This is a genomic window from Nonomuraea sp. NPDC049400 (assembly GCF_044466425.1).
In the GTDB taxonomy this organism is placed as follows: Bacteria; Actinomycetota; Actinomycetes; order Streptosporangiales; family Streptosporangiaceae; genus Nonomuraea.
Genome location: NZ_JBITMP010000007.1, coordinates 112,626 through 225,066, shown reverse-complemented (window position 1 = coordinate 225,066; position 112,441 = coordinate 112,626). Strand labels below are relative to the sequence as shown.

The following is a 112,441-nucleotide window of genomic DNA, read 5'->3' as shown; positions in this document are numbered from 1 at the left end:
CCGCACCGGGCGGTGGCCGTCCTGTACGACGGAAGCCCCGGCGCGACGGCGCTGCTGGCGGCGGCGGGCCGGGCGGTGGACGCCGAGGTGAGCGTCGTGGTGGCCGACCACCCCGACCCGCACGGAGCGAGCGTGGCCGTGCCGGCGCAGCAGGTCCTCGCGCTCCTCGGCGGACACCACCGGTTCCTCCTGGCCGAAGCCGACCGGCTGCTCGCCCCGGGTCCCACCGCGTCGAACCCGGCCGAAGCCGCCCGGCTGCCCGACCCGGGTCCCACCGCGTCGAACCCCGTCGCGCCCGACCTGGCGCGGACGCCGCTGGTGCGGGCGGCCGAGGCGAGGGCCACGCAGCTCGGCGCGACGGTGATCCTCACGGCGGACGGCTGCGAAGAGCTGCTCCAGTCCGGCCCCCTTCCGGTGCCCTCCAGCCGCACGGGGATGAGAGCCACCGGCCGCCAGCTGGCCGACCGGTGGCAGGCCGAGGGCGTCGCCGCGGCACTCGCGGACGCCGCGGCGGTGCTGGGCCGGGGCGCGCGGGCGCGCCGGCTGCGTGCCCGCCTGCACGTGGCCCTGGCTCCGTTCGCGCAGGCGCTGGGAGAGGCGCCACGCGTGCTCGCGCCCGATCTGCGCGCCCACGTGGAGGCGTGGACGGCCGGCTGGATCCGCCGGCTGGCCGAGTGTCTCGCCGGCGACCGCGACCCGGTCCGCGCGTACGTACGGGCCCGCATGGCGCGCTTCGCCGGGCCGCTTCCTGCCGCGGTGGCCGCCGCCGCGCCCGTCCCGCGCGCGTCGCCGTTCCTCGACCCGGGCTTCACCGCGTGGGCGCTCCGGCTGCCCCCGGACGCCCGGTACGACGCGCGCCGGCCCACGCCCCACCTGCGGCGCAACGGGCTGCTGGTCTCGCTCGTCTCCCAAGCCGCCAGAGGCGCGCTTCCCACCGCGCCCCCGCCGGCGGCGCCCATCACTGTCCCGGGCGAGGCAGGAGAGTATCCGCTGTGCCGCAAGCTCGGGCTGCTGACCCCGGGCGACGGCGTACCGGTGGACGCGCAGGCCCGGCTGGCGGTCCTGGAGGAGTGGCTGTCGGGGGCCGAGCGGGTCAGCCGCCCAGACCGAAGCGGCGGTTGAACGTCTCGCTGAACGGGCTGACGAAGCGGCGCCGCACGGCCCCGCCCACGGCGGCCCGCAGCCGCATGCCGGGCGAGCGCCAGGTGCGCCCGGTGGTGGGCTGCCAGAAGAACGTCACCGACGACGTGGTGCCCGGCCCTTCGACGAGGTGCCCCCAGTAAAGGGGGATGTAAAGGGCCTCACCCGCTCGTACGGTGCACCGCACCGGCGAACCGGGCCCATCCGATATGGCGGAGAAATCTATCCGGCTGAAATTGAACCGGTACGAATACCACGGATGGAAATTCAGGAACCGGTGATCCTCCGGCGGATACAGAAGCACTTCCTTGGCCCCGCTCACCTGGCACAGCAGGGCCTGTTCGTTGCTGTGGTAGTGCAGTGCGGTCACCGTGTCGCGGCCCAGGAAGAACGCCAGTCCCAGCTCCGGCGCCCCGGCCAGGCAGCGGGGCACCGACAGGTCGTCCGCCAGCTCAGGCAGCAGGTCCAGCAGCGGCACCTGGGCGAGGTAGCAGCGCTCGGCCTCCCCGGGTGAGGTGAGGATGTCGAGGTAGCGGTCCATGCGCAGGGAAGCCTGCACCCAGCTGCCGTAGTAGGAGCCGGAGGGGTAGAACTCGACGGGCACCCGCGTTCCCCCGGCCTTCTCCCTGAGGTAGTCCGGGTTCCAGCGGTCCAGGGCGGGCCAGCCGTCCAGGGCGCCTTCGATGAGGACCGGGCGGCGGCCCCGTTCGAGCTCGAGCACGTCGGCGATGTCCGTGACATGGCGCCGCGGCACCTCGGCCGCGCGGATTCTCGTCCCGGCGGGCCTGCGCGGCACGCTCTCCTCCGGCCTTTCGCTGATCATCGGCCTGCCGTCACCGTTCACTGCCCCGGACTCCTCTCGCCCCTGGCCGCGCCGTCCGCCGGCCACTCGCCCGTCACCACCGGCCGCTCCCGGCGGCGGGCCCCCGGGAGCGGCCCCGGGAGTGGCCCCTGGAGTGGCATCGCCGACGACAAGCTCCCGCCAGTTCTCCGTCTGCTCGAACGGCCGGGGCGGCGTCGAGGGTGCACCGCCTCCCGCCTCGAGCCACCGCCTCATCTCGGCGAGCAGCCGCTCGGCGTCCAGCCTCTTCTGGTCCACCGCGCCCGTGGGCAGCCACGCGCGCAGCCGGGCGACCTGCGCCGCGGCCTCGGAACCTGCGGCGACATCGAGCAGCGCCGCCCAGTCCCGGTCGGGGTAGTACAGGTCCTTGGCGCGTGCCGCCAGCACGGCGGCGACGTCCTGGTCGATCACCGCCTCCCGGACGGCGGCCGACAACGTCGCCCTGATGTTGACCATGGGCTCCGACATGGGCCGGTATCCGCCCTGCGCCGGGGCGTGCAGCACCGCCACCTCGTCGTCGTCGGTCAGGAGTCCGAGCCGGTACTGCTCCGCCACCTCGCCCACCGGGATCATGCCGAACGCGGCCAGTTCGGCGGCCCGCAGCGCGCCCATGCTCGCCGCCCCGTACACCCTGATCCCGAGCGAGAGTGCGTAGAGGATCTCCTTGTGCCAGACGGCGGGGACGCGCTCGAAGTACCCGTCCACGATCCCGATGGCGGCCGGGCGCTCGCGGGCCGCGCGATAGACGCTGCCCAACTCGGCGGGCGGCCGGTAGTCGGCGGGCAGGATGCGCGCGGCCTCCTCGACCGGCAGCGTGGGACCCAGGAAGACCACCGGCGGACGCCGGGCGTCCGGGCTCACTCTTCCCATGGCCGCCACCGCAGTCCCGGCACGACCGCCTTGACCACCGGCAGTCCCAGGTCCTCGATCGTCAGGTCGACGACCACGGCGGAGGCGGCCCCCGTGGCCGCCAGCCGGGCCACCAGCCAGTCCAGGTCCTCGTTGATCGTCGGGTGGTCGACGTCCGGCGCCTCGGTGTAGTCGCGCGACGGCCGGTCGCGGACCGCGTCGCCGACGGCGCGCCGCTGTTCCGGGTCGAAGTACCAGCTCTGCCGGTCGCGGCCGATGTCGTCGCGGGACCCCACGATCACGGTGGCCCGGGCCTGCGCCGCCTCGGTGAGCGCACGGGACAGCGCGATGGAGCGGCGGGGATGGCAGCCGGAGCCCTGCGTCTGGGGCAGCGGGTGGTACCAGGGCGTGTCGGTCTCCACGGCCAGGCAGTTGAAGACGGGCACGCCGGTCTCCGAGGTCAGGTCCCAGACCAGCACGTCGATCCCGGCCTGGCGGAACCGTTCGAGCAGGGCCAGGCAGCCGGCGTCGTCGATCGACTCGGGGCGCACCATCCGCCGCGCGGCGAGCAGGTCGCCGGCGTCCTGCGCGGCGACGATGGCGTCGCGCTCGACGAGCTCGCACAGGGCGTGGACGGCGGCCTCGATGAGGCTGTTGCCGGAGGCCAGGCCGTTGGATCCGTTCTGCACGGCGTGGTCGCCCGGCGCGATCGGCACCCGCCAGTCGCAGTGCACCGCCTCGTACGGCACCCACACCGGCTCGCGTCCCATCAGGTCCCAGCCGCGCACCCAGCGCATCGCGCGGTCCGGGGCGTACTCGCTGCACGGGCAGCGAACGAGGGTCAGCGGATCGAGCACCGCCTCGCCGCGGGCCGCGAGCGCGCGGTAACTGTCGTACCGGAGTGGGAGGTGGTGGGTCTCGGCGTGCCACAGTTCGAGCGACTCCATGATCGCCGAGACCTTCGCGGCGTCGGCGGTGACGCCCTTGCCCTGGGAGACGGCCAGGCTCCGCGACGCGGGACGGATCGCGCACCAGACCGGGATCCCGATCCGGTCCATGCCGGTCACGTTCGCCACGCGGGTGATGCCGGCGACGGCCATGGCCGGTGACACCCTGTCGAGGGTCGCGGCCGGGCTCACCGCTCGATCCGTGCCGTCGCGGTACTCCTTGCGGATCGGCCGCGCCCACTCGGCGGCCCATTTGGAGGCCCAGCGGCCGGATATTTCCCCAACCACAGAATGAGAGATGAGATTTCCCCTTATGGCCACGTCCGGCTGACGGTGTTGTGCGCGCGATCTTTGACCTATGCTGCCCACCGATAACCAAAGAGACAAGTGTGCGATTGGGGATATGAGTGCCCACGCGGACGTTTCATGACATTCCCCCGTCAAATGACGGCAGGTTCGAGGGGCGTCCGAGTGACGTGGTGGTGCTGGGTGTGCCCGTCGACTCGGGCACGGGCGGTCGTCCGGGCGCGCGCTTCGGTCCCACGGCCATCCGCGAGGCGTCCGACCTCATCGCCGGCAACCTCTACCACGTCGGGCTCGAGACCGAGATCTTCGAGCACCTGCGGATCGTCGACGTGGGCGACGTGCCCGTCACCCCCGGCCAGCACGACCGCAACCTGGACGCCGCGGAGAAGTGGGTGCGCGAGCTCATGTCCGTCACGGAGCAGGTGGTCGTGCTCGGTGGCGACCACTCTGTGCTGCTGCCGGTGCTGCGCGCCGTGGCGGACAAACACGGCCCGGTGAGCTTCGTGCACTGGGACGCCCACGCCGACACCTGGGACGGCGGCCCGGAACGCCTGCTCACCCACGCCACGGCGGTCCGGCGGGTCATCGAGGAAGGGCTGACCAACCAGGTGTTCCAGATCGGGCTGCGCGGCTACGGCCCGTCCAGGGAGACCTTCGCCTGGGCCGGGGAGAACGGCGTCGAGCACTGGACCATGATGGACGTGGACGAGACCGGGCTCACGGACATCGTCCAGCAGGTGATCTCCACGGTCACCGGCAAGGTCTACATCTCCATCGACATCGACGTGCTCGACCCCTCGTACGCGCCCGGCACCGGCACCCCCGAACCCGGCGGGCTGACCAGCAGGGAGCTGCTCGCCGGCATCCGCGACCTGGTCCGCAACACCGACGTCGTGGGCATGGACGTCGTGGAGGTCGCACCGCCGTACGACCACGCCGACGTCACCGCGCTGGTGGCGAACCGCTGCGTGCTGGAGTTCCTGGCCGCCACGGCGCAGCGCAGAGCCGCGGGCTAGCGGCGCAGGGCCGCAGGCCAGCAGCGCAGGGCCGCAGGCTAGCCGGATCGGGCGGCGTACTCGGCGCAGAGACGTGCGTAGCTGCCGCCGCGCGCGATCAGCTCCTCGTGCGGGCCGTGCTCCACCAGGACCCCGTCGTCCAGCACGAGCACGCGGTCCGCGGTCTGCGCCGTCTCCAGCCGGTGGGTGATCAGCAGCACGGTCCGCCTGCCGCGCTCCGCGCGCAGGCGCTGGATCAGGGCGGCCTCGGCCTGCACGTCGAGCGCCGCGGTGGGCTCGTCCAGCACCCAGACGGGCGCGTCGCGGTAGAGCACCCGTGCCAGCGCCAGGCGCTGCCACTGGCCGCCGGACAGGTCGCGGGCCCCGGGGAACATCCGGCCGATCGGGTTGTCGGCTCCGTGCGGCAACCGTTCGACGAGCCCGTCGAGCCCGCCCGCCCGCAGCGCGAAGTCGAGCCGGTCGCGGTCCAGCGGCCGGTCCGCCCGCCCCAGCCGGACCGACTCGGCCACCGTGAACTCGTAGCGTCCGTACTCCTGGTAGAGCACGCCGATCAGCTCCCGCAGCCGTGCCGGGTCCAGCTCCGCCAGGTCGGCGCCGTCGATCAGGATCCGCCCGCTGACGGGGCCGAGCAGCCCGAGCAGGAGCTTGACGAGCGTGGACTTGCCCGCGCCGTTGCGTCCCACCAGCACGGTGAACTCGCCGGGCTCCAGCGTGAACGACACCTTGCGCAGCACCGGCGACCCGCCGGCGTAGGCGTACCCGACGCCCTGGAACTCGACCTTCGGCACCTGGCCAGGGGCGGCAGGCGGAGCCGCGGACGCGCGCTCGGCGGGCGGCGGCGCCCCGTACGCCAGCGCGACGAAGTCGGTGAGGTACGCGGCGTGCTCCTCGATGTCCACCACGATGGTGAACAGGTCGACCGTGCTGTTCACCATGGTGCTGAAGGCGGTGAAGACCAGGAACAGCTCCGCCGCCGTCAGCGCTCCTGACTGCGCCTGACCGGCGGCGAGGTAGTAGGCCACCACCAGGCACACGGCGCTCAGCACGCCCGCGACCAGCCCGCGGGCCACGTTGTGGCGGCTCGCCGCGACGACGGCCCGCAGCGCGCGGCGGCTGACGTCGTCGTGCATCCGGGCGAACGGCGTGGCCAGCCCGTAGCTGCGCACGTCCTTGGCCAGGTCGTAGCGGACGAGCAGCTCGGTGAGGTAGTCGCGGCGGCGTTCCAGCTCGGTGGTGCCCCGTCGCGCGAGGTAGACGGCCCTGGCCTCCAGCCGCCGCTGCACCAGCAGCGGCACCCCCGCCAGCAGGGCCAGGCCGATGAGCCGGAGGTCGAGTACGGCCAGCACGCCCACCATGCCGGCCAGCGAGACGATCTGGCCGCAGAACTCGATGAGGATCCCGGCGATGGCGGCCGGCCGCCAGGTCACGCCGTCGTGTGCCCGCGAGACCGCGTCGTACCAGGCCGGATCGTCGAACCGCTCCAGCGGCGCGAAGCCGGTGACCCGCAGCAGGCGCTGCTCGGAGGTGATGCCGACCAGCTCGGTCAGCTCCTCGCGGCGCACCGACAACATCGCGCCCAGCGCGACCCGCATCGCGGTCAGCCCGCCGAGCACCAGGATCCACGCCGTCGCCCGGCCGTCCTGGCCGTGCGAGAAGGCGTCGACGATCTCGCGCACGATGAGCAGGAGCGCCGCGGGCAGCGTGGACACGGCCGTGGACAGCAGCAGGACGAGGACGAGGAGCCTCGGTGACGCCTCGAAGCAGAGCCGGATCGCCACCCTCGCCGCGCCGGCCCCGCCCCCTTTCCAGGGCCGGCCAGTCGATGTCACGTCCGGCCGGGCTCCACGTCGAGCAGCCGCGACGTCGGGCGCGGAAGGAGCTCGTGCCAGCTCTCCTGCCGTTCGGGCAGCAGGAAGTCCACCTGCCGGACCCGCAGCGGAACCCGCAGCCAGCGCCTCTCGGCCCAGCCCGCCGCCAGGTCGTCCCAGCCGGGCACCCGGGGGTAGTGGTGCGGGCGCAGCGAGGCGAAGCAGACCGGCTCGCGCGCCGACTGGTAGCGGTACTCCACGGCGCCGCGCAGGTACGGCGAGAGGTTCTCGTCCACCGCCCGTGTCGCCAGCGCGTGCACCACGACCACGTCGCCCGGCCCCAGGTCCGGGGCCCGCCACCAGTCACCCTCGCCCGGCTCGACCACGGCCTCGACCCCGCCGGTGTCCAGCACGGTCAGCGGGCGCACCCCGGGCACGGAGGGCTCCCGCAGCACGCGCAGCGTGCCGCCGTCCGCCGGGAACGGGGTGAACGGCACCCAGGCGGTCAGCACGTCCGGGGTGCCCTGGACGTAGGTGTGCTCCTGGTGCGGCGGGATCCAGAAGCCGGGATGCACCAGGCTGACCTGTCGCCGCGTGTGGTTCAGCAGCTGCTTGCCGAGGATGGCCCGCATCACCTGGACGACTTCCGGCGCGTGCGCCAGTTCGTGCATCAGCTCGACCCGCTGCAGGTCCTCGTACATGCGCCACCAGCGGGGGCTGCCGTCGCGGCGGTTCGCGGCCGGGCGCGGCTCGGCGTCCTGCCCGTCGTCGGCCAGCCACTCGTGGCGGCGCAGCACCTCGGTGAACCGGGCGCGCAGCTCGGCCAGCCGCGCCTCCGGCAGCAGGCCTCTGAACAGGAGCATGCCGTGCTCCCGCAGGCGCCGCCGGAGCGCGTCAGGGTCGCCGGCGATCGGGGTGGAGTCCTCGGCGACCACTGTGACGCCGTCGTTCTGCAGGCTCATCATGCTCCCCAGGCGTGTCGCGGATGGTTGGGTGGGCTGCTCACTCGTAGTGGTTGAACACCACCGCGTCCTGCAGCCACGCGCTCCGTGCCCGCCAGAACGCCATGCCGTCCTTCCAGTCGGGGTTGACCTCGGCGCGGAACATCCGCGCCCGCCGCCGGCGGAACTCCGCGATCGCGCCCTCCACGAGGGCGGACCCGATGCCGCGGCGCCGGCTCTCCTGACGGACGTAGAGCTCGCGGACGGAGCCGATGCGGAAGTCGTTGACGGACTGGGTGTGCAGCTCCCCGGTCAGGAACCCCTCCAGCTCGTGCCCGGTGTCGGCCACCAGGCAGAACGACAGCTCGTCGGTGAGCGCGGCGCGGAGCAGGTCCCTGGTGCCGTCGAGCGGGTCACGGGTGAACGCCTCCACCTCCGCCACCTCGGGCCGCGCCGGCACGGCCACACCCGGCCCCCAGCGATCATAGGAGAGCAGGGGCACATGCTCACCGGCGTTCAACCCCCACAGCACGAGCACCTCTTCGATGTCCTGCTCGGTGATCAGGCGGACCTCGTACGGCAACTGCCCTCCCTGAGGGAACGGTCGGGACGGGGACGGTGCGGTGCTCACTCCGCCCCGCCTTCGGACAGGGCGCCGACCGGGTGGCCGACGTACTCGGCGGCCACCTCGACGGGCAGCGCCTCGACCTCGCCGCGTACGCCGGCCTCCAGCAGCACCGACGGCTCGGCACGCAGCCACGGGGCGGCCAGCAGCAGCCACAACATCGGCCGTGCGGTGCCGGTCGCGTTCGTGGTGCCCCGATGCCACAGGCGCACGTCACGTACCAGCACGTCACCGGCGCGCATGGCGACGCGCCCTGGCGGTCGTGCCCGCCGCCGTTCCTCCAGGAGCTCCTCGCGTACGCACAGCGAGCCCTGGCGGTAGACGTCCTGGGAGGCGAGGTGGTGAGTGCCCGGCCAGACCTCGATGCTGCCGTTGTCCTCGCCGGTGTCCACCAGCGCGATGTTGACGGCCAGCATGAACGGCGGGTGGGCGGCCGCGCTCCGCGGCCACAGCGGCTCCCAGTCGGCGTGGACCGGCTGCGGACTGGAGCCGGGGAGCACGGTGTGCCCGTGGTAGCTGAGCACGCGGGGCGCCGCCAACGGCTCGCGGCACAGGGCGAGCACCGCCGGATGGCCGAGGAACGCCGCCACGTGCCCGTCGCTCCCGCCAGGCGGGCGGTGCCGCATGTGGCCGTCGTCGTAGGCCATGAGGGCGTCGTGGTACTCCACCAGCAGGGGGACCTCCGCGAGCATGCGCTCGCCGACCTCGCGGGCCATGCCGGCGAGGCCCGTGCCGGTGAGCAGCACCGCGCCGTCGGCGGCGAGCGCCTCGGTCGCGGCGGGCAGCCACGTGGCCTGGCCGGGCGAGACGTCGAAGGACCGGACGGGCGGGGACGGTGCGTGCTGTTCCTGCTGGGCGAGGGCCATGTGACCTCCGGCTCCGGAGACGGGCAGGATGTTATCAACGGGCTTCTCGGGCATGTCAATGATCTCCATCCGGGGCCGGGGCGGTGTCCCAGTGACGTTCGCCCGGACTTCCTCCGCCCACCTCCCGGGCGTGGGCGAGCAGCCGGTCGGGCCAGTCGTCGTCCCAGAGCATGGGGTGTTGTGACCGGTACGCGGCGGCGGACGCGATCTTGCGCCGCCAGTCGTCGCCCGTCAGGGGGGAGACGGCCGCCGGGCCGTTATCAGGTGGTTCGAGTGCGTACGGGAGGTCCTCGTACCAGCGCGCCCGCGGCTCCTCCGCGGCGTCGCGCAGCGCCCACTCGCAGGCGCGCGCCGTCAGCACGTGGTCGAGATGGCCGCCGATCGCCGCGGGCGCGTGCACCTCTCCCGGCGCCAGCCGGGCGATCCAGCCGCCCAGTTCGGCGGCGACGGCCTTCTCCAGCACGAGGTCGTCCGGCCCCGGCGGCGAGAACAGGTCGTCCCCGGCGGAGCAGCGGGGCGACCCGCCGGTCCCGCGCCGATACAGCGCCTCGAGGAAGTCCAGGTGCACGGGCTCGGCGCCGAGCACCGCGCACGCCCGCACGTCCTCATCGCGGCGCAGCCGCATCCCGTCGGCCGCCGTGTCACCGGCCGTCGCGCAGGCCGCCCGCCACCAGGTGTGGTACTGCTCGGCGTACGGCGGCAGGGGATCGCCCGCGCACCCGGCGAACACGGTGAGCACCACCACCCGCACCCCCCGCCCGGTGAGCGCGGCGATCGTGCCGCCCCAGGACAGGACGGCGTCGTCGAGATGCGCGGACACCACGAGCACCGGCCGGCTCATCGGGGCGCCTCCGCCAGCCGCGACCGCAACAACCGGTAGCGGCTCTCCCAGGTCAGCTCGCGCCCGCGGCGCAGCGCACGCCGCCCCAGCTCGGCCCGCAGTCCCGGTTCCCTGATCAGGCGCCCGAGCTGCCGGGCGAGGTCGCCGGGCCGCCGGTAGTCGAAGTACCGCACCGCGTCCCGCCCCACCTCCGGCACTCCCCCGCGCGCGCTCGCCAGGCAGGCCAGGCCGCTGGCCAGGCCCTCGGTGAGGACGAGGGGGCTGGCGTCCTCACACAGCGAGGGCACGCACAACACGTCGGCCTCCCGGTACACGTCCCCTATGGCGGCGCGGTCCACGAACGGCGAGAACTCCACCCGGTCCCCCAGCAGGCAGGCACGGTGCTTCACCTGGCGCTCGAACCGGTCCGGCGCCGACGACGCGTGCAGTTCGGCGTTGCCCACCATGCGCAGCCGGAAGCCGGCACCGGCGCGCGCCAGCTCCACGCACGCGTTGATCAGCGCCATCGGCCCCTTCTCCGGGGCGAGCCGGCCGGTGAAGAGCACGACCGGCATCGAGCCCGGCGGCCGCGGAGCGGGGTGGAACCTCGCCGGGTCGTGCCCGTTGTGCACCACCGCGACAGCCGTCGGCGGCAGCCCCGTCCCGTCGAGGAACCGCCCGGCCACGAACCGGCTCACGCACACCACCACGTCCGCCTCGGCCACCACGCGCGCCCGCTCGGCCGCCGGGAACGACCGGAACATGTCCGCGTGCAGATAGAGGCACACCCGCGCCCGCGGTCGCAGCCGCCGCAGCTCGGGAACGGCGGCGACCGCGTTGTGCAGCACGATCGGCCCGGCGAACCCGTCCGGCAGCGCCTCCAGCGCCGGCCGGACGAACCTGGCGTAGTGGGCGCGGCGCTCGCCCCGCGCGGCGGACTCGTCGTCCTCCCGCCGCGCCTGTTCGCCCAGCGTCTCCCCAGGGCTGTCGTACGGCAGCAGCCGCACCCCTCGCGACGCGTGCTCCCCGCCGCGGTCGGCGACGATCACCGTGGCGCCGCCGTGCCTGGCGTGCTCGCGGGTGAGCTCGGCGGCGACCGTGCCGAGCGAGCCCCCGCTGGCCGGCGAGAAGACCTCGCCGGGCGGGAGCACGTGTGCCCAGGTCTCGTCCATCACCGCTCCCTGGCCATGAGGGCCAGCTGGGAGCCGATGGCCACCAGACGCTCGTTGTTGATCATCAGGGGCGCCGACAGCAGGTCACGCAGGAGCCGGGCCACGGAGTGGGGGCCCTCCTCGGAGTAGCCGGCCATGCCGCACACCCGCATGGCGGCCAGCGCGACGTCCACCGCGACCTGCGACATGGCGAGCTTGAGCGAGTTGACCCGCAACGTGAAGGCGACGGTCGGCTCCGCGGCCCCGGTCAGGACGTCCTGCGCCTCCCTGGCCGCGGCGTCGAGCTGCGCCTCCAGCCCGGCCAGCCGCCAGCGCATCTCGGCCAGGCTCCCGCTCGGCGGCCCCGCGCCGTCCCCCCGTGCCCTGGCGTGGCGCACGGCCCGGTCGGCGGCCTCGGCCGCCAGCCCGTACCAGACCCCGGACCACAGCACGTGGGAGAGCGGGGTCATCACCCGGGCGACGAGGTCGCCGAACGGCACCGGCAGGATCCGCCAGTCCTCGAACTCGGCGCGGACCCGCAGCGCGGGGCTGCACGTCCCGCGCATGCCGAGGGGGTTCCAGCCGCCCAGGACCTCCAGCTGCGTACGGGCGGAGTCGACGAGCACCGCGACCTGGTCACCGGGCGGTGAGCCGGGACCGCGGCGTGCGCTGACGAGCAGGGCGTCGGCCTCGACGCCGTAGGAGACGGTGGTGGCGCGCTTGTCCAGGCGGGCGGAGGCGCCGTCGCGCTCGACCGCGCAGGCACTGGTGCGGAGCGCGCCGCCGATGCCCGCCTCGCTGGTGGCCGAGGCGATGAGGAGCTGGTCGCGTACCACCCTGGTCACGGCCTCGCGCAGCTCGGACCCGGTCACGGCCTCGCCCGGCCCGGGGCCTGTCACGGCCTCGCGTGGCCTGGGCCGTTCGTCGCAGGCGAGCAGGCAGGCGAGCTGCACCTGGTGCATCGCCCAGATCATGGCAGTGGCGCCGCAGCCGCGTGCCAGGGCGGCGGCCATGCCGGCGAGCGCGGGCACGTCCGCGCCGAGACCGCCGCGCTCCACCGGAGCCGCGGCGGCGAGCAGGCCGTGCGCGCGCAGGGCGCGCAGCGCCTCCTTGGGGAAGCGCGCGTCCCTGTCGACCTCGGTGGCGTGCTCGGCCAGCACACCCTTGGCAAGCTCCCGGCAGGTCCCGGCGGCGCTCTCGCGATCTCCCGTCACGGGCGGTCTTCTCCCCGCGTCAGGCTCATGACCGCGTCCGTGATGACCGCCAGCGACCGGAACGTCTCCCGGGTGAGCAGCTCGTCGGGGAACTCGATGCCGAACTCGTCCTCCACGGCGACCATGACGCCCACCATGGCGAGCGACTCCATCCCCAGCTCCCACAGGTCGGCCTCCGCCTCGACCGACTCGATGACGCCGGGCAGCACCGCCCTGCGGGCCAGCAGGTCGCGGACCCGGCGCTCCACGTGGGTTCGCTCGTTGCCGTGTACGGCTTTCGCAGGCACCGCGTTCATCCTCTCGATCCGGTCTGCACAACAGTCGCGAAGGACACCCCGGCCGGGCGGCCGGCGTCCAGCCCCACCGGCCCCATCTCCCCCGAGACGCGGGCGAGGATCGCCCCGGTGGAGCGCAGCGCGTCCCACTCGGCGGGGTCGAGCAGCCCCCAGCGGAGCATCGCCCCCACGATCAGCGGGTCGTGCGGCACCCACACCCCGTCGTTCTCGATCTCGGCCCAGTAGTGCAGGACGGAGAACGGCGGCGAGAGGATCACGCCCTGGGCCAGCCGGATCGGCAGACCGCGGCGGCGACCCTCGCGCACCAGGAAGAGCGAGCCGCCCGTGCAGTCCGCGATGCCGGTGCGCTCGACGAAGTCCAGGTCCAGCCCGACCGTCATGGGCAGGCGGACGAACCTGACGCGGCCGAACTCCTCCAGCAGCTCCGCGGCGCGGGGCTGCGGCGGGGGCCACGAGGCCGGCAACTCGAAGCGGGCGACGGCCGAGCCGCCGGGACAGGGTGCCCATCCGGTGGGCAGCAGGACCTGGAAGTCGCATTCCCTGCCCTCGTCGGGTTCGTGCGCGCACTCCGGGACGAATTCGACCTCGGCGCGCACGGCTGTCTTCGCGCGCAGGCCCTTCGCCCAGGAGGCCGGGCCGAACGTCCACAGGGACCGGACGCCCAGGTCCAGCGAGACGTTGAGCAGGTCGAAGTGGTCGAATCCGCGCCGCTCGCCCAGTCCCGCGGCGAGCATCGTCCGCAGCACGTCGGGTGGCAGGCCGTAGTCGCGCTCGGCCGAGCTCCACGGCACCTCGAAGCAGCGGGCGCCGTCCGGGACCAGCCGGAGCGACCGCAGTGTCTCGTCCAGCACGCTCAGGCCGACGGCAGGCCCGGTGCTCACTCCGCCCCCTCCCTTCGGGGAGCCGCGATCCCGGTCAGGCGGCCCACCTCGTCCGGGCGTACCTCGCCGAACGCCGACTCGACCAGCAGCCGCTCGATGCCGAACAGCACGTCACGCACGGCCCCGGCGTCCAGGTAACGGGAGTCGGCGTGCAGGGTCAGCCGCAGCATCTCGGGCGTGTCCTCGGCGTACAGGGCGAACTTCTCCTGCTCCACCGCGGGCTCCGGCCGGAAGAGGCTGTCCCGCAGCGTGGCCCGCACGGCCGCCTCGTCAGCAGGACCGGCCAGCCGGCGGTCCGGGCGCGTCTCCTCGCGCATGTCGTTGAACACGCACGACAGGTCGAGCCGTACGCCGCGCTGCTCCTCGACCGACCGGATGGTCCGGCGCAGCTCCCGCTTGTCGTACAGGCCGTTGCGGTAGGCGCGGACGGAGGCCGTCCAGGCCCGCGTGGCCACGTCGCCGAAGCTCTCCCCGCGCAGGTCCAGCGAGACGAGCGCGCCCTGGATCATGCAGGCGACCGCGCGCCGCTCCGCCTCCTGGGTGCGGTTGGCGCAGATGAGCTGGACGGCGCAGGCCGGCATCCCGGTGTACGCGCCGAGCACCAGCCCCGTGGCCGCGAGCAGGACCGCCGTTCCGCTGAGGTCGTACCGCTTCGCCTGGAGGTTCAGGGCGAGATCGGCGGCCCTGGAGTAGAGCACGGCCGCGTGGTACGACGGCAGGCCGGGCTCCCCTGCCGTGGGGAACGCCGTGGGCGGCATCGTGGCCAGCCTGGTGCGCCAGTACTCCAGCGCGCCCGCGAGCCGCCGATCACCCTCGGCGGACCGTTCGTAGCGGGCCTGCTCCAGCGGCTGCCGGGCGGCGGGCGGCGGCGGCCGGTCCAGCCCCTTGGCGCGGGCCTCGACCAGCGCGGCCAGGTCGGCGACGAGGTTGCGCACCCCCGTGCCGTCCGCCGCCGTGTGCGCCACGCTCAGCAGGACGGCCAGCGGCTCGCCCGCGCCGTGAAAGATCGTGGGACGTAACGGCAACTCCGCGGACAGGTCCCACGGCAGCCGCTCCACCACCCGCCGGCGTCCGGCGAGCGCCTCCCACAACCCCTGCCCGCCGGCGCCGAGGTCGACGAGGTCCACGGGCACCCGGCCAGAGCCGGTCACCGTCTGCGTCAGCCGGCCATCGGCGTCCTCGGCCAGGAAGGTGCGCAGCGACTCGTGCCGGCCCATCAACGCGCGCAGCTCGTCCAGCACGTCCTCGACGGTGAGCCCGGACGGCACCTCCACCTCGCCGGAGGGGTTGAAGAACGCCTCGCGCGGGTCCTTGCCGGTGATGTCGAGCCACATGGACACCTGCCCGCAGGTGGCGGGCCCCGATCCGGTGCTCTGCCGGGTGAACTCCACCGATCGCCGTTCCACTACCGCTCTCCTGCCTGCGAACGGGGTGGGTGCTCCGGCTGGTCCTGCAGGCGCTCCCGTACGTCATGGGCGAAGTCGATCCAGATCTCGGCGCACTGCAGCGCCATGTCGGCCACGATGGGAGCCAGATGCGAGGGGACCGCGTCGAGCAGGTCCGGCCGCATGTCCTTGGCCATCACGTGGCTGTGCATCCAGCGCAGCAGGTGCCTGCCCGCCTCCGAGAGCCGCAGCGACGGGTCGCGCTGGAGCGACTGCAGCCGCAGGAGCACGTCCGTCGTTCTCGGGTCCGGGCGGCGGCGTTCGGCGGCGTTCGCGGCCGCCGGTCTGGAGGCGTCGGTGAGCCGCTCCGTCGTCCGCGGCGCCATGGGGTCCTCGCCGCGCCGGATCCGCTGGCGTACGGCATGCGCGGTGCCGACCGAGACGGCGGCGTCCTGAGCGATCTTCCGCAGGGAGGCGTCCGGATTGGCGGCGATCACGCGGGCCGCGCGCAGCCGCCCCTCCTCCGCGTTCAGCGGGCGGCGGCGGCCGTCCTTGCCGATGCGGGTGCTCAACTGTGGAGAATCCACAGTCGAACACCGGCGCAGGCTGCTCACCGTCTTCGCCGACAGGCCCGTGACCTCGGCGATCGACCGGTCGGACATGGCCGGGTGGGATTCGATGATGCGTAACGCGGCCACGCGCCGGTCCTGCAGCGACAGCGGCAGCCCGTGCGTGGTGTTGGCCTGCACCGCCGCCAGGAAGGCCGCCTCGTCGCCGCCCTCGAAGAAGCACACGTCGATCATCTGCCGGCCGTTGAGTATCGCCGCGCCCAGCCGGTGCATCCCGTCGATCACGCGCATGGTCTCGCGGTGGACGAGGATGGGCGGAAGCTCCGTCTCTACGTCGGCCAGGCGGCGGACGTGTTCGTCGTCCATTCCGAGGACGCGTGGCGAGTCTCCCCTTTTCAGCAGCTTGATGTGCACCGCGTAAACCTGACGCGGCCCGTCGCTTTCACAGTCTGACTGAACTCCCACATTACTCCCGGTGTGTGAGACGGCCACCGGTTGCGAGCGCCGCGCCCTTGGGTACGACGGCTCGCAAGGGCCATATGAGAGCACACAAGATCGCTCCCAGTCCATAACCCGGGCTTTGGTCAGCCAGTTTCTACATAATTGCTACATCTTTCAATTACTGCTATCTGTCATGTAGTCGTGACAAGTAGTAATGTTCAGCTGTTTGACGTGATCGCCGGGTTCGTTGCTAGCCTGTGGCCATTGCGAAAATTGATGCACTCCAGGAGCGGGTGAGCGCTGTGCTGGACGCCTCGGCCGTTTATCGCTCGGCCGATGTGTGCGTCATCGGCAGCGGTCCCGGCGGGGCCGTCACGGCTCACCTGCTGGCCCGCGGCGGCCTGCGCGTGCTGCTGCTGGAGGAGGGCGACAGGATCGGCCCGGGCGCGACACTCGAGGCCCTCGAACCCGGATGGGAGCCCGCGCTCGTACGGCAAGGACGGCGCCGGTCGGTCCCCGTCGGGCGCCCGTGGTCGGCGCGGGGCCTGGGCGGCGGGATGGGGTTGTTCGCCGGCATCGGGTTCCGGCTCCGGCACGTCGACTTCGACGCCCGCAAGCACGTCGCCGACGACGCCCTCGATCCCCGGTGGCCCATCGCGTACGCGGACCTGCGCGAGCACTACGACGAGGTGGAGCGCCTGCTCGGCGTGGCCAGGACCCGCGGCGCCGATCCGCTCGAGCCCGACGGCGCCGCCGCCTCGCTCCCGCCGCACGCCTACAGCCCGCACGGCCGCCTGCTCGCCGGCGCGGGGCGCCGCATGGGCCTGCGCCCCTTCCCGACGCCGCTGCTCATCAACTCCGCCCCGTACCGGGGCCGTCCCGCCTGCCATCGCTGCGGCCCGTGCAACGAGCACGCCTGCCCTTCCGGGGCGAAGGCGGACGTGGTCGCCACGCTGCTGGACCCGGCCGTCGAGGAGGGCTCGCTCGTGGTGGCGACCGGGGGCAGGGCGCTGCGCGTGCACGCCTCCGCCTGCGACCGGGCGGGCGCGGTCGAATGGCTCGACCAGCGCGCCGAGGTCCGGCACACGACCCGGGCGCGGTGCGTGGTGCTGGCCGCGAACGCCGTGCAGTCCTCGGCCCTCCTCCTGCGCTCCCCTTCCCGCTGGTCACCGGCGGGCCTCGGTAACCGCCACGACGTCGTGGGGCGCGGTCTCTGCTTCAAGGTCAGCGGGTACGCCGCCGGCACGGTCGCCGCGCCCGCCCGGACCGCCCACGGCTCCGGCGGGCCGTTCTCGACCGTGTCCTTCTCCGACCACTACCTCGACGACGCCTGCCCCAGTGGCCTGGGCGGCATCATGTACGAGGCCAGCCCCGCCGAACGCGCTCCCCGCGACGGGAGAATGCCGCTGCGCGTGCACTACCTCGCCGCGGACCAGCCGATGTGGCGTAATCGGGTACGCCTGTCCAACAAGAAAAACGGACTCGGCGCACGACAGTTACTGATGGAGTACGAAACGCACCCATTGGATGCGGCACGGCTCCATTACCTGTCCGAACAGGCCACCGAACTCCTTATTTCCGCCGGGGCCGGCGATATCAGGCTCGAAGAATCCGGATACGAACGCGGCAGCCGCCATCTGCACGGCGGATGCCGGGCGGGAGACGATCCCCGCACCTCCGTGGTCGACGCCTACGGCAGGATCCACGACCAGGAAAACGTCTATGTCGTGGACGGCGGATTCTTTCCCTATCCCGGCGGTGTGAATCCGACGCTGACCATCCTGGCGAACGCCTCCAGAATCGCCCGGCGGATCGCCCGGGACCTCGCGACGGCCACCATCTGATTCGAGGGAGAACCCATGGCCCGTACAGCTCCCACGCCCACCGTCCCCAACGGGCAGGTGAGCGCACTGGCGCTGCCCGGCTCGGGACCGGCGTTCGAGCGGGCGTCCGGCGCGCGGGTGTGGGACACGCAGGGCCGCTGCCACGTGGACCTGTCGTCGTGCAGCGGCGCCGCCCCGCTCGGCGCCGGGTACCGGCCCGTGGTGGAGGCGGCGGTCGCGGAGCTGCACCGCGGGGGCATCCTGCCGGAGGCGACCTCACCGCTGCGCGAGGAGGTGGCCCGCCGGATCGCCGAGATCTTCCCGTGCGCGCAGGCCGTCGAGTTCTTCCGCACGGGGTCCTGCGCCACGACCGCCGCCGTCCGCCTGGCCCGGCTGCACACCGGCGCCCGTACGGTGCTCACCTCCGGCTATCACGGGTGGCACGACTGGCAGCTGCAGTACCGCCCCGCGATGGGGCTGGCCGACCGCGACCCCGACACCGCGGACTTCGGCTACGACCTGGACCTGCTCGAACGGCTGGCGCGGCGGCGCGGCGACCTGGCCGCGGTGATCGTGACCCCCGAGGTGAACGTCTTCCCGCCCGCGTTCCTCCTCGAGGTCGAGCGCGTCACCCGCGCCCACGGCAGCCTGCTCATCGTGGACGAGGTCATGACCGGCTTCCGCTACGCCTGGGGCGGCTACCACGCCGCCGCGGGAGTGAGCCCCGACCTGATCACGCTGAGCAAGGGCCTGGCCAACGGCTTCGCGCTCTCCGCCGTCGCCGGCAGCGCCGCGGTCATGGAGGCGGCCCGCCGTACTCACCTCGGCAACACCTACCAGCGGGAGTCCACTCCTTTCGCGGCGGCGCTGGCGACGCTGGACGCGAGCGCCGGCGGAGCCGCGGTCGAGGCGATGCGGGCGGCGGGCGAGCGGCTCATGCACGGGCTGGACGCCCTGTTCGAGGAGGCGTCCGTGGCGGCGTGGGCGCGGGCCTGGCCGACCATGTTCGACGTCGTCTTCGCCGATCCGGAGCTGGGGCGGCGCTTCTTCGCGGGGTTGCGGGAGAGCGGCTACCCGATGGCGTACGGCCAGCGCTTCATGCCGTCTGCGGCGCTGACGGACGAGGACGTCTCGGGCTTCCTGGATGCGGCCGCCCGCGCTCTCCCCCAAGGCGGCGCGCGGACGCCTGGAGCTGCCATGGCAGCGGCCGTCCAGTACGCCGCCGAACACTTCGCGGCCACCCGCGAGACGGTCGAGCGCTGGTGGCGCCCAGAGCCTGCAGCGCGGGCTTGATCGCGAAGGCGCGCCCGCCCCGTTAGGGTTTCGCTGTGGAAGAGGAGCAGAACGTACGCAACCTGGCCGCGGCGACCGGCTTGGATCCCAGGCGCGCCGCCGAAGTGCTGTCCGTGCTGGGCGACGGCTCGTGGTGGACGCTCCCCGATCTGGTGAGACGGACGGCCGTCTCCAGGCGCTCGATCGAGGCCGTGCTCCGTGAGGTCGACCCGGAGCGCTCCGGCGACCGCTTCCGCCTGTCTCAGGCACGCGTGCGTGCACTGACCGGTCACCGGCCCGTCAGCCCCGCAGGACCGGTCGATCATCTCCTGCCCGGCCACGCGGACCTGGTGGAGCGGATGGCCAAGCTGATCGCGGGGGCCCCGCGCGCCAGGCAGGCGCTGGACCACGTATCCGCCACCCCGGAGACCGTGGTGCGGCGGGCGCTGCTGCTCGGCGCGCGGTCCTGGCCGCCAGGGGCGCGCGTGCTGTGCGTCGGCGACCACGACCTGACCTCGCTCGCCATCGCGTCCCTCTACCCCGACACCGAGATCGCGGTGGCCGACATCGACGAGCGCATCCTGGCCTACATCGACCGGTGCGCGGCCGACCTGGGCCTGTCCGTGCGTACGCGCTGGGCGGACCTGCGGCTGGGCCTGCCGTCGTCCCTCCACGGCTACGCCGACGTGACCGTGACGGACCCGCCCTACACCCCGGAGGGCATCGGCCTGTTCGTCGCCCGGTGCGTGGAGGGGCTCCAGGACCCGGAGCAGGGGCGGGTCATGCTGGCGTACGGGGCCAGCGAGCGCACGCCGATGCTCGCCCTGAAGGTGCAGAGCTCCCTGTACGACCTCAACCTGGCCTACGAGGCCATGTATCCCGATCTCAATCGCTATTTCGGGGCGGAAGCCATCGGCTCGGCCGCCGACCTCTACATCCTGCGCCCCACCACGAAGACCAGGCCCGCCGTGGCCGCCCGGGTGGAGCGGTTCGCCGCCGCCATCTACACCCACGGGCCGCAGGCGGTGGAGAGCAAGACCGGCTCCGGCGACGAGCGCCTGCTCGCGCAGGCCACCGACTTCGCGCCCGACCTGCTGGTGGGCGACTGGCCTGCCGGGTTCCTGCCGCGGACGCCGCGGGTGCGCCTGGCCACCTGGCTCGCCAAGCCGTACGCCGCCGCGCCCGAGCGGGTGGCCGTCGCCGTGCCCGCCGGCCTGGACGCGGCGCTGCCCCGCCTGCTGCTCGCCGCCCGGGCGGACCGCGTCCGCGCCTTCACCGCCGAGCCGCCGGGCGACGTGACGGAGATCGCCGCGTTGTTGTCACCGGTCTACGAGATCACCGTCCAGGGCGCCGCCGTCGACGCCGTCCGCCGTCCGCCTGCCGGCGACCCCGCCGAGCTCCTGCTGCGCAGGCTGCTCGACCGGGCACACGGCAAGCTGGTCAACACCTGGCGGGAGGGGCTGATCGGCGCCCACGACGGGCTGACCAAGCGGCAGGCGCGCGACATCGTGCTGCGGATCGCCCCCTGGGCTGACGGGGTCACCGCCCTCGAGCTGCCGCTCCACCGCCTCGCCGAGCTGGGCGAGGCGGTCCGCGCGACGCTGCGCGAGGCGAGCTGACTTACACAGTGAGTGACGCTCACTGCGTCAGGGCGTCACGCACCGAGGTGGGCCAGCGCTCCAGCACGGGGCCATGGGCGTGCCGCAGTGCCAGCAGCAACCGCTCCAGGCCGACGCCGAGGCAGGCGGTGTGCGCGGGCGTCCCGTCGGCGGCCCGGATGCCGAACGCCGCGCCGAAGTGCTCCTTGTGGTAGTTCACGGACACCACGGCCTGGCGGATGCCGTCCGCGACGTCGGCGGCGAGCTCCCACTTGAGCCCGTCGGCTCGCTGGGCGTCGGCGAGCAGCCTGCCCGTCCGGCCCCAGAACGGGTCGTTCGCCGGGCTCGCCGCGGACTTCACGCCCAGGGCCTCCAGCCAGCGGGCGAGCCGGTCAAGGCGGTCGTCACGCCAGGTCAGGCACTGCTCGGGCGTGCCCAGCCGGACCGTCTCGAACATGCGGAACGACCTGAGCCTGCCGGGCTCCGTCGTGGCCTCCTGGCGGTAGCAGTCGGCGACCACGCTCAGCTCCTCCGGCCCGGCCAGGACGCGCCCCTCGTACAGGGGGTACGCGTGATAGCAGGCCGCGGGTGTCAGCACCAGATCCGTGGCGGTGCCGCCCTGGCTGACCGCGGCGAGCAGATGCGGGAACGACGTGGCGTAACCCGCCCGATCCGCTACCGCGGCGTCGAGGACGGGCGGTGCCCGCAGGTGGCGCTCCGACTCGCCGGCGCACAACCGCCGCAAGACGCGGACCACGTCCGAGAGCAGCTCCTCGGCCGCCCCGGCGATGAGGATCACCCCGGGCGCCGGGGTCGGTTCCGCGGTCACGTTCCGGCCCGTGCGGTGCCGCAGACGACGATGGGGAACTCCGCGTCCTCCATGTTCTCGTCCAGGGGACCGATCTCCTCGGCGGCCAGACCGTACAGGAAGGCTGTGGCGGCGCGCAGGCCCCCGTAGCCGCGGCACCGTACGGAGTCGGGCCCGAACACCTCGGCCAGCAGGTCGCGCAGCCCCGCCGGGGTGAACCTCCACCGGTCGGCCATGAGGGCGTCGTCCACGGGGTCGGTGCGGCTGATCCCCGGCACCGTCACCAGCAGGCTGCCGCCGGGCGCCAGGCTGCGCCGCACGTTGACGAGTGCCGCGCGGGGATCCCGTACGTACTGGAGGGTCTGGACGAGCAGGACGCAACGGTAGCGCGCGGCGGGCAAGGAACCCTGTTCGCACAGGTCGGCGATCAGCGTGGCATCCTCGTTGTCCGGGTCGATGTCCACGACGTCGGTCTCCGCCGCGCCGGCCGCGAACCGCCGCGCGTAGACGTTCTCGCCGACCTCCAGCAGCGGCGGGCGGATCAGGTGGGCGCCGGACGCCAGGAAGGCCTCGATGTAGCGGCGGTCGATGGGGGTGCCACGGTCGTAGCCGAAGCAGTCGCTGAAAGGTTCGGCCCTCGCCAGGACTCCCCATGACGACGGCCGGAGGTCGCCCATCCCGCACTCCCCTCGGTCATGATCAAGCAGCATCGCACCCCCGCCCGAAACCGGGCAAGAAACGACTTGAGCGGAGACGACGGGACCACTGGGCGGCGACTACGCCGTCCTGGGGGCATAGGCTCCTCCAGTGGGCACATCCCGGGCTTCCTGGCGTAACACGACACACGACTGGTCGAGTGGCGTGGACATCGAGCATCTCGCCCATATCCGCCAGAACGCCGTCGCGTTGGCTCCCGGCGGGCTCCGGCACCTGGTGCTCGAAGTCGTCGCGTACGCGGCCGACGAGGCGGAGAGCAGCGACAACGGCGGGCACTGCACCGTCACTCTGCACCCCGACGGCTCGGTGTCGGTCGCGGATCGCGGGCGAGGCACCGACACCCGACTCGACGAGGACGGCCGCGCCGTGAAGAAGCCGATCATGGCGTCGAAGGACCTCAGGTTCTTCGACCACCCTGACGCGCAGGTGCTCCCCGACGGCCATCCGCGCCGCGGCATGTCCGTCGTCGCGGCGCTCAGCGAGTGGCTCGTCCATACCAACCGCCGCCGGGGCGGATCGTGGACGCAGCGTTACGAGCACGGCATTCCGGTGACCGATCTGGTGTCGATCGCCGACGACGGCACGACGGGAACGGTCGTCCACTTCCGCCCGGACGAGCATCTGGGCGGTGCGGCGAGCGGAGACCTCGCCGGTGAGCTGACGCGGCTGGCCTCGTCATGGGACGTGCTGTCGGTCGAGCTGCACGACCGACGCGCCCGTCGCTGAGTCAGCCGGCGTCCGCGGGCCGGTCGATCACGGCGACCGCCTCGACCTCGACCAACTGGTGGGAGTATCCGAGCACCGTCACGCCGAGCAGAGTGCTGGGAACGTCATGCTCGCCCATGTACTCCCGGTAGACCTTCCACGCCGCCCCCAGGTCTGCCTGCTCGGTGGAGGCCACGTACACGGTCGTCTTGACCACATCGGTCAGCGACGCGCCAGCACCGCGCAACGCGGTGACGAGGTTGCGCATCACCTGGTGGGTCTGGCCGGCGTAGTCCCCGATCGCCACGGTGTTGCCGTCGGTGTCGAGCGGGCACGCCCCGGCGACCCAGACGGACCGCACGGGCGCGTCGACGACGGACGCGTACGCGTAGTCCACCGCCTGCGTGAGCTCGGCATTGCGGATCAGCCTGACACCCGCACTCATCAACACTCCTTAGAACGCTCCACACCCTTGACGGGCACGCGGCCCATGGTCACGCCCCCCCCGCACGGTGTACGGGGCGATCCTAGTGGTTGAGCAAAAGGGAAATCTTTCTATTTTTCCGCCGTGCGAGTCTGCGATTCCTCAATCCTCGCCGACGGTTCCCGAGGCGAAGGCGCGGGCGCGGGAACGGCGGAAGCGGAACAGGAGCGTCATCGCCGCGGCGATCAGGATGGCGAGACCGGCGAGCGCGAGAGCCAGCGTCCACGGGGAGTCCGCTGAAGCCGCCAGGCCCCACGTTCCGGGCTTGGCGGGAAAAGTGAGTGTCCCGGTCGCCGTGCGAGTGACCCGGCCGCTTTTGAGGGTGAGCTGGAACTTCCAGGGCCCGTCGGGGAGCTGCTCACCGAGCTCCACGGTAATGTCCCCGCGCTGACCAGGGGCCAGGGTCGTGCCGCGGGCGACCTGGAACGGCCCGGCGCTCATCGAGCTCGGCCCTTCCGTCAGCGTCAGCTGTCCGTCGAGGTCGACGGCGCGCTCGCCGGTGTTGGCGACGGCCGCCACGACCTTGGGCTGTCCGGCTTTGGCTCGCTGGGGAGTGATCGTGCCGATCTCGAAGTCCGAGGGCGGCTCCCCGCCGGGGCCGACGTCGAGATAGGTGCGGATTCCGATGCGGTTGACGAGCGTGACGTTCCCGTTGGTGCCGTTCGCCTTGTCCGAGGAGACCTGAGCCCAGATGACGGCGTAGCGCTCCCCCTTGCCGGCCCATCGCGGCACGGCGATCCTGGCCTTCACCCGCGCGCTGCCACGCGGCGGAAGTTCCACCGTTGCGCGGTCGAGCGTGATCCACGAGCTCAGCTCGTTGGTGGCGCGGTCCGGCGCGAAGGTGAAGCGGCCGCGGCTGACGGAGGCCGCGGCCGGATAGAGCTCCACGTGCTGCGGCTTGGCCGAGGTGCTGCGGATCTCCATGCGCCGGGTGAAGGTGGTGCCCGGATTGACGTGGTCGACGATGAACACGTGCGAGCGCGGATCGTCCACCCGGTTGGCGGGGATCTCCAGCAGCCTGATGCTGATCCTGCCTTCGTCCGAGGGGCGCGCGTGTCTCCGCGCCGAGTCCGCGACCGCCGGCACGGCGATCATGGCGTGCAGCAGGACCGCGAGCAGCGTCGCGGCGGCGGAGCGGGGAAACGGTGATCGAGACATCTACGCTACGCGACGGAGTGGTTCACCGTGCCTGTATAGGTGCCCGCCACTGCGGCGTCGGGGACGTCGATCACCAGGGTGGGGTTCCAGGTGGCGAAGTTGTCGCCGGAGCCGGACGTCTTGCTGAAGGCGGTGCGCTGGGCAGCCAGCGTCTCGGCGGCGGCAGCGTTGACCTGGCCTGGCACGAAGGTGCCACCGGTGGTCGAGGTGGCCGTTGCCGGGCCCGACCAGTAGGAGACATCGGCATTGCTGATGGTTTCCGGGGCGGTGCCGCCGCCCGTGGTGAAGCCGCCGGCCGCGGCGGACACGGACGCGACCCAGGTGGCGGTCAGGGCCGCGCGCTGGTCGTTCACCGTGATCGCGCCGAGTTGCCCGCTGATCAGGCCGCCCGAGTTGCCGCTTCCGAGGTTCACGGCCGGGGTGGGGCCCGGCACGGTTATGGACAATCCGCCCTCCGCCGTCACCGTGAAGCTCACTGAAGTGGGGCAGGTGGTGCTCTGGGCACAGGTGTCGGCCTGCGAGGGCGCGGCCACGGCCACGGCTGCGATCAGGCCGGCGGCGCCCGCCACAGAGACGCCCAGACGACGGTTGAACACTGTTGTCTCCTTCACCGATTGTCGCCCAATGCCCGGGCTGCCTGCATAGTCACATTGTTCGCAGCAGTCACAGAAGGAAAACCGCACGGGCCGGGGTCTGGGAGATTCTTGACGTCCGCATGGTGAACGCCCCATCTCTTCGGGCGTCGCCTTTCCTGGAAACCCGCTGTACGGCGGGAACGAAACAACAGGCCCTCCGCGCCGGAGCCGGATCGGAGTTCTTACCGCGGGCATTACGCCGGGCTTGCGATACACATACGCGGCGGGGGAACGCCCGGGGACCACGGTGATCTAGGCTGCCAACGTTCGCGCACACCATTGAACCTGGCACTCCACGCACTGCGAGGAATCGGAATGAGGACGGGCCGTGCCGATGGCTCCGTAACGCGAGTCTCCTGGTCGCTGCTCGTGTCGGCCATGCTGCTGGTCGCCCTTCACCCGCCGGCGGCCCGGGCCGCCAGGACCGTGCCGAACAGAGCGCTCGCCCGGCATGCCCCCTCACTGTCCATCACCGTGCCAACCGGCACGGTGAACCTCGGGAACGTCTCCAAGGGCAACACGATCAGCGCCTCCCTGGGCACGGTGAACGTGACCGACAGCAGGAACGGGATTCCCCCCTGGACGGCGACCGTCACGGCCACTGACTTCACCACCACCGCAACACCCACGCAGACCATCCCGAAATCCAATGCCGCTTACTGGTCCGGCCCGGTCAGCGCCCAGTCAGGCACCGGCACCCGCGTCCCCGGCCAGCCCACTGCGAATGACAGAGTCACCCTGGCGACGTCGAGAACCGCATTCAGCGGACGCAAAACCGCGGCGCAAGCCCAGTCGACGAGCTGGGCGCCGACGATCGTCATCACCATCCCGGCCTCCGCCATCGCGGGCACCTACCGGGGCACCATCAGTCACTCGGCCGCCTGACGGGCGGCTTCCGGCCCGAAACCGCGCCTCTCGCGCCGACCTCCGAGCGCCAAGCGGCCCACCGATGAGTTGACGTTTCCATGACCAGCCACGAACACGGATGGCCCGGAGCGGGCGGTGACCGTAAGTGATATTGGGAGCGCCGGAGCGATCACGCCCAGACCGGGATTCACAGGTCGCGCCGGCGCCGCAGGGCTCGGCTGGTGGCGGTCTGAAAGCCGAGGGTCCCGATGTGCCGAGCGGGTCCGGCGGCCTTTCGTTCTTCATCCGGAAAGGATGTCATGCGTTATCGACGTCTGAAGTACCCGCTCGTGGCCATGGCGATGGCCCTGGCGGCAAGCACGCTCTCGACCGCGTCCGCTGCCGCGAATGCCGACCCGCCACCCCTACGCCCGTGGGTGAGGATCTGTCTCAAACTCAAACGGATGCCCGAGCACCGGCACATACGCTGCAAATTCCCGCCCCAGCGCCAGCGTGCTTCTGCTGCCACGATCGCGGCGCAGCGGGCCACGATCGACGAGATCGAGATCCCGACCAGCCCCGCCACTCCCGTCGGCATCACGAGCGGGCCGGACAACAACCTGTGGTTCACCGAGAACACCGCCAACAAGATCGGGAAGGTCACCACAGGGGGGCTGTTCACCGAGTACTCCATTCCCACCACCGACTCCCAGCCGGGCCACATCGCCGTCGGCTCGGATGGCGCCCTGTGGTTCACCGAGGCGGTCGGCAACAAGATCGGCCGGATCACCACGTCAGGGACGATCACCGAATACACCATTCCCACCACCGACTCCTACCCGTGGGGGATCACCCTCGGGCCGGACGACAACCTGTGGTTCGTCGAACAGCTGGGCAACAAGATCGGAAAGATCACCACCAGCGGGACCATCACCGAATACACCATTCCCACCAGTGAGTCCTACCCGCTACGCATCACCGCGGGACCGGACGGCAACCTGTGGTTCACGGAGTCGTTCACGGGCAAGATCGGAAAGATCACCACCAGCGGCACGATCACCGAATACAGCATCCCGTCCTCCGGCGCGATCCCCGTCGGGATCACCGCGGGTCCGGACAACAACCTCTGGTACACCGACGCCAACGCGAAGGTGAGCTCCGTCACCACGTCGGGAAGCTTCACCGAATACGGATTGCAGGACGTCAACAGCTTCCCGTGGGGCATCACCGTCGGTCCCGACGACAACCTGTGGTTCGCCGAGCAGCTCGGCGACAAGGTCGGCAGCATCAGCACGTCCGGGACAGTCAACGAGTACGCACTGCCCACGACTTTCTCGGGGCCGTTCGACATCGCTGACGGAGCCGACGGCAACCTCTGGCTCACCGAGGACTACGTCGACCAACTAGCGATCATCACTCCTTGACCGAACCGGTCGGCGGCGCGCTCCCGGAGCAGAAGCGCGCCGCCGGCCGCCTAAACCTGCGTGCCTTGAGCCGGAAGCAAGTCCACGGGGCTGGGCCGCTCACAGGTGCTCGTGATGGTCACCGCCGCGCCGGAGTGCGCCGAGGCCAGCAGCGACTCCATGACGTCGAGCACGTGGAAGGCCAGCGATCCGCCCGCACGGGGCGCCTCGTCCGCCGGGGTCGCGGCGAAGTCCGCCAGACCCACGCCGCGCCCGGCACCCACGTAGCCGGCCGAATCGGGAAGGGCTCGCCAGCCCTCCTCCCCCACCCCCGACACCAGGACGGACCCGTCGAAGTGGTTGGGATTGGGCACGACGAGCGAGCCCTTCTCACCGTGCACTTCTATGTTGGGCGCCTTGGTCGCCGCCCCGTCGAAGCTCATCACCAGCGTGGTCAGCACTCCCGAGGCGTGTACGAGCACTCCGGTGACGTGGGTGTCGACGGTGACCGGGATCTCCTCGCCGCGGCGGGGACCGGAGCCGATCGTGCGCTTGGCGCGCGTGCGGCTGGCGGCGCCGATGACCGTCGTCACCGGCCCGAGCAGGGTCACCAGGCTGGTGATGTAGTACGGCCCCATGTCGAGCAGGGGTCCGCCACCGGGGACGTAGTAGAAGTCCGGGTTGGGATGCCAGCGCTCGTGGCCGGGCGTCATCATCGTCGCCGTCGCCGCGATGGGCCTGCCGATCACCCCGTCGTCGATCGCCTTGCGCGCCGTCTGCGTACCCGTGCCCAGCACCGTGTCGGGCGCGCACCCCACGCGCACCCCGGCGGCGTCGGCCGCCCGCAACATCTGCCCGGCGTCCGCCACGGTCGCGGCAAGGGGCTTCTCGCAATAGACGTCCTTGCCCGCCGCTATGGCCTGCAGCGCGATCTCGGCGTGCGCAGCCGGTACGGTGAGGTTGAGCACGACGTCAACGCGGGGATCCGCCATCAACTCCGCCACGCTCAGCACGTCGACCCCCGTATAGGGCCGGACCGCCTCCCTCGCCCGCTCGAGGTCCAGATCGGCGACGGCCACCAGCCGCAACTGCGGCAGCCGGTCGATGGTCTGGAAATACTGGGCCGAAATGGCACCGCATCCGACAACGCCCACGTTCACCGGCTGGCCCACAACATTCCTCTCTCGATGATGGTGCGCACACTGTCGTTCTCCAGGACGTCGAGGCTGTGCCCGGGGGTCGTGACGAAGATCCGTCCACTCCCCCATTGCCGGGTCCAGATCGCCGGCGAGGTGACCTCCCGGTGCCAGGGGTCCCACGGGCGGATCTTCTGCGTCGTCGTCGCCAGCACGTCGATGTAGTCGTCGGTCAGCACCCAGTACTGCTCCGTGACGAGGTCGAAGTCCACTATGCCCTCGGTGATGGGGTGCGTGGCCGCCTCGGGCAGCATGTTCACCGTGTACGGCACGTAGTTGTCGGCCTGCGTGCCTTCCCGCTCGGCCGGATCCTTGCCCGGATGGCAGGCGAACTGCCCGCCGATGAGGTGCAGGTAGTCGGAGGAGTTGCGGAAGGAGTCGGCGATGCCGCCGTGCCAGCCCGCCATTCCCGTGCCCGCCCGGATCGCGGCCTCCAGACCGCGCAGCTCCGCCGCCTCGATCGTGCCCATCGTGTAGCACTGCACGATGAGATCGACGCCGGACATGAACGCCTGATCCGCGTACGGCGCCGGAGAGTCCGCCCGATGCACCTCGAACCCGTGCTTCTCCAGGAAGGGCACGAAGAGGTCGGTGGCCTCGACCGGGGCGTGCCCTTCCCAGCCGCCCCGCACCACGAGGGCCCTTCGCCCGTGTTCGTCTGTCATGCATTCGCCTATCGCTCAGGGGGACAAACGACTCCAATCGTCGCATTTAAGAACGAACTATATAAAGAGGCTGGTAGTCACCATTTTTGGCGACTCACCAGTACCGCTTGATGCTGTCGAGGTCGCGCGGCCGGTTCGTCATGATGCCGTCGACGCCGTACGAGAGCATGCGACGCATGACGACAGGCCGGTCCATAGGCCCGGTGTAGACCCGCATACCCTTGCCGTGAACCGTCCTGACGACTTCCGGCGTGAGGCTGGAGCGCGGCAGGCTGAGCGCCTTGGCGAAGGTGCCGAGGTCGGAGAGCTTGCTCAGGTCCGGCTTGCCGAGCAGGGTGATGGGGACCTCGGGGATCATGCGGTGGAAGGCCCGCATCGCGTTCCAGTCGAACGCCTGCACGACCAGCCCCCGTCCGCTCCACAACGAACGGCTTTCCCGCAGTTCGGTGGCCACCCGCTGGTCGATGCCCGCGCTGCCGGGCGGGTGCTTGATCTCCAGCAGCAGCCCGACGCCGTACCGCCTCATGGCCTGAAGCGCCTCCTGGAGAGTGGGCACCTTCTCGCCGAGGAACCGCGAGGAGAACCACGATCCGGCGTCCAGCCGCCGGATCTCCGCGAGCGTGAAGTCGGCGACCTTCCACGGGGACCGATCAGGGAAGACCTGCTCGACGTTGGTGGTACGGGACAGCGTCTGGTCGTGGATCAGGACGAGCTGCTGATCCTTGGTCTGCTGGATGTCGAACTCGCACGCGTCGGCCCGCTGCATCCGCGCCATGGCGCAGGCCACGATGGTGTTCTCGGGCGCGTACGCGGCACCGCCTCGGTGCGCGATGTTGTCGACCGACGGCGATGCGCGCGCAGCCTCCGGCATGAGTGCCAGGGCGGCCAGCGCGGCAGTGACTGCGGCACCAAGCGGGCGGTACATGTTTCCTCCTCGGGCTAGCAACCCGAACCCGAATCCGACAAAGCGTCTCTTATGTCGAATGAGTGGAAAGTGCCCAGTAGGTGGGAGCAGCGATCGGTTTCGCCCGGCGTGTCGCTCATATCAGCACGAACTCTTTGCCCCGTCGGCAACACGGTTGACGAGGGCGGGCCGCCGGCCAAGGATTCGTCGATCGCGATCTTTTCCGGCGGATAACAGTTGAGGAACGGACGATAGCGGGAGCGTGGCCGTGTGCAGCAGCATGGTTACGTGGCAGTCATTTCCGCCAGGCGGAGATCGACCTTACGCCGCGGGCCTTATCTGGCCCGGGCGGTGACCCAGCTGCTGTCCTGGCCGGCGCTGGAGGTGCGCGACACCCGGCGCGGCGTCGCGTTCGCGGTGCAGGGCGTCGAGATCCTGCGCCTGACCGGCACGGACGAAGTGCACCTGCGCCTGACCAAGCCCGCGATCGAACGGCTGGAGCCCGAGCTGGGCGACTGCGATCAGGTCCAGCTGTGCGCCGACCACGCATGGGTGGCCTTGAAGGTCGAAGCCGAGCCCGACCTCGACCTGCTGCTCGCCCTGACCAGCGTGGCGATCAAGGCGCACGCCGCGTAAAGACCGGGCTCAGGAGAGCGCGCCGACGTCCACCAGCAGGTCGGCGCGCTCGCGGGTCGCGCGGATGGCGACCGCGTTGGGCTCGTCGACCTCGGCGACCCAGCGGGCGGCATGATCGGGCGACTTGCCGAAACGGATGTGCCGCTGGGTGAGGCGGTCCAGGCGCACACTGTCGTCGACCTCGGCGTACCAGACCTCGGTCATGGCCGCCCGCACCTGCCGCCACGGGTCGGCGTCGGCCAGGAGGTAGTTGCCCTCACTGACCACGACGCGCGCGCCCGGCGGCACCGCGATGGCACCCGCGATCGGCTGCTCGATCTCGCGGTCGAACGACGGGGCGTAGACGACGGTGGCGGTCTCGGCACGGAGGCGGTGCAGCAGCGCCAGGTAACCGTGGGCGTCGAAGGTGTCCATGGCGCCCTTGCGCCGCAGCCTGCCGAGGCGTTCGAGCTCGACGTCGGCCAGGTGGAAGCCGTCCATCGGCACCCACACCGCCGGCAGCCCGGACGCCGTGAGGCGCTCGGCCAGCCAGCCGGCCAGCGTCGACTTGCCCGCGCCCGGGCATCCCACGATGCCCACCACGACCCGCTCACCGGCCGCGGCCAGCCCGTGGACGCGCTGGAGGAGCTGCTCACCGTTCACCGCATGAAGGATAGAGGCCGATGCGAGGGTGGAAGGATCGGAGGACCGAGTATGACCGAAAGGCACATGAGATGGCTCCGAACGTCGCCACTGCCCGCCACGTAGACCTGCCCGAACTGCTCGATTTCCTCCGCCCCAGGCACCACGGCCTGCTCTCCACCACCCGCAAGAACGGGCGGCCGCAGCTCTCGCCCGTCACCTGCGGGGTCGACGAGGGCGGCCGGATCGTGGTCTCCACCTACCCCGACCGGGTCAAGGCGCGCAACGCCCGCCGTGACGAGCGCGTGTCGATCTGCGTGCTGTCCGACGACTGGAACGGCCCGTACGTCCAGGTCGACGGCCACGCCGAGGTCCTCGACATGCCCGACGCCCTCGAGGCGCTCGTCGAGTACTACCGGTGCATCTCCGGCGAGCACCCCGACTGGGATGAATACCGCGCCGCCATGCGCCGTCAGGACAAGTCGCTGATCCGCCTCCACATCGACAGCTGGGGTCCCATAGCGACCGGCGGCTTCCCCGCCCGCCTGGTGCCGGGGCAGTAGGGCCTGGCCCCTCCCCTATCGAAAGCACCAAATTTAGGTCGGCAAAAACCTCCAAATCGCTCCCGTCCGGAATAGGGAAACTGGGGGTGGATAGGGAGACCTACAGGTTTTCTCGTCCTGGAGGAGGGGTCATGGCTGTTGCCCAGCCGCGTGGGCGCGCCACTGCCACGCCCAACGGTAAAAGGCAGTTCACGCTGGACCTGCCAATGCTCAGCATCCAGGTTCGGCAACCGGACGTCCGGATGCCGCACATCGGGATGCCACACATCGAGATGCCACACATGGAGATGCCGCGCGTCAGCAGGCAGGAGCTCGGCCACTACGTCGACATCGCCCGGACGTTCCTTCCGGCACCCGAGCGCATGGCCTACTACGGGGCGCTCGGCGCGCTCGCGGCCTTCGGCGTGCTCGAGTGGCCTGTGGCGGCCGCCATCGGCGCCGGAACGATCGTCGCGCAGCGGCGTCCGGGGACGCCGATGTTCGGCCGGCAACCGAGCCGACAACCGAGCCGGGCGCGCGAGACCGCTCCGGCGGCCAAAGAGGAGCCGACGCCGCCGAGCAAGCGGGCCACGACCACCACCCGGCGGGCCACGACCACCGCCCGGCGCGGGGCCGCCACGACCACCGCCGGGGCTGGCGGGCGCAAGACCGCCACGACCACCGCCGGGGCCGGCGGGCGCAAGACCACCACCGGAAAGACCACCTCGACCTCGAGCTCGACCAGCAGGCGAAAGAGCACCTCACCTGGCAAGTGAGCCGCGACGCCGTAGACGGGAGGCCTACATGGCGTTGTTCGGCCTGCTCAGTGCTGACACGCTGCTCAACATGCTCCCCGAACCGATAAGGAGCATCCTCCCGCGCTCCCGCCGGGTGCAGCCGTGCCCAGGCGGGGTTCGAATCGAGTTGCGGAACGTCGGCGGGCCGCGGACCGAGCGGCCCGCCCGCGTATTGGAAGAGCGACTGCTCGCGTTGGGCGCCGCGCGCGCCGAGGTGAACGGGGCGCTCGGCTGCGTGTTCGTGGCCTGCGACCCCGAGACGGACGAGCTCGGCAAGTTCGTGGCCGTCGTGGAGGAGCTCGACGAACCCGATGAAGGGGGTGGTGAATCCCCCCCTCCTCGGGTGCTGGACGGCGCGGAGCAACAGGCCCGCGCCGCGGTCAGCCTCGGCCTGCACCTCGCCGGCACCGGGCTGGCCCTGACCGCCCGGCTGGCCCAGGTCCCGAGGCTGACCACGGCGGTCCCCGGCTTCCTCTCGCTGGCCGAGAACACTCCACGGGTCTACAGGGAGCTGGAGCAGCGCCTTGGCAAGCCGGGCGCGGACGCGCTGATGACGGTGACCAGGATCGTCACATACGCGCTGGCCATGCGGCCGTCGTCGCTGCTGATCGACTCCATCGCCGCGGCCGGCCGGTTCGCCGCCGCGCGTGCCGGGTCCCGGGCGTGGGAGCTGCGCGAGGAGGAGTTCGCCGCCGGGAAGGGGGCGTACCGCCACACCAGAGCCGCCGCCGCCCCGCGCCCGGCCCCGCTGCCCCACGGTCCGGTGGAGCGCTACGCCGACGCGGCCAGTGCGGCCTCGCTGGCCGGGCACGGCATCACCACGGTGCTCAGCCGCGACCAGCAGCGGGGCCTGTCCGTGCTGATCGCCGGCATCCCCAGGGCCGCGGCCCACGGCAGGGACGCCTTCACCAGCGCCGTCGCCCGCTCCCTCGCCGGACATGGCACGATCGTGCTCAATCGCGAGGCGCTCTACCGCATGGACCGCATCGACACCGTCGTTCTCGACGCCACGGTCCTCACCACGGGCGCCTGGACGATCGACGGCGTCGTCCCGCTCGCCTCCGACGTGGATCTGGAGGATCTGCACGCCCGCCTGTACACGCTCCTCGACCTCACCGACCCCTCAGCCCGGCGGGAGCGCGACGGGTGGAGCGCCGAGCCCCGCGCGGAGACGCCCGAGGAGGGAGTCCGGTCAGTCGAGGTGGCGCGGGAGGGCACCCCGATCGCCCTGGTCCGCCTGGCCCGCGAGCTGCATCCGCTCGCCGAGGCTCTGGTCGCGGCCCCGAAGGCGACGTGCGAGATGGTCCTGGCCGGCGGGGACCCCGCCCTCGCCCGCCGGCTGGGCGTGGGCCGGGTCGTCGAGAACGGCAACCGGCTGGCCTCGTCGGTGCGGGCGCTGCAGTCCGAGGGACACGCCGTGGCCGTGGTGTCGAAGCGCGGCCGGGGCGGGTTGCGCCAGGCCGACCTGGGCATCGGCGTGCTCGAGGGGGCGCGCAGGGTCCCGTGGGACGCCGATGTGATCGGCGCGCTGGAGGGCGCGTACCTGCTGCTCCGCTGCCTGCCGGCGGCCAGGAAGGCGAGCGTCAGGAGCGTGTGGGTGGCGGCGGCCGGCTCGATCGCCGGTGCGGGGGTGGCGTTCCTCGGTCCGGCCGCGGCCGCGGTCGGGCGTGCCAACCTGGCGCGTGACTGCACGTCGCTGGCCGCCCTCGTGGCCGGGGAGTGGGCGGGCCGCGGCGCCGCGCGGACGGCCGCGCCGGTCCGCGCCGACCACACGCCCTGGCACGCCATGGCGGCCCGTGACGTCCTGGCCCGGCTGCGCACCTCGCCCGAGGGGCTGACCGAGGCGGAGGCCGAGCGCCGTCGGACGGCCCCGGCGCGTCCCCTGGTCACCGGCCCGGAGTCCCTGCTCAGCGCGTCCATGCATGAGCTGGCCAACCCGCTGACCCCGGTGCTGGCCGCCGGCGCGGGCGTGTCGGCCACGGTCGGCTCACTGCTCGACAGCGTGCTGATAGGCGGCGTGATGGGGGTGGACGCCCTGCTCGGCGGCGCCCAGCGGCGAAGCGCCGACCGGGCGCTGCACGACCTCACCGAGACCACCGCCGTCCGGGTACGCCTGCGTCGCCCCACCGGCGCCGTGGCGGGCTACGCCGACTCCCTGGTGCCCGGGGACGTGATCGAGCTGCGGGCCGGCGATGCCGTACCGGCTGACGGACGGCTCATCCAGGCACACGGGCTGGAGATCGACGAGTCGCCCCTCACCGGCGAGTCGCAGCTCGTCAGCAAGACCGACGCGCCGACCGCCGCGCCCGCCGTCGCGGAGCGGGCCTCGATGGTGTACGAGGGGACGACCGTCGCGGCGGGGCACGGCCTCGCCGTGGTCGTGGCCACGGGGGAGGCCACCGAGGCGGGCAGGACCGCCAGGCTGACCCAGGAACGGCCGCCGCCGAGCGGGGTGGAGCTCCGCCTGCGCGCGCTGAGCCGCCGGATCCTCCCGGCCGCCCTCGGCTCCGGCCTGCTCCTTATGGTCGTCGAGCTGCTGCGCGGCTCGCCGCTGTCGCAGGCGGTCGGCCCCGCCGTGAGCATGATGGTCGCCGCGGTCCCCGAGGGGCTGCCCTTCGTCGCCACCGTGGCCGAGCTCGCCTCGGCCAAGCGGCTGTCGGCCCACAACACGCTGGTACGCAACCCGTCCACGATCGAGGCGCTCGGCCGGGTGGACGTGCTCTGCTTCGACAAGACGGGCACCCTCACGGAGGGCCACATCAGCCTGCGCCGGGTGTCGGACGGCCGGGTCGACCAGGCAGTGGAGGAGGCCACGCCCGAGCTGAGGGCCATCGTCGGCGCGGCGCTGCGCGCGGGGCCCAGGTTCGAGGGCGGGCGCGCCATCCCGCACCCGACGGACCGCGCGATCGTGGACGGCGCGGGCAAACTCGGTGTCACGCCCCGGTACGGGCTGCGCACGTGGCAGCGCGTGGACGAGCTGCCCTTCGAACCGGCCCGCGGCTACCACGCCGTGCTCGGCCGTTCCGAGTCGGGCCAGCTCCTGAGCGTCAAGGGCGCTCCCGAGATCGTGCTCACCCGCTCCACGAGCGTCATGATCGAAGGAGAGAAGTTCCGGCTGGACGATCGGATGAGGCGGCAGCTGGAACAGGAGGTGGACCGGCTCGCCCTGCGCGGCTACCGCGTGCTCGCCGTCGCCGAGCGTCCCGCCTCCAGCCGCGCCGACCTCGACGAGTCCCGCATCGAGAGCCTGTGCTTCCTCGGGTTCCTCGGCCTTGCCGATCCGGTGCGCCCGACGGCCAAGCGCAGCGTGGAGGGGCTCATGCGGGCCGGCGTACGCGTCATCATGCTCACCGGCGACCACCCCAGCACGGCGGAGGCCATCGCCGCGGAGACCGGCGCGCTGAACGGCCGGCGCGTCATGACCGGCCCCGAGCTCGAGGAGCTGGATGACGACGCGCTGGCCGGGGCGCTGGCGGAGGTGGCGGTGTTCGCCAGGGTCACACCCGAGCACAAGGCGCGGATCGTCACCTGCCTGCGCAAGGCCGGCAGCGTCGTGGCCGTGACCGGCGACGGCGCCAACGACGTGCCCGCGATCCGGCTGGCCGACGTGGGCGTGGCCCTCGGGTCGCACGCCGCCCCCGCCACCAGGGCCGCCGCCGACATCGTGGTGATCGACGACCGCATCGAGACGATCATCGACGCGATCGTCGAGGGCCGGGCCATGTGGGCCTCCGTGCGCGACGCGCTGGGCATCCTGCTCGGCGGCAACGTCGGGGAGATCGCCTTCACGCTGGGATCCAGCCTGCTCACCGGGCGCAGCGCGCTGAACGCCCGCCAGCTCCTGCTGGTCAACATGCTCACCGACATGTTGCCCGCCATGGCGGTGGCCGTCCGGCCACCGAGCGCCGCCAGCCCGGAGAGGCTGCTCGCCGAGGGACCCGAGGCCTCGCTCGGCGCCCCCCTGACCCGCGACATCTACCTGCGCGCCGTCACCACGGCCGTCGCGGCGGGCGCGGCGTGGCTGCTCGCGCGGATGACCGGCACCCGGGGGCGGGCGGATACAGTCGGGCTCATCGGCCTGGTGTCGGCCCAGCTGGCGCAGACCCTGGCGCTGGGCGGCCGGGATCGCACGGTGGTGCTCGCCGCGGTGTCGTCCCTGGGCGCGCTGGGTGTGATCGTTTCCGTGCCCGGGCTCAGCCAGCTCTTCGGCTGCCGCCCGGTCGGCCCGATCGGCTGGGGCATCGGGCTGGGCTGCGCCGTGGCCGCGGCCCTGGTCGCGGCGATGATCGAACGGCCGGGTCCGGAGTAGTCATCGATTGTTCACCGAATAGACACCCAAAGCGTGACCGTATATACACTTTTCTACCTAAATATGACCTTAAGTGTAGTTTCGTCAGTTAGGTAGAGAGTTGTCCGAGTTCCTGGCCTCCCTGCTTGCCAAGGCCGCCATGATGCTGCTTGAGGCGCTGATCACGCGCTTCATGCAGAGCCTCGCCGCGTCGATCATCCAGCCCGCGGGTTTCCGATTCGCCTAGAGCCTCGTCGGCCAGGGTTCTCCGAACCGTAGGCTCGACGTCACCGACCGGTGTCCGGCGCCTGCTGAGAATCGGGCATGCGCAAATCTCTGTTCATGGCTGCCCTCATCGCGTCGTCGCTGGTCGTGCCGTCCGGCCCGGCGTACGCCGCCCCCTCCGGCACGGAGGGCGGGTCCGCCGTCACCTTCGCCCTCATCGGCGACACCCCGTACGGCGACGAGCAGCAGGCCGCACTGCCGAGCCTGATCGGAGCCGTCAACGCCGACCGGGACGTCCGTTTCGTCCTCCACGCTGGTGACGTCAAGAACGGCTCCACCACGTGCGACGACGCCCGCTTCGCCACCCTGGCCGAGCTGTTCGGCACCTTCGACGACCCGTTCGTGCTCACCCCCGGTGACAACGAGTGGACCGACTGCCACCGCACCGCCGCGGGCGGCTACCTGCCCACCGAGCGGCTGGAAGCGGTCCGCCGCGTGTTCTACCCGGTCGCGGGGCGTACGCTCGGCGGGCACCCGATGGGCGTGCGGACCCAGGCCCGGGACCCGCGCCACCGTGACTATCGGGAGAACGTGCTGTTCACCCGTTCCGGCGTGGTCTTCGCCACCGTGCACGTGGTCGGCAGCGAGAACGACCTGGCGCCGTGGAGCCAGTTGCCCGGCGGCGACCGCCCGCAGGAGCGGCTGGCCGAGTTCGAGGCGCGCAAGGCCGCCGCGCTCGACTGGATCGACAACGCCTTCGCCGTCGCCGGTCGTACGCACGCGCCGGGCGTGCTGCTGATGATGCAGGCCGAGCCCATGGACACGCCCGGGTTCGCCGAGATCAGGGCCAGCATCGTGGAGCGGGCGCGGGCCTACGGCAAGCCGGTCCTGCTCACGCACGGCGACGAGCACGTCTACGAGGTGGAGCCCGGGTACGCCGGGGTGCCCAACCTGACCCGCCTGGAGACGTACGGCGACACCGCCGCCCACTGGCTGCAGGTCACGGCCGACCCCAAGGCGCCCGCTGTCTTCTCCTGGCAGCCGCGGACCGTGACCGGGTCCTGAGGCCGGCTCCGGGAGGGCGCCCCGCTGCGACACTGTGGGCATGGACACAATTGAGGCGAATGGTCTGCGTCTGGCCTACAGCACACGGGGAGCGGCGTCGGCGCCGCCCGTGATCCTTCTGCACTCGCTCGGCGAGAGCGGCTCCGCCTGGGACGTCGTGGCTCCCGCGCTGGCCGGGACCCATCGCGTCTACGCGGTGGACCTGCGCGGGCACGGGAGCAGCGACCGGGCAGGCGAGTACTCGTTCGAGCTGATGCGCGACGACGTGCGTGCCGCCCTGGACGCGCTGGGCCTGTCCAAGGTGACGTTGATCGGGCATTCGCTCGGAGCCGTGGTCTCCTGGCTCCTGGCGGGCGAGGATCCCGAGCGCGTGGACCGGCTCGTCCTGGAGGAGCCGCCGCCACCGGTGGCGGCCAACCCGCCGCGGACGTTGCCGGAGGACCCCGACCCCGACGCGCCCTTCGACTGGAATGCCGTCGCCGCCATCTACCGCCAGCGCAACGAGCCCGATCCCGCCTACTGGGACCTGCTCAAGCGCATCACGGCCCCCACCTTGGTCATCGCCGGCGGGCAGCAGAGCCAGCTGCCGCAAGATGAGCTCGCCCGGATAGCAGAGCTCGTACCCGACGGGCATATGACGACGATTCCGGCGGGACATCACGTTCACAGGGACCAGCCGGAGGCGTTCATCGCCGCGGTGAGCGCCTTCCTCTCGTGAACCGGCCAGCTAGCCGGTTATCTGGACTATCGGGTGCAAAACCGCCGAGATCATGGCATCCTCTCGCAGATGCTGCCAAACGGGCACGCGCATCCACAATCTGTAAGAGGAGTTTGACATGGACCGGAGAGGATTCCTCGCGCTGACCGGCGCCACCGGGCTGGCCACCCTCGGGCTTGCCGGCCCGGCGGAAGCGGCCGCCGGGTATTTCTTCAACCGCCGAATTCCGGACGAGGCGCACAAGAAGATGGGCGCGATGGCGGCGAAGGGCATCACCACGTTCTCGTTCACGCCGTCCAACGGCTGGGTCATGGTGACGCAGAAAGGCGGTTACTTCGCGCGCAACATCCCCGACGAGTGCTACGCCAAGCTGAAGCAGATGATTGCCGCCGGCAACAGGATCCACTGCGTCGCCTTCACCCCTCGGGGCGGCTGGGTGATCACCGGCGACCGCACGCTGTTCGCCCGCAACATCCCCGAGGAGTGCTACCAGCGGATCCTCTCGTACTACAAGGCGGGCCAGCAGGTCGTGCACGTCGCCTTCCCCCCGGCGGGCGGCAACCGCTGGGTCGTGGTCAGCACGAAGGGCTTCTACGCCCGCAACATCGATGAGGCGTGCTTCCAGAAGATGCGCCAGCTGTCGCGGGCCGGGCACCGCGTGACCAGGGTCGCCTTCCCCTACACCGGCGGCTGGGCCGTCGTCGCCGGGAAGGCCTTCCACACCCGTGGCATCGACAATGAGTGCTTCCAGATGATGAAGAAGTTCGCCGCCAAGGGCCTGCCGATCCACAACGTGGCCTTCTCCCCCGTCAACAACGGCTGGTCGCTGATCTCGCGCGGCTGAGCGAGGTTTCCCCGCGGTCCCGGCTCCTCGGGGAGCCGGGACGCCGCCTTCGTTTCCGCAGGCAGCGGCCGACACACGGACGGGCGGCGAGGGTGATTCAGTCCGTGCGGGTTTCGTTGCAGACTGGCCCGATGGGGGTGCGGGTACGGGTCGAGGGCGTGGTCCAAGGGGTGGGGTTCCGGCCGTTCGTGCACGGGCTGGCGACGCGCCTGGGCCTGGCGGGCCGGGTCGGCAACGACGCCCACGGCGTCTTCGTCGAGCTGGAAGGCGGCCGCGACCAGATCGGCGAGTTCCTGGTGCGGCTGGAGAGCGACGCGCCCCCGCTGGCCTCGATCGAACGGGTCACCATCACCTCGACCGCCCGGACGCCGCCGGCAGGCGGCCGGTTCCACATCGCCGAGAGCGGCCCGTCGGGAACGTCCCGCACGCTGGTGTCACCCGACATCGCGACCTGCGGGGACTGCCTGGCGGAGCTGGCCGACCCCGCCGACCGGCGCTACCGCTACCCCTTCGTCAACTGCGTCAACTGCGGGCCGCGACTGACGATCGTGCGGGCGATGCCGTACGACAGGCCGCTGACCACGATGGCCGGGTTCGAGATGTGCGGCGACTGCCGTGCCGAATACCACGATCAGGCCGACCGGCGCTTCCACGCCCAGCCCATCTGCTGCCCAGCCTGCGGCCCCACGCTCAAGCTGGTCGGCGCGGAGGGCGACCCGCTGGCGAGCGCCGCCGGAGTGCTGCGGGCGGGCGGGGTGCTGGCGGTGAAGGGCATCGGCGGCTACCACCTCTCGGTGCTGGCCTCGGACGAGGGCGCCGCCGCCGAGCTGCGGCGGCGCAAGCGGCGCGCGGGCAAGCCGTTCGCCGTCATGGTCGCCGACCTGGACGAGGCCCGGCGGCTGTGCGAGGTGGACGCGGCTGCGGCGGCGCTGCTCACCGATCGCGCGCGTCCCGTCGTGCTGCTGCCGCGCCGCCCGGAGGCGGCGGTGGCCGGCGCGGTCGCACCGGGCAACCGCTGCCTCGGGCTGATGCTGCCGTACACGCCGCTGCACCACCTGCTGCTCGCCGGCACGGGCGCCCCGATCGTGCTGACGAGCGGCAACAGCTCGGACGAGCCCATCGCGTACGACGACCGCGACGCCCTCGACCGGCTCGGCGGCATCGCGGACGCGTTCCTCACGCATGACAGGCCCATCCACCTTCGTGCCGACGACTCGGTGGTACGCCCCTTCCGCGGCAAAGGGATGCTCCTGCGGAGATCGCGCGGCCACGCCCCGCGCCCGTTCACGCTGCCCCGGGAGGCGCCCCGGCACATTCTCGGCTGCGGCGCCGAGCTGAAGAACACGTTCTGCCTGGCGAAGGGGCGTCACGCGTTCGTCTCCCCGCACATCGGCGACCTGGAGAACTACGAGACGCTCCGGTCCTACGTCGAAGGGATCGGGCATTTCGCGGCGCTCTTCGGCGTGCGTCCCGAGGTGGTCGCGCACGATCTGCATCCGGAGTACCTGTCCACCAAGCACGCCATGGGCCTGCCGGACGTCGAGCTGACCGCCGTGCAGCACCACCACGCGCACATCGCCTCGTGCCTGGCCGACAACGGTCAGGAGGGCCGCGTGATCGGCGTCGCGTTCGACGGGCTCGGCTACGGGCTCGACGGGACCCTGTGGGGCGGCGAGTTCCTCCTGGCCGACCTGGCGTCGTTCGAGAGGGCCGGCCATCTGGCGCCCGTGCCGCTGCCGGGCGGCGCCGCGGCGATCCGCCAGCCCTGGCGCATGGCCGCCGCCTACCTGGACGGCGACGGCGAGGCGCTGGACGTGGCCCGGCGCAACGAGCGCCGGTGGGCGAGCGTGACCTCGCTGTTGCGCGGGGCGATGCTCACGTCGAGTGCGGGGCGGCTGTTCGACGCCGTGGCGGCGCTGCTCGGCGTGCGGGACACGATCACCTACGAGGGGCAGGCCGCGATCGAGCTGGAGCAGCTCGCCGACCCCGCCGAGCGGGACGGCTACCCGGCGGCCATCTCCGACGAGCTCGTCGTGGCCGGCGCGGACCTGGTGCGGGCCGCCGCGGCGGACCTGGCCGCCGGCACCGATCCGGCCGTCATCTCCGCCCGCTTCCACAACGGCGTGAGCGACCTCATCGTGCGCTGCTGCCTCATGCTGCGCGACGGCACGGGACTGGCGACGGTGGCGCTGTCCGGCGGCGTCTTCCAGAACCTGCTGCTGCTCCGGCGCACGGTCGAGCGGCTGAGCGGCGCGGGGTTCCGGGTGCTCACCCACGCCGGGGTGCCGGCCAACGACGGCGGCATCAGCCTCGGCCAGGTGGCCGTGGCCGCCGCCCGCGACCGGCTCCGCTCGTACGGCGATCAGTCCTCGGCGGGTTTCTCCTGATGAGGCCATGGCGAGGCGCCGACCACGATCCCGTACAGGAGATGGTCGGCCAGTAGCGCGAGCCGCTCCACAGTGGTGCGGGGATGGCGGGGCAGGCCGAGCAGGGGTGCGATGGCCGTCTCGAAGGCGGCCCAGAACGCCGCCCCGTAGATCGGCCCGACCCAGGGACGGCCGCGGACCTTGGCAGGCAGCAGCCCGAACAGCACCCCGCCGCACGCGCCGTACCCCCAGTGCGCCAGCTCGACGAGGGCCGGCCGCTGCTCGGAGGGCACCTGGCGGAAGAGCCTGGGGATGGTGCGTTCGAGCACGGACTCGGGCGGGACCTTCGCCACCAGGCCGATCGACGTCGTCATCTGCCGGAGCCCGGACATCGCCATGGCGCCGATCGCCCCCCGCGCCGCGGCGCGCGGCACGGACCGGCGAGGCCGGACGGGTGCGCGTTCCCGCAGGTCCTCGTATGGGCCGGTACGGGGTGGCAGGGTCTGGGTCATGGTTTACAACCCTCCTCAACACGGTATGTCCGCTACGTAGAGTCGCAGGTCGGATACCAAATGAATGGGGACCTAAACCTCTACAGGGCCAAGAAGGGGGCTTGGGCCATGACAACCACGCAAATGCCGACTGCCCTGGAAGAGGTGCACATCCTGTGGACCTCGGAGGGCATGAGCTGCGACGGTGACACCGTCTCGGTCACCGCCGCCACGCTCCCGAGCCTCGAGGACGTCCTGCTCGGGCTCGTACCGGGACTGCCGAAGGTGCACCTGCACAACAAGGTGCTGGCCGCCGAGGTGGGCGACGCCTTCATGGCCCCGTTCCACCAGGCACACAGGGACGAGCTGGGCCCGTTCATCTTCGTCGTCGAGGGCTCCATCCCGAACGAGCGGATCAACGGCGACGGCTACTGGACGTCGATGGGCAACGATCCGGTCACCGGCGAGCCCATCACGGTCAACGAGTGGATCGACCGGCTCGCGCCCAAGGCGTGGGCGGTCGTCGCGGCGGGCACCTGCGCGACGTACGGCGGCATCCACGCGATGGCCGGCAACCCGACGGGTTGCATGGGGCTGGCCGACTACCTGGGCAAGGATTTCCGCTCGGCGGGCGGACTGCCCATCGTCAACGTGCCGGGCTGCCCGGTCCAGCCGGACAACTTCATGGAGACGCTGACCTGGCTGCTGTACCAGGCCGCCGGCATGGCCCCGATGATCCCGCTGGACGACATGCTCCGCCCGACCTGGCTGTTCGGCAAGACGGTGCACGAGGGCTGCGACCGCGCCGGCTACTACGAGCAGGGCGACTTCGCCCGCGACTACAGCTCGCCGAAGTGCCTGGTGCGCGTCGGCTGCTGGGGCCCGGTGGTCAACTGCAACGTCACCAAGCGCGGCTGGATGGACGGTCTCGGCGGCTGCCCCAACGTGGGCGGGATCTGCATCGCGTGCACGATGCCCGGCTTCCCCGACAAGTTCATGCCGTTCATGGACGAACCCCCCGGCGCGTCGGTGTCGGTGGCGCTCAGCAGCCAGTACGGCCGGCTGATCCGCCGCCTCCGCGCGATCACCAACAAGGCGGCGAACAAGGAGCCCAAATGGCGCCACAACCGCCGCAAGCTGACAAGCGGGTTCGACCCGCGCTGGGGAAACGGCTGAGAGGGAGAGCGGCGAGGTGGCAATCCGTACGGCGCCGACCAGGAAGCGGGCGGGCGAGGCCCGCGAACTTGTGGAGATGTCCTGGGACCCGATCACCAGGATCATCGGCAACCTGGGCATCTACACGAAGATCGATTTCAGGAACCGCGAGGTCGTCGAGTGCAAGAGCACCTCGTCGCTGTTCCGCGGCTACAGCGTGTTCATGAGGGGCAAGGACCCGCGGGACGCGCACTTCATCACGAGCCGCATCTGCGGCATCTGCGGCGACAACCACGCGGTGTGCTCGATCTACGCCCAGAACATGGCCTACGGGATCAAGCCGCCGCCGCTGGCCGACTGGATCATCAACCTGGGCGAAGCGGCCGAGTACATGTTCGACCACACGCTCTTCCAGGACAACCTGGTCTTCGTCGACTACTGCGAGCAGATGGTCAAGGAGACCAACCCGAATCTGCTGCGCCGGGCGGAGACGACCCAGGCGCCCAATGCCGGCGTCCACGGCTACCGGACGATCGCCGACATCATGCGGGCGTTCAACCCGTTCAGCGGCGACCTCTACAAGGAGGCGCTCCAGGTCAGCAGGATCACCAGGGAGATGTGCTGCCTCATGGAGGGCAGGCACGTGCACCCGTCCACGCTGTACCCGGGCGGCGTGGGCACCGTGGCGACGCCCCAGGTGTTCACCGACTACCTGGCGCGGCTGCTGAAGGTCCTCGACTTCGTGAAGAGGGCCGTCCCGATGAACGACGACATCTTCGACTTCTTCTACGAGGCGCTGCCCGGCTACGAGGAGGTCGGCCGCAGACGGGTGATGCTCGGCTGCTGGGGCGCCTTCCAGGACCCGGCGGTGGTCGACTACGACTACCGGAACATGAACGGCTGGGGCCGCCGGATGTTCGTCACGCCGGGCATCGTCCTGGACGGCGAGCTGCTGACCACCAACCTGGTGGACATCAACCTCGGCATCAGGATCCTGCTGGGCAGCTCGTACTACGACGACTGGCACTCCGAGGAGACGTTCGTCACCCACGACCCGCTCGGCAACCCGGTGGACCAGCGCCACCCGTGGAACCAGACGACCCTGCCGAGGCCGCAGAAGCGCGACCTGGAGGGCGGCAACTACAGCTGGGTGATGAGCCCCCGCTGGTTCGACTCGCGCACCGGCGACTACCTGGCGCTCGACACCGGTGGCGGCCCGCTGGCCCGGCTGTGGGCCACGGCGCTCGGCCGCCTCGTCGACACCGGCACGGTCCGTTCCACCGGACAGAGCGTGGAGATCAACCTGCCCAAGAGCGCGTCGTTCCCGGAGACGCGGCTGGAGTGGAAGATCCCGCGCTGGGCCAACACCATCGAGCGCAACCGCGCCCGCGCGTACTTCGTCGCGTACGCGGCGGCGATGGCGGTGCACTTCCTCGAGCAGGCGATGGGCGAGGTCAGGGCCGGGCGCACGCAGGTGTTCACCGACTTCGACGTGCCGGACGAGGCGATCGGCGTCGGCTTCCACGAGGCGGTGCGCGGGGTGCTCTCGCACCACGTGGTGATCCGCGAGGGCAAGATCGCCAACTACCATCCGTACCCGCCGACACCGTGGAACGCCAGCCCGCGCGACGTGCACGGCACGCCGGGCCCGTACGAGGACGCGGTGCAGGGCATGCCGATCTTCGAGGAGAACGGCGCCGAGTCGTTCAAGGGCATCGACATCATGCGTACGGTGCGCAGCTTCGACCCGTGCCTGCCCTGCGGGGTGCACATGTACCTGGGCGACGGCAAGGTGCTCAAGCAGGTGCACTCGCCCACGTTCGGCGCGAGCCTCTCCGGCTGAGGGGACGGGCGGATGAACGAGCGCATCGACCGGATCGAGTCGCTGCTCGAGCAGGCCGACCCGGCCGCGACCGAGCTCGTCGGCGAGCTGCTCGACCTGTACGGCGAGGGCCTGGCCCGGGTCATGGCCGTCGTGGACGAGGAGGCGGCGGCGTGCCTGGCCGCGGACGAGCTGGTCTCGCCGCTGCTCCTGCTGCACGACCTGCACCCGCTGGACACGCGGGCCCGGGTGGAGACGGCGCTCGCCGGCAGCCGGGCCGACGTGCTCGCCGTCGAGGAGGACCTGGTACGCCTGCGCCTGCAGGCGGGCGGCTGCCGCTCGTCCGCGGCCGCGATGCGGCAGGCGGTGCACGACGCGGCCCCGGAGATCGAACGGGTCGAGATCGAGTTCGCCGACAACACGCCCCTGATCCCGGTCGAGAGCCTGGCCGTCCGCCGGGCGCGGGCGACATGACCGGCCTGCTGCGCCGGCTCGCCTCGCGGCCCCGCGAGCGGCCGTCTCAGGCACAGGACTGCGAGCTGTGCGGCGAGCCGCTGCCCGCCACCCACCGCCACCTGCTCGAGCTGCCGGCCCGCGAGCTGCGCTGCGCGTGCCGCGCCTGCCAGGTGCTGTTCGACCACGCGGCGGCCGGCGGCGGGCACTACCGGCTGGTGCCGGAGCGCCGCCTGCGGCTGAGCGGCTTCAGCCTGGACGAGGAGACCTGGGCCGGCCTGCGGGCGCCGGTGCGCACGGTGTTCGTGATCCACGACTCGGGCACCGGGCTCCCGGCGCAGTACTACCCGAGCCCGGGCGGGGCGGTGCAGGCGCCCGTCGACCTGCCCGCCTGGGAGCGGCTGCGGCGCGACAACCCGGTGCTCCAGCAGCTTGAGCCCGACGTCGAGGCCCTGCTCGCCGACCGCGACCGCGGCGCCTGGGTCGTGCCGGTGGACGACTGTTACGCGCTCGTCGGCGCCATCCGCACCCGGTGGCGTGGCCTGACGGGCGGTCCGGACGTACGCGAGCACATCAAGCGATTCTTCACCGACCTCGGCGACCGGTCCTCGCCGGTCACCGGCAGCGACAGGAGTACACCGTGAAAAAGAAGACGACGATCAAGACCGGCCGGCGCGACGTGCGCCCTGACGCGCCCGCCCACGTCAAGGGCGTCCACGCGGGGAACACGAGCGGCAACTACGACAGGCAGGACGGGCACCTGCCCGACGGCCGCTCCACGGCCAGGCGCTCGACCGGCATCAACCCCGGCAGGCACGACCCGATCGACCCCGGCATGCCCAACCTGTCGCCCGCCTGACCTCGATCACCATGCCACCGACATCACCGGCGCTGCGCATCGAGGTGCGCGGCGTCGAGGCGGCGGAGCCCGCCGTCGCGCCCGCGCTGCGTTTCCTGCTTCACCTGGACGCGGACGCTCCGATCCGCGCGCTCACGCTGGCCACGCAGCTGCGCATCGACGCCACCTCACGCGGCTACGACGAGCACGCGCGGGGGCGGCTCGCGGAGCTGTTCGGCCCGCCCGCGACATGGGGGCGCAATCTCACCAGCCTGCTGTGGACGCAGACGGTCACGCACGTCCCGGCCTTCGTGGGCGGCACCACCACGCCGATCAACGTCCCGTGCACTTATGACTTCGACGTGGCCGCGGCCAAATACCTGCACGGCCTGCCCGACGGCGAGGTGCCGCTGCGGTTCCTGTTCACCGGCACCCTGTTCTACCTGGACGAGGGCCGCCTGCAGGCCGCCCACCTGCCGTGGGACACCGAGGCGGACTTCCGCATGCCGGTGTCGGTGTGGAAGGAGCTCATGGACCGCCACTTCCCGCGCACCGCCTGGATCCGGCTGGAGCGCGACACGTTCGACCGCCTGTACGCGCACCGGGTGCGGCACACCCTGCTCGGCTGGGACGACGCGGTGCGGTCGCTGTTGGAGACGAGCGGAGGCTGATCACGCATGGACCAGGTGAGGCAGATCGCGCAGGCCGTGCTGTACGAGGGCTACCTGCTGTGGCCGTACCGGGAGTCGGCGCTGAAGAACCGGCACCGCTGGACGATCGGCGGCGTCCATCCCGAGGGGTACGGCAGCCCGTGTCTGATGCGTACCGAGTGCCTGCTCGAAGCCGAGCCCGGCGACACCGTCGACGTGTGCGTGCGCTTCCTGCACGTCGTGACCCGCAACCCGCCCGGCCAGGAGGCGCGGGAGCGCGAGGTGAACGTGCCGGGGCTCGTCCTGGACGAGCTGCTGTCAGGACCCGTCATCACGAAGATCGACATTCCGGACGGGCTGCGGCGCGGCCCCGAAGCCGTGGTGCGCAGCTGGGAGGCGCTGTCCGGCCGGATCGAGGCGAGCGCGCGGCGGCTGCGGCCGGGCCTGTTCCGGGTCACGGTCGAGGTGGCCAACACGACGCCCTGGCACGGAGGCACCCGAGACGAGGTCATGCTGCGCACGCTGGTATCCGCGCACACCGTGCTGCGCGCGCGGGAGGCCCGGTTCGTCTCGCTCATGGACCCGCCCGAGGAGCTGCGGGCGTACGCGGCGGGCTGCGACAACGTCGGCGCCTGGCCGGTGCTCGTCGGGCAGGACACCGTCCTGTCCTCGCCGATCATCCTGTACGACAACCCGAAGATCTCGCCGGAGAGCCCGGGCGACCTGTTCGACGCGACCGAGATCGACCAACTGCTCACGCTGAGCGTGCTCGCCCTCAGCGACGAGGAGCGGCGCGAGATCCGGGACGGCGACCCGCGCGCCCGGGAGATCCTCGACCGCTGCGAGGCCCTCACGCCCGAGGAGCTGATGCGGCTGCACGGCATCATGCGCAGGACGGAGCCATGAACGAATTCTGGGACGAGATGACCAGCCGCGGACCCGGCGAGGTGGTGGTCGGCGGAGTGCCGGTCGGGCCGGGCAGCCGGGTCCGGTTGCGGCCCGGCAAGCAGGCCGACGTCTTCGACCTCGTGCTCGACGGCCGCGTCGCGGTGGTGGAGAGCGTGGAGCAGGACGACGAGGGCGCCTTCCACGTCGCGGTCACGCTCGACGACGATCCCGGGCGCGACCTGGGCGAGGCCCGGCTGCCCGGGCACCGGTTCTTCTACTCCGCCGAGGAGATCGAACCCCTCGGGAGTCCCGCCCGCGTCCTGGTCGCCGGGATCGGGAACGTGTTCCTCGGAGACGACGGATTCGGCGTCGAGGTGGTCCGCCGCCTGACTGAGGAGGCGGCCGTCGCGGGCATGGAGGTCGTCGACTTCGGCATCCGCGGCATGGACCTGGCCTACGCCCTGCAACGGGACTACGCGGGCGTGGTCTTCGTGGACGCGGCGGCACGCGGCCAGGCCCCCGGCACGCTCACCGTGCTCGAGCCGGAGCTGCCGGACGAGGGCGGCACGCTGGTGGAGGCGCACGGCATGGACCCGGTCAGGGTCCTGCGGCTGGCCCGGCAGCTCGGCCGGATCCCCCCGCTGGTGCGGGTCGTCTGCTGCGAGCCGGCATCGGTCGAGGAGGCGGCGTTCGAGCTGAGCGAGCCCGTACGGGCGATGGTCGGCGAGGCGGCGAGCCTTGTGAAGTCCCTGGTTATGGAAATGATTGCGGAAAGCACCATTCCGGGCTCCCGCGATCCGGCACCCCGGTGAGGTGATGTGAGATGAGGAAGTCACGCGTGATGACGCTGCTCGTGGTCTGCGGGCTGGCGGCGCTGATCGTCCACCAATGGCCGGACATCCGGCGGTATCTGAAGATGGAACGAATGTAGGCAGCATGCATGAGATCGGGATGTGCGAGGGCCTCGTCGAGCTGATCCAGCAGCAGGCGGGAGGCAGGCGGGTCACGGCCGCCCGGGTACGCATCGGCGCCCGGCACGCCGTCCTGGACGACGCCTTCGACCAGGCGTTCACGATGGCCGCGGCCGGCACGGCCGCGGAGGACGCCGCCGTGGAGCTCGTCATCACGCCGATGACAGTGCGCTGCGAGACCTGCGGCAGCCTCTCCGAGTCCGTGGACGCGCTGGCCGTCTGCCCGGTCTGCGGCGGTGACGACGTCGACCTCAGCGGCGGCGACGAGCTGGTCCTGGAGTCCGTCACCTTCGGCGAGGAGGTGCCCGGTGTGTCTCGGCATCCCCGGTGAGCTCGTCGAGCGCCTTCCCGAGCACGACGACCTGGCCGTGGTGGACGTCAGCGGCGTGCGCCGGCGGATCAACATCGGCCTGCTCGCCGACGAGCGGCTCGTGCCGGGCGACTGGGTGCTGGTGCACGTCGGGTTCGCGCTGTCCAAGATCTCCGAGAAGGAGGCGCAGGCCGTGCTCGACTACCTGCAGGGGCTCGGGCAACCGTACGCGGACGAGCTCGACGCGCTGCGCGCCTCGGACATCGCGTGAGATCGGGATCGGGTGAGGGGGCCTCTGATGCGGTTCGTCGATGAGTACCGCGACGCGGACCGGGCACGGGCGCTCGCCGCGCAGATCGCCGCGCGTTGCCGGCCGGGCCGCCGGTACACGTTCATGGAGGTGTGCGGCGGCCACACGCACACCATCTACAAGCACGGCCTGGAAGACCATCTGCCGCCCGAGGTGAACCTCGTGCACGGGCCGGGCTGCCCGGTCTGCGTCATCCCGATGGGCAGGGTGGACGACGCCATCCACATCGCCCGCCGGCCGGACGTGATCATGACGTCGTTCGGCGACATGATGCGGGTGCCCGGCGGGGCGGGCTCGTTCCTGGACGCCAAGGCGGCGGGGGCCGACATCCGGATGGTGTACTCGCCGCTGGACGCGCTCAAGATCGCGCGGGCCAACCCGGACCGCAGGGTCGTGTTCATGGCGATCGGGTTCGAGACCACCGCGCCCTCCACGGCCATGACCGTGCTGCGGGCCGCGGAGGAGGGGCTGGCCAACTTCTCCGTCTTCTGCAACCACGTCATGATCATTCCTGCGATCAAGGCCATCCTCGACTCGCCGGACCTGCGGCTCGACGGCTTCATCGGTCCCGGCCACGTCTCGGCGGTGATCGGCTGCGAGCCGTACGAGTTCATCGCCCGCGACTACGGCAAGCCGCTGGTGGTCGCCGGGTTCGAGCCGCTGGACATCCTCGCTTCCGTACACATGCTGCTCGGCCAGCTCGCCGAGGGCCGCTGCGAGGTGGAGAACCAGTACGCCCGCGTGGTGCCCTGGCACGGCAACCACATCGCGCTGTCGGCCATCGGCCGGGTGATGCGGCTGCGACCGCACTTCGAGTGGCGCGGGCTCGGGTTCATCGCGCACTCCGCACTCGCCATGGCGGACGAGTACGCCGCCTTCGACGCCGAGCGGATCTTCGAGCTGCCCGGCGTGCGCGTGGCCGACCCCAAGTCGTGCCAGTGCGGCGAGGTGCTCAAGGGCGTGCTCAAGCCGTGGGAGTGCAAGGTGTTCGGCACCGCGTGCACGCCGGAGACGCCGATCGGCACCTGCATGGTGTCCTCGGAAGGCGCCTGCGCCGCGTACTACAACTTCGGACGTTTCAGCCGGGAGCAGATGCGCGCGGCGGCTCGCGAGCCGCTGGCGGAGGAGGCAAGCCGGGCATGAGCCGCGAACAGCAGGTGCTCGACCGCATCGAGCGCATCCGGCGGCGCAAGCCCGTCATCAGGGAGGAACTCATCACGCTGGCGCACGGCGCCGGCGGCAAGGCCACGCAGACCCTGATCGAGGCCGTCTTCCTGGAGGCGTTCCGCAACCCGCTGCTCGCCCCCTTGGACGACGGCGCGATCCTGCGGCTCGGGGACGCGCGAACGGCCTTCACCACCGACTCCTACGTGGTGTCGCCGCTGTTCTTCCCCGGCGGCGACATCGGCGACCTGGCCGTCAACGGCACCGTGAACGACCTGGCCATGTGCGGGGCCCGGCCGGTCCACCTGTCGGCGGGATTCATTCTGGAGGAGGGCTTCCCCGTCGCCGACCTGCGGCGCATCACCGCCTCAATGGCCGCTGCCGCGGCGGCGGCCGAGGTGACGATCGTCACCGGCGACACCAAGGTCGTCCAGCGCGGCAAGGCCGACGGCTGCTACATCACCACGGCCGGGGTCGGCCTCCTCGAACAGCCGGTCACGCTGTCGGCCGCGCGTGCGCAGCCGGGTGACGCCGTCATCGTGTCGGGCCCGATCGGTGAGCACGGCGCCGCCATCATGCTGGCCAGGGACGACTTCGACATCGAGGCCCCCATCACGTCCGACACGGCCCCGCTGCACGGGATCGTCGCCGAGCTGCTGAAGGCGCTGCCTGAGCACGTCAGGGCGCTGAGAGACGCCACCCGGGGAGGGGTGGCCACGGTGCTCAACGAGGTGGCCCGCGCCTCGGAGGTGGCCGTCGTGCTGCGGGAGGATCAGATCCCGGTACGGCCGGAGGTCACCGGCGTGTGCGAGCTCCTCGGCCTCGACCCGCTCTACGTGGCCTGCGAGGGCCGCTTCGTGGCGGTGGTGGACGGCGCGCACGCCGGTCAGGCACTCGAGACGCTGCGTGCCCACCCGCTGGGCGCCGACGCCGCGATCATCGGGACCGTCACCGAAGCGCCGCCCGGCCTGGTCCTGCTCCGCACCGCCTTCGGCGGCACCAGAGTGGTCGACGTGCTGGTGGGCGATCCGCTACCCCGCATCTGCTGAGGACCGCTACTGCGCACGTGCAGAGACGCCTGCTACCCCGCATGTTGTGCTGAGACCAGCTCGGCCAGCACATGGTAGAGCGTCGCCTGCGCCTCCTGGATGCGGTGCACCGACGACGACGGGATGACGAACAGATGCTCGGCCAGCCGCTCCTCCGCCATACGCCCGCCTCCTGAGCCGGCGAAGCCGATCGTCACCATCCCCTGGCTCTGGGCCTGGGCCAGCCCGCGCAGCACGTTCGCCGAACCGCCGCTGGTGGACAGCGCGCAGGCGATGTCACCCTCGCCCCCGAGCGCGGCGAGCTGGCGCGCGAACACCACCTCGAAGCCGATGTCGTTGCCGAGTGCCGTGACGAGCGCCGAGTCGCAGGCCAGCGACACCGCGGGCAGCCCACGCCCGGTGAACAGCGCCGCCACCGACTGGGCGTCCGTGCTGCTGCCGCCGTTGCCGAACGTGAACAGCCGCCCGCCGCCGCGGAATGCGGCGGCCACCGCCGCGGCACACGCGACCAGCGGCGCCTCCATCTCGTCGAGCACCCGCCGCCGCAACTCCAGGCTCTCCAGAGCCTTCTCGGCGGTGGACACCGCCAGGTCGAGCGGGTCGCGCCGCAGGAACGGATAGAGCGTCTCCGTCATCGCCCGTCCCTTCCGATCACGGCGATCGCCTCCCCCGCGTGCACCAGCACGACGTCGCCGACCTGCGCGTCCACCAGCGCCACGCTGATCTCCTCCGTCCCGGCGCCGGTGTCGGCCCGTGCCAGCCCGGCGGGCAGCAGGCCGACGACCCGCACCTGTACGGCGACATCGCCGCACGTCACGCAGGAGTCACATTCGTCCCCAATCACGCGGCGGCCTCCTGGAACACATGGACCAGCTCCCACAGCAGGTGGTACATCGTGATGTGGATCTCCCGCGCGACCAGCGGATCCGCGCTCCGCGCCGGCAGCACGTGATCGGCTTGCGCGCACGGCTCGTTCGCCGTCAGGGCGATGGTCAGCATGCCGAGCTCGCGAGCGGCGGCGAAATCGCCGGCGGCGGGCCGGACCCCGACGGCGATGTCCTGGGGCCGCCCAAGCACCGGCAGCAAGGAAGGATCGGCGCCCAGGCAGAGCGCGGGCAGCGCGCGTTTGCCCACGATCACGGGGTGGGTGAACTCCACCGCCACGTGCGCCGCGTCCGCGGCCGCCGCTGCCCGGCCGAACGCCAGCAGCCGGCCTCCTCGCCGGAACCGCCCGGACATGTCGGAGGCGGCCTCGATGACGGCGCCGACGTCTTCCACCAGCGCCATACCCGCGACGTCACGGACCCGATCGAGCACTCCCGACATCCCGTCTTCCTCGGATGCACGACATCGCCCATTCCACCGTGGGCCGGCCCAGATGATGGGGATTTCTCCGCCACCGATTCGGCAAGGTCCCGGCAAGATTCACCCCGTCTCGCGCCGGCGGGGCCCCCGCCGGCGCGAGACGGGCCGGGCTATGCCAGGTGCTGGTCCGGTTCGCCGTGGAACTCGCGCACCTCGATCGGGAGTGTGGTCGCGCGGGCGAGCTTGCGGCCCCATTCCAGCGCGGACTCCAGGTCGGGCGCCTTGATGATGGACAGGCCGCCGACGTGTTCCTTGCCCTCGACGTACGGGCCGTCCGTGACGAGCGAGTCCCCGGGACGTACCACGACTGCCGCGCCCGCGTCGTGCAGCCCGCCGGCGAAGACCCAGGCCCCGGCGGCCCTGAGCTCCTCGTTGAAGGCGGCGACCTCCCTCATGATCGGCTCCAGGATCTCCAGGGGCGGCGCGCCGCCGTCGGGCTGCTGGATGCTGAGCAGGTAGTGCCTCATGTCGCTGTGATCCTCCCTTGACGTGTTGGATGATGCCCGGCACGGGCCGGGCCTCACCAGCTACACGAACGGCCTCCCGCCGATTCGACATCGGTCCTCAAGTCAAGAGCGGCGCAAACCCAGAGGAAGGTCACCAGGTGACGGGGAGCTCGTAGACGCCGTAAACCGCGCCGTCGTGCTTGAACGGGATCTGGTCCAGCTTTGTCGCCAGGCTCAGGGTGGGGATGCGCCGGTAGAGGGTGCTGTAGGCGACCTGCAGCTCCAGGCGGGCCAGAGGCTGGCCGAGACACTGGTGCACGCCGAAGCCGAAGGCCACGCGGCGGCGCCCGTTGTGGGTGATGTTGAGGTAGCGCGCGTCTTCATGGTCGGCGCCGGCAGGATCGTGCAGGCGGTGAACGCCGCCCCGGCGGGGCACTGTGCCGGCATCGGCGTATGGGAGACTAGATCGCTTTCTGTTGCGAGATGGCGTCTGGAGTGTCTGGTGGGGGGCGTACTGCGGATTTCGCGGCCTAATGCGCGGTTTCAACAGTGGGAGGCGCTGCTGCGGAACCAGAACAAGCGGCAGCGGGCGGGGGAATTCCTGGTGCAGGGGGTCCGGCCGATCAGCCTGGCAGTGGAGCGGGGCTGGCCGGTGCGGGCGCTGATCTACGACGCCGAGCGGCCGCCGTCGCGGTGGGCGGCCGGGATGCTGGAGCGGGCCGGGGGCGAGCGGGTGGCCATGGCCGCCGAGCTGTTGCGCCAGTTGAGCGGCAAGGAGCAGGAGGTTCCCGAGCTGGTGGCGGTGGTCGAGTTGCCCGCCGACGACCTGTCGCGAATTCCGGTGGGGCCGTCGTTCCTGGGGGTGGTGTTCGACCGGCCGTCGGGGCCGGGCAACATCGGCACGATGGTGCGATCGGTGGACGCGTTCGGTGGTGCCGGCCTGATCATCACCGGGCATGCCGCCGATCCGTACGATCCCAAGGCGGTGCGTGCCTCCACCGGATCGCTGATGGCGGTGCCGGTGGTCCGGGTGCGTTCGCACCGGGAGGTGCTGGCGTGGGCGCGGCAGTGGCACCCGGCAGGCCGCCCGCTGACCGTGATCGGCGCCGACGAGAACGGCACCGCTGATATCGCCGAGGTGGACCTGACCGGCCCGACGTTACTGGTGATCGGGAACGAGACGTCCGGGCTGAGCGCGGGCTGGCGGGAGGACTGCGACACGATGGCGCGGATCCCGATCGGTGGTGCGGCCAGTTCGCTGAATGCCGCCAGCGCCGCCACGGTGGCCCTGTACGAGGCCACCCGTCAGCGCGGCAGCCGATCTTGAAAGTAGCTGACGCGACAGAACCCGGGCCTGCGTGAGCGGGGGACGGCCTGGCGGCTTGCACGCAGGCTGGCGGCCCAGGACGGTGATGTCCCGCACGCAGCGGGCCAGGCCGATGTGTTCGATCCTGACCAGCTGCGCCGGGCGCTCGATGGTCACCGCCCCAGTCTGGTGATCATCGACGTCCCCTACGGCGAACCGACCGCCTGACGGCCCCACGCCGGGTCTGAGCGGCTTGGATCAGGCGTACTTCTGCACCCACATGTTGACCGTATGGGCCTTGGGGCTGAGTTCAACGACGGCACGGAACTTACCTGGCCGCCCGTTCTTGACCCTGACTCGGTGGTACATCTTTCCGCCGACGCAGTAGCCGCTGGTGCTCCCGCCCACGGTCCACCAGATGCCGCGGCGGTAGAACTGGAACTTCGCCGTTGCCCGCGTGCCGTCGCCGCCGTTCCAGCATCGGACGACGATCTGCAGGACCTTGGTCCTGTCCCACCGGGTGGAGCTGACCACCTTCTTGGTCTTTCTGTTGGCGTACCAGATGGTGGACCATTTGGCCTGAGCTGATACGTCGCCTGAGTCAGCCCCCAGGGGACCCTCCACCTCGGGCAGGGAAGAATCCGGGGCGTCGGAGACCGGCGTGGGCTCGGAGCCGACAGCATAAGCCGCCGTGGGGGCGAGAAGGCCCGTGGCGAGTGCGCCGGCGACCATAGTGGCGCGAAGATGTCTCATCGTGCTTCCTCTCAGTTCGTCGCCCTGGACACGGGTCAGTCCAGCGCCTTCCAGTGTTCGTGGAGGAGCCCTCGCGCACATCTGCCGCGACGCTGATTCCCGCATCTGCCTCAAGGCGTAGCCGGGATAGGCGGGCAGAACGAGGCACGCGACCTTCGCCTACGGGAGGTCGAGCCGGCCTGGCCGCAGAACGCCCGATGATCCCGCCGGCCGACCTCGGGGAAGATCGTGGCCGGGGTCGCGATGTGGACCCGGCGACCTTGACGCGGCGACAGCGCGGTGTCGGGGTGCCATCAGTGGCAGGTCTTCTGGTAGGCCAGCTCTGGAATGTGTTCTTGCCACTCGGCAGGGGACAGGCCGCCGTCCCGTTGGCAGATCACGGCGACGGCGGTGCCGGGATCGACGGTGATCTCGCGCAAGGCCCCGTCGGCGGATGAGACGAGGAGAGCGGTCCGGTTGAATGCCACGGCCGGCGCGGACTGGGTGTTGACGCTGATCGGTGCGGCGATCCGCTGATATCCCCGCCAGTCCCATAGCTGGATGCCAAGCTCGCCTTCGAGGGCGACGGTGGCGAGCAGCTCGCCCTGCGGGTAAGGGACAAGAGCGCTGATCGATGCCGTGTGCGCGACCTGCGGCGGGGCCAGGGGCCTGCGCAACTCCCTGTCCCAGAACGTCAAACGCCCGTCCCCGTCGCCGACCGCGGCCATGTTCTCGATGAAGAGGATCTCTCCTTCGGCGCGGGCGTCGGTTGAGTGCCGGCGTATCTCTCCGGTGGCTGTATCGAGCAGGCTTCGTCCCTGCGCAGATGCGTCCAAGAACAACCGGCGCCCGTCCGGCTCGAAGATCAGAATGCCTGATCCCGCGTCGGAGACGGTCCGGATCCATCTCCGAGCTCGCACGTCCCACAGCTCCAGGTCATAAATCGCCTCTTTGTCATCTGGATCCGGGCCAAGCGGGACAACCGCAACGGTTCTGCCGTCGGGGGAGAAGATCAAGGACATGACTCCGGTGGCTCCCTGGCGCTGGACGTGGAATGCGCCGATGTTGCGGCCGTTCGTGGCGTCCCACAAGGTCGCCATGGGGGACGCGGGGTGGGTGAGCGCAAGCGTGCGCCCATCAGGGCTGAATACCGGGGAGTACGCCGTTTCCGTAGGGTCCTCTTCGGGGAGATCGTCGACGGGTAGCGGGCCACTCACGGGTTTCCGCGCGGCGACATCCCAAATGCGCACCTCCGGCCTGCCTTTTCGGTGATTCGCCGTCACCAGGAAGCGGCCGTCGGGGCTGAACAGCCGCTTGCCACTTCCCGGAGCGAGCACCTCGGGACGGGTGTAGGGGGAGATGTCCAGGACGTTCACCGTGCCGAACTGGCCGTTCACCCGGAGAACCCGGGCATCCGGCGAGAAACGGGGCTCGGCTGCCACAGCGTCCGGGGGAAGCGAGGAGCTCATCAGCAGTGAGCCGTCGTCCACCCGCCACAGGGTCACCCATCCCTGAATCCGCGTCCCGGCCAGGAACCGGCCGTCGGGGCTGAACTCCACCCGGTCCGCAGGCGGAAGCAGCGGGCGCAGGACCTCCTTGCCCGAGGAGATGTCGAACAGCCGGATGCCGTCGTTGGTCAAGACGGCCAGGTGTTTCCCGTCTGGACTGAACATGCCTTCCGTGGCGGTTTTCGGTAGCCAGGGGGCCCGGAGCGGCTTGCGCTTCTCGAGGTCCCAGAGCTCCACTCGCCGCCCCGAGCTCGCTCCGATGCCGAGGGACAGCGCGGTGATCGTCGAACCATCGGCGTCCTCCGGGATGACCAGGGCCAGCCGGCCGTCCGGGCTGATGGCGCTGACCGGCTCGTTGAGCACGCGTTTCCGGTCCGCGATGCTCCAGACACCTTTCATCTCATCGCGGTCCCCGATGAGAAAGCGCCCGTCCGGGCTGAACTTCGCAGGGCGGAGCTGGTCGAATGGCACGCCGAGATCCGTCAGACGTCCGCCGTCGACGGCCCACAACCGTGCGCCGTCACCGTCGTCCACCGCCACCGTGCGGCCATCAGGACTCCACACCAAATCCGAGACCTGTTGCCCCCTCCATGTCGCACTCGCGATCTCCTTGTTCGTGGCCAGGTCAAGCACGCGCAGGGCGGCTGGCTCGACCGCCGTACCGGGTGTGTAGACGGCCAGCCTGGTGCCGTCCACGCTGAGCCCATGCACCAGGTCCGTGGTGTCGTACGGGGCGGTGACGATGTCCACCAAGGGGAGCGCCATCGAGTCGATCAGCTCGCTCTTGGCCTCGGGGACCGGGGCGATCCGCCAGGCCGCGGCGCTCAGCCGGCGGGCCAGCTTCGGGTCGCTCATCCGCAGGGCTTCCGCGCGCCTGGCGGCCAGCCGGGCCGTCGCCTCCCCCAGCCGATCGTCGGCCAGGCCGGCCTGCCGGATGGCGACGCCTGCCGCGACCATGGAGGCGACCAGCAGCACGACCAGAGCGGCCGAGACGGCGACCCGCCTGCGGGATGTGCGCCGGGCCAGTGCCGCGCTCGCGTCGACGAAGTTCCGTTCCAGGGGCGTGAGGTCGTCGCGGTTCGGCGGCTCGATGAACAGCTTGTCGGCCACGGCCAGCCGGCTGCCTCGGTAGAGGAGCCCGGCATCCCGGCCGTGCGCCTCCCACGCTTTGGCCGCCTCGGTCAACTGCCGATGCGCGCGCAGCCGGTCGCGTCCTTCGTCCACCCAGCCACGCAGCCGCGGCCACGACTCGATCAGGGCCTCGTGCGCGAGCTCCACGGTGTCCTGATGCAGCGTGAGCAGCCTGGCCCCGGCCAACTGCTCGACGACCAGCGCGGTGTCCGCCTCCCCGTACGGATCCAGCTCCGCCCGGGCGGCCGGACGGCGGGTGTCCTGGGCCTGCTCCCCCGGCTGGATCAGCCTGAGCAGGACCCGCCGGGCGATCCGCGCCTGCGCCGGCGACAGTCCGGCGTACAGCTCCTCGGCGGTATGACTGATCGCCCCCTGGACTCGGCCCACGCTCTCGTAGGCGTCCAAGGTCAGCATCTTCCCCGTACGGCGGCGCCAGACCTCCCGCAGCGCGTGCGACATCAGCGGAAGCGCCCCCGGCTCCTCGGCGACGTCGGCGACGATCTCGGCCGTCAGCGCCCGCTCCACCGTCAAGCCCTCGGCCATCGCCGGCCGGACGATCGCTTCCCTGAGCTCTTCCGGTTGCATCGGCCCCACCAGCAGGTTCGCCTCGCGCAGCGCTGCGGTGAGCTCGCGGTGCTCGGCGCACCGCCCGTAGAAGTCCGCGCGAACCGCGATGACCACCTTCATCCGGCTCTGCTCTTGTCGCGCGCTGAGCAGCAGGTCGATGAACTGCCCACGCTCGCGCTGGTCCTGGCAGAGCGTGAACACCTCCTCGAACTGGTCGACCACGATCAGCGCGTCGGAGTCGCCCTCGCCCGCAAGGAACCGGTCGGCGTGCCGCATCGGGTGCTCCCCCGGCGTGATCACCAGGCTCCGCCCTGAGGATTCGCCCGAGCGTGTCGTCTCTCCACGCTCCGCAGCCACCAGCCCGGCACGCAACAGGGACGACTTACCGCTGCCCGAAGGGCCGAACACCGCGGCGAAACGATGCCGGCCAAGCAACTCGTGCAATTCCTCGACGAGCCGTTCCCGCCCGAAGAAACGACCGGAATCATGGGTGTCGTACGGGGCCAGGCCCAGGTACGGCCCGGCGGCACCGTCATCGTCCGCCCTCTCACGGGCCAGTTCCTGAGCGACCTGCTGCCAGCGGCGCTCCCACTCGGAGACGTCTCCGCCGCAGGTTTCCACGAAGGCCAGGACGACGGGCAGCGAAGCCAGCCGCTCACCCGCCGCCGCCTGCGACAGCGTGGTGACCGAGTAACCCGCGCGCTTGGCCATGACCCGATAGGTGAGGCCGCCCGCTTCCTGGCGCAGCTTGCGTAACTCGGAGGCAAAGCGTTGAACCGGTCCCGCTGCCGGGTCCACCGGACTTTCGCGACGGCCCACCACCGTTACGTGAGTCCCTTCTCTACAGGAAAGGGGCCATTCGTCGAGAAAAGCATTGTTTGCCTGCCTGATCAGGGGTGCCGAACAATCTTGTCGCCACGATCCTGGTGCCACAGGCTTCGGCGGGCAAGCGGTCACGGCGCTGGATCCACCGGCCCGACCACCGGCTCATGAACGCCCAAAGGGAAGAAGCAGATGGCCAACAGCTCACATGAGGAACTCGAATCAGGCAGCCGCACAGCCTCACAGGCCTTGGCGGATTACGTGGCGGAATGGTCGCGGCAGACCGGGATCACGGTGGAGATATGGGCTCTGCCGAAACAACCGCTTCCCACCGCGATCACCGAGATCGTCCATGGCACGATCCGTGATGTCCTGCAGGAGGTGGAACGGCAGGCAGCGACCCGTACCGTCGCCATCGCCCTCACCGTGGCCCCCAGCGGGCTGCGCTTGACCGTCAGCCATGACGACTCCGGGATGTCGGCGGACGTGCTGGAGACCCGTCTACGCAGCCGGCGCGCCGAAATCGCCGGACTGGGCGGCCGCCTCACCGTCAATGGCGTACGGGGAGAAGGCACCACGATAAGCGCCGCCGTTCCCCTGGGAAAAGCGTCTCCATCCCCGAGCTAGCGATCTCCAAGGTGCCGCCGGCATCTTCAGGCCGGGAGGCCCCCATGACCAGATCGGTCAGGAATCGAGAAGCGCCGGCCGGCGAGCCGCGCCTAACGTGACCGCCATGGATACCACTATCCATGCGAGCTTCCTCCCGCACGACGCCCCGGAGGACGCCCGCCCTTCTGCGGCCCCGCTGACCGGCCCGGCACGTCCATCGTCCTGTGCCGGCAGCCTCCTGGCCGCCGCCGACCTCGACGGCACCGTCGAGCGGGTGCGGGCCGGCGGCGCCGAGGTCGTCGCAGCCATACCTGAACAGACAGACGGCACCGCGAAGGAGCCCCGCGCACGACGCCGGTGGCGAGCGTCGCCGGGGCCCTGGGGTGTTCGTCTGCAGAGGAGGTCTCCATGAACTGGAACAAGTGGGTTCGGCAGATCCACCGCTGGCTGTCCGTTGCCTTTACGGTGACCGTAATCATCAGCATCGTCAGCGTGCTGCAGGAGGAGCCTGCCGTCTGGGTGTTCTACCTGCCACTGCCCCCGCTCGTCCTGCAGCTGTTCACTGGTCTGTACTTGTTCGTGTTGCCGTATGCCGTCAAGTGGCGCAACGGGCGCGGCACTGTTCGCTAGAAACGACGCCAGTCACAACCGCTTTGTGACACCCCACGGTCGGTGACACAGGTCACATCACCGCGCTGTCACAGGAAGCTGGTCGCCGGCATCTCCATGTCGTCCGGACGCCGCGCCAACGATCCGCGCGGCAGGCAACTCCACGAATGAGGACGAAGTCATGGAACCCCGTATGAATCTGACCAGCAACGAGCTCGGCGCCAAGCTGGGCAAGCGGTTCTACAACGTCAGCCTGGCGATCGAGCGGTCGACGCTGCCCAAGCCCACCCAGAACCTGGTGATGCTGCGTGCCAGCCAGATCAACGGCTGCGGCTTCTGCGTCGACTACCACTCCAAGGACGCCACGGCCGCCGGGGAGAGCGCGGTCCGGCTCAACCTGGTCGCCGCCTGGCGCGAGACCACCGTGTTCACCGAGGCCGAGCGGGCCGCGCTGGCCCTCGCCGAGGAGGGCACCCGGCTCGCCGACGCCCACCAAGGGGTGTCCGACGAGACCTGGGCTCAGGTGCGCAAGCACTATGACGACGATCAGATCGCCGCGCTTGTCTACCTTGTCGCCATGATCAACGCGGCCAACCGGCTCGGCGTGATCGTACGCAACCAGGGGGGCTCCTACGAGCCCGGCATGTTCGCCAGTCTGTCGAACTGAACGGCAGGCGGGATCCCGCCCGGCCAGGATCATTCGATCCTGGCCGGGCCCGCCCATCTCCGGGTGCGGGTCGTGCGGGCGGACATGAGAGCGGCCCCTCCGGGGTGAGGAACCCGGAGAGGCCGCTGGTGAGTGGGATCAGATGCTGATACGGCCCGCGCCCGCGCCGCCGGTCACGATCGACTTGACGTTGGACGGGGTGTCCAGACTGTAGGAGTACGGGATCGAGCCGACGCTGCCTCCGGCGCTGCCGCTGCCGGAGCCCACGAAGTGGTTGTTGCGGGCGACGAGGCTGCCCGCGGGAGAGCTGCCCTCGCCCCGGTGGAACGGGTCGTCGGTGTTCTCGAAGTAGTTGCCCTCGACGAGGACGCCCGCCTCGCACGTGGACGCCACGCCGTAGTCGCCGATGTTGCCGTAGTAGTTGTTGTACACGTGCACCGGGTTGCCGAAGCGTACCCGTGGGTGGCGCTGGTTGGTGCCGTCGAACCAGTTGTGGTGGTAGGTCACCCTCAGCCGGCCGCGGTCCTCGCCGCCGTTGCTGTCGCTGTGCCCGAGCAGCATGGTCTTGTCATGGCTCGAGAACCTGTTCCAGGAGACGGTGACGTAGTCGCTGGCGCGCTTGATGTCCAGCGCCCCGTCGTAGCCGTTGCTGAAGGAATTGTGGTCGATCCACACCCGCGTGGAGTACTGGACGTTGATGCCGTCGTCGTTCCAGTTGCGGAAGGTGAGGTTGCGGATGATGACGTTGGACGCGTTGGAGACGTTGAAACCGCAGCCGGAGATCACCGCGCCGGAGTTGCCGATGACGGTCTTGTTCGAGGCCACGCGGAGCATGCCGGAGCAGGAGATCGTCCCCGACACCCTGATCACCGCGGCGGAACCGGATGACAGCGCGCTGGACAGGGCAGAGGACGAGTTCACCGTCGTCGTGCCTGCGCTGCCACCGCCCGTCGTGCCGCCGCCTTGAGTAGCCCACCCGATCGGGGCGGTGTCGGCTGCCGACGCCGGCTGCGCGGTCATGGCCAGCCCGGCCACCCCGGTGATCGCGGCGGTAAGGCCGCTGATCAGTTTGGAGGTGCGTTGCATCTCTGTACTCCTCCCGTGCTCGCAGGTCGTTTCCCGTTCACATTTGTGAACGCCACACACATGAGCGAACGACCGTAACGTTAGGAAAGCGCTTTCCCCGCGTCAATGCCACAGAGGGCCGCCACACCTACCCAAAAGGCATCGCCGCTGGCCAACGGCTAACAGCGCCGCTTTCTCGCGGTGAAACTTTCATGTCGAGCACCGGTTGGGATGCCGAATCGGAAATTTACGATCTCCGGCAGCATGGACAAGCGTGTCCGTCGGCGCGGAAGCTTGCCCGGCTGCGATGTTGGTGCTCCAGGTCTACTCCGTCATGGGAGCGCCAGCATGATCGATCTCCGCTTCGTCGGGCCCAGCCGCCCCGCCAACGACTACAAGTTCGTCGAGGTGACCGACGGAGACACCCCGAAGATCGAGATGTCGATCCGCATGGTGTCGATCGACACCCCGGAAAGCCACTTCGGCGGCAACCCGCCGACCGCCCAAGCCGCGCTCGAGCGCACCAAGGCACGCCTGCAGGACGGCACGTACGACGATCTCCCCCAGCACCTGCGCGACTACCTCATCTCGCGCATCACCCCCAACGCCGCCCTGCACCACCAGACCGCCGGCCAGCTGGCGGCCGAGGCGCACAAGGCCATGGTCAAGACCCGGCTGACCCGCCGGGACGGGACTCAGCGCAAGATGGCGGTCGTCGCCACCGGCGAGCTGGTCGAGGGCAACGGGCGCCTGCTGGCCTACACCGCGCCCTGGTTCTCAGGCGGCGCCACCGATCCGCTGCCGCCGCGTGGCGATCCCCAGCGGCGTACGTTCAACCTCGACATGGTGGCGCTCGGCTGGGCCGCCACCTTCGTGATCTACCCGTCCATCCCGCCCGTCTTCGACCTGAACCTGATGCTCAACGAGGCAGAGGTGGCATGGCGGGAGCAGCGCGGCGCCTGGGGGCACTTCGGCCCGGACCTGCTGCTGGGTTACGAGTACCGCGCCTGCGTCAAGCTCGGCGCCCAGCGCCTGGAGGACCCCGCGGACGCGATCAAGGATGCCTACCAGCGCGTGTGCGTGGACCTGCGTACCCTGACCGAGGTCGGCCTGTACGGCTACCACGAGGTCCCGCCGCCGCACCGGTTGTGGATCTGGGCCAAGGACCTGGACCAGGCCCGCAGGGACATGCCCATCAAGCACTGACCCGCCGGGAAGCAGACGGCGCGCCCGGGTCCCGGTCAGCCCGCTGAGCGGATGATTCCGAGTGCCTCCTCGACGCGGTCCGCGTGGGTGCGGAAGCTGAGCACGCACAGGCGCAGGAAGAACCTGCCGTCAATGGTGGTGCTGCTCAGGTACACGCGCCGGCTGGAGTTGATCTCGGCCAGGAACCGCCGGTTGTCCTCGTCCGTGCCGCGGAGCCGGAAGAGCACCACCGTCAGGTCCGGCTGCCACGGCACCTCGAAGCGCGGGTCGTGGGCGAGGTGGCGGTGGAGGTACGCGGCGAGGTCGAGTTTCTCGTCCAGCTCCCGTTCGAAGGCCCGTACGCCGTGCAGGTGCAGGGGCAGCCACAGTCGCAGCCCGCGGAACTCCCGGGTCAGCTCCACCCCGAGGTGCCCGAAGTCGGGCAGATCGTCCATCGGGCTGAGGTCCTGCAGGTACCGGCCGTCGGCCGCGTGGGCGGCATGCAGTACGGCGGGGTCGCGCACCAGCAGCAGCCCGGTGCCGTACGGGAAGAACAGGCTCTTGTGCGGATCCAGCGCGATCGAGTCGGCCGCCTCGATCCCGGCGAGCCGGGCCCGGCCGCGCTCGGTGAGCTGGAACCCGCCACCGTAGGCGGCGTCCACGTGGAACCACAGCCCCTCCCTGCGAGCCAGCTCCCCCAGTTCGGGAAGCGGGTCGACGGTGCCGGAGCTGGTGCTCCCCGCGGTGCCGACCAGCAGGAACGGGCGCAGCCCTGCGGCGCGGTCGGCGGCGATCATGGCGGCCGCCGACGAAACGTCCATGCGCAGGTCCGCGGTGGCGGGCACGGTGCGGATGCGTCCGGCGGGCAGTCCGGCGATGCGGGCGGCCTTGGCGACGCAGTAGTGCGTGTGCTCGGTCACGTACAACGTGCCGTCTCCCAGGGCGTGGCGCGCGGCGAGCAGCGCCGACAACGTCGCCACCGAGGCGCCCGTCGTGACCAGCCCGCCCGCCCCCTCGGGCAGCCCGAACCGGTCGCAGAACCAGCTCAGCACCCCGTGCTCCATGGCGACCAGCGCCGGCGCCGTCTGGGCCACGCCGGTGAAGCGGTTGACGGCCTGGGCCAGCAGTTCGGCCAGCGCCGCGGTGACCAGTCCGCCCGCCGGGAAGTAGGCGAGATAGCCGGGACCGGCCGTGTCCACGCCTTGCCCGGCGGCCTGGCGGAAGAGCTCCAGGAGCGCGGCGAAGTCGCCGGGGCCGTCGCCTGGCGGCCGGCGCAGCGTGGCGGCCAGCCGTTCGGCCTGCCCGTAGTCGCTCGCGGGCGCCGAGTCCAGCTCGCGGACCCAGTCGGCCACGAAGTCCACCGCGTGCCGGCCCAGGCGCTGAACGGCGGAGGGGTCAAGTTCGAGGGGAAGGGCACGTTCGTCGGTCGTCATGCGGGCACGGTAGATATGCGGCGTACGTAAAGGATTGGACGTTATTGCACCCCGCGCTGGTAGGCACGCGGCGGCACACCGACGACGCGGCGGAAATGCCGCGAGAGATGCGACTGGTCGCAGAACCCCACCGTCACGGCCGCCTCGGCCGGCGGCATGCCCTGCCGTAGCAGCTCACGGGCCTTCGCGACGCGCAGCTGGGTCACGTAGGCGTGCGGCGGCATGCCGTACGCGCGCCGGAACGAGCGCACCAGGGCGTACGGCGTGACCCCCGCCACGGCCGCCAGCTCGGTCAGGCCGGGCGGGTCCGGCATCGTCGCGTGCAGCAGGTCCCGCACCCGGGCCACGTTCCGCCTGCCGGTCCCGCGGGCCTGGCGCTGCGGCCGGCGCTTGCCGTACGCGCCGAGCAGGAGGACCAGCAGCGTGTGGAGCTGGGAGTCGGCGGCCAGCGACGCGCCGGACTCCGCCGCGCGGTGAGCGGCCGTCACCCGCCGGGCCATCCGCGGATCGGCGATCACCCGCCGCTCGAACGACGGCGTCCCGCCCGGCACGCCGAGCTCGTCCGCGACCTCCCGCACCTGCTCGACACTCGGGTACAGCACCCGGTACGCCCAGCCGCCGGCGGTGCGGGACTGGCCCGTGTGGACGACGCCCGGCTCGATGAGCACGACCTCGTCCACGCCCGAGCACTCCACTCCGTCGGTGAAACGGATCTCCTCCAGGCCGGCCTCCACCGTCCCGAGCGCGTACGTCTCATGGCTGTGCCGGGCGAACCGGTGCCGGACGAACTGCGCGCGCATCAGGTCCAGGCCGCCGAGCCCGTGATAGCGCCAGTAGCGGGCAAACTCCACATATCCCTTCATAGCGCGAAAGCGGCTGAGCTGTCGTCACCGGACCAGGTCAGGGGCTCAACCGGGATCGGCAGACGGCTGCTCGATCGGGAACTGGATCGGGCTGATCAGGTATTGCGTGCGCCCCGGCGCGGGGGAATTGTCCAGCACGGGCAGGATCGCGCGGCGCAGCTGCGCGATCAGCTCAAGGAGCTCGTCCCGGCTGAGCCAGACGGCGTGCTGGCGGTATCCGACGAGATCCGCCGCCGGGTCCGCCTCCTCCTTGTCCAGATAGGCGTTGAACTCGGCGAGCAGGGCGGCCATCGCCACGGCGAAACCGCGCCGGTGATCCTCGTTCGTCAGCGACACGGCGGTGCCGGCGTCGATCGTGGCCCGGTCCTGGCGCAGCCGGTAGAGGCGCTCCACCGCGCCGCGCACCCGCCGCTCCTCGGCCACCTCCAGGATCCCCCCGCCGGCCAGCAGCTCGATGTGCCGGTAGACGGTGGCCTTCGAGACGTCGGGGACGCGAGCGCACAGCTCGGAAGTGGTCAGCATGCGGCCGCCGCGCATCGCGTGCACGATGCGCAACCGTACGGGATGTCCCAGAAGCTCCAACGGGTCCATGACCCAACGATCTCATGATGTGTTACCTTTCTCAAAAAACGAGAAAGGTTTGCGGGATGGCGACGGATCCGGCGGCGACCGCCACGACGGTGGTCGAGATGGCGCGCGACGGGCGTTTCACGGAAATCGAGGGCCTGTTCGCGGCGCCGCTGCGGGCACAGGTGTCAGCTGAGGCGCTGCGGGCCGCCTGGGCCGCCGAGACCGGCGGGAAAGGGCCCGTCTCCGCAGTCGGCGAGCCGGTGAGCGAGCCGATCCAGGCGGGGCTGGTCCGGGTGAGCGTCCCGGTGACGTGCGAGCACGGGGGTCTCACGGTCGTCATGGCGGTTGACGACGCCGGCCTGCTGAACGGGCTGCGGTTCGCGCCCGCGGACCTCGCGGAGTGGGCGCCGCCGTCTTACGCCAGTCCGGAGACGTTCGACGAGTACGAGGTCACCGTCGGCGCAGGACCGCTGGCCGTGCCGGGGACGTTGAGCCTCCCGCGCGGTGGCGGCCAGCGGCCCGGCGTGGTGCTGCTCAGCGGCGGTGGACCGTTCGACCGGGACGCCACCAGCGGGGCGAACAAGCCGCTCAAGGACCTGGCCTGGGGGCTGGCCGGCCGGGGGGTGGCGGTGCTGCGGTACGACAAGGTGACCCACGTCCATGCCATGGCGGACGACTTCACGATGGCCGACGAGTACGTCCCGCACGCGGTGGCCGCCGTCCACCTGCTCCAGCGCCGGCCGGACGTGGACGCGGCGCGGGTCTTCGTCCTCGGCCACAGCATGGGCGGCAAGGCGGCCCCCCGGGTCGCGGCCGCCGAGCCGTCCGTGGCCGGTCTGGTGATGCTGGCCGGTGACGCCCAGCCGATGCACCAGGCCGCCGTCCGCGTCGTCCGCTACCTCGCCGCGCTCGACCCCGCCGCGAAGGCGGCCCTCGAGACCATCGAACGTCAGGCCGCCGTGGTCGCCGGTCCCGAGCTGTCACCCGCCACGCCCTCGACGGAGTTGCCGTTCGGCTTCTCCGGCTCGTACTGGCTGGACATGCGTGGCTACGACCCCGTCGCGACCGCGGCCGCGCTGGACAGGCCGATGCTGATACTCCAGGGCGCCCGTGACTACCAGGTGACCGTCGAGGACGATCTCGCGCGGTGGAAGGCGGGGCTCGCGCACCGGTCCGACGTCACGTTCCGCGTCTACGACGCCGACAACCACCTGTTCTTCCCCGGCGCGGGTCCCTCAGGCCCGGCGGAGTACGAGCCGGCCCAGCACGTCGACCCGGCCGTCGTCGCGGACATCGCGGAGTGGATAGCCCCTTAGCGACAGCCTACGACTCGCGGTCTCGCTGGAAGGTCGCGTACAACCACCACAGGGACGGCAGCAGCAGGAGCGCGCCCACGGCCAGCGATCCCAGGCTGGCCGCCAGCACCGCGTCGGTGGCCGCCGCCTCGTCCAGGGACACGCCGGGCAGCAGCGCCGGATACTGCCCGACGCCCCAGCCCCACAACAGCCCCGTCACGGCCAGGGCGGCGGTGAGGCGCACGGCCACGTACGCGCGCCCCCACATCAGCACCAGCGAGGCCAGTCCCGCGATCATGGACAGCAGGAGGAGCGGAAGTGCCCGCCCCGAGGTCAGCTCGGTGAACAGATCGGGCGTGTCGGCCCGCAGGACGAGCAGGCCCGCGGCCGACAGCACGCCGACGGCCACGCCAGAGCCCAGCGCGCGCCGCCGGAAGGCCTCCACGAGGTCGGCGTCCCCGGCGCGCTGGGCGTCGCGGGTCAGATAGACGCAGGCGAGGTAGGCCGCGGTGCCGACGGCCAGCGCTCCCGCGGTCACGGAGGTGGGGTTCAGCCAGCTGCCCACCAGGTCGCCCCTGGCGATGCCGGGTGGCACCCGGCCCGAGGCGATCGCGCCGGCGACCGTGCCGAGGAAGAACGGGGTGGCGACGGAGGAGAAGGCGAACGTGGCGCCGAACAGCCGGCGCTGCCACAGCTCCGTGGAGACCTTGCGGAAGGCGAAGGCCGCGCCGCGGCCGATGATGCCCAGCGCGGCGAGCGTGAGCGGGATGTAGAGGGTGGAGGCGACGGCGGCGAACACCGACGGGACGCCGGTCCACATCAGCACGATCACGAAGATCAGCCACACGTGGTTGGCCTCCCAGACGGGGCCGATCGAGTGCTCGATCAGTGACCGCTGCCGCTGCCCGGCCTCGGCGCCGCCGGCGAGCAGGTCCCAGATGCCGCCGCCGAAGTCCGCGCCGCCGAACAGCACGTAGGCGGTCAGGCCGAGCCACAGGACCGCGAGCATGATCTCTGGCAGCGGCATGGTCACACGACCTTGTAGCCGGTGATGTCGCGTTCCTGGGGCGCGACCGGCACGGGGACGTCGCGGGCCAGGCGGCGCAGCACGTAGACGGTGGCCACGGTCAGCAGCAGGTAGACCAGTGTGACCAGCACGAACCCGTACACCAGGCCGGGCGCCGGGTTGACCGCCTGCGACGTGCGCAGCACCCGGAAGACGATCCACGGCTGGCGGCCCACCTCGGTGACGATCCAGCCGGCCTCCAGCGCCAGCACCGCGGCCACGCCCGAAGCCGCCACCCCACGCAGGAACCACGGCGATCTGGGCAGGTCCCGCCGTCGTCTCCACTCCCACGCCAGCCAGGCGGCCAGGGCCAGCAGGGCGAAGCCCATCGCGACCATGATCTGGAACGCCCAGTGCACCACGTTGACCGGCGGGCGATCGGCGGGCGGCACCTCCTCCAGACCGTGGATCTCGGCGTTCGGATCCCAGTGCGCCAGCAGCGACAGCCCGTACGGGATCTCCAGCGCGTACCGCAGCTCTCCGTCGGTCGCGATGCCGCCGAGATGGAGCGGGACCCCGCGCCCGGTTTTGAACACGCCCTCCATGGCGGCGAGCTTGACCGGCTGGTGGTCGGCCACGGAGTGGGCGGCCCAGTCGCCCACGCCGATCTGCACCGGGGTGATGATCGCCGCCACGGTCAGCGGCAGCAGCAGCCCGAGCCGGTGGTAGCGGTCGCGGCGACCGCGCAGCATGGCGACGGCGTAGACGCTCGCCATGCCGAACCCGGCGACCATGAACGCGGCCAGGATCATGTGCACGGTCATCGGCGGCGTGGCCGGGTTGAACATCGCCGCCCAGGGGTCGACCGCCACGATGCGGCCGTCCCGCACCTGGAAGCCGGTCGGCCGCTGCATCCAGGCGTTGGCGCTGACCACGAAGAACGCGCTGGCCACCCCCGCCACCACGATCGGGATCCCGGCCAGCATGTGCGCCCGAAACGGCAGCCGGTCCCAGGCGTACAGGTAGACGCCCAGGAAGATGGCCTCGATGAAGAACGCGATGCCCTCAAGCGAGAACGGCAGGCCGATGACCTCGCCGTACACGCCCATCATGCCCGGCCACAGCAGCCCCATCTCGAACGACAGGATCGTGCCCGAGACCGCGCCCACCGCGAACAGCACGCCCATCGCCTTGGCCCAGCGGCGGGCCAGCAGCCGGTAGTGCGAATCGCCGCTGCGGTGGCCCCGCCACTCGGCGATCAGCGTGATGGCCGGCATCCCGACGCCGAAGCAGGCGAGCACGATGTGCCAGCCCAGCGACAGCGCCATCTGCATCCGCGCGGCGCCCAGGTCGGCGCCGCCGACGCCGTCCAGGACATGAACGGTCATCGCGGCCCCGTGACACATGACCTTCGTTCCCTCGCTGCTCGGATCGATCTCGCCGCCGCGATCCTGCCCAGCATCGGGTATGGGTAACGCCATGCCCTCCTGTGGCTCTGGAGTCACCCCCCGCAGCCGCAGCTGCGCCTCGGGACAAGGGCCGCCACCTTGGCCTCGGCCGGCGGCTCGGCGCGCGCGTCAGGGGAGAGCAGCAGGTCCACGGCGTGTTCGGCCATGGCGAGGAGCGGCTGCTCGGTGACCGTCAGCGCGGGGGCGGTGTAGGCGCTCTCCGGGGTCCCGTCGAGACTGATCAGGGCGAGCCGGTCGGGGACGGGAAGGCCGCAGGCCCAGGCGCCGGACAGGACGCCGATGGCCTGCTCGTCGGTGGCCGCGACCAAGGCGCGCGGCATGGCGCCCTCCGAGACGAGACGGCGGGTCAGGGCGTCCGCCGCGCCACGCGAGTAGGAGCAGCGCAGGAGCACGGGGGCGGGGTCCCCGGCGACGGCCGCGTCCCAGGCCTCCCGCCGCACCCCCACGGGCCCGTCGTCGTGCGGGCCCGCCAGGAAGGCGATGCTCCGGTGCCCGTGCTCACGCAGGTGTGCGACCGCCGCCCGCACGGCCCCCTCGTTGTCGGCCGCCACCACCGGGGCGTGCCCGCCCGCGGGGCCGTTGTGGACGTACACGGCGGGTACGCCTGCCGCCTCCGCCGGCGCCGCCGCGTCGCCGGCGGTGTGCGGTGAGACGATCACCAGCCCGTCGACCTGGGCGGCCAGGAAACGTTCGACGAGATGCCGCTGTCGCTCCGCCGAGAACCCCGCGTTGCCCACCAGCGTGAGCCGGTCGCGCCACTCGAGCGCCTGCTCGATGTGCCTGGCCAGAGCGCCGAAGTACGGGTTGGACGCGTCGGCCAGCACCAGGCCCACCACCCCCGTGGTGCGGGAGCGCAGCGCGCGGGCGATGCGGTTGGGGCGGTAGCCGAGCTCGGCCGCCGCGGCCAGCACGCGTTCGCGAGTGGCGGCGGCCACTGGACGGGGGCCGTTGTTCATCACATAGCTGACCACCGCCGTCGAGGTCCCCGCTCTGCGGGCCACGTCAGCCAGAGTGCTCGCGCGTTTCGTCATAGCGGTTTACATTCTCGCATCTAATCGATTAGATAGGCGCTCTCGAGGTTCTAAACGATTAGACAGGAGGTTCCGTGCTGCCTTTGATCGTGGACACCGACACCGGCTCCGACGACGCCGTGGCGCTGCTGCTGGCCGCCGCCAGCGGTCTCGGCGACATCCGCGCCGTGACCACGGTGGCGGGCAACGTGCCCCTGGCGACGGGGACCCGTAACGCGCTCATCTCCCTGGAGGTGGCCGGGCGCGACGACATTCCCGTCCATCCCGGCTGTGAGTGCCCGATGACCCGCATGTTGTCCACCGCCCAGCATGTGCATGGCCATGACGGGATGGGCGACATCAGCCTGCCGGCGCCCGTTCGCGACGCCCAGCCTGAGCACGCGGTCGACGTCCTCCTGAACTACCCGCACCGGCACCCGGGCGAGCTGACGCTGGTCACCCTAGGCCCGCTCACCAACCTCGCCGTCGCCCTGCTCCGCGACCGCGAGCTGCTCGGCCGGTACCGGCACGTGTACTGCATGGCGGGCGCCGCCGACATGCGCGGCAACATCTCGGCCACCGCCGAGTTCAATGTGTGGGCCGACCCCGAGGCCGCCCGGGTGGTGCTGGAGTCGGCCACGCCGGAGCAGGTGACCTGGATCGGCTGGGACGTCTCCCGCAAGGACGCCGTCATGACCCCCGCCGACCAGCTCTGGCTGGAGCAGCTCGGCACTCCCATGGCGACCTTCGCCCATCGCGTCAACCGCACGCTCGCCGAGTGGGCCCAAGCCGTCACCGGCCTGGCCGGATACGACCTCCCCGACCCCGTCGCGATGGCCGTGGCGCTCCGGCCCGAGCTGATCGCCGAGCAGGAGCAGGCGTACGTGGGTGTCTCCCTCGGGCAGGACACCCGCGGCCAGCTGATCATCGACCGCCGCCGCTGCGCTCCCGCCCCGAACGTGACGCTGGTCCGGCGGGTGGACGAGCAGGGCTTCAAACAGTTGCTCTTCGACACCTGCGCCCCGGAAGGACATCGATGATCCCGCGATACGAGCTGCACTGCCACCTCGACGGATCGGTACGGCCCGGCACCGTCGCCGACCTGGCCCGCCGCCAGGGCATCACCCTGGACGGCCCCGTCGAGCGGCTGGTCACGGCGCCCGCCGGCTGCGGCAGCCTGGGCACGTTCCTCACCTACATCGACGTGCCTCTCCAGGTGCTGCAGACCCCCGACGCGCTGAGCAGGGCCGCCCGCGAGCTGGTCGAGGACTGGCGGGCCGACGGCGTGGTCTACGGCGAGGTGCGCTTCGCCCCGCAACTGCACGGCCGGCACGGCATGTCCCAGGACGAGGCGGTCGAGGCCGTCGCCGAGGGGCTGGCGGCGGGGCGGGCGGCCACCGGAGTGCGTACCGGGCTGCTGCTGTGCTGCCTGCGGCACCAGACGCCGCAGGAGAGCCTCTCCGTCGCCGAGACGGCGTTGCGGCACCGCGACAAGGTGGCCGGGCTCGACCTGGCCGGCGACGAGTGGCTGCACGGCGCCGCACCGCACCTGGCCGCCTTCGACCTCGCCCACGCGGCGGGGCTCCCGTGTACGGTGCACGCCGGCGAGGCGGCGGGCCCGGAGAGCATGTGGGAGGCGATCGACGTGCTCGGCGCCCGCCGGATCGGCCACGGCGTACGCTGCACGACCGACAGCGCGCTGCTCGAGCGGCTGCGGCGCGACCGGATCGCCCTGGAGATGTGCCCGACCAGCAACGTGCTGACCGGCGCCGTCCGCAGCCGGGCCGAACACCCCGCCACCCGCCTCCTGGCCACCGGGCTGCCCGTCACCATCAGCACCGACACGCGCACCACCGCGGCGACCACGCTGACCCGTGAGTTCGCCGGATGGACGGCAGAGGAGGAGCAACTCGCCCAGGCCCACGCGGCCGCCGCGGCCTTCGTGGACTGAAATTTTCACCACGTCTTGACAGCCCTTGTTGCCAGCCCGAACACTCTATGCCGCTTTGACCATGTGACATGCCGCATAGTGTTGGCGCTAACACCGCACTGGACGAGCACCGGTGAGGTGCCGTGGGTCCCCGAACGCACGAAGGAGTCAGCGAACTTCATCGTGTTATGGGGTGACCGGTCAGGCACGGACCCAAGACCGCGCCCTCTCCGTACAACTTCGACCCCGACAACCTGCTCAGCCAACTGGAGAGCCTCTACCCGAAATGCGGGCCAGCGCTCCCGCCTTCAGGCGGGATGGTGAAGGCTCGCGCGTGAATGCCCTCTGAGGCGCGAGCATGCAGCGACGAAACTCCTTGCGACTACGCGGCCACATACGGTAAGGTTCTTGCGATCGAACAGGCGAGCGATAACCAAGCTGGCCGAGAGATCACTTCCTTGATTCATTGGGTATAACGATGCCGCCGGACGGGCGGTGACAGGACGTGGAGACTCGCCGTTGGGTGGGTCGGTGAAGCGTCAAGCGTCCCGTTCCATAGGTCGTGCCGTGCAGGCGGCATGAACTGCTGCGTGAGCAGCACGGGAATCTCTGCCGTTCATGGCGGAGAGCACGTCAAGTGAACACCATGAAGTTCACGCCGGAGACCGGCCTCCTGGCGCAGCACAAGATCATCGTCATCGTCGCCAGGACCTGGTCGAACGCCGTTCAGCGCCGTCAGCACCACCCGGCTCCGGGTGGTGCTGCAGAGCGGCCAGGGCTCGGTCGGGCTGCTCGAGGTACGCGCTTACGGCTGACACGCAGGGAGGGGGCACCCGGTCGGGTGCCCCCTGGGTGTTCTAGCGGGTCTCGGGCTGGACGTCGTCGTACTCGATCGCGTAATCCTGCTGCGACCGGTCCTTGAGCGCGGCCGCCGCAACCACGCTGATCAGCGCACATATCGCCATATACACGGCGATGGCGAACGAGCTCTGGTACGTGGCGTACAACCACACCGCGATCAGCGGCGCGGGACCGCCCGCCGTCACCGAGGCCAGCTGGTATCCGAGCGAGGCCCCGCTGTAGCGAAGCCGCCCGGTGAAGGTCTCGGCGATGAACGTGGCCTGCGGGCCGTACTGGATGTCGTGGATGGGCGCCGCCAGCACGATGGCCAGGAAGACCAGCGAGGGGACGCGGGTGTCGAGCAGCGGCCAGTAGATGAACGACCAGACCACCATGGCCGCGGCGCCGACGATGTACAGCTTGCGCCGCCCCACGAGGTCGGAGATGTATCCCCAGAACGGCACGGTGAACAGCGACACGACCCCGGCGGCGATGACGTACGGATAGATCTCACCCGCGGCGAACCCCAGGGTCTTGGTGGCGTACGTCAGGATGAAGACGGTGAAGATGTAGAACGGCGCCTGCTGGCCGGTCCTGAGCAGCGCGCTCAGCACGATCTCCCGCCAGTTCCTGGCGAGGACCTCGCGCACGGGGACGCGCTCGACCCGGTTCTCCTGCAGGACCTTGGTGAAGACCGGCGTCTCCAGGATGCCGATCCTGATGTAGAGGCCGACGCCGGCCATCACGATGCTGAGCAGGAACGGGATGCGCCATCCCCAGTAGGGGTCGAGCGGCTGGAACACCTGGAGGGCCAGGTAGCCGAGCACGAGCCCGACCGGCACCCCGAACTGCGGCCAGCTGCCCAGGAACCCGCGCCGCCCGCCGCGCGACTTGCCCCACTCGGTGGCCAGCAGCACGGACCCGCCCCACTCGCCGCCGACGCTGATGCCCTGGAGCAGCCGGAGCACGGTCAGCAGGACGCCGCCCCAGATGCCGATCTGCGCGTACGTCGGCACCAGGCCGACGAGCGCGGTGGCGATGCCCATGCTCAGGAGCGTGATGATCAGGGTGGCCTTGCGGCCGATCCGATCGCCGTAGTGCCCGAAGATCGCCGCCCCGATCGGGCGGGCGGCGAACCCGCCGAAGTAGGTGCCGAGAGACAGCAGGAGACCCGTCGTGGGGTCACTCTTCGGGAAGAACAGATCCGCGAAGATCGTGCTGGCGGCGAAGCCGTACAGGAAGAAGTCGTACCATTCGATCGAGGTCCCCACGGCGGAGGCGATCACCGCCCGGACCAGTTGCCTTCTCGTCTGCTGCTGTCCTGTCGCGTCGAGTCGCTGCTCCTCTACCATCTACCGCTCCTCGGTAGGTCTTGCCTTTCCCGCGACGCTACATGACGCGACATCGGTGGTCACGAGGCGGTTTTGGAGAGCTTTTGCGGGCCGGTCAGAAGTACTTCGGCGTGAGATCCGTGGTCGGCCACGTCCTCACGGTGCCGATCGCCTGGCCGAGGATGGGGTCGATCGAGTCGAAGTCGGGCGTCCCCTCTTCCTCCCTGCGGTTGAAGATCGCACAGTAGCTGACGCCGTTCTGCACCCGCGCGAGGAAGCTGAACGTGCCCGGCATGCTGCCGGTGTGCCAGGTGTTGAGCCCTCCGGCGTTGTTGTTGCGCACGTTCCAGCCGAGGCCGTACCAGGAGCCGCCCGCGGTCACGCCGGTCTCGGGCTTGGCGAATACGCGGGAGAGCGACGTGGAGTTGAGCACGGGTCCGGCGCCGTTGAAGACGAAGCCCCACTTGACCATGTCGACGGCGGAGGCGAGCCAGCCGCCGTTCGCGTCCTGGTTGGGCATGTTGAAACCGCCGTAGGGGAACGGCACGACGGTGCCCGACGTGTCCACGACGCTCTTGTTGGTGTACTTCGACTGGTAGGTCACCTCGGTGGAGAAGGCCTCCGAGCGGAGGCTGCGGCCGAGCCGCGGGCGGGTGATCCCGACGGGGGCCAGGAGCTTCTGCCGCACGTACGACTCGTAGCTCAGGCCCGAGACCTTCTCGATGATCCGGCCCGCCAGCATGTAGCCGTAGTTGCTGTAGACGAACTTCGTGCCCGGGTCGAAGTCGAGCTTCCTCGCGGTGACGTACTTGATGATGTCGGCGTGGTCGATCGGCAGCGGCGCGTCCAGCGACGCGGAGATCGTGTGGTCGTTCCACAGCGGGTCCTTCGAGACGTCCCTGTCCCAGCCGCCGAGATGCTGGAGCAGCCGCCACAGGGTGACGTTCGCCAGCCTGGGGTCGGCCGCGGTGGACAGCCCCAGCAGGGGGGCCACCTTGGCGCCCAAGGTCAGCTTGCCGTCCTGGACCAGGCGGACGATCGCGGCCGCCGTGAGGCTCTTGCTGAGGCTCGCGATCCGGAACAGGGACGTCGGCTGCACCCGCATGATGGAGGCGCCCGGCCTGGAGTAGATCCCGTAGCCGCGGGCGAGCAGGATCTTGCCGTTCTTGGCGACCGCGAGCTGGGCGCAGGAGATGTTCCGCTCCGTGATGAACGTCTTCATCGCCTTGTCGAACCCGGCCAGCGCGCTCGGCACCACCCCGGTGGTCAGCGGCTCGGCCGCGGCGGCCTGCGCTGGACGCGCCCCGAGCGCGATCGCCGGCACGGCACCCGCGCTCGCCTGGAGGAGCCGTCGGCGGCTGAGCATGGTCACATTTCCCCCTACTGTCACAATCACCTCAATAGGGGTCTTTACTACCACAATGCACTCTGGCGTGGCCCCCGAGTTGTGGGCCCATGCCTGGTGGCGCAGGCACGGGCAGCGGGTCAGGCGGCTTCTGCGGCGCGGAAGGTCTTGAGCGCCTCGGGGCCGAAGTAGGAGCCGTAGCTGGTGGTGGTGTTGCGCAGCGCGTGGACGGAGATCTGGTAACCGGTGCCGGTGATCTTGTTGAAACTCTGGAACCAGGGGCCACCGCTGGAGCCCCCGCCCATGTCGCACTTCAGCGCGTACTTCATGCCGTACGCCGGGGTCACCGAGGCGCCGCTGCAATACTGCAGGGTCTGTCCGCCGTTGCCGTTGCTCGGGTAGCCGAGCAGCAGGTTGGACAAGCCGACGGCGGTGGAGTTGAACCTGAGGCCCTGGCCGCCCACGGCCTTCACGGGCGTCTTGCCGTTCACCGGCTTGACCACCAGCATGCCGAAGTCGAGCGGCGGCTGGTGAGCGCCGTCCTTGTAGTAGCCGGACCAGATGAACATGGTCCGCGCCGCGAACTTGCCGTACGGTGCCGCGCCGTTCTTGTACGCCGGGACGAAGACCAGGTTCTTGCTCCATCGGCCCTCGCCGTCGATCAACGCGTGCCCGACAGTGACGATGACGTCCCCGTCCGCGCTGCTCACGACGTTGCCGGAGGCCACGAAGTCCCTGCCGCTGCCGCCGGTGCCGAACACCTTGCCCGCCGTCTTGGCGATGAGGCCGCCGGAGTTCCACGGCCGCTGCTTGGCCGCCGAGGTGGCGTACGGAGTGACCCAGCGCATCGTGTCCTTCGAAGGGGTGGGTGCGATGTCCACCTGCTCCTGCGCGGCGTACGGTGTCGCGCTCCCGGTGTCGGCGCTCGCCGTGCCGGCGGGGGCGGCAAGCGGCTGTGCGGCGCGCATCCGCTCCGGGGTCCAGTAGTCGCTTCCTGCCGCGAACGTCGTCGGGACCTGGTGCGCGAGCGGCCCATCCGCCACGGCGCCGTCCAGCGGGTCGGCGGTTGCGGCGTGGCTGCCCAACCCCAGCATCAAGGTGGTCAAGCCGACGATGGACAAGGTACGCATGGGACCTCCGTGACAAGTGTGACGGAGGAGATTTACCACACTTGTCACAGAAATGGACAATCATCACGGTACTGCCGGGGTGCTCGCTATTTGCTCCGATAAATGCGCAGATAGTCGAACTCGGCGTTGACCGGCGGCTGCGCACCGCCGTGGGCGACGAGGCCGATGCGCGGCGCGGTGTCCTTCGGGAACGTCCACACACCACCCCACGTCCACGTCTTGCCGTCGCGGCTCGACCCGGCGCGGAACTCGTGCTCCCCGCTCACCGGATCCACGTGGTGCGCCAGCCTGAGCCACGTCGTCCTGGCCGGCGGGCCGACGATGTTGCCGCCGTAGGAGAGGCGGCCGGCGAACGGGAGCTCCCGGCCGTACTCCACCTGGCGGGTGTTCCAGATGGCCACCTGCGAGAGGCGGGCGAAGTCGTCGTCGGAGACGTAGGCGATCAGGCCCGCCTGCTGGTAGTTGCGCACGGTGTCCTCGCCGAGGTCGAGCGTCACCTTGGTCTCTGCGACATAGTCGCCCTCCGGCGCGTCGCGGAGCAGGACGCTCGCGGTGTTGGCGGCGCCCACCAGGTCGGCGCCCTGGACCGGCCAGCGCAGCACGCCACCTGCCACGCGAGCGTCCGGATCCTGGCGGACCCACTGCCAGGAGGTGTCCCCGCCGTCGAACTCGTCGGCGTCGACCAGGGCACCGGTACGGGGCATCGGCGCCGGACGGGTCACGGGCTTGGCGAGCTTGGCCACGCTGACGTTGTCGAAGTCGGCCACACCCTCGGCCACCAGCGCGAAGGTGCCGGACAACGGGACCGGTGAGTCAAGGCGGACCGTGGCCTGGGGATCGCCGAGGCGGCTCGACGAGACCTCGGCCGTGATCGTCCGGCCCTTGACCGTGACGGCCAGGTTGCGCCACGTCGCGACCCCGCCCGGCAGGGCGACCGTACGGTGGGCGCTCCCCGCCGCGACGGTCAGCCCGCTGCCGGACACCGTCACGGTCGCACCACCGATCCGCAGCCCGGCCGATCGCCCTGCCGACTGCGCGCCTGGCTGCTGGGCTGACTGATCGGGCAGGCGGAGGTCCGTTTCGGCGCGAATGTCTCCGCCGACCGCCCGCCGCGCCGTCAGCGCGCCCTTGTCGGTGTGCCGGACATATCCGTCTTGTATGGTCCAGCCCGCACCACGCCACCCCGACAGGTCATCCGTCAGGCTCACGAACCCGCGCGTGACCGGTGTCTCGTCGGACCGCTCCGACGGCCCGGCGCCCGCCCGCACCACCGGCCAGCCGTCGATCCAGTCCAGCCGGTCGAGCAGCATCGGCCGCTCATTGATTCCGTACGGCTCGTCCAGGAAGGGGTCGTCGCGGTCGATCGCGTGGTACATCATCCAGTCCTGACCGGAAAGGTCGGTGAGCTGGGCGTGGTGGCCGACGCCGATCCAGCGGTTGCCGTTCTGGTCGAGGACCGGGGTGCCGCCGGCGCGGGACGCGAGCAGCGGCTGGCCCTCGCGGTCGACGAACGGGCCGCGCGGGGTGGTGGCGCGGCCGGCCAGGACCGAGTAGCCGGTGGTGGGGCCGGCGCAGCAGTTCGCGGAGGAGGCCAGCAGGTAGTAGTAGCCGTCGCGGCGCACCACGTACGAGCCCTCGAACTTGTTGTCAACGGCCACCTGCGTCGGCTGCCCCTCCGTATGGAGGCCGTCGGGGCTCAGCTCCGTAACCCACAATCCACCGAAAAATCCGCCGAAGTAGAGGTATTTCCGACCGTCCACGTCCGTGAACTGCGCCGGGTCGATCGTGTTCCAGTACGAGCCCCCGGACGGGCGCGGCGCGACCACCGGCGCCGAGAGGTGGGTCCACGGGCCGGTCGGCGTCGGGGCGGTGGCCGCGCCGATCGAGAAGTCCCATTCGTGCGGGGTGCCGGCGGTGTTGGTGACCGTGAAGTACATGACGTACCGGCCGTCGAGGTAGCGGACGTCGGGCGCCCAGAGCAGGCTGCCGGGGGCGGCGTACGGGGGCAGGTTGTTCTCGCCGAACGCGTCACCCACATACGTCCACGAGACCAGGTCGGCAGAGCGGGCGATCGGCAGCCGGTGGTGCTTGCCCTCGCCCTCGCGTAGCGGGTCGGAGGTGCCGTAGGAGTACCAGTAGCCGTCGAGACCGCGGATCACGGCGGGATCGGCGAAGGTGTCGGCGAAGCCCGCCGACACGGGATTGTCATACGACTGCCCGGAAAGTAACGACATGACCAGCGAAACGACCGCTGCGATACGCATATATCAGCCTTTCAAGCCGCTACGAGAGATGCCTTCGATGACGTACCGCTGGGTCAGCGCGAACAAGATCAGCACCGGCACGCTCGCCAGCACGGCACCCGCCATGATCACGGGATAGTCGATCGTGTAAGCGCCCTGGAGGATGGACAGCCCAGGCGGCAGCGTGAAGTAGTCGGGACTGAAGATCACGAAGACCGGCCAGATGAAGTCGTTCCAGTTGCTCATGAAGCTGATCACCGCCAGCGTGGCCAGCGCCGGCTTCGACAGCGGCAACGTGATCCGCAGAAAGATGAGCCAGTGGTTGGCCCCCTCCATGAGCGCCGCCTCGTCCAGCTCGCGCGGCAGCCCGAGGAAGAACTGCCGCAGGAAGAACACCCCGAACGCCCCCGCCGCCCCCGGCACGATCAGCGCGGTCAGGCTGTCCAGCCAGCCCAGCTGGTCGATGATCAGGAACTGCGGGATGAGGAAGACGAACCCGGGCACCAGCAGCGTCCCCACGATGACGCCGAACATCAGCCTCTTGCCCCGGAACTCCAGCCTGGCCAGCGCGTACGCGGCCAGCGACGAGACGAACAGGACGAGCAGCATGTGCCCGGTGGCGGCGATCAGGCTGTTGAGGAACCAGCGCAGCACCGGCGTCTGCGTGGTGCCCTCGAAGAGCCTGCCGTACGCGTCGGTGACCGGCTCGGCGGGCCACAGCGTCGGCGGCACCCGCGTGGCCTCGCCCTTGCTCTTGAACGAGGTGCCGAGCGCCCACAGCAGCGGCGCCACGAAGACCACGGCCAGCGCGAGGAGGACCGTGTAACGCCTCACGACCGCCCCCTGAAGAGCCGGAAGTTGAGCACGCTGACGACGATCAGGGCGAGCGTGAGCACGTAGCTCATCGCGGAGGCGCTGCCCATCTTGTACTGGCTGAGCCCCACGTCGAGGATGTAGAAGATCGCGGTCCTGGTCTCCGCGCCCGGCGCGCCCTGGGTCAGCAGGTACGACTGCCCGAACATGTTGGCCGACGCCAGAATCGTCGTCGTCACCACGAACAACGCCACGGGTCGCAGTCCGGGCAACGTCACGTGCCGGAACTCGGCCCACCGCCCTGCCCCGTCCACCTTGGCGGCGTCGTACAGCTCCCGAGGTATGTCCTGCATGCCCGCCAGATAGATCACACCGTTGAACCCCAGCGTCCACCACACGGTGACCCCCACGAGCGCCACCCACGCCCAGGGCAGCGAGGTCGTCCACGCGATGTCGGTGCCGAGCAGCCAGTCGACGAGGCCGAGGTTGGGGTCGAGCAGCAGCCGCCACATCAGGCAGACGACCGCCACCCCGAGCACGTACGGGGCGAAGAACAGCCCCCGGAAGAACGTCCGCCCCCGGAACGGCCGGTTGAGCAGCAGCGCGATCCCGAGCGGCAGCACCACCAGGAACGGCACGCTGAACAACGTGAAGATCCCGGTGGCCCGCATCGACGTCCAGAAGTCGTCATAGACGGCCGACGAGGGGTCGAACAGCGCGGAGTAGTTCTCCAGGCCGACGAACGGCTTGCCCTCGAGCAGGTAGTCCCAGTCGTGCAGGCTCACCCAGATCCCGAAGACGGCCGGCGCCAGCACGAAGACGCCGAAGAGCACGAGGTACGGAGCCATGAAGAGATAAGGCGTGGCCCGCCCGGACCAGGTGAGCGCTCCGGACCTGGATTTCCGGGCTGTTGTGACGGTGAGCGTGGCCATCAGGCGCCGTACTTCTTCCGGTTCTGCTCGAGGATCTTGTCCGCCTTGGCGGCGGCCTCGGCGAGCGCGTCCTTCGGGCTCTTCTTCAGCAGGATCGCCGCGTTGACCGCCTGGTCCACGACCGCCGAGGCGTCCCCGATCCCCGCCACGGACGGCAGGAAGTACAGGTAGTCGATCTGGGAGCCGATCGCCGCCTGCTCCTTCAGCGCCTTGAACTCCGCGCCCTCGCGGATGGACCTGCGTGCCGGAACCTGCCCCGCCTTGGCCCACTCGATCGAGTGGCCGCTGATCCAGTTGATGAACACCTTTGCCGCGGCCAGCTTGTTCTGGTCGGGCTTGCGCTGCCTGAAGACGACGAACTGGTGCGAACCCGCCCAGGCGGCGGACTGCGTGCCGATCTGAGGCAGCGGCGCCACGCCCCATTCCAGGCCCTTGACCTCGCGCAGCGTGTTGATGGACCAGATGCCGTTCCAGTTGAAGGCGGCCTTGCCGTTCTGCAGGGCGATGAAGTCGGCGTCCTGGCCCACGTTCTTGGGGCTGTAGCCCTTGTTGACCAGGTCGACCAGCCAGGTCAGCGCCTGCACGCCGGGCTCCTCGGCGAAGCGCGACACGCTGGCGTCGTCGGCGAACAGCCGGCCGCCGTTCTGGTGCAGCAGGCTGCCGAACTGCATGCTCCCGGTGAAGGGGAACGGCGTCGCCCAGTGGCCCTGGATGCCGGCCTTCTTCAGCTTCTCGAGGGCGGCCAGGTACTCCTCGCCGTTCTTGGGCGGATTATCCGGATCGAGCCCCGCCTGCTCCATGACCGTCTTGTTGTAGAACATGCCGAGCGGATGCACGTCCAGCGGGATGGAGTAACGCGCTCCCTTGTACACGCCCGCCTGCCAGACCGGGGGCGAGAAGTCGGCCTCGGTGAGGTTGAGCGCCTTCGCCACGTCGTCGAGCGGCAGGACCACCTGGCGGGCGGCGTTGGTGGCCACGCTGTCGACGTGCATGATGCCGATGTCCGGGCCCTGACCTGCGGAGACGGCGGCCGGGACCTTGGTGTAGTAGTCCGACCACTGGTAGACGTTCATGGTGACCTTGATGTTCGGGTGCTCGCCGTTGAACTGCTCCACGAGCCGCTTCATGAACGGGCCGTCGCCGCCGGTGAAGCCGTTCCAGAACGCCAGGGATACGGCGGGGCCCGTGTAGGTCGTGGGAGCGGCCGTCGCCTGCGCGCCCGTCTGCTGCTGTGCCGCCTTCCGCGGCCCTCCGCCCCCGCCGCATCCGGTGAGGACCAGAGCGCCGAGACCGAGACCGAGCGCGCGCCGCCGGGTGAGGCCATCCAGGGACATCTTGCATCACACTCCTGCTGCCCTTGTGGTGATGCCTCGTTCTACATCGTTGTATCCAACGTTGTAAACAGTGGCCGGGAGATTTGTTACATCGTTGTAAATCGGAAGTGGCCCGGAACGATGCCGGTCGTCACAGGTGCTTCCTCAGGACGAGTCCGACAACAAGTCCCTGCGCTCCGAGCGAGTACACCGCTCCCGCGGCCCCGGCGAACGGGATCACCAGCGCGCCCAGCACAGTCACCACCGCCCAGGCGAGAACCACCGCCTTCGCGCTGTTGCGCATCCCGGCCTCACCGGTGTTCTCCAGCACGAACATCCCGAAGCTCGCCAGCGCGTTGCCCGGCAGCAACGACGCCAGCAGGGCGACCAGCACGACCAGCGAGCGGGTCCCGGCCAGGCCGCCCGCCAGCGCCGCCCCCGCGAGCACCAGCCAGAGGCCACTCCCCCAGACCGACACCCGCACGACACGCCGGACCAGCGCCCGCGTCTTCGCCGCCGCGCCGGACTGTCCGTCCACGCCCATCCGTAACGCCAGCCGGGGCTGGTAGATCCGCTGCAGCGTGTAGACCACTGAGACGGCGAACCCCCACCCCAGTGTCATGAGGTAGAGGTCACCGCTCTGGTCCGCGTACGAGGTGAGTGACAGCTCCACGAAAAGTGTGCCGATCGTGGCATTCGCCATCACATCGGCCGCACCCATGAGCACCGCCGTGCGGGCCAGGACGCCGCGCAGCATGCGGTGCGGTGCGCCGCCCCCGCGTGGCAGACCGCGTACCAGCACCATGTTCAGGGTCGTGACCAGGGCGAGTAGCCCGACCAGGTAGCCGGCGGGCGGCAGCGGCACGGCGAACGCCAGCCACGCCATGCCGAGCATGCCGAAGCCGAGCAGCGAGGAGTACGCCGTGTCCCTGGAGTACCTGCTGAGGGCCCGGTGGACGGCCACGCCGAGCATCCCGCAGCCTACGGCGACGTAGTAGGCGGCAGCCAGCAGGAAGAGCGCGGCCTGGGAACCGGGGGCGAGCAGGAGAGCGACGGCGGCGGCCGCGACGAAGGGCAGCGGGACGTACGCGACGACCGCGCGCAGCATGCCGGCGATCTGCTCGCGGGTACGCCGGGCCCGCGGGATGAGCGTGAGTGCCGCCTTCTCCGGCCCCGACTCGACCAGCATGCACAGCCAGCTCGCCGCCCCGATGGCGGCCGCGTACCGATTGAAGTCCTCCTGGCTCCACGCGGCGACCAGCACGCCCGCGGAGCCGTACAGCAGGAGGCGGAAGGTGGCGCGGCCGCCCAGCAGCATGAGAAGACGGCGCGGGCCGATGCGATGCGCCTCGGCCGCCGAGGGCCGACTGGTCACCCGGCGTCCAGCTCGGCCGCCACGGCCTCGCGCAGCGGGCGGGCTCCGCTCTCCAGATAGGCGACCAGCGCCTGGCGGACGCGTTCGTCGCCGAACCGCTCCAGGACGCCTGTCACGGATGGCCCCTTGTCCACCCCGAACAGCGCCCGGAAGAGGGCCCTGACCTGGTCCGTGGTGTACCAGTCCCGCGCCGCGAGGAGGGCCTCGACCTCTTCACGGGCCGGGGGCGGGGCGGGCCGCGCTTCCAGCCAGGTGGTGGACCGGCCCACTGTGGCGAGCCAGTGCCGCACGTGGCCGACCCGTTCGAGGACGAAGTCCGCGCCGCCCAGCCTGGCCGCGGCGAGCTCGGCGTCGTAGCAGGTGGCGCGTAACGCACCGCAGACCTTGGAGAACGCGGGGACACCGGCGGGCAGCCGATCGACGGGGAGCTCGCTGACCCGTTCGACGGTGGCCCGCGCCTCCGGCGAGCTCCTGGCGGCGGCCACGAGGGCGTCGAAGTCCTTGTACCAGCGGGCGAGCGTCACCCGGTCCGGCGCGTCGGTGACGGGATCACGCTCGCGCACCCAGCGGACCATACGTTCGGGCATGAACGCCGACAGCGGGTCCCGGCCGATCGGCGCCGGCCGTTCCGAATCAATGATCGCGTCTCTGAAGACGGCGCCGCAGGACCGGCAGGAGTAGCGAGGCCGGCGCGGGCGTCTGGTGATCGGCACGGGGTGCGGGTGGCCGCACTGCACGCAGGTCATAGGGGCGTCCACGGGTCAGCAGGGTACGGCGATCGCCGATGAGGAAACCAGGTCCGCGCCGAGGGAGCGCTTGATCTCCCCTTTCCCCTTGCCGAGGACCAGTCCGGACTTGCCCGCCTTGATGGCCCATTCGACCATCCGGACATAGAAGTCGAAGTACAGGTGCTTGCGTCCCCCGTCCTCCGGCGCCAGCGCGCCCCAGCTCAGGCAGATGGGCCAGGTCGGATGGTCCATTGTCAAGGCAAGCCCGATCAGCCGCCTGCCGTCGCGGTAGGCGACCGCCACGACCTCGTCACTGGCGACCAGTCCGTCGAAGTACGGTTGCGGCAGCGGCGCCAGCGGGAAGAGCCTGTTTCGGTACTTGAGGTCGTTCTCCGCACGTAGGACAGCGGCCTCCGCTCCCGTCACCAGTTCGTGAGCCGGGCCGACGCCGATCGACAGACCCGGATCGGCGGCGAGGCGCCGCGCCCAGCTTCTCAGCGAGGCCCCGCGGGTCCCGCCGAGCCAGGCGTACCACTCCTCGATGCCGGTCCACGGGGTGGCCAGCCGGGCCAGTGGCGCGGTCGGCAGCCGGACCTTGACCACACCGGGCAGCTGCGCGGATTCGCCGGGCGGCACCTCGCGCCACAGGACGCAGCGCCAGCCGGGGCCCAGCGCCTGCCGCACGCCGCGCACGTAGGCGTGCAGGAGCTCGCGGCGGTGCTCCGGCTCCGGGTCGCCGGTGAACCACCAGCCCTTCTCGGAACGACTGCCGGGCACGTGCACGTCAACCACCCCCGCGACGTCGCGACCGCGGGCGTACGAGCCGCGCCGGGGCCGGATGCCGCGTAAGGACGCCAACACAGTGCCGGCCGCGATGCCTCCTTCGCTGAGCACGGCCAGGAGCACCGGCGCCTGCGCCGCCCACGCGTAGGCCCGCAGCAGGTCGTAACGCCAGGTCACGTACTGGCCGGCGGCGCGGCGCAGCTGCTCCCAGCCGGGCGGCTCCGGGTCGTGACGGGGGTCAAGGAGTTCCAGGTGCACGTGACCGCTTTCATGGCACACCATGACAACATGGGCACAAACCAACCTTGATCAAGATAGCGGCTGAGGTGGCATGAAGCACCTGAGAGGTGGCATGAAGGGCCGTTACATCTGCGGGCGACGCGTCTCCCGTGGCCGCGATGCTCGCTGAGTTCTCGGCGGTGCGGTGGGAGCGGGCCTACCGCCGGGTGGCCGAGACCGCTTTCCTGCGCGTGCCGTTCTACCGCGACCAGTGGGTGGCCGCGGGCCAGGCGCTGAACGAGCCCGAGCCCACCAGATCCGCCGCGCTGGCCGGCCAGCTCCACCGGCTGTGCCCGTTCGCGCGGCCGTACGACGCCTCTCGCGAGCCGTCGCCGTGGATCGGCGACGGGCGGGACCTGCGGGCGGCGCTCGCCATGGTGGCCGCCCCGCGGGGAGCGCCTGTGCTGGAAGTGCGCGCCGCCGTGCTGGACCGGCGCACTCTCGGGTGGACCGGCCCGCGGTACGGGGTGGTGCTCGCGCCGGACGCGAAAGTCGTGGACGACGGGCGCCGCCGGAAGCTGAATCTGCCGGCGCTCGCGCTCGCGACCGACGCGGGGCAGGCGATCCTCGTGGGCGAGCGGTCGGCGCTCGATGCGGTCCTGACGGAGTTCGGCGGCATTCGGGTGATCACCGTGGAGCGCATGACCGCCGCGCGGGCCGTACAGGAGCAGGGGGTCGCCTACGATCCGCACCTCGGCTACTTCGCCGCCACTGTGCACAGCTGCGGAAAAACCCACCTGCTGTGGCGCCGCTTCCACGCCCGTCCGGCCGGCGGGATGCTGGCGGTCACGGCGCTGCGCCGCACGCGGCCCGTGCTGCTCGACGTGGTCCCGGACGGCGGGGACACGCTCACGACCGCCGCATGCCCGAGGCACGGCACACCGATCATCGAGCTGCGCTGACCCTTCTCCCGAGCCCGAACGGAGGATCAGCCGACCCCCACGTCCCGAGCCCGAACCGAAGACCAGCCGACCCCCACGTCCCGAGCCCCAACCGGCGGTCAGCCGGCTCCGGTGCCCGCAACGGTGACGAAGCCGGTGCCGGCCCGGTAGTGGGGCGACTGGTGCCGGAAGTAGGTGTTGTAGACCTCGCAGTAGCGACCGCCGCGGGCCAGCAGGGTCGCGTGGTCGCCCTCCTCGACGATCCGCCCGTGATCCAGCACGATGATGCGGTCGACGTGCTCGATCGTGGACAGCCGGTGCGCGATGACGATGGACGTCCGTCCCGCGAGCACCAGGTCCAGCCCCTCCTGGATCTGGGCCTCGGTCAGCGGGTCGACGCTGGCCGTGGCCTCGTCCAGCACCACGATCGCCGGATCCTGGATCAGCAGCCGCGCCAGCGCGACGAGCTGCCGCTGCCCCATGGACAGGGCACGCCCGTGCTCGCCCACATCCGTCTGCAGGCCGTTCGGCAGCGCGTCGATCCAGTCGCCGCCCCCGACCGCCGCCGCGGCCACGCGCACCTCCTCGTCGTCCGCGTCCGGCCTCGGGTAGCGGATGTTGTCGGCGACCGTGCCGCTGAACAGGAACGGAGCCTGCGGCACCGCGCCGATCTGGCTGCGGTAGGCGCCCAGCTCCAGGGTGCGGATGTCACGCCCGTCGATCAGCAGCCGCCCTTCCTGGAACTCGTAGAACCGGGTGATCAGCTTGCTGAGCGTCGACTTCCCCGCGCCGGTGTGGCCGACGAGCGCCACGGTCTCTCCGGCCTCGATGAGCAGGTCGAAGTCGCGCAGCACCGGGTGGTCGGGGTCGTAGCCGAAGGTGACGCCCTGGAACTCGATGCGGCCCGCCAGCCGCCCCGGAGGCTCCGCCGCGGTCTGCACCACGCGCGGCGGGGCGTCGATCAGCGCGAAGACCCGCTCGGACGCGGACAGCCCCTGCTGGAACTGCGACCAGAACGCGGCGATCGACGTCAGCGGGAACCAGAAGAGCGAGACTCCTTGCAGGAACAGGTACCAGTCGCCCGCGGACAGGCTGCCGCCGAGCACCGCCGAGCCGCCCAGCTGGACGAGGCCCACCGTCGCGAGCCCGGCCACGAGGAACAGCACGGGGAAGATGGTGGAGAAGACGAATCCCTGCCTGAGCGTCACCTCGTAGCTCTGCCGGTTGATGGGCCGGAACTCGTCGTAGACCTGCTGCTCCTGGCGGAAGTTCTTCGCGACGGCGATGCCGCCCATGGTCTCCTGCAGGTTGGCGTTGACCCGGCTCAGCGAGCGCTGCGCCCTGCGGGTGCTGATCCTGGCCAGGCGCCGGAAGACCAGCGCGAGGCCCACCACGACCGGCACGATCAGCAGCGTCAGCAGGGCCAGCTCGACACTGCGCACGAACAGCAGGACCGTGACGAAACCCACCATCAGGGTCTGGCTGATCAGGTCCATGGTCAGCGTGGACACGGTGGCGAAGTCGTCGGTGTCGGACGTCACCCGGCTGACGATCTTGCCGGAGGGCGTCTCGTCGTAGAACGACAGGTCGCGCTCCAGCACCGCGTCGAACGCGTCCTCACGCAGCCGCAGCACCACGTCGCCGGTGACCCGCGCGCTGTATTTCTGCCGGACGTAGTTGAAGACCCAGGAGAGCGCCCCAGCGACCAGGATCCCCACCGTGAGCAGCCAGCCGACCTGTCCGATCGTCCCGTCGGCGAGCGCGTCGACGGCCAGGCTGCCCAGTGTGGGGATGGCCGCCTGGCTCGCGGACACGAGCACAATCATGCCGGCGACCAGCAGCATCGTCCCCAGCTTCGGCCGGAAGTAGGAGGCGATCCGGCGCAGCAGGTCGCGGTCGTTGTAAGTGCGGTCGTAGTCCTCGGCGTCGAGGCCGTCCATGATGAAGCCCATCAGCGCACCCCTCCCTGCTCCCCAGCCAGGACGCCGTCCTCGGCGCCCGCTCCGTCCAGCTCCACCTCGTCGTAGTGCGCGAAGATCCGGCGGTAGAGGCGGCTACGCGCGATCAGCTCGTCGTGCGTGCCGAAGTCGACGACCTCTCCCCGCCGCAGCAGCAGCACCTTGTCCGCCCACCGGATCTGGGACAGGCGGTGGGTGATCAGCAAGGTCGTACGGCCCTCGAGGATGCGCCCGATCGCCTGCTGGATCTTGTCTTCCGTCGCCGAGTCGATGGCGCTGGTCGAGTCGTCGAGCACGAGGATCGCCGGATCGGTCAGCAGGGCCCGCGCGATGGCCAGCCGCTGCCGCTGCCCGCCGGAGAGCGTGACCCCGCGCTCGCCGATCACGGTGTCGTAGCCGTCGTCCAGCTCGGCGACGAACTCGGCCGCCTGAGCGTCCTCCGCCGCCCGCACGACGGCCTCGTGATCGGCCCGCTGCCCCAGGCTGAAGCCGATGTTCTCGGCCACGGACCGGGAGAACAGCACGATGTCCTGCTCGATGGTGGAGATCTGCGACCGCAGCGAGTCGAGGTCCCACTCGCGCACGTCCACGCCGTCGATGAGGATCCGCCCGGACGTGACGTCGTAGATGCGCGGCACCAGCTTGGTCACCGTGCTCTTGCCAGACCCGGTCTCACCGACGATCGCCACCGTCTCCCCCGGCTGCACGGTGAACGTCACCCCGCGCAGCACCGGATCCTCGTCGTCCTCATAGCCGAACGTCACGTTGTCGAAGACGATCTCCCCGCTGATCGGCGCGGCGTGCCCGTCGGCCCGCTGCTCGATCTCGCTCTCCGCGGTCATGATGCCGAGGATCCTGCGCGCGGAGACGATGCCGATCTGCATCAGCGAGAACGTGAAGATCGACATCTGCGTCGGGAACCCGAGCATGCCCATGAGCCCCATGAACGCCACCAGCTCCCCGACGGTGATCGCCCCGGTGCTCTGGAGATAGAGGGCGTGCCACAACGCCCCCGCCATGGCGAAGGCGAACAGCAGGGTGGGCAGGTAGCGGGCCTGCACCAGCCCGTTATGGACGAACGAGTCGCGATAGCGCCGCGCGTTGGCCCGGAACCGCCGCCGTTCCTGCCCTTCCTGCGCGGTCACCTTGATCACCTCGATGCCCCGCACGGCCTGGTTGAGCCCCGCGTTGAGGTCGCCGAACTGCTCCCGCATGCGCGTCGCCACCGGGTTGAGCTGCTTCATGTAGCGCCAGAGCGCGATCGCGAACACGACCGCGAACACCCCGGGCGCCAGCAGCAGCCGCAGGTCGATCGCCCCGATGAAGAAGATGGGCACCAGCCCGGTGAGCCCGGAGTCCACGATCAGGTCGGCCCCGGGCGTGATCATGATGGAGAGCTGCCGGATGTCGTTGGCGGCCCTGGCCATCAGATCGCCGACCCGCTGCCGGTTGTGGAAGGTCTGGCTCTTGCCGAGCAGGCTCACGTAGAGCTCGGCGCGCGCGTCCCGCTCCAGCCGCTTGGCCAGCACCTCGCTCGACAGCCGGGCGACGAGGTCGAACAACCCGCGGGCCAGCACGATCGCCAGCAACGCCAGCGCGATCAGCCCGAGCGCGTCCAGCGGCTGCCCCCGCTTGCCCAGCACGGCGTCGAAGGCGTCACCGGTGAACTGCGGCACCATGGCGTTGAGCACCACCATGACCAGCGACCCACCGAGGAACCCGGCGAGGTGGAGTGGATGGCGGCGCACATGGGACCAGAGCCAGCGAACCGGGCCGCGCCGGTTGTAGCGCGGCCCGGAGACGGAGAACTCCGAACTGCTGGTGGTCACGGGCAGGCCCTCCCCGGGCGCGAGCTTGCGGGTATTCGAGCCTGCTTTCTATCACCGGTCACCGACAGTTTCCCATCGGTTTTCCGGCCGCCGCCTGACGTGCGGTCAGGAGATGTCCAGGGCCGTGCCGTACAGGCGGGAGACCTTGATCCTGATCACGACGCGGCCCTCGCGCGCCTGTTGCTCCAGGTAGGCGACGGGATCGGCCTGATCGCCCGCGAAGGCCAGCAGCTCCACGGAACTGCCCGACACCTCGGCCTCCCCCTCGGCCACGGCGAAGGACCAGACGTTCGGACCGCTCACGTGGAGGGCGACGTGCGGGTCGTTGCGGACCTGCCGGGCCTTGAGCCGGTCGGCCGTCGTGGAGATCCGGATGATCCGTTCGGCGGGATCCCACCGGTAGAGGACGGTTGACATGGCGGGGTGCCCGCTGCGCCTCACTGTCGCCAGCACGCCGAACTGCTGCTCGTCGAGGAGTTTCACCAGCTCCTCCTCGGTCAGCGAGCGGGGGGCGGGACCTGACTGCTTGTCGTTCATGTTCTCTCCTGTCAAGTCGTTCAGGGTTCAAAGGGTGGCGAGCGCGGCCTGCTCGGCCTCCGGAGCCGGAGCCGGGCGGCGCAGTACGGCGAGGCTGACGACAAGGGCGGCCACGAGGAGCCCGGCGGAGACCATGAAGGCCAGCCGGTACCCGCCCGTCAGCGCCGCCGCCTCGGAGGCGCCGGAGGCGAGCAGGACGCCGGTGCGCGAGGCGGCGAGCGTGGACAGCACCGCGACGCCGAGCGCCGCGCCGATCTGCTGAGTGGTGTTGAACAGCCCGGACGCCAGCCCCGCGTCGTCGGCCTTGGCGCCGGACATGCCCAGCGTGGTCAGCGAGGGAAGCACCAGCCCGCCGCCCGCGATGAGCAACATCACGGGGAGCAGGTCCACCACGTACGAGGCCTGCACCGGCACCCGGGTGAGCCAGCCCATCGCCCCCGTCAGCAGCACCAGACCGGCCACCAGGACGGCGCGTGCGCCGAAGCGGTTGCTGAGCCGGGCGGAGACGAACAGCGACACCCCGCCGATGGCCACCGCCGCGGGAAGCATCGCCAGCCCTGTGGCGAGGGCGCCGTAGCCGAGCACCTTCTGCATGTAGAGGGCGACGATGATTTGGAAGGCGAACATGCCCGACAGCGCCAGCATCTGCACCAGGTTGGCGCCTGAGACGTTGCGCGAGCGGAAGATGCGCAGCGGCATGAGCGGCGTACGCGCGACCGCCTGGCGGACGAGGAACGCGGCCAGCAGGACGAGCGACACGGCGCCGAGGCCCAGCGTGTGGGCGGCCAGCCAGCCGTACTCCTCGACCTTGACGACCGTGTAGATCCCGAGCATCAGCCCCGCGGTCACCAGAACGGCGCCCAGGACGTCGGCGCCCGCGGCCAGCCCCGCGCCCCGATCGGCCGGGAGCGCCTTGATCGCCAGCGCGACGGTGGCCAGCCCGATCGGCACGTTGATGAAGAAGATCCAGTGCCAACTGAGCACGTCGGTGAGCACCCCGCCCAGGACCTGCCCGATCGAGGCCCCTGCCGCGCCGGTGAAGCTGAAGACGCCGATGGCCCTGCCCCGCTCACCAGGCTCGGTGAACAGCGTCACCAGGATGCCCAGCACCACCGCCGAGGCCATCGCGCTGCCCACCCCCTGCAGGAAACGCGCGGCGATCAGCAGACCGGGGCCGGTGGCCGCCCCGGCGAGCAGGGATGCGGCGGTGAAGACCACGTTGCCGGCCAGGAACATCTTCTTCCGGCCGATGAGGTCGCCCAGCCGGCCGGCCAGCAGCAACAGTCCGCCGAACGCGATCAGGTACGCGTTGACGGTCCAGCTCAGCCCGGCCGGGGTGAAGCCCAGATCGTGCTGCATCGAGGGCATGGCCACGGTCACGATGCTGCCGTCGAGGACCGTCATCAGCATGGCGGCGGACAGCACCACGAGGGCGCGGAGTTTTGAATGCGACATGGTCTCTCCTGTTCAGACGCAACAAGAGAACCGTAGCAGATAGTTTTGTTGTAGACGATCCTTTGCGGACCTATTGTCGAGCTCGCCGGGCCGGTCGCGGCGCCTCCACGGGGGCGGCGAGGTGCCCTTCAACGAGCCGGTTCATGGCGCGGAGCAGCACCTCACGCTCGTCCTCCGGCAGCGCGTGGAGGGCCTTGCGGTGCACGTCGTCCACGATCCGCTGGCTCTGCTCGGCGACTTGCCGGCCCTTGTCGGTGACCGCGATGATCCTGGCCCGCCGGTCGGTGCTGGACGGGCGGCGCTCGGCCAGCCCCGCCTTCTCCAGGGCGTCCACCGTGACCACCATCGTGGTCTTGTCCATGTCGCCGATCTCCGCGAGCTGGATCTGGGTGCGCTCCTCCTCGATGGCGTGGACCAGCACGCAGTGCATGCGGGCGGTCAGCCCGATCTCGGCGAGCGCCGCCGCCATCTGGGTACGCAGCACGTGGCTGGTGTGGTCGAGCAGGAAGGACAGGTCGGGCTCCGCGCGTGATGGCGCCATGGCGGTCATGGACCCATTCTAGTTTCGTCACGGATTATCTGCGCCGGGCCCAGTGCGAGGTCCGATATCCGCCGTCGGTCCGGCTCCGAACTTGGCGAAGATGAGCGCCATGGTTGAACGAGAGGCCACGCAGCAGGGAGTGGACGGTCCGGCAGGAGGCATGCCCCCCTTGCGGAAGCCGGCCGAGCCGACGGCGCGCCGGGACTTCGGGCTCCTGTGGGCCGGGCAGTCGTTGTCGTTGTTCGGCGACCAGTTCATGACGCTGGCGCTGCCCCTGCTCGCGGTGACGGTGCTGGGCGCGACTCCGGCTCAGGCGGCGCTGCTGCCGTTCGCCCTCTTCCTGCCCTTCCTGCCGCTCGGCCTGCCGGCGGGCGCCATCGTGGACCGGTTGCCTCGCCGTACCGTCATGCTGGTCTGCGACGGCGTGCAGCTGATCGCGTTCGGCGCGATCTGGATCTCGGCGGTCACCGGCGTGCTCAGCTTTCCCCTGCTGTTCGCGCTGGTCCTGCTGAGCGGTTGCGCGGTGGTGTTCTTCCAGGTCGCCTACACCTCGTTTCTGCCCGGCCTCTTCCCCGAGCCGGGCGAGCTGCACACCGGCAACACCCGCCTGGCGCTGTCGGAGTCGACCGCCAAGGCGGTCGGGCCGATGGCCGCTGGACCGGTCATCGGGGTGCTCGGCGTGGCCGGCGCGCTCGCCGCCAACACCCTCAGCTTCGCCGCCTCGTTCGCGACGCTTGTCATGATCCGGCACCGGGAGCAGCCGCCCGCCGTCACCGTGCGGGAGCGGGGCTGGGTACGGCGGGACGTCGCGGCCGGGCTCAGGTTCGCGCTCCGGCACCCGGTCCTGGAGCCGGTCCTCACCTGCGGCACCGTCTATGTGCTGTTCCTCTCCATGGTCGAGACCAGCCTGGTCCTGTACTGCCGCAACGTCCTGGGACTGTCCCCGCAGTGGATCGGGGTCGTGGTGGGCGCCGCCGCGGCCGGCTACCCGATCGGCAACCTCGCCTCGGCCGTCCTCATCAGGCGTCTGGGCAGTTCGCGCGCGCTCGTGCTCGCCGCCACCGTGTCGGTGCTGGGCATCGTGGCCATGCCCGCGCTGGGAGCACACGGCGCTCTGGGAGCCGCCGGCCTGGTCATCGGCAGCATCGTGCACTGCGTGGGCGAGGGCGCGTTCAGCCCCACCTCGCTGACCCTGCGCCAGACGCAGACCCCGCCCGAGCTGCTCGGCCGGGTGTCCGCCGTGCAGCGGTTCCTGCTGTGGGGCGCGGTCGCGCTCGGCTCCCTGCTCGCCGCCGCCACCACCGCGCTCGCGGGGCTGGCGGCGACGGTGTGGATCGGCGCGCTCGGCACGATCTTGTGTCTTCCCGCCCTCCTGCGCCGAGGCATCCGCACCGCCACGCTCAGGCACAGCTAGCTAGTAGGTCCAGTCAAGTAATGGATCACGTACTTGGAGCAGTTTTTGAGCCAAGACGAAGCAGCACGTATCCACCATTTACCGGCGATCAGAGCACTCGGCGACGCTCTCACTGACGATGTCGAGGGCACCTCCCCCGTGTCGCACCTGAGCCAGGCCAGCGAGTTCCCCCAGAACATGCGCATGGGACCGTGGGCCATGGGGGTGCTCGGATGGTTCTTGGCCATGGAGCACGACAAGATCGTCGGCTACGCGGAGAACACGGTCGCCAACACGATCCTAGCTCTGCATGATCATCGGGGCCGGCTGCACACGGTCGCCGACAACATGCAGACTGTGGAGACGAGGAACGAGGAAAGTGTCCGGCGGCTTTAAGATTCCCGGCTCCATCCACACTCCGGACCCGTTCAAGCCGGGGATGAGGGCGGCGACTTCAAAGAAATCCAGTACGCCACCCTTGCCATGTACGCGGTCATCACCGCGGTCTTTCCCGGGGTGGGCATATGGTCGGTCGTCGGGTACGGGCTGACGGTACCGGCCGACCCACAGGTGATGCACAGGGCCGCGGACGGCTGGAGTGCCTTCGCAAACGGCGTCCAGGCCGCGGGCACGACGACCAAGGAACAGCACGACAGCGTGTCCTTGGCCAGCTGGCAGGCACCAGAGCGGGAGCTTTACGCGCAGAAGGTCACCAGCTACGCCATGGCGTCGAACGCCGCGTCCGACTCAGCCCACAGCCTCTCGTTCTGGCTCAGGGTGGCGGCCAATGTCTGGACGGCGTACATCTACTGGCACCTGCTCTTCGCGGCCCGGGGGATGGTCAGTGTGCTCAAGGCCATGCTCTTCGGGCCGGGAGGAAGGTTGTACGAAAAGATGCGGGTAGCGAACCAGATGATGGTTGCGGAGCAGAAAGTCCACGAGCTGAAGAAGTTCCTGTTCTGGAACGGGCTGTTCACGCTCCCGAAGCTGGGGGCCCTCTGGTATGCCAAGCACAGCCTCACGGACGGCCTCAAGAACCCGCAGTACGAGGCTGGAGGGACCAGGGCCGGCACCGCCGAGGTCTGACCGCCCGCAGACTCAGTAGCCGAGCCGCGACCTCTTCCTACGCCTTGGCGAAGTCGGCCACCCGTTTTTCGGAATCCCGCAGGAACGCATCGACGTCGATGTTCGCGAAATTTCCGAGCGGGTTTTCCTCGTGCTCTCCTCCGTCTTTGGTACGGCCTTCGCGAACAGTCATGACACGAGTCTGTTTCGCGACGGTCTCCCAGCGATCAAGCACCCGTCACAGGGTTTGGAATGACACTTCCCGCAGGGCGTCGAGCCTGTCCTGCACCTGCTTCATCTGCGCGGTGTGGTGCTGGTCCCGGTAGATGGCGAGTGCCTGGCTCCAGACTCGGACGGCTTCGGCGTGCCGGCCGAGGGCGCGGTACACGTCGCCGAGGCGGGAGAGCGTCCCGGCCTCTGTGCTGGCGTTTCCGCTCTCGCGGCGCAACGTCAGGGCGTGGTGGTAGTGGTCAAGAGCTTGAGCGTGCTGACCCGTGTTGTGGGCGATATAGCCGAGGCTGTCGAGAGCCGCCGCCTCGCCGAGCCGGTCGTCATGACGGCGGAGCAGCGCAAGCGCCTGCTCGCACTGCCGCTGAGCCGTGGCGAAGTCGGCAAGTATCGCGTGGAACCAGCCCAGGGAATTGAGCACGTTGGCTTCTCCCAGGACGTCCCCTACGTCCTTGTACAGTCGCAGCGCGCCTTCCAGATGGAGCAGCGTCTGCTCATGCTCACCCCGGCCTCCCCAGGTGAGCGCGAGCGTATGGCGAACCTGTGCCTGACCGGTGAGGTTCCCGGATCGCTCGTACAGAGCCAGCGCTTCCCCCAAATGGGTCAGCGACTCCGCGTGCTCCCCCGCTCGGCCGCAGGCGCGACCGAAGAACTGGTGGACCAAGGCATGGACGTCCGAATCGTCCAGGTGTTCCACGGCAGTCGATGCCGTACGCCAGGCCGAGATGCAGTTCTGCAGCAGGTTGTGGGCCAGATGGAAGGTGTCGAGCGTCCAGGCCAGTTGCCAGGCGGCGACGTGCAGCCCGTGCTCGACAGCCAGCCGCTGGGCAGCGAGCAGGCAGGGGTGGTCGGCTCTGAACCAGGTCTGGGCCGCCGCCGCGTCCGCCGGCGCGTGCGGAAGGCAACCAGGAGCCGGCGGAGCCAGCTCGATGACGTTCCGGCGCTGAGGGGAGAGCAGCCGGTCGGCCGCGTACGACGTGTGCAGGAAGAAGTCCACCAGGCGGCGCACCGCGGCGGCGCGCTCATCGACGCCCAGGTCAAGGGTCGCGCGTTCGATGGCGTACAGGCGGACGAGATCGTGCATCCGGTAACGGCCTTGGACATGCTGGTGCAGCAGGTGGGCCGTCTCCAGGGTGCGCAGCAGGGTGCGGGTGTGCGCGACCGGGTGTCCGATGAGGCTGGCCGCGGCCATCAGGCTTACGTCCGGGCCTGGCGCCAGGCCCAGATAGGCGAAGGTCTCGGCTGCCTCGGGGGACAGCACGTGATAGGAGGAGCCGAAGATCTCTCGCAGGTCGGTGTTGAGTTCGTCGGTCTGCAGGGCGTCCAGCCGGGTGTTCTCCACCTGCAGTTCCTCCGCCAGCGCGGCGAGGGGAAGATCGGCGTTGATGGTGGCTCGTGCGGCGACGATGCCCAGGGCGAGCGGCAGCCCGGCGCACGTCTTGATGATGGCCTCCGCCGCCTCGTGCTCGGCCGCCATCCGGTCCTGGCCCAGCCGGCGTTTCAGCAGCCGGCCGGCCTCCGCGTCGGAGAGCGGCGCCAGCCGCAGCAGGTGGGCGCCCTCGGCCGCGATCAGACCGGTGAGCACGCTTCGGCTGGTCACCACGGCAAGGCTGCCCGGTGATGTGGGTAACAGCGGGCGCACCTGATCCGGCTCCCGGGCGTTGTCCAAGAGGATGAGCACCCGCCGACCGGCCAGCAGAGTCCGGTAGAGCCCGATCTGCTCGTCGAAGGTGGCGGGTATCCGATTGCGGAGCGGCTGGAGGAACCCCAGCAGGATCCGCACCGCCTCCGTCGCCGGCATGGGTGTCCCGGCCGGGCTGAACCCGCGCAGGTCCACGTAGAACTGGCCGTCGGGGAAGCGGTCGCGCACCCCGTGTGCCCAGTGCACGGCGAGCGAGGTCTTTCCGACCCCGCCCGTGCCGCTGATCACGCATGTCATGGCGGTGCGGTACGACTCTTCGCCCGGGATCGGGAGCAACCCGTCCAAGGTGGCCAGTTCGGCTTCCCTGCCGCTGAAATGCTTGACGTCCGAGGGGAGTTGACAGGTCGACGCCCAGGCTGCGGGCCTGCGCACTTGTGCGGTGCCGGCCAGGATGTCGGCCTGGAGTCGCTGGAGCTCCTCGCTGGGTTCGATGCCCAACTCGTCGATGAGCACCGAGCGGGCGTGGCGGAAGACCTCAAGCGCTTTGTCCCGTTGCCCCGCTCGTGAATGCGCGAGCATGAGCAACCCCCAGGCGCGCTCGTGCAGCGGCTGCTCGGTCACGAAGGGGCGGAGGTCTTCGATCACTTCCATGGGCCGGCCGAGCGCGAGCTTCGCCTCCGCCCAGTCCAGTCTCGCCGCTGCGAGCCGTTCTTCCACTTCGGTCATGCGGGCGAGCATGGAACCGGCGAGCTTGGTGCCTTCGGCGAGCTTTCCCTGCCACATCGACAGGGCTCTTTCGAACTGGCAGGCGGCAGAGTCGACATCGCCCTGCTCGGCCCTGTCCCGTGCCAGCCGTACCGCCCGCTCGAACTCCAGGAGATCCACCTCTTCGGTGCGCGCCTCGAAGAGGTATCCCGTCTCCTTGGTGAGAAGCCGCGCGCCCGGCGGCAGCGCCTTGCGCAGCTGAGCGACATAGGTCTGCAGGTTGGCGACGGCCGAGGCGGGAGGATCTTCCCACACCGCCTCCACCAGCCGTTCCCTGGAAACGACCGTGTTGACGTTGAGAAGGAAGCTGGCGAGCACGGCACGCTGCATGCCGGTCAGATGAACCTGCCGGCCATCGGGCCCGCACACTTGCACGGGGCCCAAGACGTTGTAGGTGGCATCGGCCAAAGCCCCGCTCCTCGCTTGTGGCGGCTCTGTGGCGCATTCGTGGCGCCTGCGCCGATTGTTGCCCACGAGGCGATCACGGTCGAGAGGAAAGAGCAGGAAGATCCGACCCTCCTCCCGCATGCTTTACGCTACTTATAATTAATATGCGACGCGTAAAAAACCTGGCGTCACGCCGCGCAGCACAACGGGAGGAAGCACGTGAAGCTCGTGATCTTCGGGGCCAACGGCCCGACAGGGCGGCTGGCAACCGTCCAGGCGCTCGCCGAGGGCCACACCGTCACCGCGGTCACCCGGCATCCGCAGGCGTTCCCCATCAGCGATCCCGCACTGCACGTGGCCAAGGCCGACGCCCTGGATCCCGAGGCGGTGGACCGCGCGGTGGCCGGGCACGACGCGGTGATATCGACGCTCGGCGTCCCCTACGGCGACGAGGCCATCACCACGTTCTCCGAGTCCGCCAAGAACATCACCGCCGCCATGACCGCGCACGGCATCCGGCGCCTGGTCTGCGTGACCTCGACCGGCGTGCCGATGAAACCCCCGCCCGGCGAGACCCTCATCTATCGCAAGGTGGTCGTGCCGGCGCTGCTCAGGATGGGGCGACCGCTGTATGAGGACGCCGGTCGCATGGAGCAGGTCGTGGCCCGCACGGACCTCGACTGGACGATCATCCGACCGTCGGGATTGTTCGAAGGCCCCGCGGTCACCGACTACACCGTGGGCCCACCGCAAATGATCGGCAGGTTCACCTCGCGTCGCGACCTGGCCGACGCGCTCATCCGCGAAGCCGTCGAGGACCGCAACGTCCGCTCCATCGTCGAGGTCATCACCACCGAAGGGACGCCGAGCGTCTACCGTGTCTTCTTGAAGGAGGCGCTCCGCATCGGCGGCGGCGGCAGGTGACGGCGAGAGGCAAGCCACGTCACAGGGCGATCCGCTGCAGGGTCCCCCCCTTCGCGCCGGTGAAGACAAGGCTCCGCACGTCGGCTCCATGGGGATACTCGACGACCCAAAGTCCGAGCCCTGGACCGACGCCCCGCGCGAGGTTGCCGGGGAACTTCCGCCCGTCCTTGGTGACAGCCGTCACTCCGTGTACGTCGTCCCTGGCCACACCGAACCAGACGCCCACGCCGCGAAGTTCGCCCTGCCTGCGGGCGAACTCCTTGGCGGTGAGTGGCGGAAAACTGCCGCAGGAGCCACCGTCCGGCCCACTCTCGCAGAGGAGGAGCTGGTTCTTGCGGGGCGCGTCGCTCACCCACATCAGCAGCGGCGGCACAGAGGCGACTTTCCCCTTGGGGGGATACTTCTTCCTCAATTCCGCGAATCCCTTGTAGGTGGGCCGTGGCGTGGCCGTGACGGAGGGTGTGGCGGGCACGACGCCGGCGACGCCGTCCTGCTGCCGCGCCCACGGGTGAACCGTCCCGGCCACGAGAACGGCCGCGACCGCCACCGCGGCCATGGTCCCGGCGACGGCGGCACGATGACGTCTGCGCATGGCGCGTCCTGCTGCCATGGCCTGGTGCACGTCCACCGCGGTAGGCGGCTGCTCGTGCGTCGCCAGCGAGTCGAACACCTGCTTGACGTCCATCAGCATTCCTCCGTACGTGCGAGACGGGACTCCGGCGCGCCGAGCATCGAGCGCAGGGTGGCGAGGCCGCGGGCGGTCTGGCTCTTGACGGTTCCGGTGGAGCAGCCGAGCGCGTGGGCGGTCTGCTCCACGCTCAGATCGCAGTGAAAGCGCAGCACGAGGGTGGCGCGCTGGCGCGGAGGGACGGCGGCGAGTGCCCGGTTGACGTCCATGGCCATGTCCCGGTCGCCACTTTCGAACGGCTGGTGGGAGATCGCGGACGTCAGCCGTACCCGGGAGAACCAGCCCCCTCGCTGTTCGGCGAGGAAGACCCGGATCAGCATCACCCGTACGTAGGCGTCGAGGTCATCGGCGGCCCGCGCCTGGCGCCATTTGACGTAGAGCCGCGTTATCGCCGTCTGCACCAGGTCGTCGGCGCGGTGCCAGTCCTGGCACAGCGGGTAAGCGATCCTCCGCAACCAGGACAGCCGGCCACTCACGTAGGCGGTGTACTCCTCGTCAAGGCTCATGGGTCTCCCAAATCGATGGCTTCACATCCCAGGAGATGCTTCCGGCCAGGGCGCCGGTTGCATGGGACGGTCAGGCTTGGGATCCGGGACCCTCCCGGCCCGGAGTCTTCGCCATCGCATCCACCGTCTGTCCCGCCTTCGTCGGCGCCTGCCACACCGGCCCCCACCACACCGGCGCCGATGCGCGAAGCGGCGGACGCGTTCCGGGCGGCCTCGAAGCGGCACCCGCCCGTGAACTTCGACCGGTGCACCACCAAGACGCCGATCACTGACAAGCGCTGCGGCTCGGCGCTCACCACCGCGTCGAAAGTCGCAGCCGTGTTACGGGCTGAGCTCGGCACCACCGCCGCCACCGCCGTTACGGCGTGAGGCCCAAGCCATCTGCGCCGAGGGCGCCGACATCGCCAAAGGTTATTGGCGCCTGTTCCTCGCCCAGATCGAGATCGCCAGCTAGATCGCGGGACCAGGCCGTTCAGGATGGTCGGAGCTGCCCTTGCTGAGGCGGGCGTTGATCTGGCCGGCTTCGTCCGCTGTGATCACGCCGTGCGGCAGGTCCACGCCCAGCGCCTTGGCCAGCTCACCCTGATGCACGTCCACGAGGCTCTCCACCAGGATCGCGTACGCGTGGGCGTACCGGCGGGCGTGCCTCCAGCCGCCGAACGCCAGGCCGGCCCCGAGCAGCAGGCCGGGCCACCAAGCGCAGCCGAGCAGTGCGTACAGCACCCCCCAGCTCACGGTGATCGCCGCGTTGTCCAGGCCCGCGCGGGCGTTCTGCACGGGCAGGCGCTTGTGGTCCTCGAGGATCGACCACAGCCGGGGCCAGACCAGGGCCACCCGCAGCCCGTGGTACTCGGCCTGCACCCGTCGGTCCAGCAACGCCAGGCGGCGGCCCGGCCACGTGAGTCTGCGCCCGCGCCACTCCAGCAGCCAGAGTCGCTCCACGATGGCGACCAGCAGCCGAGCGAGGCCCGCGGCTGCGAGGGCGGCCATGACCACGACGGCGGCCACGACCACCACGGTGACCGGGTCGGTGCCGGCCCGGTTCACGTGAGAGCGGGTCCGCTGAATGAGCATGGCGACGTCCAGCGCGTGCGCGTGGCCCAGGAGGGCGGCGCACCACAGGGCCGCCACGAAGGAGAGGCCGAGCAGCCAGGCCAGGGTCAGCCAGCGTTCCGTGGCCTTCTTGCCGAATTCGGTGAACAGGGCGTCGATCACGGCGGTCACTGCTCGACGAAGCGCATGGGCCGACCGCGCAGCGGGCACACGGGTGGCCGGTTCCTGGCGTCTCGCTCCGCGCGCCGGGAGCACCAGCCGTCCGGACAGGTGTAGTCACCGCGTAACGCAGAGGCACCGACGCCGAAAAGCAAGTATGACTGGTGGTCGCCACGCTGGTTCGCCTGCCCGGCCGGCGAGCCGGGATCGAGCAGCGCCAGCACGTCAAGGGCGGTGCCACCCTCATCCAGCACGGCCAGCGCGTCCTCCAGGGCCGCGGTCCAGCCGCCTTCTCGGGCGCTCTGCCGTAAGGAGGGCAGTTCGGCGCACAGCCATGCCCGCGCCTCGGCCTCGGTCATGGTCATCATCCGTTCCGCGAGTGGGCCGAGTGCGGCCATCGTCCATCACGAACAGGCAGAGCCGGTATTCCTCGAGCGCCGATCATACTCTGGAGTGACATGGATCACATCGCAGGCGACGCAGCCGATCTGGTGGCCCGCTTCGAGCGCGAGGACGACCTCGACGCCCTCAATCAGGCCATAAATCAGTATGAGGCGGACGCCGGTGTGCCGTACGGCAGGGCGTTGCTGCAGCGCTTCGCCCGCACAGGTGAGCAGGAGGACCTGGACCGGGGTGTGGCCGCCCTGTCGGAGGCGCTGGAACAGAGTCCCGAGGGCGCTGGAGAGCGGGCGACGCGGCTGGCCGGCGCGGCCGACGCGCTGGTCATGCGGTGGGACATCAGGTCCGATCCCGCTGACGTGGAGACCGCGATCGGCTGGTATCGGCAGGCGATGGCTCTCGCACCGGAGTCGGCCGCGACCCGGTCGAAGCTGGGGCTGACGATCGCCAGGCGGCGACTGGTGGGCGGGGGCGACGCCGGGGACCTGAGCGAGGCGTTGGCCCTCTGCGAGGAAGCCGTCGCCATGGACCAGACAGCCGGCGACTCCGACGGTGACCAGGACCGGGACGCCGACCGTGCGGCCCACCTGAGCAAGCTGGCGCTGGTGATGAGCGCGCGGGCGGTCGAGGCCGAGGACCAGGCGCTCGCGCAGACCGCGATCGAGACGATGGACGGCGCGCTCGCCCTGCTTCCTGGAAACGGCCCGCTGCGCTGGGGAAACGAGCTCCCGCGAGTGTCAGTTCTCGCCAACCGCTATGTCCTGACGAAACGCCCCGAAGACCTGGCCATCACCACCGCCGCCTGCGCCGCGCTGCTGGAGAGCATGCCGATCGACCTGCCCAGCCGCCACCTGGCCCACATTCAGTACGGCATCATGATCTACGCCAGGTTCGGCGAAACCCGTGACAGGCCCGACCGGGAACAGGCGATCACGGTGCTGCGAGAGGCGCTCGGCGACCCGCGTCCCGGCTCGTCCGCGATCGAGCGGGCCGCCGACGGGCTGCTGCGGACTCTGCTGTGGAACCGCATCTCCGACGGCCCGCGCCTGGGCGACGTCGACGAGCTCATCGCGCGGCTCCGTGCCCAGCTCGCGGACACTCCCGACGACAAGGAACTGCGCCAGGAACTGTACGAGGCGTCCACCGCCCGCTTCTCCATCACCGGCGACCAGGCCGACCTTCCCTCGGGAGACGGCCTGGAGGATGAGGTGAGCAGTGTGTCCGCGAGGGTGTTCAACGCCATCCCCGGCAGCGTGGAGGAGCTGGAGGCGGCCATCGCCGCCGCCGACAGAGTGCTGGACTCGCCCGGCCAGGACGAGGACCGGCTCGGCAACCTGCGCGTCATCCTGAGCGGGGCACTGTATGCCCGGTTCAGCCACCGCGGCGACCGCCATGACCTGGACCGCAGCCTCGCCCTGCTGACAGACGCGATCGCCGGCGCACCCGCCGGCGGCGCCCTGCGGGGCCATCTCCTGACCCAGCTCGCCCTGCACAAGGCGACGAAGTACGACGTCACCGGAGACCCGGCCGACCTGCGGGCAGCCTCCGCCGACGCCGCCGAGGCGGCCGACGTCTTCGCGGCGGCCACCAATGCGGTGGAGAACACCGACAAGGGAACCGTCGACCACGCGCTCGGCCAGACGGCCCTGCGCCGCTACCGTCGCGATGGTGATCCCGCCGATCTGGAGGCAGCTGTCGCGGCTTTTCAGTCGGCGCTCGCCCTGCTGCCCGACAGGCATCTCCTGCGCGGCGCGTGCGCGGCCGAGCTGAGCGACGCATTGCTGGAGCGGGCGATGCGCGGCGGCTCGGCGGACAACGCCACCGCCATCGGAGTGGCCGAACGTGCGGCCCGTACGGCGCCGGCCGGGGACCTGCGCGCCCGCGTGCTGCTCTCGATGGCCCGCGCCAAGTCGCAGCGGTTCCTCCTGACCGGGGATGCCGCGGCGGCCGATGCCGCGATCGACGCATACCGGCGGGCCGCCGCCGAGCTGCCGCCGGGCCGGGCGGATCGCGCGATCGCCCTCGCCGGGCTGTCCGAGACGCTGCACATACGGGCCGAGCTGACCGGCTCGACAGCCGATCTGGACGCCGCTGTGGAGGCGGGTGAGCAGGGGTGGCGGGAGCCCAGCGCCGCTCATGGCCGGGCGATGGCCGCCATCAGCCTGTGCGACGCGCTGCGGATGCGCAGCCAGCGCACCGGCCGGCGGTCCGACGTCGACACCGCCATGGACGTGATCGTCGCAGCCGCCGACGGCCTGGCGGCGGGCGACCTGCGCCGTGTGCTCTGCCGATTGCAGCTGGCCGCCTTGCTCTCTGAGCGTTTCACGCTGACCGGCGAGCCGGCTGACGTCGACAAGTGTGTCGAGATCGCCCGCTCCGTGCTGGCCGAGTTGCCCGCGCACTCGCCGGTCCGGCTTCTGGCGTACGACGTCCTCAGCGGGAATCTGTGGAAGCGGGCCGGTCACCGGGGCGATCTCCGCGACCTGGACGAGGCCATCGAGATCAGCGATCTGGCCCTGGCCGTCCCCACCATCGACCACCGGCGGCGAACCAATCTCCTCTACAACAAGGCCGGCATGCTGCGGGAACGCTTCGATGCCCATGGCGAGCGCGCCGACCTGGACGTCGCCATCGAGTCGGCCAAGGCGGCACTGGCCGCGCTGCCCCGGCGCCATCCGCATCGTCCCCTCGTCGCCAAGGGCCTGGCGCTGCTGTACGTCTCGCGCTACGACGGTGACAATCGTGACGACCTCGCCGAGATCATCCGTCTGGGCGACGAGGGGCTGGCGGCGACTCGGCAAGACGACCCATCGTGGGCAAGCCATCAGCATGTGGTGGGCTACGGGCTGCTCCTGCGGTTCTGGGAGAAGCACCGAGCCCGCGACCTGCGAGCCGCCATCCGCGCTCTCGAGGCATCGGTGGCCGCCACCTCGCCCGACGATCCGGCGCTGGCACCCCGCGCCGGCCAGCTCGGCCTGGCGCTGAACGAGAGGCACGAGAGCCGCGGCCGCAGCCGGGACCGTGACGGCGCCATGGCCGCCTTCCGGCTGGCAGCCGGGGTGACCTCGGCCGGCACTCTGCGGCGGCTGGTGGACACGCGCATGCTCGCCGGGTACTGCCTGCGTCATGGCAGCCCGGTCGAGGCGTTGGAGCATTACCGCGTCTGCGTGCAGGACCTGCTGCCGCTGGCCGCCTGGCGCGGCCTCGACCGCGCATCCCAGGAGAACCAGCTCAAACAGCTGGGCGGGCTCGCCGGTGAAGCGGCTGCCGCCGCGCTGGCCTGCGACTCACCCAGGGCGGCCGTCCAGCTCCTGGAGCAGAGCAGGAGCGTGCTGTGGGCCCAGTTGCTCGAAACCAGAAGCGACCGCAGCGAGCTGCGTGCCCGGCATCCGGCGCTGGCAGCCGAGTTCGACGAGGTGAGCGCCATCCTGGACGGCAGCGGCGACCCGCAGGCCGCTGGATCGCTCCAGCCCGGCGAGCTCGGCTCGGCAGGGCGCCTCACCTCACATCAGGAGGCGGATCGGCGGCGCCACGCCACGGCCCGGTTCAGCGAGTTGCGCGACCGGGTCCGGGAGCTGCCCGGCTTCGCGGCGTTCCTGCGGCCCCCCGACTTCGCGGCCCTGCTGCAGACCGCGGAACGGGGACCCGTCGTGATCGTCAATGTGGATCGCCTCCGCTGCGACGCGCTGCTGCTCACCACCGGCGGGCTGCGCGCGCTTCCGCTGCCCGGTCTCAGCAAGGACGAGGCCATCCGGCGAGCACGCGCCTTCCACCAGGCCCTCGCCGTGGCGCCCCAGGGCCGTGCGACCTGGATCGCCGCGACGCAGACCGTCCTGACCACCCTGGAGTGGCTGTGGGACGCCGTGACGCAGCCCGTCCTCGACGCGCTCGCACTGCCCGCGGCATCCAGGATCTGGTGGTGCCCGACCGGACCGCTGGCCTCGCTGCCGCTGCACGCCGCCGGCCGGCATCGTCCCGGCGGCAGCGCCACATGGGCCGGCGAGCATGTCGTCTCCTCCTACACGCCCACCCTGCAAGCCCTGCTCCGCGCCAGGAACACGCCTCCCGCGCCACCGTCCGCCACGACCTTGGTGACGGCGCTGAGCGTCACGCCTCGCCCGGACGGCCGCTACCCCGACCTGCCCCATGTCTCCACCGAGGTACAGGCGATCCAGGACGCCCTGGGAGCACGCGCCGTCGTGCTGGAGGAGGCCGCCGCCACCCGGCAGGCCGTGCTCGATGCCATCCCGGCACATCCGCGAGTCCACTTCGCCTGCCACGGCGACCAGGATCCTGACAGGCCCTCCGCCAGTCATCTGGCACTGCATGACGCCGACCTGACCGTACTCGACCTGACCACCGTGGGGGTGGACGGCGGCGATCTGGCTTTCCTGTCGGCCTGTGAGACCGCCCAGGGCGACACCGCCCTCACCGACGAGGCGATCCATCTGGCCGCGGCGTTCCACCTGGCCGGCTACCGGCACGTCATCGGCACCCTCTGGTCGCTGAACGACGCCTCCGCCGCCGAGGTGGCCAAGGACGTGTACGAGGACCTGACCCGAAACAGCGTCACAGAACCGGCTGTGGCATTGCACCGCGCGGTCACGCGCCTGCGCTCCCAGTCCAGCAGCCCGATGACCTGGGCGCCCTTCGTTCACATCGGGGCCTGACTGGTGATCGTCGGTGAACCGGCCGCGGCGCCCAGCGGCGGCCTGGTCCATGCCGGGCGTTCGACGGCGATGCGGTGGCTCAGGCGTCTGCGACGAGGCGGTCCAGGGGCGTGGTGGGCAGGGCGATCCAGCCCTCCGTGCCCGCCGTTCCCTCCTGCTCCGCCGCCGGCACGGTCACGAGGCCGCGGGCCGATGCGCGGGCGGCCAGCGCCGACACCACGGCGTCGGTCGCGTCGTCCGAGGCGCGGCAGAGCGGCTCGTACTCGCCGAGGTCCAGCCAGGGCGCCGCCTCCAGCAGCCGGTCCACGAGCCGGTCGAGCTCGGTGAGGTTGGCCGCGCGCTTGTACCCCCGGTACGGCAGCCCCCACCGCTTCAGGCAGGCCGCCGGGTAGACCTCCACGACGGCCCCGCGGCCACGCCGGTCGACCGGGCGGCCCCGCCGGGCGAGTTCGGCCAGCAGGGCGGCGCAGCGCATGGTGGCGTGGCCGATGCGGTCGGCCGACACGCTCAGCGGCGTCAGCCCGGTCTGCTGGTGCACCACCTGGTCGGTGACCCGCAGCGCCAGGTCCCGCCGCCAGGTCCGGCCCACGAGGCCCTCCGGCACCTGGACGTGCCCGGCGCGGTGGGCGGTGACGAAGTCGACGAACCTGTCGGGCCAGCCGAGCGGGCAGTCGATCCCCGCCTTGCTCGCGCCCATCACCGCCTCGACGATCACACCGTCGTCCGCCCCGACCACCACCCTGACGAGCCGCGCGCGGCCTCCTGACCAGTCGAGCCAGGCCACCGCGGTCCGCGCCGCCTCCGCGGCGAGGTCAATGCCGACCGTCAACATCCCCTCACGATAGGGGACCTCAAGGCACCGACATATGCGCAGGTAGAGCCGACCGGGCTCAGCTCTCCCTGATCGCGGGGAGCCCGGCGGCGAGCGCCTTGAGGGTGCGGGTGAGCGTCGGGACGAAGTCGGGACAGGTCGCGGCGATGTCCGGGTCCTCGGCGTAGAGCTGGGCGAGGGCCGGTGAGGGGTTGGAGACGGGATACAGCAGGCCGGCCAGAGCACTGGCCGCCCCGACCAGTTCCACCCCTTCCCTGTCGGCGAGGCCCGCGACCTGGGCGACGCGCGGGCCCAGGTCGGCGATGACGTCCAGGATGGCGCGCTTGAATGTGCGGGCCGCCGGCACCGACACGTTGTGCTCCAGGCTGGTCGCGGTGTGGCTGAGCAGGTCGCAGAAGAGCGGCCGCTCCTCGAGCGTCTCCGCGAGGACCGCCACCGCGTCGTCCGAGGCCTCGAGCCGGGCGATGACCGCCGCCGACCACTGCTGCCACTCCTCCGCGGCGAGGATGAGGAAGATCTCCTCGCGAGTCCCGAAATATCGCATGATGTTGGACTTCGCCAGCCCGACGGCCTCCGCGACCGCGCCCAGGCTGACGTTGCGCACCCCGGAGGCGACGGCGAGCTCGCGAGCGGCGGCGAGGATCGCCTCGCGCCGCTGCTGCTTGTGCTCCGGCCGTCTGGCCCTGAGGAATGCCCGCGTCATGTCGCGCCCCAGCATAGCTACCCCCAAGTTTAAAGAACACCGTTCTCTTGTTAAGGAAACATCGTTCTGTTAGCGTCGATTTGCCGATAAAGGGAGGAAGCGTGTGACCCAGATACGGATGCGGGTGAACGGCGTGGTCGAGTCCCTCGACATCGAGCCGTGGGTGAGCCTGCTCGACGCCCTGCGCGACCACCTGGGGCTGACCGGCCCCAAGAAGGGCTGCGACCAGGGCGCGTGCGGCGCCTGCACGGTCCTCGCCGACGGCGTGCGGATCAACGCCTGCCTGGCCCTGGCCATGCAGTACGCGGACAAGGAGATCACCACGATCGAGGGGATCGCGAAGGACGGCGAGGGCACGCACCCGATGCAGGAGGCGTTCGTGCGCCATGACGGGCTCCAGTGCGGTTACTGCACCTCGGGCCAGATCTGCTCGGCCGTCGCCATGCTGGCCGAGCACGCCGCGGGCATGCCCAGCTCCGTCACCCCGCACCAAGGGGGCACGCACCTGACCGACGACGAGATCAGGGAGCGCATGAGCGGAAACCTGTGCCGCTGCGGCGCCTACAACGGCATCCTCGACGCCATCAGGGACGTCGCCGCGCAGGAGGCGTCATGAGGCCCTTCGCGTACGTGAAACCGCTCGACCTCGCGGAGGCCGTGGAAGCGGTCGGCCCCGGCACGAAGTTCCTCGGCGGCGGCACGAACCTGGTCGACCTCATGCGCGAGGGCATCGAACACCCGGAAACGGTGATCGACCTCACCGGGCTGCCGCTCGACGAGGTGGACGAGCTGCCCGGCGGCGGGTTGCGGATCGGCGCGCTGGTACGCAACAGCGCACTCGCCGCCGACCGCCGCATCCGCGCCGCCTACCCGGTCCTGTCACAGGCGATACTCGCCGGAGCCTCGCCCCAGCTGCGCAACATGGCCACCGTGGGCGGCAACCTGCTGCAACGCACCCGCTGCCGCTACTTCTACGACCAGGCGTACGCCTGCAACAAGCGGGAGCCGGGCGCCGGCTGCGACGCGCTCGGCGGGTTCACGCGCGGGCACGCGGTCCTGGGCGTGAGCGAGAGCTGCATCGCCGCGCATCCCTCCGACATGTGCGTGGCGCTCGCCGCCCTGGACGCCACGGTCGAGGTCAGGAGCGTGCGCGGCACGCGGCGGCTCCCGCTGGCGGACTTCCACCTGCTGCCCGGCGGCACGCCGGAGGTCGAGACCGCGCTGGCCGCGGACGAGCTGGTCACGGCGGTGGAGCTGCCGCCCGCGCCGGTCGCGGCCAACTCCCGTTACCGGAAGGTACGCGACCGGGCGTCGTACGCGTTCGCCCTGGTCTCGGTCGCGGCGGCGCTGGAGGTGCGGGACGGCGCCGTGACGGCGGCCCGGCTGGCGCTGGGCGGCGTCGCGACCAAGCCGTGGCGCGCCCACGAGGCGGAGCGGATCCTGGTCGGCGCTCCGGCGACCGAGGAGGCGTTCGGCCGCGCGGCCGAGGCCGAGCTGGCGCCCGCGATCACCCGGCCGGGCAACGCGTTCAAGGTCGAGCTGGCCAGGGCGACGATCGTGGCCACGTTGAGGGAGCTTGCGTGATGAGCGAGAAGTACGTCGGCCGTCCCGTCGACCGGCTCGACGGCCGGGCCAAGACCACCGGGCAGGCCCGTTTCGCGGCCGAGCACCCGTATCCGGACCTCGCCCACGCCGCGCTCGTGCACGCCACGATCCCCCGGGGCCGCATCACCGCCATCGACACCGAAGCGGCGCGGGCCGTGAAAGGCGTGATCGACGTTCTCACGCACGAGAACGCCCCGGCCATGAAGCCCCCGCCCGCCCAGAGCCTGCTGAACCCCGGCACGCTGTTCATCGGGACGTCGGTCAACTACCTGGCCACGGACGAGGTGCACTGGAACGGCCAGCCGGTGGCGGTCGTGGTGGCCGAGTCGCCCGAGGCGGCGCGGCACGCGGCGGACCTGGTGCGGCCCACGTACGAGGAGCTGCCCGCCGTGGTGGACTTCGCGGCCGAGGAGCCGAACGCCACCCCGCAGAAGGGCAGCGCGATCCAGCCGGCGGCGGCGGACAAAGGGGACGCCGAGGCGGCGCTGGCGGCCGCGGCGGTCTCGGTGGACCTGCGCTTCACCACGCCGCCGCACAACCACAACGCGATCGAGCCGCACGCGACGACCGCCGTGTGGGACGGCGACCGCCTGACCGTGCACGAGAGCACGCAGGGCATCACGTGGCTGCGCAGCCACCTCGCACACCGGTTCGGCGTTCCCCAGCGGAACATCCGCGTGCTCTCCCCCTTCGTGGGCGGCGGGTTCGGCGGCAAGGGCTCGGTGTGGGCGGGCACGCTGCTCGCCGTGCTGGCCGCCCGGGCCACCAAGCGCCCGGTACGGCTGGCGCTCACCCGGGCGGGCGTCTACCACACGGTCGGCGGCCGGACCCCGAGCACCCAGCGGGTCGCGCTGGGCGCGGAGTCCGACGGGAAGCTGATCGCGCTGATTCACACCAGCGTGTCCAGGACCGGCCGGGTCGGCGGCATGCCCGAGCAGGTCACCACGGTCTCCAGGCACCTGTACGACTCCCCGAACATCCGCCTGCGCCAGAGCCTCGTCCGGCTCG

The 112,441-nt window shown here is 70.9% G+C and carries 109 protein-coding genes (2 of these 109 only partly in view); 49 read left to right on the top strand and 60 right to left on the bottom strand.

Features of this window, described 5'->3' with window-relative positions:
* Positions 1–1,122, top strand: partial view of a hypothetical protein gene (locus tag ACIBVN_RS12940; protein ID WP_397135726.1) — the 3' portion only. The gene continues 234 nt to the left of window position 1, outside the view; only the last 1,122 of its 1,356 coding nucleotides appear in the window; its start codon lies beyond the left edge, outside the window; its stop codon occupies positions 1,120–1,122.
* Here ACIBVN_RS12940 and ACIBVN_RS12935 read toward each other — a convergent pair.
* Together ACIBVN_RS12935 and ACIBVN_RS12930 are read right to left on the bottom strand one after the other, a co-directional pair.
* A complete protein-coding gene (locus tag ACIBVN_RS12935) occupies positions 1,094–2,851 on the bottom strand; it encodes a TfuA-like protein (RefSeq protein WP_397135725.1) in 1,758 nt (585 codons plus the stop codon). The two genes, ACIBVN_RS12940 and ACIBVN_RS12935, sit on opposite strands and share 29 nt — an antisense overlap.
* Positions 2,839–4,065, bottom strand: coding sequence for a YcaO-like family protein (locus ACIBVN_RS12930; RefSeq protein ID WP_397135724.1), 1,227 nt, complete (start codon positions 4,063–4,065; stop codon positions 2,839–2,841). The genes ACIBVN_RS12935 and ACIBVN_RS12930 overlap by 13 nt, the downstream gene beginning before the upstream one ends.
* A 119-nt stretch (positions 4,066–4,184) precedes the next feature.
* Between ACIBVN_RS12930 and speB the strand changes: the two genes are divergently transcribed.
* The gene (gene speB / locus ACIBVN_RS12925) at positions 4,185–5,099 is read left to right on the top strand and encodes an agmatinase (RefSeq protein WP_397135722.1); all 915 of its coding nucleotides are present in this window, start codon (positions 4,185–4,187) and stop codon (positions 5,097–5,099) included.
* Between the two features lie 38 nt (positions 5,100–5,137).
* On the opposite strand, the gene ACIBVN_RS12920 is transcribed toward speB, so the two are convergent.
* The 11 genes from ACIBVN_RS12920 to ACIBVN_RS12870 are packed head-to-tail and all read right to left on the bottom strand — an operon-like array spanning position 5,138 to position 16,021.
* On the bottom strand, positions 5,138–6,928 hold the full coding sequence (locus ACIBVN_RS12920) for an ABC transporter ATP-binding protein (RefSeq protein ID WP_397135720.1): 1,791 nt from the start codon (positions 6,926–6,928) through the stop codon (positions 5,138–5,140).
* Entirely contained in the window at positions 6,925–7,872 is a 948-nt protein-coding gene (locus ACIBVN_RS12915; protein WP_397135718.1) for a phytanoyl-CoA dioxygenase family protein, read from the bottom strand. The genes ACIBVN_RS12920 and ACIBVN_RS12915 overlap by 4 nt, the downstream gene beginning before the upstream one ends.
* A gap of 37 nt (positions 7,873–7,909) precedes the next feature.
* The gene (locus ACIBVN_RS12910; protein ID WP_397135716.1) at positions 7,910–8,431 is read right to left on the bottom strand and encodes a GNAT family N-acetyltransferase; all 522 of its coding nucleotides are present in this window, start codon (positions 8,429–8,431) and stop codon (positions 7,910–7,912) included.
* A 44-nt stretch (positions 8,432–8,475) separates the two neighbouring features.
* Positions 8,476–9,393: a phytanoyl-CoA dioxygenase family protein gene (locus ACIBVN_RS12905; RefSeq protein ID WP_397135714.1), complete on the bottom strand. Its 918-nt coding sequence runs from the start codon at positions 9,391–9,393 to the stop codon at positions 8,476–8,478.
* A 1-nt stretch (position 9,394) separates the two neighbouring features.
* Complete coding sequence (locus ACIBVN_RS12900; protein ID WP_397135712.1) at positions 9,395–10,180, bottom strand: PIG-L deacetylase family protein; 786 nt, start codon at positions 10,178–10,180, stop codon at positions 9,395–9,397.
* A complete protein-coding gene (locus ACIBVN_RS12895; protein ID WP_397135710.1) occupies positions 10,177–11,331 on the bottom strand; it encodes a glycosyltransferase family 4 protein in 1,155 nt (384 codons plus the stop codon). The genes ACIBVN_RS12900 and ACIBVN_RS12895 overlap by 4 nt, the downstream gene beginning before the upstream one ends.
* The gene (locus ACIBVN_RS12890) at positions 11,331–12,524 is read right to left on the bottom strand and encodes an acyl-CoA dehydrogenase family protein (protein WP_397135708.1); all 1,194 of its coding nucleotides are present in this window, start codon (positions 12,522–12,524) and stop codon (positions 11,331–11,333) included. The genes ACIBVN_RS12895 and ACIBVN_RS12890 overlap by 1 nt, the downstream gene beginning before the upstream one ends.
* Complete coding sequence (locus ACIBVN_RS12885; RefSeq protein ID WP_397135706.1) at positions 12,521–12,811, bottom strand: acyl carrier protein; 291 nt, start codon at positions 12,809–12,811, stop codon at positions 12,521–12,523. Before ACIBVN_RS12885 ends, ACIBVN_RS12890 begins: the two co-directional genes overlap by 4 nt.
* Positions 12,812–12,816: 5 nt before the next feature.
* The gene (locus ACIBVN_RS12880; RefSeq protein ID WP_397135704.1) at positions 12,817–13,701 is read right to left on the bottom strand and encodes a hypothetical protein; all 885 of its coding nucleotides are present in this window, start codon (positions 13,699–13,701) and stop codon (positions 12,817–12,819) included.
* Positions 13,698–15,107, bottom strand: coding sequence for a condensation domain-containing protein (locus ACIBVN_RS12875; RefSeq protein ID WP_397135702.1), 1,410 nt, complete (start codon positions 15,105–15,107; stop codon positions 13,698–13,700). Before ACIBVN_RS12875 ends, ACIBVN_RS12880 begins: the two co-directional genes overlap by 4 nt.
* Positions 15,107–16,021 (bottom strand): chromosome partitioning protein ParB, encoded by a 915-nt coding sequence (locus ACIBVN_RS12870; RefSeq protein ID WP_397135700.1) that lies wholly within the window; start codon positions 16,019–16,021, stop codon positions 15,107–15,109. Before ACIBVN_RS12870 ends, ACIBVN_RS12875 begins: the two co-directional genes overlap by 1 nt.
* A gap of 368 nt (positions 16,022–16,389) precedes the next feature.
* Between ACIBVN_RS12870 and ACIBVN_RS12865 the strand changes: the two genes are divergently transcribed.
* From ACIBVN_RS12865 to ACIBVN_RS12855, 3 genes are read left to right on the top strand one after another with little or no spacing between them, the layout of a single operon-like run.
* Positions 16,390–17,940, top strand: coding sequence for a GMC oxidoreductase (locus ACIBVN_RS12865; protein ID WP_397135698.1), 1,551 nt, complete (start codon positions 16,390–16,392; stop codon positions 17,938–17,940).
* Positions 17,941–17,955: 15 nt separating this feature from the next.
* Entirely contained in the window at positions 17,956–19,212 is a 1,257-nt protein-coding gene (locus tag ACIBVN_RS12860) for an aminotransferase class III-fold pyridoxal phosphate-dependent enzyme (protein WP_397135696.1), read from the top strand.
* Between the two features lie 35 nt (positions 19,213–19,247).
* Positions 19,248–20,810, top strand: a complete 1,563-nt coding sequence (locus ACIBVN_RS12855) for a bis-aminopropyl spermidine synthase family protein (RefSeq protein ID WP_397135694.1) — start codon at positions 19,248–19,250, stop codon at positions 20,808–20,810.
* A gap of 19 nt (positions 20,811–20,829) precedes the next feature.
* Here the strand turns inward: ACIBVN_RS12855 and ACIBVN_RS12850 are convergent, their stop codons facing one another.
* Both ACIBVN_RS12850 and ACIBVN_RS12845 read right to left on the bottom strand, forming a co-directional pair.
* A complete protein-coding gene (locus tag ACIBVN_RS12850; RefSeq protein ID WP_397135692.1) occupies positions 20,830–21,618 on the bottom strand; it encodes a hypothetical protein in 789 nt (262 codons plus the stop codon).
* The gene (locus ACIBVN_RS12845; protein WP_397135690.1) at positions 21,615–22,274 is read right to left on the bottom strand and encodes a class I SAM-dependent methyltransferase; all 660 of its coding nucleotides are present in this window, start codon (positions 22,272–22,274) and stop codon (positions 21,615–21,617) included. Before ACIBVN_RS12845 ends, ACIBVN_RS12850 begins: the two co-directional genes overlap by 4 nt.
* Positions 22,275–22,404: 130 nt before the next feature.
* Here ACIBVN_RS12845 and ACIBVN_RS12840 point away from each other — a divergent pair, with 130 nt between their 5' ends.
* Positions 22,405–23,040: a hypothetical protein gene (locus tag ACIBVN_RS12840; protein WP_397135688.1), complete on the top strand. Its 636-nt coding sequence runs from the start codon at positions 22,405–22,407 to the stop codon at positions 23,038–23,040.
* A gap of 1 nt (position 23,041) precedes the next feature.
* Here the strand turns inward: ACIBVN_RS12840 and ACIBVN_RS12835 are convergent, their stop codons facing one another.
* The 3 genes from ACIBVN_RS12835 to ACIBVN_RS12825 all read right to left on the bottom strand — a co-directional run bounded on the left by ACIBVN_RS12835 (position 23,042) and on the right by ACIBVN_RS12825 (position 25,257).
* Positions 23,042–23,464, bottom strand: coding sequence for a RidA family protein (locus ACIBVN_RS12835; RefSeq protein ID WP_397135686.1), 423 nt, complete (start codon positions 23,462–23,464; stop codon positions 23,042–23,044).
* A gap of 141 nt (positions 23,465–23,605) precedes the next feature.
* Positions 23,606–24,661, bottom strand: coding sequence for a hypothetical protein (locus ACIBVN_RS12830; RefSeq protein ID WP_397135684.1), 1,056 nt, complete (start codon positions 24,659–24,661; stop codon positions 23,606–23,608).
* 5 nt (positions 24,662–24,666) lie between these two features.
* The gene (locus tag ACIBVN_RS12825) at positions 24,667–25,257 is read right to left on the bottom strand and encodes a hypothetical protein (protein WP_397135682.1); all 591 of its coding nucleotides are present in this window, start codon (positions 25,255–25,257) and stop codon (positions 24,667–24,669) included.
* A 354-nt stretch (positions 25,258–25,611) separates the two neighbouring features.
* Between ACIBVN_RS12825 and ACIBVN_RS12820 the strand changes: the two genes are divergently transcribed.
* Positions 25,612–26,181: a hypothetical protein gene (locus ACIBVN_RS12820; RefSeq protein ID WP_397135680.1), complete on the top strand. Its 570-nt coding sequence runs from the start codon at positions 25,612–25,614 to the stop codon at positions 26,179–26,181.
* A gap of 281 nt (positions 26,182–26,462) precedes the next feature.
* Positions 26,463–27,566 (top strand): virginiamycin B lyase, encoded by a 1,104-nt coding sequence (locus tag ACIBVN_RS12815; RefSeq protein WP_397135678.1) that lies wholly within the window; start codon positions 26,463–26,465, stop codon positions 27,564–27,566.
* A gap of 50 nt (positions 27,567–27,616) precedes the next feature.
* On the opposite strand, the gene ACIBVN_RS12810 is transcribed toward ACIBVN_RS12815, so the two are convergent.
* From ACIBVN_RS12810 to ACIBVN_RS12800, 3 genes are all read right to left on the bottom strand, one after another.
* Positions 27,617–28,699, bottom strand: coding sequence for a Gfo/Idh/MocA family protein (locus ACIBVN_RS12810; protein WP_397135676.1), 1,083 nt, complete (start codon positions 28,697–28,699; stop codon positions 27,617–27,619).
* Positions 28,700–28,701: 2 nt separating this feature from the next.
* Positions 28,702–29,406: a ThuA domain-containing protein gene (locus tag ACIBVN_RS12805; protein ID WP_397135674.1), complete on the bottom strand. Its 705-nt coding sequence runs from the start codon at positions 29,404–29,406 to the stop codon at positions 28,702–28,704.
* A gap of 94 nt (positions 29,407–29,500) precedes the next feature.
* On the bottom strand, positions 29,501–30,331 hold the full coding sequence (locus tag ACIBVN_RS12800; RefSeq protein ID WP_397135672.1) for a glycerophosphodiester phosphodiesterase: 831 nt from the start codon (positions 30,329–30,331) through the stop codon (positions 29,501–29,503).
* Between the two features lie 267 nt (positions 30,332–30,598).
* Between ACIBVN_RS12800 and ACIBVN_RS12795 the strand changes: the two genes are divergently transcribed.
* Positions 30,599–30,946, top strand: a complete 348-nt coding sequence (locus ACIBVN_RS12795) for a luciferase family protein (protein WP_397135670.1) — start codon at positions 30,599–30,601, stop codon at positions 30,944–30,946.
* A 9-nt stretch (positions 30,947–30,955) separates the two neighbouring features.
* On the opposite strand, the gene ACIBVN_RS12790 is transcribed toward ACIBVN_RS12795, so the two are convergent.
* A complete protein-coding gene (locus ACIBVN_RS12790) occupies positions 30,956–31,588 on the bottom strand; it encodes a nucleoside/nucleotide kinase family protein (RefSeq protein ID WP_397135668.1) in 633 nt (210 codons plus the stop codon).
* Positions 31,589–31,659: 71 nt separating this feature from the next.
* Between ACIBVN_RS12790 and ACIBVN_RS12785 the strand changes: the two genes are divergently transcribed.
* The 8 genes from ACIBVN_RS12785 (at position 31,660) to hypF (ending at position 42,433) form a co-directional block, all read left to right on the top strand.
* The gene (locus tag ACIBVN_RS12785; protein WP_349449255.1) at positions 31,660–32,130 is read left to right on the top strand and encodes a PPOX class F420-dependent oxidoreductase; all 471 of its coding nucleotides are present in this window, start codon (positions 31,660–31,662) and stop codon (positions 32,128–32,130) included.
* A gap of 131 nt (positions 32,131–32,261) precedes the next feature.
* A complete protein-coding gene (locus tag ACIBVN_RS12780) occupies positions 32,262–32,885 on the top strand; it encodes a hypothetical protein (protein ID WP_397135666.1) in 624 nt (207 codons plus the stop codon).
* Positions 32,886–32,913: 28 nt separating this feature from the next.
* Positions 32,914–37,215 (top strand): HAD-IC family P-type ATPase, encoded by a 4,302-nt coding sequence (locus ACIBVN_RS12775; RefSeq protein ID WP_397135664.1) that lies wholly within the window; start codon positions 32,914–32,916, stop codon positions 37,213–37,215.
* Positions 37,216–37,315: 100 nt separating this feature from the next.
* The gene (locus ACIBVN_RS12770; protein ID WP_349449252.1) at positions 37,316–37,441 is read left to right on the top strand and encodes a hypothetical protein; all 126 of its coding nucleotides are present in this window, start codon (positions 37,316–37,318) and stop codon (positions 37,439–37,441) included.
* Between the two features lie 77 nt (positions 37,442–37,518).
* Positions 37,519–38,484, top strand: a complete 966-nt coding sequence (locus ACIBVN_RS12765; protein ID WP_397135662.1) for a metallophosphoesterase — start codon at positions 37,519–37,521, stop codon at positions 38,482–38,484.
* Between the two features lie 40 nt (positions 38,485–38,524).
* Positions 38,525–39,202 carry an alpha/beta fold hydrolase gene (locus ACIBVN_RS12760; protein ID WP_397135660.1) on the top strand — a complete coding sequence of 226 codons (678 nt, stop codon included), beginning with the start codon at positions 38,525–38,527 and terminating at the stop codon, positions 39,200–39,202.
* A 118-nt stretch (positions 39,203–39,320) separates the two neighbouring features.
* Positions 39,321–40,046 carry a hypothetical protein gene (locus ACIBVN_RS12755; RefSeq protein WP_397135658.1) on the top strand — a complete coding sequence of 242 codons (726 nt, stop codon included), beginning with the start codon at positions 39,321–39,323 and terminating at the stop codon, positions 40,044–40,046.
* A gap of 131 nt (positions 40,047–40,177) precedes the next feature.
* On the top strand, positions 40,178–42,433 hold the full coding sequence (hypF, locus tag ACIBVN_RS12750) for a carbamoyltransferase HypF (protein WP_397135656.1): 2,256 nt from the start codon (positions 40,178–40,180) through the stop codon (positions 42,431–42,433).
* On the opposite strand, the gene ACIBVN_RS12745 is transcribed toward hypF, so the two are convergent.
* A complete protein-coding gene (locus tag ACIBVN_RS12745) occupies positions 42,409–42,924 on the bottom strand; it encodes a hypothetical protein (RefSeq protein WP_397135654.1) in 516 nt (171 codons plus the stop codon). The genes hypF and ACIBVN_RS12745 overlap by 25 nt on opposite strands.
* A 108-nt stretch (positions 42,925–43,032) precedes the next feature.
* Between ACIBVN_RS12745 and ACIBVN_RS12740 the strand changes: the two genes are divergently transcribed.
* The 13 genes from ACIBVN_RS12740 to hypE are packed head-to-tail and all read left to right on the top strand — an operon-like array spanning position 43,033 to position 52,513.
* Positions 43,033–44,079, top strand: coding sequence for a hydrogenase expression protein HypE (locus ACIBVN_RS12740; RefSeq protein WP_397135652.1), 1,047 nt, complete (start codon positions 43,033–43,035; stop codon positions 44,077–44,079).
* A 16-nt stretch (positions 44,080–44,095) separates the two neighbouring features.
* Positions 44,096–45,901: a nickel-dependent hydrogenase large subunit gene (locus ACIBVN_RS12735; protein WP_397135650.1), complete on the top strand. Its 1,806-nt coding sequence runs from the start codon at positions 44,096–44,098 to the stop codon at positions 45,899–45,901.
* 12 nt (positions 45,902–45,913) lie between these two features.
* Positions 45,914–46,354 (top strand): hypothetical protein, encoded by a 441-nt coding sequence (locus ACIBVN_RS12730; protein WP_397135648.1) that lies wholly within the window; start codon positions 45,914–45,916, stop codon positions 46,352–46,354.
* Positions 46,351–46,977, top strand: a complete 627-nt coding sequence (locus ACIBVN_RS12725; protein ID WP_397135646.1) for a DUF5947 family protein — start codon at positions 46,351–46,353, stop codon at positions 46,975–46,977. Before ACIBVN_RS12730 ends, ACIBVN_RS12725 begins: the two co-directional genes overlap by 4 nt.
* Positions 46,974–47,192, top strand: a complete 219-nt coding sequence (locus ACIBVN_RS12720; RefSeq protein WP_397135644.1) for a hypothetical protein — start codon at positions 46,974–46,976, stop codon at positions 47,190–47,192. The genes ACIBVN_RS12725 and ACIBVN_RS12720 overlap by 4 nt, the downstream gene beginning before the upstream one ends.
* Positions 47,193–47,203: 11 nt before the next feature.
* Complete coding sequence (locus tag ACIBVN_RS12715) at positions 47,204–47,842, top strand: DUF6084 family protein (protein WP_397135642.1); 639 nt, start codon at positions 47,204–47,206, stop codon at positions 47,840–47,842.
* Between the two features lie 6 nt (positions 47,843–47,848).
* A complete protein-coding gene (locus ACIBVN_RS12710; RefSeq protein ID WP_397135640.1) occupies positions 47,849–48,727 on the top strand; it encodes a hypothetical protein in 879 nt (292 codons plus the stop codon).
* Complete coding sequence (locus tag ACIBVN_RS12705; protein ID WP_397135638.1) at positions 48,724–49,521, top strand: hydrogenase maturation protease; 798 nt, start codon at positions 48,724–48,726, stop codon at positions 49,519–49,521. The genes ACIBVN_RS12710 and ACIBVN_RS12705 overlap by 4 nt, the downstream gene beginning before the upstream one ends.
* Positions 49,522–49,532: 11 nt before the next feature.
* Positions 49,533–49,640 (top strand): DUF6893 family small protein, encoded by a 108-nt coding sequence (locus ACIBVN_RS12700; RefSeq protein WP_397135636.1) that lies wholly within the window; start codon positions 49,533–49,535, stop codon positions 49,638–49,640.
* Between the two features lie 5 nt (positions 49,641–49,645).
* A complete protein-coding gene (locus ACIBVN_RS12695) occupies positions 49,646–50,011 on the top strand; it encodes a hydrogenase maturation nickel metallochaperone HypA (protein ID WP_397135634.1) in 366 nt (121 codons plus the stop codon).
* Positions 49,989–50,261 carry a HypC/HybG/HupF family hydrogenase formation chaperone gene (locus ACIBVN_RS12690; RefSeq protein WP_397135632.1) on the top strand — a complete coding sequence of 91 codons (273 nt, stop codon included), beginning with the start codon at positions 49,989–49,991 and terminating at the stop codon, positions 50,259–50,261. Before ACIBVN_RS12695 ends, ACIBVN_RS12690 begins: the two co-directional genes overlap by 23 nt.
* Positions 50,262–50,288: 27 nt before the next feature.
* Complete coding sequence (hypD, locus tag ACIBVN_RS12685; RefSeq protein WP_397135630.1) at positions 50,289–51,443, top strand: hydrogenase formation protein HypD; 1,155 nt, start codon at positions 50,289–50,291, stop codon at positions 51,441–51,443.
* The gene (gene hypE / locus ACIBVN_RS12680) at positions 51,440–52,513 is read left to right on the top strand and encodes a hydrogenase expression/formation protein HypE (protein ID WP_397135628.1); all 1,074 of its coding nucleotides are present in this window, start codon (positions 51,440–51,442) and stop codon (positions 52,511–52,513) included. Before hypD ends, hypE begins: the two co-directional genes overlap by 4 nt.
* Positions 52,514–52,545: 32 nt before the next feature.
* Here hypE and ACIBVN_RS12675 read toward each other — a convergent pair whose 3' ends face one another.
* The 5 genes from ACIBVN_RS12675 to ACIBVN_RS12655 form a co-directional block, all read right to left on the bottom strand.
* On the bottom strand, positions 52,546–53,148 hold the full coding sequence (locus ACIBVN_RS12675; RefSeq protein ID WP_397135626.1) for an SIS domain-containing protein: 603 nt from the start codon (positions 53,146–53,148) through the stop codon (positions 52,546–52,548).
* Positions 53,145–53,357 (bottom strand): HypC/HybG/HupF family hydrogenase formation chaperone, encoded by a 213-nt coding sequence (locus tag ACIBVN_RS12670; RefSeq protein WP_397135624.1) that lies wholly within the window; start codon positions 53,355–53,357, stop codon positions 53,145–53,147. Before ACIBVN_RS12670 ends, ACIBVN_RS12675 begins: the two co-directional genes overlap by 4 nt.
* Positions 53,354–53,839: a phosphoheptose isomerase gene (locus tag ACIBVN_RS12665; RefSeq protein ID WP_397135622.1), complete on the bottom strand. Its 486-nt coding sequence runs from the start codon at positions 53,837–53,839 to the stop codon at positions 53,354–53,356. Before ACIBVN_RS12665 ends, ACIBVN_RS12670 begins: the two co-directional genes overlap by 4 nt.
* 149 nt (positions 53,840–53,988) lie before the next feature.
* A complete protein-coding gene (locus tag ACIBVN_RS12660; RefSeq protein WP_397135620.1) occupies positions 53,989–54,345 on the bottom strand; it encodes a YciI family protein in 357 nt (118 codons plus the stop codon).
* 130 nt (positions 54,346–54,475) lie between these two features.
* On the bottom strand, positions 54,476–54,760 hold the full coding sequence (locus tag ACIBVN_RS12655; RefSeq protein ID WP_397135618.1) for a cytochrome P450: 285 nt from the start codon (positions 54,758–54,760) through the stop codon (positions 54,476–54,478).
* Positions 54,761–54,826: 66 nt separating this feature from the next.
* On the opposite strand from ACIBVN_RS12655, the gene ACIBVN_RS12650 reads away from it, so the two are divergent.
* Positions 54,827–55,651 carry a TrmH family RNA methyltransferase gene (locus ACIBVN_RS12650; RefSeq protein WP_397135616.1) on the top strand — a complete coding sequence of 275 codons (825 nt, stop codon included), beginning with the start codon at positions 54,827–54,829 and terminating at the stop codon, positions 55,649–55,651.
* Positions 55,652–55,888: 237 nt separating this feature from the next.
* On the opposite strand, the gene ACIBVN_RS12645 is transcribed toward ACIBVN_RS12650, so the two are convergent.
* Positions 55,889–56,383, bottom strand: coding sequence for a hypothetical protein (locus ACIBVN_RS12645; RefSeq protein WP_397135614.1), 495 nt, complete (start codon positions 56,381–56,383; stop codon positions 55,889–55,891).
* Positions 56,384–56,676: 293 nt separating this feature from the next.
* Entirely contained in the window at positions 56,677–60,366 is a 3,690-nt protein-coding gene (locus ACIBVN_RS12640) for a helix-turn-helix domain-containing protein (RefSeq protein WP_397135972.1), read from the bottom strand.
* Between the two features lie 216 nt (positions 60,367–60,582).
* Here ACIBVN_RS12640 and ACIBVN_RS12635 point away from each other — a divergent pair, with 216 nt between their 5' ends.
* The 4 genes from ACIBVN_RS12635 (at position 60,583) to ACIBVN_RS12620 (ending at position 62,275) form a co-directional block, all read left to right on the top strand.
* Positions 60,583–61,017, top strand: coding sequence for a hypothetical protein (locus tag ACIBVN_RS12635; protein WP_397135612.1), 435 nt, complete (start codon positions 60,583–60,585; stop codon positions 61,015–61,017).
* A 106-nt stretch (positions 61,018–61,123) separates the two neighbouring features.
* The gene (locus tag ACIBVN_RS12630; RefSeq protein WP_397135610.1) at positions 61,124–61,411 is read left to right on the top strand and encodes a hypothetical protein; all 288 of its coding nucleotides are present in this window, start codon (positions 61,124–61,126) and stop codon (positions 61,409–61,411) included.
* Positions 61,408–61,629, top strand: a complete 222-nt coding sequence (locus tag ACIBVN_RS12625; RefSeq protein WP_397135608.1) for a hypothetical protein — start codon at positions 61,408–61,410, stop codon at positions 61,627–61,629. The genes ACIBVN_RS12630 and ACIBVN_RS12625 overlap by 4 nt, the downstream gene beginning before the upstream one ends.
* A gap of 160 nt (positions 61,630–61,789) precedes the next feature.
* Positions 61,790–62,275 (top strand): carboxymuconolactone decarboxylase family protein, encoded by a 486-nt coding sequence (locus ACIBVN_RS12620; RefSeq protein ID WP_397135606.1) that lies wholly within the window; start codon positions 61,790–61,792, stop codon positions 62,273–62,275.
* A gap of 138 nt (positions 62,276–62,413) precedes the next feature.
* Here the strand turns inward: ACIBVN_RS12620 and ACIBVN_RS12615 are convergent, their stop codons facing one another.
* Complete coding sequence (locus tag ACIBVN_RS12615; protein ID WP_397135604.1) at positions 62,414–63,361, bottom strand: polysaccharide lyase family 1 protein; 948 nt, start codon at positions 63,359–63,361, stop codon at positions 62,414–62,416.
* Between the two features lie 327 nt (positions 63,362–63,688).
* On the opposite strand from ACIBVN_RS12615, the gene ACIBVN_RS12610 reads away from it, so the two are divergent.
* Entirely contained in the window at positions 63,689–64,546 is an 858-nt protein-coding gene (locus ACIBVN_RS12610; RefSeq protein WP_397135602.1) for a hypothetical protein, read from the top strand.
* Between the two features lie 35 nt (positions 64,547–64,581).
* Here the strand turns inward: ACIBVN_RS12610 and ACIBVN_RS12605 are convergent, their stop codons facing one another.
* From ACIBVN_RS12605 to ACIBVN_RS12595, 3 genes are read right to left on the bottom strand one after another with little or no spacing between them, the layout of a single operon-like run.
* The gene (locus ACIBVN_RS12605) at positions 64,582–65,958 is read right to left on the bottom strand and encodes a pyridoxal phosphate-dependent decarboxylase family protein (RefSeq protein WP_397135600.1); all 1,377 of its coding nucleotides are present in this window, start codon (positions 65,956–65,958) and stop codon (positions 64,582–64,584) included.
* 41 nt (positions 65,959–65,999) lie between these two features.
* On the bottom strand, positions 66,000–66,821 hold the full coding sequence (locus ACIBVN_RS12600) for a helix-turn-helix domain-containing protein (protein ID WP_397135598.1): 822 nt from the start codon (positions 66,819–66,821) through the stop codon (positions 66,000–66,002).
* 45 nt (positions 66,822–66,866) lie between these two features.
* Positions 66,867–67,412, bottom strand: a complete 546-nt coding sequence (locus ACIBVN_RS12595) for a helix-turn-helix domain-containing protein (protein ID WP_397135596.1) — start codon at positions 67,410–67,412, stop codon at positions 66,867–66,869.
* A 56-nt stretch (positions 67,413–67,468) separates the two neighbouring features.
* Between ACIBVN_RS12595 and ACIBVN_RS12590 the strand changes: the two genes are divergently transcribed.
* Complete coding sequence (locus tag ACIBVN_RS12590; protein WP_397135594.1) at positions 67,469–68,707, top strand: alpha/beta hydrolase family protein; 1,239 nt, start codon at positions 67,469–67,471, stop codon at positions 68,705–68,707.
* A gap of 7 nt (positions 68,708–68,714) precedes the next feature.
* Here ACIBVN_RS12590 and ACIBVN_RS12585 read toward each other — a convergent pair whose 3' ends face one another.
* From ACIBVN_RS12585 to ACIBVN_RS12575, 3 genes are all read right to left on the bottom strand, one after another.
* Complete coding sequence (locus ACIBVN_RS12585) at positions 68,715–69,713, bottom strand: cytochrome d ubiquinol oxidase subunit II (protein WP_397135592.1); 999 nt, start codon at positions 69,711–69,713, stop codon at positions 68,715–68,717.
* Positions 69,714–69,715: 2 nt separating this feature from the next.
* Positions 69,716–71,080, bottom strand: coding sequence for a cytochrome ubiquinol oxidase subunit I (locus ACIBVN_RS12580; RefSeq protein ID WP_397135590.1), 1,365 nt, complete (start codon positions 71,078–71,080; stop codon positions 69,716–69,718).
* Between the two features lie 113 nt (positions 71,081–71,193).
* Positions 71,194–72,162 (bottom strand): LacI family DNA-binding transcriptional regulator, encoded by a 969-nt coding sequence (locus tag ACIBVN_RS12575; RefSeq protein ID WP_397135588.1) that lies wholly within the window; start codon positions 72,160–72,162, stop codon positions 71,194–71,196.
* A gap of 104 nt (positions 72,163–72,266) precedes the next feature.
* On the opposite strand from ACIBVN_RS12575, the gene ACIBVN_RS12570 reads away from it, so the two are divergent.
* Positions 72,267–73,211, top strand: a complete 945-nt coding sequence (locus ACIBVN_RS12570) for a nucleoside hydrolase (RefSeq protein WP_397135586.1) — start codon at positions 72,267–72,269, stop codon at positions 73,209–73,211.
* Positions 73,208–74,122: an adenosine deaminase gene (add, locus tag ACIBVN_RS12565; RefSeq protein WP_397135584.1), complete on the top strand. Its 915-nt coding sequence runs from the start codon at positions 73,208–73,210 to the stop codon at positions 74,120–74,122. The genes ACIBVN_RS12570 and add overlap by 4 nt, the downstream gene beginning before the upstream one ends.
* An 836-nt stretch (positions 74,123–74,958) precedes the next feature.
* Here add and ACIBVN_RS12560 read toward each other — a convergent pair.
* From ACIBVN_RS12560 to ACIBVN_RS12515, 10 genes are all read right to left on the bottom strand, one after another.
* Positions 74,959–76,293, bottom strand: coding sequence for an MFS transporter (locus ACIBVN_RS12560; RefSeq protein ID WP_397135582.1), 1,335 nt, complete (start codon positions 76,291–76,293; stop codon positions 74,959–74,961).
* 94 nt (positions 76,294–76,387) lie between these two features.
* Complete coding sequence (locus ACIBVN_RS12555) at positions 76,388–77,638, bottom strand: serine hydrolase domain-containing protein (protein ID WP_397135970.1); 1,251 nt, start codon at positions 77,636–77,638, stop codon at positions 76,388–76,390.
* 119 nt (positions 77,639–77,757) lie between these two features.
* Positions 77,758–78,747 carry a trypsin-like serine peptidase gene (locus ACIBVN_RS12550; RefSeq protein ID WP_397135580.1) on the bottom strand — a complete coding sequence of 330 codons (990 nt, stop codon included), beginning with the start codon at positions 78,745–78,747 and terminating at the stop codon, positions 77,758–77,760.
* Between the two features lie 86 nt (positions 78,748–78,833).
* Positions 78,834–81,011 (bottom strand): family 43 glycosylhydrolase, encoded by a 2,178-nt coding sequence (locus tag ACIBVN_RS12545; RefSeq protein WP_397135578.1) that lies wholly within the window; start codon positions 81,009–81,011, stop codon positions 78,834–78,836.
* Between the two features lie 3 nt (positions 81,012–81,014).
* Positions 81,015–81,824: a carbohydrate ABC transporter permease gene (locus ACIBVN_RS12540; RefSeq protein ID WP_397135576.1), complete on the bottom strand. Its 810-nt coding sequence runs from the start codon at positions 81,822–81,824 to the stop codon at positions 81,015–81,017.
* Complete coding sequence (locus ACIBVN_RS12535) at positions 81,821–82,735, bottom strand: carbohydrate ABC transporter permease (protein ID WP_397135574.1); 915 nt, start codon at positions 82,733–82,735, stop codon at positions 81,821–81,823. Before ACIBVN_RS12535 ends, ACIBVN_RS12540 begins: the two co-directional genes overlap by 4 nt.
* Positions 82,735–84,069 carry an ABC transporter substrate-binding protein gene (locus tag ACIBVN_RS12530; RefSeq protein WP_397135572.1) on the bottom strand — a complete coding sequence of 445 codons (1,335 nt, stop codon included), beginning with the start codon at positions 84,067–84,069 and terminating at the stop codon, positions 82,735–82,737. The genes ACIBVN_RS12535 and ACIBVN_RS12530 overlap by 1 nt, the downstream gene beginning before the upstream one ends.
* A gap of 130 nt (positions 84,070–84,199) precedes the next feature.
* Positions 84,200–85,423: a hypothetical protein gene (locus tag ACIBVN_RS12525; protein ID WP_397135570.1), complete on the bottom strand. Its 1,224-nt coding sequence runs from the start codon at positions 85,421–85,423 to the stop codon at positions 84,200–84,202.
* The gene (locus ACIBVN_RS12520) at positions 85,420–86,181 is read right to left on the bottom strand and encodes a hypothetical protein (RefSeq protein WP_397135568.1); all 762 of its coding nucleotides are present in this window, start codon (positions 86,179–86,181) and stop codon (positions 85,420–85,422) included. The genes ACIBVN_RS12525 and ACIBVN_RS12520 overlap by 4 nt, the downstream gene beginning before the upstream one ends.
* Before the next feature lie 3 nt (positions 86,182–86,184).
* Positions 86,185–87,192, bottom strand: a complete 1,008-nt coding sequence (locus ACIBVN_RS12515; protein WP_397135566.1) for a hypothetical protein — start codon at positions 87,190–87,192, stop codon at positions 86,185–86,187.
* A 140-nt stretch (positions 87,193–87,332) separates the two neighbouring features.
* Here ACIBVN_RS12515 and ACIBVN_RS12510 point away from each other — a divergent pair, with 140 nt between their 5' ends.
* Complete coding sequence (locus ACIBVN_RS12510; protein WP_397135564.1) at positions 87,333–88,115, top strand: hypothetical protein; 783 nt, start codon at positions 87,333–87,335, stop codon at positions 88,113–88,115.
* Positions 88,116–88,213: 98 nt separating this feature from the next.
* On the opposite strand, the gene ACIBVN_RS12505 is transcribed toward ACIBVN_RS12510, so the two are convergent.
* The 5 genes from ACIBVN_RS12505 to ACIBVN_RS12485 form a co-directional block, all read right to left on the bottom strand.
* Entirely contained in the window at positions 88,214–90,046 is a 1,833-nt protein-coding gene (locus ACIBVN_RS12505; protein WP_397135562.1) for an ABC transporter ATP-binding protein, read from the bottom strand.
* Complete coding sequence (locus ACIBVN_RS12500) at positions 90,046–91,881, bottom strand: ABC transporter ATP-binding protein (protein WP_397135560.1); 1,836 nt, start codon at positions 91,879–91,881, stop codon at positions 90,046–90,048. The genes ACIBVN_RS12505 and ACIBVN_RS12500 overlap by 1 nt, the downstream gene beginning before the upstream one ends.
* A gap of 105 nt (positions 91,882–91,986) precedes the next feature.
* A complete protein-coding gene (locus ACIBVN_RS12495) occupies positions 91,987–92,418 on the bottom strand; it encodes a pyridoxamine 5'-phosphate oxidase family protein (RefSeq protein WP_397135558.1) in 432 nt (143 codons plus the stop codon).
* 27 nt (positions 92,419–92,445) lie between these two features.
* Positions 92,446–93,873, bottom strand: a complete 1,428-nt coding sequence (locus ACIBVN_RS12490) for a DHA2 family efflux MFS transporter permease subunit (RefSeq protein WP_397135556.1) — start codon at positions 93,871–93,873, stop codon at positions 92,446–92,448.
* A gap of 70 nt (positions 93,874–93,943) precedes the next feature.
* Positions 93,944–94,423, bottom strand: a complete 480-nt coding sequence (locus tag ACIBVN_RS12485; RefSeq protein WP_397135554.1) for a MarR family winged helix-turn-helix transcriptional regulator — start codon at positions 94,421–94,423, stop codon at positions 93,944–93,946.
* A gap of 151 nt (positions 94,424–94,574) precedes the next feature.
* On the opposite strand from ACIBVN_RS12485, the gene ACIBVN_RS12480 reads away from it, so the two are divergent.
* From ACIBVN_RS12480 to ACIBVN_RS12470, 3 genes are all read left to right on the top strand, one after another.
* Complete coding sequence (locus ACIBVN_RS12480; RefSeq protein ID WP_397135552.1) at positions 94,575–95,828, top strand: MFS transporter; 1,254 nt, start codon at positions 94,575–94,577, stop codon at positions 95,826–95,828.
* Positions 95,829–95,873: 45 nt separating this feature from the next.
* Entirely contained in the window at positions 95,874–96,203 is a 330-nt protein-coding gene (locus ACIBVN_RS12475) for a hypothetical protein (RefSeq protein WP_397135550.1), read from the top strand.
* An 87-nt stretch (positions 96,204–96,290) separates the two neighbouring features.
* The gene (locus ACIBVN_RS12470) at positions 96,291–96,893 is read left to right on the top strand and encodes a hypothetical protein (RefSeq protein ID WP_397135548.1); all 603 of its coding nucleotides are present in this window, start codon (positions 96,291–96,293) and stop codon (positions 96,891–96,893) included.
* 37 nt (positions 96,894–96,930) lie between these two features.
* On the opposite strand, the gene ACIBVN_RS12465 is transcribed toward ACIBVN_RS12470, so the two are convergent.
* Positions 96,931–97,065 carry a hypothetical protein gene (locus ACIBVN_RS12465; protein WP_397135546.1) on the bottom strand — a complete coding sequence of 45 codons (135 nt, stop codon included), beginning with the start codon at positions 97,063–97,065 and terminating at the stop codon, positions 96,931–96,933.
* A gap of 45 nt (positions 97,066–97,110) precedes the next feature.
* A complete protein-coding gene (locus ACIBVN_RS12460) occupies positions 97,111–99,915 on the bottom strand; it encodes an AfsR/SARP family transcriptional regulator (protein WP_397135544.1) in 2,805 nt (934 codons plus the stop codon).
* Positions 99,916–100,113: 198 nt separating this feature from the next.
* Here ACIBVN_RS12460 and ACIBVN_RS12455 point away from each other — a divergent pair, with 198 nt between their 5' ends.
* On the top strand, positions 100,114–100,818 hold the full coding sequence (locus ACIBVN_RS12455) for an NAD(P)-dependent oxidoreductase (protein WP_397135542.1): 705 nt from the start codon (positions 100,114–100,116) through the stop codon (positions 100,816–100,818).
* A 19-nt stretch (positions 100,819–100,837) separates the two neighbouring features.
* Here ACIBVN_RS12455 and ACIBVN_RS12450 read toward each other — a convergent pair whose 3' ends face one another.
* Positions 100,838–101,503 carry a hypothetical protein gene (locus tag ACIBVN_RS12450; RefSeq protein ID WP_397135540.1) on the bottom strand — a complete coding sequence of 222 codons (666 nt, stop codon included), beginning with the start codon at positions 101,501–101,503 and terminating at the stop codon, positions 100,838–100,840.
* Positions 101,503–102,012: a SigE family RNA polymerase sigma factor gene (locus ACIBVN_RS12445; RefSeq protein WP_397135538.1), complete on the bottom strand. Its 510-nt coding sequence runs from the start codon at positions 102,010–102,012 to the stop codon at positions 101,503–101,505. Before ACIBVN_RS12445 ends, ACIBVN_RS12450 begins: the two co-directional genes overlap by 1 nt.
* Positions 102,013–102,192: 180 nt before the next feature.
* On the opposite strand from ACIBVN_RS12445, the gene ACIBVN_RS12440 reads away from it, so the two are divergent.
* Positions 102,193–102,381, top strand: a complete 189-nt coding sequence (locus ACIBVN_RS12440; RefSeq protein ID WP_397135536.1) for a hypothetical protein — start codon at positions 102,193–102,195, stop codon at positions 102,379–102,381.
* A gap of 81 nt (positions 102,382–102,462) precedes the next feature.
* On the opposite strand, the gene ACIBVN_RS12435 is transcribed toward ACIBVN_RS12440, so the two are convergent.
* Positions 102,463–103,236: a hypothetical protein gene (locus ACIBVN_RS12435; protein WP_397135534.1), complete on the bottom strand. Its 774-nt coding sequence runs from the start codon at positions 103,234–103,236 to the stop codon at positions 102,463–102,465.
* Positions 103,233–103,583: a hypothetical protein gene (locus ACIBVN_RS12430; protein WP_397135532.1), complete on the bottom strand. Its 351-nt coding sequence runs from the start codon at positions 103,581–103,583 to the stop codon at positions 103,233–103,235. Before ACIBVN_RS12430 ends, ACIBVN_RS12435 begins: the two co-directional genes overlap by 4 nt.
* 99 nt (positions 103,584–103,682) lie before the next feature.
* Between ACIBVN_RS12430 and ACIBVN_RS12425 the strand changes: the two genes are divergently transcribed.
* Complete coding sequence (locus ACIBVN_RS12425; RefSeq protein WP_397135530.1) at positions 103,683–108,293, top strand: CHAT domain-containing protein; 4,611 nt, start codon at positions 103,683–103,685, stop codon at positions 108,291–108,293.
* 79 nt (positions 108,294–108,372) lie between these two features.
* Here the strand turns inward: ACIBVN_RS12425 and ACIBVN_RS12420 are convergent, their stop codons facing one another.
* Positions 108,373–109,125 carry a DUF429 domain-containing protein gene (locus ACIBVN_RS12420; RefSeq protein WP_397135528.1) on the bottom strand — a complete coding sequence of 251 codons (753 nt, stop codon included), beginning with the start codon at positions 109,123–109,125 and terminating at the stop codon, positions 108,373–108,375.
* A 58-nt stretch (positions 109,126–109,183) separates the two neighbouring features.
* The gene (locus ACIBVN_RS12415; RefSeq protein ID WP_397135526.1) at positions 109,184–109,828 is read right to left on the bottom strand and encodes a TetR family transcriptional regulator; all 645 of its coding nucleotides are present in this window, start codon (positions 109,826–109,828) and stop codon (positions 109,184–109,186) included.
* A gap of 118 nt (positions 109,829–109,946) precedes the next feature.
* On the opposite strand from ACIBVN_RS12415, the gene ACIBVN_RS12410 reads away from it, so the two are divergent.
* The 3 genes in view from ACIBVN_RS12410 to ACIBVN_RS12400 are tightly spaced (each overlapping or abutting the next) and all read left to right on the top strand, a layout consistent with a single transcriptional unit that may run on beyond the window.
* Entirely contained in the window at positions 109,947–110,444 is a 498-nt protein-coding gene (locus ACIBVN_RS12410; RefSeq protein ID WP_397135968.1) for a (2Fe-2S)-binding protein, read from the top strand.
* Positions 110,441–111,412 (top strand): FAD binding domain-containing protein, encoded by a 972-nt coding sequence (locus tag ACIBVN_RS12405; protein ID WP_397135524.1) that lies wholly within the window; start codon positions 110,441–110,443, stop codon positions 111,410–111,412. The genes ACIBVN_RS12410 and ACIBVN_RS12405 overlap by 4 nt, the downstream gene beginning before the upstream one ends.
* Positions 111,412–112,441: the 5' end (the start) of a xanthine dehydrogenase family protein molybdopterin-binding subunit gene (locus ACIBVN_RS12400; RefSeq protein ID WP_397135522.1), read on the top strand. 1,208 nt of this gene lie beyond the right edge of the window; the window shows 1,030 of its 2,238 coding nt (coding positions 1–1,030); its start codon is at positions 111,412–111,414; its stop codon lies off the right edge, out of view. The genes ACIBVN_RS12405 and ACIBVN_RS12400 overlap by 1 nt, the downstream gene beginning before the upstream one ends.

Excerpts from the sequence above, each read along its gene's own strand:
- ACIBVN_RS12935 (WP_397135725.1), bottom strand. The coding sequence starts at position 2,851 with ATGGGAAGAGTGAGCCCGGACGCCCGGCGTCCGCCGGTGGTCTTCCTG.
- ACIBVN_RS12915 (WP_397135718.1), bottom strand. The coding sequence starts at position 7,872 with ATGATGAGCCTGCAGAACGACGGCGTCACAGTGGTCGCCGAGGACTCC.
- ACIBVN_RS12905 (WP_397135714.1), bottom strand. The coding sequence starts at position 9,393 with ATGCCCGAGAAGCCCGTTGATAACATCCTGCCCGTCTCCGGAGCCGGA.
- ACIBVN_RS12900 (WP_397135712.1), bottom strand. The coding sequence starts at position 10,180 with ATGAGCCGGCCGGTGCTCGTGGTGTCCGCGCATCTCGACGACGCCGTC.
- ACIBVN_RS12895 (WP_397135710.1), bottom strand. The coding sequence starts at position 11,331 with ATGGACGAGACCTGGGCACACGTGCTCCCGCCCGGCGAGGTCTTCTCG.
- ACIBVN_RS12870 (WP_397135700.1), bottom strand. The coding sequence starts at position 16,021 with ATGGACGACGAACACGTCCGCCGCCTGGCCGACGTAGAGACGGAGCTT.
- ACIBVN_RS12860 (WP_397135696.1), top strand. The coding sequence starts at position 17,956 with ATGGCCCGTACAGCTCCCACGCCCACCGTCCCCAACGGGCAGGTGAGC.
- ACIBVN_RS12845 (WP_397135690.1), bottom strand. The coding sequence starts at position 22,274 with ATGGGCGACCTCCGGCCGTCGTCATGGGGAGTCCTGGCGAGGGCCGAA.
- ACIBVN_RS12835 (WP_397135686.1), bottom strand. The coding sequence starts at position 23,464 with ATGAGTGCGGGTGTCAGGCTGATCCGCAATGCCGAGCTCACGCAGGCG.
- ACIBVN_RS12830 (WP_397135684.1), bottom strand. The coding sequence starts at position 24,661 with ATGTCTCGATCACCGTTTCCCCGCTCCGCCGCCGCGACGCTGCTCGCG.
- ACIBVN_RS12820 (WP_397135680.1), top strand. The coding sequence starts at position 25,612 with ATGAGGACGGGCCGTGCCGATGGCTCCGTAACGCGAGTCTCCTGGTCG.
- ACIBVN_RS12815 (WP_397135678.1), top strand. The coding sequence starts at position 26,463 with ATGCGTTATCGACGTCTGAAGTACCCGCTCGTGGCCATGGCGATGGCC.
- ACIBVN_RS12805 (WP_397135674.1), bottom strand. The coding sequence starts at position 29,406 with ATGACAGACGAACACGGGCGAAGGGCCCTCGTGGTGCGGGGCGGCTGG.
- ACIBVN_RS12800 (WP_397135672.1), bottom strand. The coding sequence starts at position 30,331 with ATGTACCGCCCGCTTGGTGCCGCAGTCACTGCCGCGCTGGCCGCCCTG.
- ACIBVN_RS12785 (WP_349449255.1), top strand. The coding sequence starts at position 31,660 with ATGGCTCCGAACGTCGCCACTGCCCGCCACGTAGACCTGCCCGAACTG.
- ACIBVN_RS12780 (WP_397135666.1), top strand. The coding sequence starts at position 32,262 with ATGGCTGTTGCCCAGCCGCGTGGGCGCGCCACTGCCACGCCCAACGGT.
- ACIBVN_RS12775 (WP_397135664.1), top strand. The coding sequence starts at position 32,914 with ATGGCGTTGTTCGGCCTGCTCAGTGCTGACACGCTGCTCAACATGCTC.
- ACIBVN_RS12765 (WP_397135662.1), top strand. The coding sequence starts at position 37,519 with ATGCGCAAATCTCTGTTCATGGCTGCCCTCATCGCGTCGTCGCTGGTC.
- ACIBVN_RS12760 (WP_397135660.1), top strand. The coding sequence starts at position 38,525 with ATGGACACAATTGAGGCGAATGGTCTGCGTCTGGCCTACAGCACACGG.
- ACIBVN_RS12755 (WP_397135658.1), top strand. The coding sequence starts at position 39,321 with ATGGACCGGAGAGGATTCCTCGCGCTGACCGGCGCCACCGGGCTGGCC.
- hypF (WP_397135656.1), top strand. The coding sequence starts at position 40,178 with ATGGGGGTGCGGGTACGGGTCGAGGGCGTGGTCCAAGGGGTGGGGTTC.
- ACIBVN_RS12745 (WP_397135654.1), bottom strand. The coding sequence starts at position 42,924 with ATGACCCAGACCCTGCCACCCCGTACCGGCCCATACGAGGACCTGCGG.
- ACIBVN_RS12740 (WP_397135652.1), top strand. The coding sequence starts at position 43,033 with ATGACAACCACGCAAATGCCGACTGCCCTGGAAGAGGTGCACATCCTG.
- ACIBVN_RS12730 (WP_397135648.1), top strand. The coding sequence starts at position 45,914 with ATGAACGAGCGCATCGACCGGATCGAGTCGCTGCTCGAGCAGGCCGAC.
- ACIBVN_RS12725 (WP_397135646.1), top strand. The coding sequence starts at position 46,351 with ATGACCGGCCTGCTGCGCCGGCTCGCCTCGCGGCCCCGCGAGCGGCCG.
- ACIBVN_RS12715 (WP_397135642.1), top strand. The coding sequence starts at position 47,204 with ATGCCACCGACATCACCGGCGCTGCGCATCGAGGTGCGCGGCGTCGAG.
- ACIBVN_RS12710 (WP_397135640.1), top strand. The coding sequence starts at position 47,849 with ATGGACCAGGTGAGGCAGATCGCGCAGGCCGTGCTGTACGAGGGCTAC.
- ACIBVN_RS12705 (WP_397135638.1), top strand. The coding sequence starts at position 48,724 with ATGAACGAATTCTGGGACGAGATGACCAGCCGCGGACCCGGCGAGGTG.
- ACIBVN_RS12700 (WP_397135636.1), top strand. The coding sequence starts at position 49,533 with ATGAGGAAGTCACGCGTGATGACGCTGCTCGTGGTCTGCGGGCTGGCG.
- ACIBVN_RS12695 (WP_397135634.1), top strand. The coding sequence starts at position 49,646 with ATGCATGAGATCGGGATGTGCGAGGGCCTCGTCGAGCTGATCCAGCAG.
- hypD (WP_397135630.1), top strand. The coding sequence starts at position 50,289 with ATGCGGTTCGTCGATGAGTACCGCGACGCGGACCGGGCACGGGCGCTC.
- hypE (WP_397135628.1), top strand. The coding sequence starts at position 51,440 with ATGAGCCGCGAACAGCAGGTGCTCGACCGCATCGAGCGCATCCGGCGG.
- ACIBVN_RS12675 (WP_397135626.1), bottom strand. The coding sequence starts at position 53,148 with ATGACGGAGACGCTCTATCCGTTCCTGCGGCGCGACCCGCTCGACCTG.
- ACIBVN_RS12665 (WP_397135622.1), bottom strand. The coding sequence starts at position 53,839 with ATGTCGGGAGTGCTCGATCGGGTCCGTGACGTCGCGGGTATGGCGCTG.
- ACIBVN_RS12660 (WP_397135620.1), bottom strand. The coding sequence starts at position 54,345 with ATGAGGCACTACCTGCTCAGCATCCAGCAGCCCGACGGCGGCGCGCCG.
- ACIBVN_RS12645 (WP_397135614.1), bottom strand. The coding sequence starts at position 56,383 with ATGAGACATCTTCGCGCCACTATGGTCGCCGGCGCACTCGCCACGGGC.
- ACIBVN_RS12635 (WP_397135612.1), top strand. The coding sequence starts at position 60,583 with ATGGCCAACAGCTCACATGAGGAACTCGAATCAGGCAGCCGCACAGCC.
- ACIBVN_RS12630 (WP_397135610.1), top strand. The coding sequence starts at position 61,124 with ATGGATACCACTATCCATGCGAGCTTCCTCCCGCACGACGCCCCGGAG.
- ACIBVN_RS12625 (WP_397135608.1), top strand. The coding sequence starts at position 61,408 with ATGAACTGGAACAAGTGGGTTCGGCAGATCCACCGCTGGCTGTCCGTT.
- ACIBVN_RS12620 (WP_397135606.1), top strand. The coding sequence starts at position 61,790 with ATGGAACCCCGTATGAATCTGACCAGCAACGAGCTCGGCGCCAAGCTG.
- ACIBVN_RS12615 (WP_397135604.1), bottom strand. The coding sequence starts at position 63,361 with ATGCAACGCACCTCCAAACTGATCAGCGGCCTTACCGCCGCGATCACC.
- ACIBVN_RS12610 (WP_397135602.1), top strand. The coding sequence starts at position 63,689 with ATGATCGATCTCCGCTTCGTCGGGCCCAGCCGCCCCGCCAACGACTAC.
- ACIBVN_RS12605 (WP_397135600.1), bottom strand. The coding sequence starts at position 65,958 with ATGACGACCGACGAACGTGCCCTTCCCCTCGAACTTGACCCCTCCGCC.
- ACIBVN_RS12600 (WP_397135598.1), bottom strand. The coding sequence starts at position 66,821 with ATGAAGGGATATGTGGAGTTTGCCCGCTACTGGCGCTATCACGGGCTC.
- ACIBVN_RS12595 (WP_397135596.1), bottom strand. The coding sequence starts at position 67,412 with ATGGACCCGTTGGAGCTTCTGGGACATCCCGTACGGTTGCGCATCGTG.
- ACIBVN_RS12590 (WP_397135594.1), top strand. The coding sequence starts at position 67,469 with ATGGCGACGGATCCGGCGGCGACCGCCACGACGGTGGTCGAGATGGCG.
- ACIBVN_RS12585 (WP_397135592.1), bottom strand. The coding sequence starts at position 69,713 with ATGCCGCTGCCAGAGATCATGCTCGCGGTCCTGTGGCTCGGCCTGACC.
- ACIBVN_RS12580 (WP_397135590.1), bottom strand. The coding sequence starts at position 71,080 with ATGACCGTTCATGTCCTGGACGGCGTCGGCGGCGCCGACCTGGGCGCC.
- add (WP_397135584.1), top strand. The coding sequence starts at position 73,208 with ATGATCCCGCGATACGAGCTGCACTGCCACCTCGACGGATCGGTACGG.
- ACIBVN_RS12560 (WP_397135582.1), bottom strand. The coding sequence starts at position 76,293 with ATGGTAGAGGAGCAGCGACTCGACGCGACAGGACAGCAGCAGACGAGA.
- ACIBVN_RS12555 (WP_397135970.1), bottom strand. The coding sequence starts at position 77,638 with ATGCTCAGCCGCCGACGGCTCCTCCAGGCGAGCGCGGGTGCCGTGCCG.
- ACIBVN_RS12550 (WP_397135580.1), bottom strand. The coding sequence starts at position 78,747 with ATGCGTACCTTGTCCATCGTCGGCTTGACCACCTTGATGCTGGGGTTG.
- ACIBVN_RS12545 (WP_397135578.1), bottom strand. The coding sequence starts at position 81,011 with ATGCGTATCGCAGCGGTCGTTTCGCTGGTCATGTCGTTACTTTCCGGG.
- ACIBVN_RS12535 (WP_397135574.1), bottom strand. The coding sequence starts at position 82,735 with ATGGCCACGCTCACCGTCACAACAGCCCGGAAATCCAGGTCCGGAGCG.
- ACIBVN_RS12530 (WP_397135572.1), bottom strand. The coding sequence starts at position 84,069 with ATGTCCCTGGATGGCCTCACCCGGCGGCGCGCGCTCGGTCTCGGTCTC.
- ACIBVN_RS12510 (WP_397135564.1), top strand. The coding sequence starts at position 87,333 with ATGCTCGCTGAGTTCTCGGCGGTGCGGTGGGAGCGGGCCTACCGCCGG.
- ACIBVN_RS12505 (WP_397135562.1), bottom strand. The coding sequence starts at position 90,046 with ATGGGCTTCATCATGGACGGCCTCGACGCCGAGGACTACGACCGCACT.
- ACIBVN_RS12495 (WP_397135558.1), bottom strand. The coding sequence starts at position 92,418 with ATGAACGACAAGCAGTCAGGTCCCGCCCCCCGCTCGCTGACCGAGGAG.
- ACIBVN_RS12490 (WP_397135556.1), bottom strand. The coding sequence starts at position 93,873 with ATGTCGCATTCAAAACTCCGCGCCCTCGTGGTGCTGTCCGCCGCCATG.
- ACIBVN_RS12485 (WP_397135554.1), bottom strand. The coding sequence starts at position 94,423 with ATGACCGCCATGGCGCCATCACGCGCGGAGCCCGACCTGTCCTTCCTG.
- ACIBVN_RS12480 (WP_397135552.1), top strand. The coding sequence starts at position 94,575 with ATGCCCCCCTTGCGGAAGCCGGCCGAGCCGACGGCGCGCCGGGACTTC.
- ACIBVN_RS12470 (WP_397135548.1), top strand. The coding sequence starts at position 96,291 with ATGTACGCGGTCATCACCGCGGTCTTTCCCGGGGTGGGCATATGGTCG.
- ACIBVN_RS12465 (WP_397135546.1), bottom strand. The coding sequence starts at position 97,065 with ATGACTGTTCGCGAAGGCCGTACCAAAGACGGAGGAGAGCACGAGGAA.
- ACIBVN_RS12450 (WP_397135540.1), bottom strand. The coding sequence starts at position 101,503 with ATGGACGTCAAGCAGGTGTTCGACTCGCTGGCGACGCACGAGCAGCCG.
- ACIBVN_RS12445 (WP_397135538.1), bottom strand. The coding sequence starts at position 102,012 with ATGAGCCTTGACGAGGAGTACACCGCCTACGTGAGTGGCCGGCTGTCC.
- ACIBVN_RS12440 (WP_397135536.1), top strand. The coding sequence starts at position 102,193 with ATGCGCGAAGCGGCGGACGCGTTCCGGGCGGCCTCGAAGCGGCACCCG.
- ACIBVN_RS12430 (WP_397135532.1), bottom strand. The coding sequence starts at position 103,583 with ATGACCGAGGCCGAGGCGCGGGCATGGCTGTGCGCCGAACTGCCCTCC.
- ACIBVN_RS12425 (WP_397135530.1), top strand. The coding sequence starts at position 103,683 with ATGGATCACATCGCAGGCGACGCAGCCGATCTGGTGGCCCGCTTCGAG.
- ACIBVN_RS12420 (WP_397135528.1), bottom strand. The coding sequence starts at position 109,125 with ATGTTGACGGTCGGCATTGACCTCGCCGCGGAGGCGGCGCGGACCGCG.
- ACIBVN_RS12415 (WP_397135526.1), bottom strand. The coding sequence starts at position 109,828 with ATGACGCGGGCATTCCTCAGGGCCAGACGGCCGGAGCACAAGCAGCAG.
- ACIBVN_RS12410 (WP_397135968.1), top strand. The coding sequence starts at position 109,947 with ATGCGGGTGAACGGCGTGGTCGAGTCCCTCGACATCGAGCCGTGGGTG.
- ACIBVN_RS12405 (WP_397135524.1), top strand. The coding sequence starts at position 110,441 with ATGAGGCCCTTCGCGTACGTGAAACCGCTCGACCTCGCGGAGGCCGTG.